We start from the raw sequence: 113,186 nt of genomic DNA, 5'->3' as shown, positions 1-113,186 counted from the left end.
GCGATGAATGCCGACGTCTCGCAGAAGCTGAACGACGCGCTGCTGCCCTACCTGGCCCTCGTGGTCGGCCTCGCCTTCCTGCTGCTGATCGTGGTCTTCCGCTCGGTCCTGGTCCCGCTGAAGGCGGCCCTCGGCTTCCTGCTGAGCGTCACCGCGGCCCTCGGCGCGGTCGTCGCGGTCTTCCAGTGGGGCTGGCTGGCCGGCCTGATGGGGGTCGAGGAGACCGGCCCGGTGATGTCGATGATGCCGATCTTCATGGTCGGCGTGGTCTTCGGCCTCGCGATGGACTACGAGGTGTTCCTCGTGACGCGGATGCGGGAGGCGTACGTCCACGGCGAGCGGCCCAGCCAGGCCGTGGTGACGGGCTTCCGGCACGGCGCCCGGGTGGTCACGGCCGCCGCGGTGATCATGATGGCGGTCTTCTCGGGCTTCATCGGCTCCAGCGAGTCGATGGTGAAGATGATCGGCTTCGGCCTCGCGATCGCGGTCTTCTTCGACGCGTTCCTCGTGCGCATGGCGATCGTGCCGGCGGTACTCGTCCTGCTCGGCCGCAGGGCCTGGTGGCTGCCGAGGTGGCTGGACCGGGCACTGCCCAACGTCGACGTCGAGGGCGAGGGCCTGCGCACCCGGGCCGACGGCCGGGAGACGGACGCGGACGAGGACCCGGACGAGGACCGGGAACTGGTCAGGGCCTGATCCTTCGAGGGCAGGGGCGGACACCGGAAACCCGGTCGTCCGTCCCCGGTCGGCGGCGCTAGCGTGCCGTGCATGACGACCGCCGACACCACCGGTGACTCCGCCGCTCACCCCCGATTCGCCGAGGCCCTGCGCGCGCTGGGCCTCGACGACCTGCCTCCGCGCATCCGCCGCTTCCCCGACGCCACCCGCACCGCGGCCGAGGCCGCCGCCGCGATCGGCTGCGAGCTGAGCCAGATCTGCAAGTCGCTGGTCTTCGCGGCGGACGGCGAACCGGTGCTCGTCCTCATGGACGGCGCGTCGAGGGTCGACCTGGAGCGGGTCCGCGCGGAACTCGGCGCCACGAAGGTGACCCGGGCGAGCGCGGACGTCGTACGGGAGACCACCGGGTACGCCATCGGCGGCGTGCCGCCCTTCGGGCACCGCACCAGGACCCGGGTGCTCGCCGACCGCGCGCTGCTCGCCCACGACACGGTGTGGGCCGCCGCGGGAACCCCGCACACCGTCTTCCCGATGGCACCGCAGGCACTGATCGCCCAGGCCGGCGCCACACTGGCGGACGTGCGTGAGCGGTCTTCGTGAACCCGCTGGTCACCGCGGTCGGGTATGGCAAGGGCAGCAAGGAGAGCATGATCGTGTCCGGCTGGACCCGCAGGAGAACGAGCATCGCGTGCATTGCCGTGCTGCTCCTGTCAGTAGTTGCTGCCTGCTCATCGGACGGTGAGAGCGCCGAGCAGCCGAGACGCTCCGGGGCAGCCTCCTCCGAGGGTGGTCCCCACACGGCGACCGCGTCCCCGTCCCCGTCCCCGTCGCCCGGAGACTCCGAGCCTTCGGTCCGGACGCCCCCCGAGCTGGACGACGACGAGACGCTCGCCGGGCGCCGGAGGGCGACCACCGGAAACGCCGCCGTCGAGTTCCACGCGGGGAAGAAGGGCGACGCGCTGATCGTCGCGGTGCGCTGCCAGGGTGAGGGCACCATCCACGTCGTACTGCGTCCGGTGCACGTCTCCTTCCCGCTGGAGTGCCTCTCGGGCGAAGTCAGCACCGTTTACCACCAGGTGGCGGTGAGCGGGGTGGACCGCGGCGGAGTCGTCTCCGTCGAAGCGCCGTCGACCGTGCACTGGTCTCTGACCGTCGGCCGCGGCGCGCCGGCGCCGGGACAGGCCTGAATGCCTCCGGCGGTGCGCCGTGCGGGTGGCGGGTGCGTTCGGGGGTGGACAGGCGCACTCTAGGAGGAAGGAGTCCCGGAGGTGATCCTCATGATGCACGCCACAGTGGGATGGCACGTCGAGATGGAGTTCCAGGAGGACGAGCAGCACACGCGGGCGGTCGCGCTGCTGCGCCTGCCCGACGGGAGCGAGGTGCGGGCGCACGGCCACGCCAGCCGCCACCACACCGACTCCAATCAGCCGCGAGTCGGCGAGGAGATCGCCGGGGCGCGGGCGTTGAACGAACTCGCCATGGAACTGCTCACCAAGGCGCACGGCGAGATCGACTCCGCGTCAGGGCGGACGTCGCACCCGATCCACGTCTGAGCCCGTTTCCCGGCCGGCCCGGCAGGAGGCTTCCGCCGGCGCCGGCCCGCGGCGTGCGCTACGGCAGTAAAACGTACGACGTGACCTACGGCAGTACGACGTTCCGTACCGCGCGCAGCAGTGCCTGCGCTCGCGGGTCCGCCGTCACGCTCTTGCGGAAGCCGTTGGTCACGTAGCCGAAGGCGACGCCGGCGTCGGGGTCGGCGAAGCCGAGGGAGCCGCCGCGGCCCGGGTGGCCGAAGGACGCGGGTGACAGCAGCGGCGAGGTCGCCCCGTGCAGCATGTGGCCGAGGCCGAACCGGGTGTTCACCACGAGCACGCGGTCCGGTCCGGCGCTGCGCTCGGCGCGGGCCAGCTCCGCGGTCTCCGGGGTGAACAGCCGGGTGCCGCCGTCCACCTCGCCGATCAGCGACGCGTAGACGCGGGCCAGGCCGTCGGCGGTGGCGATGCCGTTGGAGGCGGGCAGCACGGCGGCCCGGTACGCCGGGTCGTTCTCGTCGGGCTGCGGGGTGATCACGGCGAAGGCGCGGCGGGTGAGGGAGGCCGGGTCGGCGTAGGCGTCGGAGACCGCGCGCTTGGGGCGGATCCTGAGCGCGGCCGCCGGGTCCGCCGGAGGATCGACCTGCGCCACCCGGCCCACCCGCGCCGTCTCGCCGGCCGGCAGCCCCAGCCACAGCTCGGCCCCGACCGGGCCCGCGATCTCGTCGGCGATCCAGTCGCCGATCTCCCGGCCGGTGACCCGTCGCACCAGCTCGGCGGTCAGCCAGCCGTACGTCTGCGCGTGGTAGCCGTGGTCCGTGCCCGGCTCCCAGACGGGTGCCTGCGCCGCGACCGCCTCGGCGGCCGTCGCCGGGTCCAGGGCCTGCGCGGGCGTCAGGGGCCGGTCCAGCACGGGCACGCCCGCGCGGTGCGCGAGCAGGTGCCACACCCGCGTCCGCTCCTTGCCGGCCGCCTTGTACTGCGGCCAGTACTCGCCCACCGGCGCGTCCAGGTCCAGCTCCCCGCGCTGGTGCAGCAGCAGGAGCGCGGCGGCGACGACACCCTTGGTCGCCGAGCGCACGATCTGGGCGGTGCCCCGCTGCCACGGCTCGGCGCCGTCGACGTCCTTGGTGCCGCCCCACAGGTCGACGACCTTGTGGCCGCCCCGGTACACGGCGACGGCCGCGCCCCTCTCGCCCAGCACCTCGAAGTTCCGCACGAACGCTTCCCTGACCGGCTCGAACCCCTCGGCCACCGTGCCGTTCACGTCCACGCCCGCACCCTCTTCCGGTTCACCTGCGACGGTGGGACCAACGTCCGCGCAGGGCCTGCGATTCCCCGGCCGCGCGCCGCGCGCCGCGCGCCGTCGTCCCTCGTCGTGCGCCGTCGTCACGGGCCGCGCGCCGTCGTACCGCGCCCGGCGTCACCGGCGGGCCCGTGTCACGGCCGGCCGGTGGTGACCGTCACGGAACGCGGGTCGAAGCCGAAGGGCAGCTCCAGCCGGTGGGCGCGCATCAGCTCCTCGTCCGACAGCAGCCCGGCCGTCTTCCCGTCCGCCGCGATCACGCCCTCGCTCAGGATCAGGGAACGCGGGCACAGCTCCAGCGCGTACGGCAGGTCGTGCGTGACCATCAGGACGGTCACGTCGAGCGAGCGCAGGATGTCGGCCAGCTCACGGCGGGAGGCGGGGTCGAGGTTGGAGGACGGCTCGTCCAGGACGAGGATCTCCGGCTCCATGGCCAGCACGGTCGCCACGGCCACCCGGCGCCGCTGCCCGAACGACAGATGGTGCGGGGGACGGTCCTTGAACTCCGCCATGCCCACCCGGGTGAGCGCCCGGTCCACGCGCTCCTCCAGCTCCGCGCCCTTCAGCCCGGCCGCCGCCGGCCCGAACGCCACGTCCTCGCGGACGGTCGGCATGAACAGCTGGTCGTCGGGGTCCTGGAAGACGATGCCGACCCGGCGCCGGATCTCGGCCATGTGCTCCTTGCCGACGGGCAGCCCGGCGACCTTCACCGTGCCCGCGCCGCCGGTCAGGATGCCGTTGAGGTGCAGGACGAGGGTGGTCTTGCCGGCGCCGTTCGGGCCGAGCAGGGCGACCCGCTCGCCGCGCGAGATGCGGAAGTCCACGCCGAACAGGGCCTGGTGGCCGTCCGGGTAGGCGAAGGCGAGGCCGGAGACCTCGAGAGAGTCGGTCACAGCATCCATCCCAGCAGGCAGACGACGAGGGCGGCGGAGGGGAGGGCGAGGGCGGACGACCACTGCGCCCGGGAGGCGGTCACCTCGTCGATCACCGGCATGGAACCGGCGTACCCGCGGCTGACCATGGCCAGGTGCACGCGCTCACCGCGCTCGTAGGAGCGGATGAACAGGGCGCCCGCGGACTTGGCGAGCACACCCCAGTGGCGCACCCCGCGCGCCTCGAAGCCCCGCGACTCCCGCGCGATGCGCATGCGCCGCATCTCGTCGGTGACGACGTCGCCGTAGCGGATCATGAAGGACGCGATCTGCACCAGCAGCGGCGGGAGCTTCAGCCGCTGCAGACCGAGCAGCAGCTCGCGCAGTTCGGTGGTGGCGGCCAGCAGTACGGACGCGGCGACGCCCAGGGTGCCCTTGGCGAGCACGTTCCACGCGCCCCACAGGCCGTTCACGCTCAGCGACAGGCCCAGGACGTCCACCCGGTCGCCCTCCGCCACGAACGGCATCAGCACGGCGAACGCCACGAACGGCACCTCGATCAGCAGCCGTTTGAGCAGGAAGGCGGCGGGCACGCGCGCGTGGCGCGCGACGGCCGCGAGCAGCAGGGCGTACAGCCCGAACGCCCACATCGCCTCCCGCGGGGTCGACACCACGACCACGACGAACGCGAACGCGGCGGCGAGCTTGGTGTGCGGCGGCAGGGCGTGCACGGGCGAGTGCCCGTGCCGGTAGAGCCTGTGCGCGTGACCGGCGCCCACGTCAGACCCCCGTGCTCAGGGGGGAGACGTCGTCGCTGCGACGCCGGCGCACCACCCAGAACACCGTGCTGCCCGCGACGACGGTGGCGCCCACGCCGATCACGCCCGCGAGGCCGCCGGACAGCCGGGCGTCCGCGATGTCCTTCACGCCGTACCCGGCGAGCGGGGAGTCCTCCGTGGCGTGCCGCCCGGTCTTCTGGTCGATGCCCTTGTCGTGGGCGACCTTCTCCAGGCCGTCGGGGCTGGAGGAGGCGTAGAAGCTGACGAACCCGGCGAGGACCAGCGAGGTGGTGAGGCCGGTGATCCACAGCGCGCGGCGGGACGTGCGCGCCGCCACGGGCGCCGTGCGCGCCCCGCCGGGCGCCGGTGCGTCGACCAGCACGCCGTTGACGCGCAGCTTCAGGCGCTGCTGCAGGCCGCGCGCGCCGTACACGAGGTCCGGCCGTACGGCGATCACGGCGCCCACCGTCAGCGCGGTGATCGCCGCCTCACCGATCCCGATCAGCACGTGCACGCCGACCATCGCGGTGGCGACCTTGCCGATCGAGACGTCGGTGGTACCGCCGACGGCGTAGATGAAGGTGAAGGCGACGGCGGCGGCCGGGACCGAGACGAGCGCGGCGACGAAGGAGGCGACGGTGACCGAGCGCCCGCGCCGCGGCAGCACCTTCACCAGGAACCGGAAGAGGGCGTACGCGACGACCGTGGTGACGATGGCCATGTCGGTGATGTTCACGCCGAGCGCGGTCAGGCCGCCGTCCGCGAAGAGGATGCCCTGCATGAGCAGGACCACGGACACGCACAGCACCCCGGTGAAGGGACCGACGAGGATCGCCGCCAGCGCACCGCCCAGCAGATGGCCGCTGGTGCCCGCCGCGACGGGGAAGTTCAGCATCTGCACGGCGAAGATGAACGCCGCGACCAGACCGGCCAGCGGCGCCGTCCGCTCGTCGAGCTCACGCCGCGCGCCGCGCAGGCTCACCGCGACGGCGGTCGCGGCGACCGCCCCGGCGGCGACGGACGTGGGGGCGTCTATGAATCCGTCAGGTACGTGCACCGTTCGATGATAGTGGCTTGTTGCGAACGCTTTGCAAGAGCGGAGAGAGGGGAACAGGAACGCTTCCTGTACCAAGGGCGCCGCGGGGCAAGGGGCTTCCCGCTGCCCGCGGAGCGTTGTCCGGAAAATGTGCGACATTGGAGAGGGGTGGACGCACAGCTTCCGCATAGGTCACGCTGCGTGAGAGGGTCGACCGATGCCCGTAGTCGAGCAGTACGCACGAGCCCACATCGTCACCGGCGCGGACGCCCCCGAAGAGGAACGCGACGCCGTACCGGTGCGTCTGCGCTACGACCCCGAGGCCGACCCGCGCGCGGTCCGGGTCGGACTGCCCGGGACCCACGAATGGACCTTCTCGCGCTCCCTGCTCGAGCAGGGCCTGCGCGCCCCCGCCGGCACCGGGGACGTCCGCGTCTGGCCGTGCGGCCGGGTGCAGGCCGTGGTGGAACTCCACTCCGAGCAGGGCGTCTCGGTGGTGCAGTTCGACACGAAGGCCCTGCTGCGGTTCCTGCGCCGCACATACCTGGCGGCCGCACCGGTCAGAGGCTGACCCGCGCCCACCCGGGCGGCCCGCCTGCTGCCGTCAGCCGGCAACCGTCCGCCGCCGTCAGCCGACGTCCGTCAGCCGCCTGCCCTCAGCAGCGCCGCCACGATCGGTCCCGCCGTGTCGCCGCCGTGCCCACCCGCCTGTACCACGCCCGCCGCCGCGAGGTCGCCGCGGTACGCCGTGAACCAGCCGTTCGGCTTCTTCTGCCCGTCGACCTCCGCCGAGCCGGTCTTGGCGCCGTAGTCGGGACCGAGCCCGGCCATGGCCTCGGCGGCCGTGCCGTACGCGGCCGTGTACTGCATCAGCTCGCGCAGCTGCGAGAGCGTGGACGCCGCCATGGTGCGCGAGGCGGTCGCCGTCTTACGGTGGTCCACCGTCGGTGAGACCAGGTAGGGCTGGTGGAACGTGCCCGACTTCACCGTCGCGGCCACCGACGCCATGTTCAGCGGGTTCATGCGCACCCCGCCCTGCCCGATCAGCGACGCCGCCATCGGCGCCGCCGACTGCACCGGCACCGAGCCGTCGAAGGTCGGCACGCCGATCGCCCAGTTGTTCATCGACAGGCCGAATACCTGCTGGGCCTGCTTGGTCAGGTCGTCGTTCCGGAGTTTCTTGGCCTGGCTGATGAAGGCCGTGTTGCAGGAGCGGGCGAAGCTCGCCTTGAACGTGCCGCCCTTGATCGAGAAGTCGTCGTCGTTGTGGAACTTCCAGCCGCCGTACTTCACCGTCTTCGGGCAGGGATGCACCTTGTCCGCCGACGCCAGGCCCTTCTCGATCAGCAGCGACGACGTGATGATCTTCATGGTGGAGCCGGGGGCCAGCGAGCCCTGGAAGGCCGCGTTGAAGCCGTGCGAGGAGTTCGCCACGGCGAGGACCTCACCCGTCGACGGACGCAGCACCACGACCGACGCACGCGCGCGTGCCGCCACCTTCTGCTCGGCCACGGCCTGCAGTGCCGGGCTCAGCGTCGTCTTCACCGAACCGGGCGTGCCCTTGCTCAGCGCCAGCAGCGTCTTGTCGGACAGCTTCGCCTTCTGCGACGCCTTGCCGCGCACCACGCGCAGCTCCACGCCCGCACGGCCGCCGGCGGTCTTGCCGTACTTCTCGCGCAGCCCGTCCAGGACCGGGCCGAGGGACGGGTACTTCGCGGTGGTCAGCTCGCCGCCGTCCCGGTCGTAGGCCTTGACCGGGGGCGTGCCGGCGGCCCCGGTGACCAGTCTGTCGCCGTCCTTCAGGTCGGGGTGGACGACGGACGGCTGCCAGTCGACGACCGGCTTGCCGTCGGAGGCGCGCCGCACCACCGTCAGCGAGCTGTCGTAGGCCAGCGGCTTTCGGGTGTTCTTGTACGACACCGTGCCCTTGACGGAGAAGGGGACCTCGGCGCCGGTGCGGGCGCCCGCGGTGAGCGTGACGTCCTTGATGCGGGCGTCCTTGGTGTAGCCGGCCAGCAGGGCGGTCGCCGCCGCCGAGTCGTGCGTGTCGGCCGCGTCCGTGGCGGCCGCCGCGGCGGTGGCCCTGCCCTGCTGCCAGGCGGTGAGGAACCGGTCGGCGGCGGTGGTGACCTCGGCGGCGGACAGCGGGCCGGTCTTCTTCGCGTGCCCGGCGGTGGCGGACGTCGTGGCCGTCCGGTCGTCGGCCGCGGCACCGCCGCCGTACAGCGCGTACACGCCGAAGCCGGCGCCGCCGACGACCACGGCGATCATCCCGCCGACCACGGCGGGCCCCGTCTTCCGTCGCTCGGCGACGCGCCTTCTCTTGCCCACAGCCTGCGTTCCTCCGCGTCTTCCCCAGGGTCCCCGTTGCCCTCGTCAGTCCCAACGACGGCACCACCCTAAAGTCCCGCCCGCGCGAAGTGACGTCAGCCTCCGGTCCGTAGCACAGCTGCGACAATCGGACCGGCCGCGTCGATGCCGTGACCGCCGTCCTGGGTCATGGCCGCCGCGGCGACGTCGTCGCGGTAGCCGGTGAACCAGCTGTCGGACTTCGCCTGCCCGTCGACCTCGGCGGAGCCGGTCTTGGCGCCGATGCTGCCGCTCAGGCCCGCCATCACGTCGGCCGCGGTGCCGCTGGTCGCGGTGCGGTTCATCATGGCGCGCAGCTGCCGCACGGTACTCGCCGGCAGTCCTCGCGCGGTGGCCAGTTCCCGGTCGTCGAGGCTACGGGGGACGATCACGGGCTGCCGGAAGACGCCCGTCGCCGCGGTCGCCGTCACCGACGCCATGTTCAGCGGGCTCATCTGCACCTGGCCCTGGCCGATCAGGTTCGCGGCGGTGTCCGGGCCGCCGGAGGCCGGGACGGAGCCGTCGAAGGAGGGGATGCCGGTCTTCCAGTTGTCCCGGCCGAGTCCGAACCGGTTCTGGGCCTCCTCGGTGAGGGAGTCCACCTTCACCTCGTCCGCGTACTTCACGAAGGCCGTGTTGCAGGAGCGGGCGAAGCTGTCGGCGAGGGTGGCGTGCTCGTCGGGGGCCAGACCCTTGAGGTTGTGGAACGTCTGGCTCTGCCACACCGCCTCGTCGGGGCAGGGGGCAGGGCCGTTCATGCTGGTGACACCGTTGTCGATGAGGGTGGCGGCGCTGATGATCTTCATGGTGGAGCCGGGCGCCAGCTTGCCGAGGAACGCCGCGTCGAAGCCGTCGTCGCGGTGGTTGGCGACCGCCAGCACCTCGCCGGTGCTGGGCTTGACGGCCACCACGGACGACTCGGCGTACTTCTTCACCGCGCTCTCGGCGGCGGCCTGCGCGTTCGCGCTGAGCGTGGTCCGCAGCTTCCCGGGCCTGCCCTTGACCAGGGTCAGCAGCGAGGTGTCGGCGGCGTCCTGCGTCTCGTGCCGGATCGCCAGTTCGACGCCGGGGGTGCCGCCCGCCCGGTCGCCGTACTTGGCGCGCAGTTCGTCCAGGATCGGCCCGAGGGAGGGGTACTGCTCCTTCGTCAGGACGCTCCCGTCGCGGTCGACGGCCTCGATCGGCGGGTCCGCCGCCGCACCGGTGACCAGCGTGTCGCCGCGCCGCAGCCGCGGGTGGACGACGGACGGCTGCCAGTCGACCAGCGCCCGCCCGGTGGTCCGTCCGCGCACCACGGTCAGCTCGCTCCGGTAGTCGAGGGACTTGGACGTGCCCTCGTACGACACCGTCGCCCGCACCCGGAACGGGACGGTCGCCCCGCTCGCCCGGCCCGGCGTGATCCGCACGCGGCCGATGTGCGCGTCGTCGGCGTAGGCCGTCAGCAGCGGTTCGGCCGACGCCGCGTCGTTCGTGTACGTGGCAGCCTCGGCCGCTCGGCCCTTCTGCCAGGCCGCGAAGAACTTCCCGGTCGCCTCGTCGACCTCGTCGGCGCTTGGCGGCCCCGTCTTCTCGCCCGCCGCCGCGCCCGCCGTCGTGCTCCCGTCGCCGTTCAGCGCGGACACCAGGTTGTAGCCCGCGTACCCCGCCCCTCCCACCATCACGGCGAGCACACCGCCTATGACGGCGGCTCTGACGCCCTTGCCCATGGTCCCTCCCCGTTTCCCCGTCGCGATGCCCGCAGGGTAAGCAGCGTGTGAGGCGGCTGTGAGGGGAGTTTCCCTTGTTGTCCGAATGCAGCCGGGCCGGACCCGCTAGACCCAGGTATCCAGCCACATCCGTGAACGCCAGTCGTCGATCGGGATGGCGGTGCCGGTGTAGATGGGCCAGAAGTAGATGAAGTTCCAGGCGATCAGCAGCACCAGCACGCCCGCGCCCGTGGCCCCGGCCACCCGGCGGGTGTCGCTCGAGCCGGGCGGTCCGACGATCGCGCCGAGCAGCATCGCCACCGCCAGGCACAGGAACGGCACGAAGACGACGGCGTAGAAGAAGAAGATCGTCCGCTCCTGGTACAGGAACCAGGGGAGGTAGCCGGCCGCGATGCCGCAGGCGATGGCGCCGGCCCGCCAGTCGCGGCGCAGCAGCCAGCGCCACAGGACGTAGACGACGGCGAAGGCCGCCGCCCACCACAGCAGCGGCGTGCCGAGCGCCAGCACCTCGCGCGCGCACTTCCCGCCCGCGTCGACGGGGCAGCCGTCCGCGCCGGGCGAGGGCGACTCGTAGAAGTACGACACCGGGCGGCCGTCGACGATCCAGCTCCACGGGTTGGACTGATAGGTGTGCGGCGAGGACAGGCCGACGTGGAACTTGTAGACCTCGTGCTCGTAGTGCCACAGGCTGCGCCACCAGTCCGGGAACAGCCACGTCCAGTTGCCGCCCTTGCCGTCGGTCGCGGCCCAGTTGCGGAAGTAGCCGCCGGAGCCGTCCGTCGGGGACAGGATCCAGCCGGTCCACGAGACCAGGTACGTCACCAGCGCGACCGGCACCGTGGCCAGGAAGGCCAGGCCCACGTCGTGCTTGAGCACCGCCGTGCGCGGGTGGCGGGCGCCGGCGACCCTGCGGGAGCCGACGTCCCACAGCACGCTCATCACGCAGAACGCCACCATGATGTACAGGCCGTTCCATTTGGTGCCGATGGCCAGGCCCAGCATCAGGCCGGCCAGCCAGCGCCACGGCCGCCACAGCATGCTCAGGTTTCCCGCCACGTCCGGGTCCGGGCGGACCCGGCCGTCGGGGCCCGCCGGGAGCGCGGCGGCGAGTTTCGCGCGCGCCTTGTCGCGGTCGATCAGCAGGCAGCCGAACGCGGCCAGCACGAAGAACATCAGCACCCCGTCGAGCAGCGCGGTGCGGCTCATCACGAAGTGCAGCCCGTCCACGGCCATCAGCGCGCCCGCGAGGCAGCCCAGGAAGGTGGAGCGGAACAGCCGGCGCCCGATCCGGCACAGCATCAGCACCGACAGCGTGCCCAGCAGCGCGGTCATGAACCGCCAGCCGAACGGGTCGAACCCGAAGATCAGCTCGCCCAGCCCGATGACGTACTTGCCGACCGGCGGATGCACCACGTACGCCGCGTCCAGCGGGATCTTGACGTGCCCCTTCTCCGAAATGACCAGGTCGTTGGCGTTCTTGCCCAGCTTGTCCCAGTTGACCTCGAAGCCGCGGTGGACGAGCGCCCAGGCGTCCTTGGCGTAGTACGTCTCGTCGAATATCACCGCCTTCGGGCTGCCCAGGCGCCAGAAGCGCATCAGGCCCGCGAACAGCGTGACCAGCAGCGGGCCGCCCCAGCCCGACCAGCGCGTGAACCGGTCGGCGAGCGTCGGGGGCACGCCGAGGACCTGCCACAGGCGCGGGGCGGGCTCGGCGTACGGGGGAACCAGGCGCTCGCGCACGTCGCTGTCTCCGGGCCCCGCCGGGTAGCCGAAGCGGCGCAGCCGCTGCTGCCACGACGGCCGCTGGTCGTGCGGGGAATGGCCTTGCCGGGTGTCCGTGGAGGACGCGGTACTGGTCACCGCGCCATCGTAGGGAACCGCGCTGTGTGAGTCCCGTGCATGGCCGTTACCGGTCCGGATGCGTCCCGTTCCGTGGGGCCCTGGGAGGATGGGGGCGTGACTGGAACCCTTGTCTTGGCCGGTACCCCCATCGGCGACGTCGCGGACGCGCCGCCCCGGCTCGCGCAGGAACTCGCGGCGGCCGACGTCGTCGCCGCCGAGGACACCCGGCGGCTGCGACGGCTGACGCAGGCGCTGGGCGTCACGCCCCGGGGGCGGGTGGTGTCGTACTTCGAGGGCAACGAATCCGCCCGCACCCCCGAGCTGGTCGAGGAACTGGTGAACGGCGCGCGCGTGCTGCTGGTGACCGACGCCGGGATGCCATCGGTGTCCGACCCCGGCTACCGGCTGGTCGCGGCGGCCGTCGAGAAGGACGTCCGGGTCACCGCCGTGCCCGGCCCGTCCGCCGTGCTCACCGCGCTCGCCCTGTCCGGGCTGCCCGTCGACCGGTTCTGCTTCGAGGGGTTCCTGCCGCGCAAGGCCGGCGAGCGGCTCACCCGGCTGCGCGAGGTGGCCGGGGAGCGGCGCACGCTCGTCTACTTCGAGGCCCCGCACCGGCTCGACGACACCCTCGCCGCCATGGCGGAGGTCTTCGGCGCCGAGCGCCGGGCCGCCGTCTGCCGGGAGCTGACCAAGACGTACGAGGAGGTCAGGCGGGGCGGTCTGGGCGAGCTCGCCGCCTGGGCGGCCGAGGGCGTGCGCGGGGAGATCACCGTCGTCGTCGAGGGCGCTCCGGAGCCGGGGCCCGGGGAGCTCGACGCCGCGGAGCTGGTGCGCCGGGTGCGGGTGCGCGAGGAGGCGGGGGAGCGGCGCAAGGAGGCCATCGCGGCGGTGGCGGCGGAGGCCGGGCTGCCCAAGCGGGAGGTCTTCGACGCCGTTGTGGCGGCGAAGAACGCGGCTTCCCCGAGTGCCCCCTGAGACCGTCCGTACCCCCTCTGAGCAGGGCGCATCTCGCCTGAGCGGGCGCCCCACGGGCTGGCAAAAGGGCTATCGTGGAGGGAAAGCCAGACCGGGCGAGCGGGACCTTTTCGGCAAGCGGAGTCCAAATCGGATCCAACACTCGGCAGGCCTGATGCATTCGCGCCGGTAGAAGCGTCCACTGGTGGCAGGGACGCACCCGTCCCTGTGTCCAGCGGACCAGAGGAGCTGGCATGAGCGAGATCACCGGGCAGACCGGTCTCCGCCGCGCGGCGACCACCGTCGTGCACGAGTCCTATTCCTTCGCCTGCATGCGCTGCGGGCAGGGCTGGGAGCAGTCGTACGAGATCGAGCACCACACCGACGCCGACGGCCAGGAATTCGTCATGTACGTGGCCGACGGCGAGGTCGTGCCGTCGCCGCTGAGCAGGCCGACCTGCTTCAACTGCGACAGCCACGTCGTCCGGATCATGCGGGCGGGCCAGGTCTCCTCGGTGCGCGACGCGGTGCACCGGCACCGTACGGTGCCGCAGGCCGGGCCGGTGGAGGCGCCGCGGGTGCCGGCCGCGGAGGCCGCCGAGGCAGCGCAGTCCGCGCAGGCCGCGCGGGCGTCCATGGAGGCGGCGAGGGCCGCCGGGGCCGCGGGCGCCGGGGAGCGCCGTCACTGGCAGCTGTCCGATCTCCTGCACCCCTTCCACCGCAGGGCGAGCTGATCACCCGCTGAGGCGGCATGCCCCTTCCGTAGGATCGGGGCATGCCTTCGAACGCCTCCGGGTCCCGCGACAAGCACGCGGCGCCACCGCTCCCGGAACCCCTCCGGGTACCGGTCGCCGACTCCCACACCCACCTCGACATGCAGTCCGGCACGGTCGAGGACGCTCTCGCGAAGGCCGCCTCGGTGGGCGTCACGACGGTCGTCCAGGTGGGGTGCGACGTGCGCGGCTCGCGGTGGGCCGCCGAGACGGCCGCCGCGTACGACGCCGTCCACGCGGCCGTCGCCCTGCACCCCAACGAGGCCCCGCGCATCGTGCACGGCGACCCCGACGGCTGGTCCAGGCAGGGAGCGCGGGAGCCGGGCGGGCACGCCGGCCTCGACGAGGCCCTCGCCGAGATCGACCGGCTCGCCGCGCTGCCGCACGTCAAGGGCGTCGGTGAGACCGGGCTCGACTACTTCCGCACCGGACCCGAGGGCAAGGAGGCGCAGGAGCGCTCCTTCCGCGCCCACATCGAGATCGCCAAGCGGCACGGCAAGGCCCTCGTCATCCACGACCGCGACGCCCACGCCGACGTCCTGCGCGTGCTGAAGGAGGAGGGCGCGCCGGAGCGGACGGTGTTCCACTGCTACTCGGGGGACGCCGAGATGGCCGAGGTGTGCGCCGCCGCCGGGTACTTCATGTCCTTCGCCGGCAACGTCACCTTCAAGAACGCCCAGAACCTGCGGGACGCCGTGGCGGTGGCCCCGCTCGAACTGCTGCTGGTGGAGACCGACGCGCCCTTCCTGACGCCGGCGCCCTACCGCGGCCGGCCCAACGCCCCGTATCTCGTGCCGGTCACCGTGCGCGCCATGGCCGCCGTGCGCGGCATCGACGAGGACGCGCTGGCCACGGCGCTCGGGGCGAACACCGCGCGGGCGTTCGGGTACGCGCCGACGGGATACGACCCCGCGTAGTCGGGTCGTCCACGCCCCGGACCCTGGGCTGCACCGTGGGGTGCGGGCGCGGGCGCGCGCACGGGTGAGCGGGGCCGCTCCGGCGCCCCGTACCCTTGTCGCCGTGAGCAGCCCCACCCCCGACGCCCTCCTGGGCCCCGCCGACGTCCGTGAACTGGCGGCCGCCCTCGGAGTGCGCCCCACCAAGCAGCGCGGCCAGAACTTCGTGATCGACGCGAACACGGTCCGCCGTATCGTCCGCACCGCCGAGGTCCGCCCGGACGACGTGGTGGTGGAGGTCGGCCCGGGGCTCGGCTCCCTCACCCTCGGGCTGCTGGAAGCCGCCGACCGCGTCACCGCCGTCGAGATCGACGACGTGCTGGCCGCGGCGCTGCCCGCCACCGTCGCGGCCCGCATGCCGCAGCGCGCCGACCGCTTCACGCTGGTCCACTCCGACGCGATGCGGGTGACCGAACTGCCGGGACCGCCGCCGACCGCGCTGGTCGCGAACCTCCCGTACAACGTCGCCGTGCCCGTCCTGCTGCACATGCTCGCCACCTTCCCGAGCATCGAGCGCACCCTCGTCATGGTCCAGGCGGAGGTCGCCGACCGCCTGGCCGCCGCCCCCGGCTCCAGGGTCTACGGAGTCCCGTCCGTGAAGGCCAACTGGTACGCCGACGTCAAGCGGGCCGGCGCCATCGGCCGCAACGTCTTCTGGCCCGCCCCGAACGTCGACAGCGGGCTGGTCTCGCTCGTACGCCGCACCGAGCCGGTCAAGACCACCGCCTCGAAGGCCGAGGTGTTCGCCGTCGTCGACGCCGCGTTCGCGCAGCGGCGCAAGACGCTGCGGGCCGCGCTCGCCGGGTGGGCCGGATCGGCCGCCGCCGCCGAGGCGGCCCTGGTCGCCGCCGGGGTGTCACCGCAGGCGCGCGGAGAGGCCCTGGGCGTCGAGGAGTTCGCGCGCATCGCCGAGCACCGCCGGCCCGCATGACCCGCGGGCCGGCCCGCCGGGTCCGCCCGGCTCGGATCGCCGGGTCCGCTGGGCCTGCCCGGTTCGGTCCGCCGAGTCCGCCCAGTCCGCCGAGTTCGTCCAGCTCAGCCCGCCGAGAACAAGGAGCCCGGTCAGCAGTGAGCGTCACCGTACGCGTGCCCGCCAAGGTCAACGTCCAGCTCGCGGTGGGCGCCGCCCGCCCCGACGGGTACCACGACCTGGCCAACGTCTTCCTCGCGGTCGGCCTGTACGACGAGGTCACGGTCACCCCGGCCGAGGAGCTCCGCGTCACCTGCGAGGGCCCGGACGCCGACCAGGTCCCGCTCGACCGCACCAACCTGGCGGCGCGCGCGGCCGAGGCGCTCGCCGCGCGCTACGGGCTCCGTCCCGACGTGCACATCCACATCGCCAAGGACATCCCGGTGGCCGGCGGCATGGCGGGCGGCAGCGCGGACGGCGCGGGCGCGCTTGCGGCGTGCGACGCGCTCTGGGGCACCGGCGCCTCGCGCGAGGAACTCCTCGACATCTGCGCCGAACTGGGCAGCGACGTGCCGTTCAGCCTGGTCGGCGGGGCGGCGCTCGGCACCGGGCGGGGCGAGAAACTGGAGCTCCTCGAGGTCGGCGACACCTTCCACTGGGTGTTCGCGATGGCCGCGCGCGGGCTGTCGACGCCGGCCGTCTTCCGCGAGTTCGACCGGCTGGGCGAGGGCCTCGACATCCCAGGCCCGGTCGCCTCCCGGGAACTGCTCGACGCCCTCGCGGCGGGCGACCCCGACGCGCTCGCCGCCGCCGTCTCCAACGACCTGCAGCCCGCCGCCCTCTCGCTCTTCCCCGAACTCGCCGCCACCCTCGCCGCCGGCCGCGCCGCGGGCGCGCTGGCCGCGCTGGTCTCGGGTTCGGGTCCGACCACGGCGTTCCTCGCCCGCGACCCGGGGTCGGCGGCCGCGGTGGCGCAGGCACTGCACGCCTCGGGCACGTGCCGAACGGTGCGCACCGCGTCGGGGCCGGCGCCCGGCGCGACGGTGCTCGGCGCGGCGCGCGACGAGAGCGTGCACGCCGGCGCGTGACGAACGCCGTCCCGCCCGGCGCGGGGGTGAAGGCACACACCTCGGGTGCGAAGTGAAGGAGTGCACGCCCGGCGCGAGACGAAGCGGTGCACGACTGGCGTGAGGCGAAGTGGCACGCGCCGGGCGTGAGGCGAAGTGGCGCGCGCCAGGCGTGAGGCGAAGTGGCGCGCGCCAGGCGTGAAGCGGAGCAGTGCGTGCCCGGCGTGACGCGGAGTCGTGGGCGCCGGGTGTGAGATCAAGTCGTGCGCCGCACGGTGATCAGGGCAGTGCAGCGACCGCCCACCGGCCGACGCACATTAGGCTGGGAGGCTGACCGATCCCCCCGGGCAGGAGAAAAATGGCCGTCAACCTGGTCAATGTCGAGAACGTCAGCAAGGTGTACGGCACCCGTGCCCTGCTCGACGGCGTCTCCCTCGGCGTCTCCGAAGGGGACCGCATCGGCGTCGTCGGCCGCAACGGCGACGGCAAGACCACCCTGATCCGGATGCTGGCCAAGCTGGAGGAGACCGACACCGGAAGGGTCACGCACTCCGGCGGGCTCCGGCTCGGCGTGCTGACCCAGCACGACTCCCTCGACCCGGCCGCCACCGTCCGCCACGAGGTCATCCGGGACCTGGCCGACCACGAGTGGGCCGGGAACGCGAAGATCAGGGACGTGCTGACGGGCCTGTTCGGCGGCCTCGACCTGCCGGGGTTCCCGCAGGGGCTGGACACCGTGATCGGCCCGCTCTCCGGCGGCGAGCGGCGCCGTATCGCGCTCGCCAAGCTGCTCATCGACGAGCAGGACCTGATCGTCCTGGACGAGCCGACGAACCACCTCGACGTCGAGGGCATCGCGTGGCTGGCGCGTCACCTGCGCGAGCGGCGTTCCGCCCTCGTGTGCGTCACCCACGACCGCTGGTTCCTCGACCAGGTCTGCACGCGCATGTGGGACGTGCAGCGCGGCACCGTGTACGAGTACGAGGGCGGCTACTCGGACTACGTCTTCGCGCGCGCCGAGCGCGAGCGCATCGCCGCCACCGAGGAGGTCAAGCGGCAGAACCTGGTCCGCAAGGAGCTGGCCTGGCTGCGGCGCGGCGCGCCCGCCCGCACCTCCAAGCCCCGCTTCCGGGTCGAGGCGGCCAACGAGCTCATCAAGGACGTACCGCCGCCGCGCGACAGCAGCGAGCTGATGAAGTTCGCCTCCTCGCGGCTCGGCAAGACGGTCTTCGACCTCGAGGACGTCACCGTGCAGGCGGGCCCGAAGGTGCTGCTCAAGCACGTCACCTGGCAGCTCGGACCCGGCGACCGCATCGGCCTGGTCGGCGTCAACGGCGCCGGGAAGACCTCCCTGCTGCGGGCGATGGCCGACGCGGCGCGGACGGAGGGCGAGGCCCAGCCCGCGGGCGGCCGGATCGCCGTCGGCAGGACCGTCAAGCTCGCCTACCTCTCGCAGGAGGTGGGCGAACTCGACCCGAACCTGCGCGTGCTGGAGGCCGTGCAGCGGGTGCGCGAGCGCGTCGACCTCGGCAAGGGGCGGGAGATGACGGCCGGGCAGCTGTGCGAGACGTTCGGCTTCAACAAGGAGAAGCAGTGGACGCCCGTCGGTGACCTGTCCGGCGGTGAGCGCCGCCGGCTGCAGCTGCTGCGCCTGCTCATGGACGAGCCCAATGTCCTCTTCCTCGACGAGCCCACCAACGACCTCGACATCGAGACGCTCAACCAGCTGGAGGACGTCCTCGACGGCTGGCCCGGCTCGATGATCGTCATCTCGCACGACCGGTTCTTCATCGAGCGCACCACGGACCGGGTGTTCGCGCTGCTCGGCGACGCGACGCTGCGGATGCTGCCGCGCGGCATCGACGAGTACCTGGAGCGCCGCCAACGCATGGAGGAGGCGGCGGCCGCCTCGGCGCCGGTCGCCGAGAAGCCCGCCGACGACGCCGGCGCCCCCCAGCGGAGCGCCGCCGACCAGCGGGTGGCGAAGAAGGAACTGCAGAAGATCGAGAGGCAGTTGGACAAGGTCTCCGAGCGCGAGAGCAAGCTGCACGCCCAGATCGCCGAGCACGCCACCGACTTCGGGAAGGTCGCCGAACTCGACGCCGAACTCCGGGACCTGGCCGGCCAGCGCGAGGAGCTGGAACTGCGCTGGCTGGAACTGGCGGAAGACGCCTAGAGATCCGCGCCGCATCCGGCTCACGCGAACGCGCCGCGCGCGCGGGGTGAAGGGGCCGTGAAGGCGCGTAACGAGGGCATCACGGGCCGGTCCTCCCTTGGGAACAGGGGAGGACACGGCCCCCTTCGCTGTCGGTGCCGGGTGATACAAAGGGCCGTCTGAGAACTGTCTGAGTACGACTCTGGGTCCGTCATCTGCCTCAGGGCCTGGCTAAAAATCAGTGAACGAGGGGGAGAGGCGCTGATGACTCAGCCGCCCAACCAGCCGCCGCAGCAAGGTGGTTTCGGAGCGCCGCAGGACCAGCCGCCGCAGCAGCCGCAGGGCGGCTTCGGGCCGCCGCAGACCCCGCCGCCCCCGCAGACCCCGCCGTCCGGCCCGCCCCAGCCCGGCTACGGCTACCCCCAGGCACCCCAAACCCCCCAACCCCCGCAGCAGCCCGGCTCGTACGGCCAGCAGCCCGCCGCCCCCTACGGCCAGCCGCAGCAGCAGCCCGGCCCGTACACGCAGGGCCCGTACGGTCAGCCCGGCCCCTACGGCCAGTCCGGCCCGTACGGTCAGCCCCAGCAGCCGGGCCCGTACGGCCAGCAGCCCGGGTACGGCTACCCGCAGCCGCAGTACCCCGGCGCGCCCGGCACCCCGCCGCCCGGCTCAGGCTCCGGCAACCCCTTCAAGGGCAGGCCCGCCCTCGTCGTCGCCGCGGCGGTGGCCGCGCTGGCCGTGATCGGCGGCACCGTCTTCGCCCTCACCGGCGGGGGCGACGACGGCGAGGACAAGCCGGTCGCCCGGCAGAGCGACGACCCCAAGGCGTCCGCGTCCGCCTCCGCCCCGGTCAACCCCGGTGACGGCACGGGCGACGGCGGCGCCGACCCGGAGAACTTCAACGCCGGCCGCCAGGCCGGTGAGGCGAAGGTGCTCTGGTACAAGGAGGCCCCGGACGCGCCCGGTTCCGGCGCCGACGCCCCCGGCATGTGGATCACCGACAAGACGGCGGTGAAGGCGGCGTACAAGCAGGTCGTCGCGTACAACGTCGGCGACGGCAACCCCACCTGGGACCCGATCACCCTCCCGCAGAAGGTCTGCGCGGTCACCCCGCAGAAGTCGGCCGACGACAAGGTCGTGGTGGCGTACGAGAGCGGCACCAGCGACCGCGCCAAGTGCAACCAGCTCCAGCAAATCGATCTGAACACCGGCGAGAAGGGCTGGAGCACCAAGATCGGCGACGGCGCGCTGTTCGACAGCGCGATCACCATCAGCATGTCCATCACCGGGAACACGCTGATGGTGGGCCGCTCGCAGTCCGGGGTGGCCTACGACCTCGCGACCGGCAAGAAGCTGTACGAGAAGACGAAGTACGGCGAGTCGTGCTTCCCGACCGCCTTCGCCGGCGGCAGCAAGCTGATCTCCGTCGCGTCCTGCGACGCCACCGGGTCGAACGAGCACGACGAGATCCAGGAGCTCGACCCGGCGACGGGCAAGGCGAAGTGGACGCAGAAGTTCGACAAGGGCTGGACGATCGCGCGCACGTACTCCCTCGACCCGCTGGTCGTCTACAGCACCAACAAGGACAAGAAGGCGTGGAACATCTCCGCCTTCACCTCCGGCGGCAAGTTCCGCTCGCAGGTGGGCTTCGACGAGGACTTCGCCCCCGAGTGCGGCTGGGCCATCCTCCAGCGTGACCTGCAGGGCTGCCAGGGCGTGGCGGTCGACGCCGACACCCTCTACCTGCCCACGGAGGCGACCACCGGGGCGAACGAGGTCGTGGCGATAAACCTCGCGAACGGCAAGGAGAAGTGGCGCGTCAAGTCCCCGGCGGACGAGTCGATGCTGCCGATGAAGGTCGAGGGCGGCAAGCTCATCGCCTACGTGGAGCCGTCCTACGACGCGGGCGGCCAGGTCGTGTCCATCGCGACGGGCGGCTCCGGCCACAAGCCCGTCAAGCTGCTGCAGAACCCGCAGAGCACCGCCCGGATCGAGAACGGCTTCTACTCCAAGGCCTTCGACTGGGCGGACGGGCGCTTCTACCTCTCCTCGACCCGGCTGACCGGCAATGACGATGCGAAGGAGAAGTTGATGCTCGCCTTCGGCAAGTGACCCTTCTCCCGCACCTGCGCCCGCCGTCCGCCACCCCCGTTCCCGAGGTACCCGCGTCATGACCCAGCCGCCGACTCCGCCACCCAACCAGCCCCCGCAGCAGGGCGGCTTCGGCCCGCCCCAGGACCAGCCGCAGCCCCCGCAGCCTCCGCAGCCCCAGCCGGGCTACGGCTACCCGCAGCAGCCCCAGACCCCTCAGACCCCTCAGACCCCTCAGAGTCCCCAGCCCCACCCCGCGCAGCCCCCGCAGCCGCAGCCTCCGCAGGCACCCGCCACCCCGCCTCCGGGCTACGGCTACCCGGCCGGTCAGCCGAACCCGTACGGCCAGCAGCCCAACCCCACTCCCATACCCACCCCCGCCCCCAACCCCTACGCCGCCCAGCAGCCGAATCCCTACGGCCAGCAGACGAACCCGTACGGCCAGCAGCCCGGGTACGGCTATCCGCAGGCGACCGTGCCCATGCACCCGCAGATCGGAGGGCCGGCCGGCGGGCGGAAGCCCAACGCGCAGGTGGTGATCATCGTCGCGGCCGTCGTGGCGATGGCGCTGATCATCGGCGGCGGCATCTGGTACTCGTCCGGCAAGAACGACGGCGAGAAGGACGACACCGCCAGCTCCACGGGCGGCACCGGCGGCAAGGACGGCGACGACAAGGGCAGCACCGGGGGCACCACCTCCGGCGGCAAGGAGAAGGTGCCGTCCGACCCGAACTCCCGGGTCCTCTTCCAGATCCCGGCGCCCCAGGTCAAGGGCGACAGCAGCATCGTGGTCTCCGGTTCGTGGCTCACCGGCAAGGCGTACGTCAAGAGCGGCGTCGCCGAGATCGACGGCTACGACCCGGCCAAGGGCACCAAGCTGTGGACGATCAAGCTGCCCGGCCCGGTGTGCCAGGCCAGCCCCCACACCACCGACGACGGCCTGACGGCGATCGTCTACGAGCCCGCCATGCCGACCAAGGCGGAGCCGTCGCACGGCTGCAGCCAGGTCGCGGCGATCGACCTGAACGCGGGCAAGAAGCTGTGGACGAAGACGGTCAAGGCCGGTGACCGCCTGGTCAGCCTGGACAACGTCACGGTCAGCGCGGAGACGGTCGCGGTGGGCAGCACCAGCGGCGGCGCCGCGTTCGGCATCTCCGACGGCAGGCAGCTGTGGGCCCCGAAGGCGACCGACAGCTGCTACGACGCCGGGTACGGCGGCGGGCCCAAGCTGGTCGCGGTGCGCAAGTGCGGCTCGTACGACCAGCGGCAGCTGCACATCCAGACCATCGACCCGAAGTCCGGGAAGGTGATCTCGGAGTACAAGATGACCGACGGCATCGAGTACGCCGCCGTCGTGTCGACCGAACCCCTGGTCGTGGCCGCCGACGTCGGCGACAGCGCGGGCGACGGCAGCGGCATCTCGGACTTCTTCTCCATCGACAACAAGACCGGCGAGCTGCGCGCCCGGATCTCGGCGCCGGGCGACCGGTACGCGGCCCGCTGCGACGGCATCACGAAGATCGAGTACTGCACCGGACTCGCGGTCGGCGCCGACCGGCTCTACGTGCCGACCGAGGAGGACGACAGCTCCGGCAAGTACGGCGAGGCCAACGAGATCGTCGCCTTCGACCTGGCCACCGGCAAGATGACCGGCGGGCGGGCCGACTCCGGCGACGGCTACACCATCACCCCGCTGCGCATGGACGGCAGCAACCTGATCGCGTACAAGCGGCCGCCGTACGACAAGGGCGGCCAGATCGTCAGCATCGACGGGGACTCCCTCAAGGAGACCAAGCTGCTGGAGAACCCGGCGGCGGAGTCGGTGCGGGACGCGGAGACCAGCATGTCCCCGGACTACTCCGAGATGATCTACTCGCAGGGGCGCCTGTACATGTCCGCGGTCTACGCGGAGAAGGCGACCAGCGCGGGGGACAAGGAATACCTGGCGCTCGCCTTCGGCGCCGGCGGCTGACCCGTCGGCCCGGCCCGTCGCCCGCGCCGACGGCCCCGCCCCCGTTCAGGGAATCCCTGTTCGAGGTGCGGGGCCGTCGTGCTTGCCGCCCGTCACCGGCGGAAGCGCGGAGAGCAAGAATTTCCGTCGATCCGGGGCACTTCTCACCGGTAGGGGAGCGCAATGTCGAACAAGCGTGTAGCTTCCGGGGGCATGAGAAGCGGGGGAGCCGGGAGGGGGCTTCTGCCCGTGCGGACCAGTGGGCATCCATAGTGGGGCGTCGGTGGGAACCACTGGGGGACTGGGGGGTTGCTCGATGGGTGTGCGGCTGATGGTGGTCGACGACCACCGACTGCTCGCCGAGGCGCTGGCCTCGGCGCTGAAGCTGCGGGGACACCGGGTGCTCGCCGCGGCGGCGCCCGCCGCGGGCGCGGCGGAACTGGTGATCAGCCGCGCGCCGGAGGTGTGCCTGCTGGGCACGGCGACTCCTGCCGAACCGGGCGCTTTCGACCCGGTGGTGAAGATCAAGCGAGAGCGGCCGCAGATCGCCGTCCTGGTGCTGGGCCCGGTGCCCAGCCCGCGCGGCATCGCGGCCGCCTTCGCCGCGGGCGCCTCCGGCTACGTACGGCACGACGAGCGCATCGAGGGCGTCGAGCGGGCGATCATGAAGGCCAGGGCGGGTGAGGCGGCGGTGGCGCCACAGTTGCTCCAGGGCGCCTTCAGCGAGCTGCTGAACCCCGCGGCCCAGCCCGACGACGAGGGCCAGCGCCTGCTGCAGCTGCTCACCCCGAGGGAGGTCGAGGTCCTGGTCCGGGTCGCCGACGGGGAGGACACCCGGCTGATCGCGGCCGGTATGGGCATCGCCCCGTCCACCGCCCGCACCCACGTCCAGCGCGTCCTGATGAAACTGGGCGTCGGCTCCCGCCTGGAGGCGGCAGCCCTGGCGGCCCGGACCGGACTGCTGGACAGGGCGGGCCCGCTACTCCCGCACGAACCACGCCCGTCGGATTCCTGACGCGAGGGGGCGCCCCGCGGCCCACCCTGCCCCACCCGGCGTCGACCCCACCCGGCACAGACCCCGTTCTGGGCCGGCCCCGCTCCGCCGGCGTCACCGTGCCGGTGTCTCCGGCCCCTCCTGCGGCCCCGGCATCGCGTCGGTCTGCGGGGTCGGCGGGGGCGTCGGGCGCAGTTTCAGCCAGGTCAGGAAGAAGATGCCCAGCAGCAGCATCCCCAGCCCGGTCCACAGGTTGATGTTGACGCCCTGCGCCTTGTGGATCTCGGCTGCGGAGTCCGTCAGGCCGGTGATCGTGACGATGACGCCGTAGAGCACGAAGAGGCCGCCGATGATGCGCCGCAGGTCGAAGATGCGGGCCGCCGTGGCGGACTTGCCCTGCAGGTCGGAGACCTCCCGCAGGACGTCCTTCTCGGAGTAACCGGAGTAACCGGAGTGACCCGATTCATCGGAGTGGCCGGAAGGATCCGAATGTCCGGACTGCTCGTTCATGGTCTAAAACTCCCTTGTCGGCAGGGTACGTCAGAACGAGAACGGGATGTAGCAGACGGCGGCGAGGATCACGGCGCCCCAGCCGAGCAGGGCCGGCCTGCGGTACCAGGCGTCGTCGCCAGCGGCGGGCGGCTCGGCCATGCCCGGCGACCGGGTGCCGTAGACCAGGCCCTGCAGCTCCTCCTGCGGCTTCGGCGCGGTGAACAGCGACACCGCGACCATCACCACCGCGCCGGCGACGAAGCCGGCGATCGCCGAGACGAAGTTGGCGCCCTGGTCGGAGGGGATGCCGATGACGCCCTGCTTGTACAGGACGAAGTAGTTGACCATCGCGGCCGTCGTGCCGGCCAGCAGGCCCCAGAAGCCGGACTTCACGGACGCGCGCTTCCAGAACATGCCGACGACGAACACCACGAACATCGGCACGTTGAAGAAGGAGAACAGCGTCTGCAGGTAGCTCATGATGTTCGAGAACGACGACGCCAGGAACGCCGTCCCGATCGAGGCCAGCACGCCGATCGCGGTGATGAGCCGGCCGAACCTCACGTAGTAGCCGTCCTCGCGGCCCTTGATCACGTACCGGCCCCAGATGTCGTTGGTGAACACCGTGTTGAAGGACGACACGTTGGCCGCCATGCCCGCCATGAAGGCGGCGACGAGGCCGGTCACCGCGATGCCGAGGACACCGTTGGGCAGCAGTTCCTTCATCAGGTACGGGATCGCGTGGTTGTACTGGTAGTCCGAGCCGGGGGTGCCGATGTCGGGTACCAGCACGGCGGCGACCAGGCCCGGGATCATGACCAGGAACACGATGAAGACCTTGGGGTACGCGGCGATCAGCGGGGTGCGCTGGGCCGCGGAGAGGTTCCTCGCGGACAGGGCGCGCTGCACCTCGGCGAAGTTGGTCGTCCAGTAGCCGAAGGAGAGCACGAAGCCGAGGCCGAGCACGATGGTCAGCCAGTTGGCGCCCAGCGGGTTGGAACTGCCGATGCCGGTGCCGCCCCAGGCGGTGACGAAGTCATGGCCGTGGCTCGCGGTGAGCTTGTCGGTCAGTCCGCCCCAGCCGCCGACCTTCCGCAGGCCCAGCACGACGACCGGGATCAGCGCGGCGAGGATGACGAAGAACTGCAGCACCTCGTTGTAGATCGCGGACGACAGGCCGCCGAGGGTGATGTACGCCAGCACGAAGAACCCGGCGACCACGATCGCCACCCACTGCGGCCAGCCGAGCAGGGCCTCCACGATGATCGCCAGTGAGTACAGGTTCACGCCGGCGATCAGCACGGCGGCGAACGCGAACAGGGCCGAACTGAACAGGTGCGCCCACCTGTCGAAGCGCAGCAGCAGGAACTCGGGGACCGAGCGCACCTTGGAGCCGTAGTAGAACGGCATCATCACCAGGCCGAGGAAGACCATCGCCGGGATGGCGCCGATCCAGTACCAGTGCACCGTGTAGGCGCCGTACTGCGCGCTGTTGGCGGCCATGCCGAGGATCTCGGTGGCGCCGAGGTTGGCGGAGATGAAGGCGAGACCGGTGATCCAGGCCGGCAGCGAGCGGCCGGAGAGGAAGAAGTCGAGGCTCGTCCTCACCGACCGGCGTGCGGCGAAGCCGATGCCCAGGACGACGGCGAAGTAGATGCCGAGGATCGTGTAGTCGAGTGCGTTCGTCGGGAGTCGTAGCGCCGCGGCCAGGTCGATGGCCGCGTATGTGGGGGTTTGCATAAGAACTCGCTTCGTTGCGCGAACTGATCCGGTGCGGAACCTACGCCTCTGCGTTCACTCTCTGAACATATTCGTCGGTGCGTTTTGTTGGATTGCGACGTTGACGCCGCTGGTGCATTGTGTTTCGATGTGTTTGGTTCTGTTTGAAGATTGAGTGGAGTCGCAGTGAAGAAGACCTCGACCCGGCTGGCGGACGGTCGGGAGCTCGTCTACTACGACCTGCGCGACGACACCGTGCGGGACGCGGCCGACCGGCGCCCGCTGGAGCGGACCGTCACGACCTCCGAGATCCGCCGCGACCCGCTGCTCGGCGACTCGGTCGCCGTCGCCTCCCACCGCCAGGGCCGCACCTACCACCCGCCCGCCGACGAGTGCCCGCTGTGCCCGTCGCAGGGCGAGCGCCTCAGCGAGATCCCGGACTCGTCGTACGACGTCGTGGTCTTCGAGAACCGCTTCCCGTCGCTGGCCGGCGACTCCGGCCGCTGCGAGGTCGTCTGCTTCACCTCCGACCACGACGCGTCCTTCGCCGACCTGACGGAAGAGCAGGCGGCGCTGGTCCTCGACGCCTGGACCGACCGGACGTCGGAGCTGTCCCATCTGCCCTCCGTCCGACAGGTCTTCTGCTTCGAGAACCGGGGTGCCGAGATCGGCGTGACGCTGGGTCACCCGCACGGGCAGATCTACGCCTACCCGTTCGTCACCCCGCGCACCTCGCTGATGCTGGGCCAGGTGGCCGCGCACAAGGAGGCGACCGTCGGCGAGAACCTGTTCGACGCCATCCTGGAGGGTGAACTCGCCGGTGAGCGGGTCGTCCTCGAGAGTGAACACTGGGTCGCCTTCGTGCCCTACGCGGCGCACTGGCCGTACGAGGTCCACCTCTACCCGCGGCGCCGGGTGCCCGACCTGCTCGCCCTCGACGAGGCGGCGCGCACAGAGTTTCCCCAGGTCTATCTGGAACTCTTGAGGCGCTTCGACCGGATCTTCGGCGAGGGTGAGCCTCCGACGCCGTACATCGCCGCCTGGCACCAGGCGCCGTTCGGCGCGCTGGACGAGTTCGACGGTGTGAGCAGGGACGACTTCGCGCTGCACCTCGAGCTTTTCACCATCCGCCGTACGTCCGGCAAGCTGAAGTTCCTCGCGGGTTCCGAGTCCGGCATGAGCGTGTTCATCAACGACGTGCCGCCGGAGCGCGCGGCCGAGCGACTGCGGGAGGTAGCGAGTTCATGAGCGGCAAGTACCTGGTCACGGGCGGTGCGGGGTACGTGGGCAGCGTGGTCGCCCAGCATCTGCTGGAGGCGGGCCACGAGGTCGTCGTCCTCGACAACCTCTCGACCGGCTTCCGCGAGGGCGTGCCGTCCGGCGCCGCCTTCGTCGAGGGCGACATCCGCGACGCCGCCAAGTGGCTGGACGCCTCCTTCGACGCGGTGCTGCACTTCGCCGCCTTCTCCCAGGTCGGCGAGTCGGTGGCGAAGCCCGAGAAGTACTGGGACAACAACGTCGGCGGCACCATGGCGCTGCTGGCCGCCATGCGCGAGGCGGGCGTACGCACGCTCGTCTTCTCCTCCACGGCCGCCACCTACGGCGAGCCGGCGGAGGTCCCGATCGTCGAGTCGGCGCCCACCTCGCCGACCAACCCCTACGGCGCCTCGAAGCTCGCCGTCGACCACATGATCACCGGCGAGGCGGCGGCCCACGGCCTGGGCGCGGTGTCCCTGCGCTACTTCAACGTCGCGGGCGCGTACGGGCAGTACGGCGAGCGGCACGACCCCGAGTCGCACCTCATCCCGCTGGTGCTGCAGGTCGCGCAGGGCAGGCGCGAGGCGATCTCCGTCTTCGGCGACGACTACCCCACCCCGGACGGCACCTGCGTCCGCGACTACATCCACGTCGCCGACCTGGCGGACGCCCACCTGCTGGCGCTGAAGGCCGCCACCCCCGGCGAGCACCTCATCTGCAACCTCGGCAACGGCGAGGGCTTCTCCGTCCGCGAGGTCGTCGAGGCCGTCCGCCAGGTCACCGGCCACCCCATCCCCGAGGTCGTGGCCCCGCGCCGCGGCGGCGACCCGGCGGTCCTGGTGGCCTCGGCGCGGACCGCCCGCGAGAAACTGGGCTGGAACCCGTCCCGCGCGGACCTCGCGGGGATCATCGCGGACGCGTGGGAGTTCGCGCAGCACATCGCAAGGGAGCAGTAGTGGGGGCACAGCAGCAGGCCGGCGACGCGTTCGCGGCGCTGTACGGGACGGCGCCGGAGGGCATCTGGTCGGCGCCGGGCCGGGTCAACCTGATCGGTGAGCACACCGACTACAACGACGGCTTCGTGATGCCCTTCGCGTTGCCGCACACCGCCGTCGCGGCGGCCTCCCGCCGCACCGACGGCATCCTGCGCCTGCACTCGGCGGACGTCGAGGGCGGCGTCACCGAACTGCGGCCGGACGACCTGGCGCCGGGCGCCGACCGCGCCTGGACGGCGTACCCGGCGGGCGTCGTCTGGGCCCTGCGGGAGGCCGGCCACCCGGTCACCGGCGCCGACATCCACCTCGCCTCGACCGTCCCGGTCGGCGCGGGCCTGTCGTCGTCGGCGGCCCTGGAGGTCGTCGTCGCGCTCGCCCTGAACGACCTGTACGAACTCGGGCTGCAGCGCTGGCAGCTGGCCCGCCTGTGCCAGCGCGCCGAGAACGTCTACGTCGGCGCCCCCACCGGGATCATGGACCAGACGGCGTCGGCGTGCTGCGAGGAGGGCCACGCGCTGTTCCTCGACACCCGCGACCTCTCCCAGCGGCAGATCCCCTTCGACCTGGCGGCCGAGGGGATGCGCCTGCTGGTGGTCGACACCCGGGTCAAGCACTCCCACAGCGAGGGCGAGTACGGCAAGCGCCGCGCGGGCTGCGAGCAGGGCGCCGCGCTGCTCGGCGTCGACGCCCTGCGCGACGTGCCGTACGACGGGCTGGACGCGGCGCTGGCCCGCATCGACGACGAGGAGGTCCGCCGCCTGGTCCGCCACGTCGTCACCGAGGACGAACGCGTCGAGCGGGTGGTGTCGCTGCTGAAGTCCGGCGACACCCGCGCGATCGGCCCGGTGCTCGTCGAGGGCCACGCCTCGCTGCGCGACGACTTCCGCATCTCCTGCCCGGAACTGGACCTCGCCGTGGACTCCGCCCTGGCCGCCGGCGCGCTGGGCGCCCGGATGACCGGCGGCGGCTTCGGCGGCTCGGCGATCGTGCTGGCGGAGGCCGCCGACGTGGAGACGATCACCAAGGCGGTCGAGGAGGCCTTCGCCGCCGCGTCCTTCACCGCGCCCCGGGTGTTCGAGGCGGTCCCCTCGGCCGGAGCGCGCCGGCTCGGCTGAGCCGGCCGGGCCGCACGGGCTCGGCCGAACCCGGCCGGGGCGCCCCGGCTCAGCCGAGCCGCTTGGTCAGGGTGTACTCGGTGATCCCCGGCGGATAGCCGGGGATCACGCACACCACCTCGTAGCCCTGCTTGCGGTAGAAGCCGGGCGCCTGGAAGTCCCAGGTCTCCACGCGCGCGGACCGGCATCCGCGCTCCCGTGAGGCGACGCGCTCCGCCTCGGCCAGCAGCCGCCCGCCGAGCCCGGCGCCCCGGTGCCGTTCGTCCACCCACAGGTACGTCACGTGCAGCCAGGTCGCCCAGGTGTGCCCCACCAGCCCCCCGGCCATGCCCCCCGCCTCGTCCGACGCCCACACGTGCAGCGGGCGTTCACGCTCGTCCGGGGTTCCGCGCAGGGCGCGCAGCACCGGCGAGGCCGCGGTGTTGGTGTCCCGCAACCGCACCCGCAGAAGATCGCGCCGGGCCTTGTCGACTTCTGTCTCGAGACGGAGCATGCGGCTCACCATAAACGCGCCGGACGGCCAGTTCTGCAAATAACCTTCCGCTCCCGGCCCCCGTCCGTACCCTGATGAACAGCGCCGGTGGGGGCCGGCGCCGTTCAGGGGGGCGAGAAAGCCGGGTACGACACCCGAAGTGGGGGTAGCAGTTCTCGCATGGCGGCGGCCGTGCGGAGCCATCGCGCTTCGGGCGGCGTACCCGTGCCCGCGCCGCCTCCCGACAATGGGGTATCCCCTGCTCCTCAGGAGCCTGGGGAAGGGGGTTACGTGGTTCGCATCCGAGTCCTGGTCGTCGACGACCACCGCATCTTCGCCGAGTCGCTCGCCGCCGCACTGGCCGCCGAGCCCGACGTCGACGTCTCCGCCGCCGGCAGCGGCCCCGCCGCGCTGCGCAGCCTGGAGCGGGCGGCCGCCGAGGGCCGCCGCTTCGACGTGCTGCTCGTCGACGCCGACCTGGGCAGCGGCGTGCCGGGCGTCCGGCCCGCCGTGCCCGTGCAGGAGACGGGCGAGGACACAGACGTCGACGGGCTCTCGCTGGTCGCGGGGGTGCGCACCGCGCAGCCGGGCATGCGGATCGTCGTCCTCGCCGAGAAGGACGATCCCCGGCGGGCCGCCCTCGCCCTGCAGGCCGGCGCCTCCGGCTGGGTGGCCAAGGACTGCTCCCTGTCCCGGCTGCTGACCGTCATCCGGGGCGTGCTGCGCGACGAGACCCACCTGCCGCCCGCCCTGCTCACCGGCGTCCTGCGGGAGCTGACGGCCGCGCGCAAGCACCGCACCGAGAGCGAACGGCTGGTGGAGTCCCTCACCCCGCGGGAGCGGGAGGTGCTGCGCTGCATGGTCGCGGGGCTCGGCCGCAAGGCCGTAGCCGAACGGCTGTTCCTCTCCCCGCACACGGTGCGCACCCACATGCAGAACGTCCTCGGCAAGCTGGGCGTCCACTCCACCCTCGCCGCGGTCGCGCTCGCCCGCCGCGCCGGCGTCGGCCCGGCCGACCCGGTGCAGGCCCTAACCCGGGATGTTGTCGAACGGGGCGGTCAACTGGCGTAGCAGGGCCGCCAGTTCACTGCGCTGGGCGCGGGAGAGCTCGGCGAGGATGGAACGCTCCTGCGCCAGCAGGCCCGCCAGCGCCTGGTCCGCGCGGTCCTGCCCCTCGGCGGTCAGCCGGACCAGCACCCCCCGGCGGTCGCTCGGGTCGGGCAGGCGCTCCACCAGGCCCTTCTTGGTCAGCCGGTCGATGCGGTTGGTCATCGTGCCGGAGGTGACCAGGGTCTGCGTCAGCAACTGGCCGGGGGAGAGCTGGTAGGGCGCCCCCGCGCGTCTGAGCGCCGTGAGCACGTCGAACTCCCAGGGCTCCAGACTGTGCTCGGCGAACGCCAGCCGGCGCGCCCGGTCCAGGTGCCGGGCCAGCCTGCTCACCCGGCTGAGCACCTCGAGCGGTTCCACGTCGAGGTCCGGGCGCTCCCGGCGCCATGCTGCGACCAGCCGATCGACCTCGTCCTCCATGACGATCAGTGTAGTGGTTGTGTCGACGTGAAGTCTCTTGATGTCGAGTGTCTTGACATCGAGATAATGTTGGGGTGAGTCTGGAAGTCGTCCAGCACGCCGAAGGAGGCCCGACCATGCCCGCCGCCCCCGTCTGGGACCCCGACCGCTACCTGCGCCACGCCGGCCACCGCGCCCGCCCCTTCGCCGACCTCCTCCACCGGGTCCCCGACCTGCCCGCGCAAGCGTCCGCCGGGCCGCCGCCCCGCATCGCCGACCTCGGCTGCGGTCCCGGCAACGTCACCGCCCTGCTCGCCGCACGCTGGCCCGCCGCCCGCATCACCGGCTACGACAACTCACCCGAGATGCTCGACCGGGCCCGCGCCGAGCACGCCGGCCCCACCGCGGGCGGCGGCCGCCTCGACTTCGTCCACGCCGACGTGGCGACCTGGACACCGGCCGAGCCGCACGACCTGATCATCAGCAACGCCACCCTGCAATGGGTGCCGGGCCACGCCGGGCGGTTCGCGGAGTGGATCTCCGGGCTGCGGCCCGGCGGCACCCTCGCCTTCCAGGTCCCCGGCAACTTCGACGCCCCCAGCCACCGCCTGATGCGCGACATCGCCCGCTCACCCCGCTTCGCCGACCGCCTCGCCGGCACCCTGCGCCACGCCGACGCCGTCCTCGAACCCTGGGCCTACCTGGAACTCCTGACCGGCCTCGGCTGCACGGCGGACGTGTGGGAGACGACGTACCTCCACCTGCTCACCGGCGACGACCCGGTGCTGGACTGGGTGAAGGGGACAGGCCTGCGCCCGGTCCTGACCGCGCTCGCCGACGACCCGCCGGCCCGGGAGGCGTTCCTCGACGAGTACCGGGCCGCCCTGCGCGCCGCCTACCCGGCCACCGCGCACGGCACCCCCTTCCCCTTCCGCCGCGTCTTCGCCGTCGCCCACCAGGAGGCCTGATGCTCACCGCCCTCGACCACGTCCAGCTCGCCGCCCCGCCCGGCTCTGAGGACCGGCTGCGCGCGTACTACACCGGAGTCCTCGGCATGACGGAAGTCCCCAAGCCGCCCGTCCTGGCGGCCCGCGGAGGCTGCTGGTTCCAGGCGGGGCAGGTACGGCTCCATATCGGCGTCGAGGAGGACTTCCGCCCCGCGAGGAAGGCGCACCCGGGCCTGCGCGTGACGGGCATCGAGAGCTACGCCGCCCGGCTGCGGGCCGGGGGAGCCCCGGTGGACTGGGACGAGGACCTGCCCGGACACCGGCGCTTCTACTCCGAGGACCCCGTCGGCAACCGGCTGGAGTTCCTGGAGCCGGAGCGCTGACCCGGGTTTGCCCGCGACCGCCCCGGTTACCCGCCGTGGTGACAGCACTGTCGGATGCGACGGGGAGTGATGCAACGTGGCCAAGGAACAGAAGGCGAAGGCCAAGGCCGAGCAGGCCAAGGGCAAGGTCAAGGAAGCCGTGGGCCGTGCCACGGACGACAAGGGCCTCACCGCCGAAGGCAAGGGCGGTCAGTCCAAGGGCGACGCCCGCCAGGCCAAGGAGAAGACGAAAGACGTCTTCAAGCACTGAGCGGCACACCCGCACGGAACACGGAACGCGTGACTCACGCGACTGAACCCACGGACCGAGCGCACGCACCGAGCGGATCCCGCAGTGCGTGCGCGCCCGTGTTCCCCGGCGCGCGCAGGCACCGGCACGCGCACGCGTGCCGGGAATGATGCCTGGATCAGCTCTTGCGGTGACCGATCAGCCGCGGCCTCTGCTCCAGCCCGTCCAGCCCGTGCCAGGCCAGATTCACCAGATGCGCGGCGACCTCCGCCTTCTTCGGACGGCGCACGTCCAGCCACCACTGGCCGGTCAGCGCGACCATGCCCACCAGCGCCTGCGCGTACAGCGGGGCCAGCTTGGGGTCGAAGCCGCGGTTCTTGAACTCGCGGCCCAGGATGTCCTCCACCTGGGTGGCGATGTCGGAGATCAGCGACGCGAACGACCCCGTCGACTGCGGGATCGGCGAGTCCCGCACCAGGATGCGGAAACCGTCCGTGTACTCCTCGATGTAGTCCAGCAGCGCGAACGCCGCCTGCTCGCACAGCTCACGGGGATGGCCGGCGGTCAGCGAACTGGTCACCATGTCCAGCAGCCGCCGCATCTCGCGGTCCACCACCACCGCGTACAGTCCCTCCTTGCCGCCGAAGTGCTCGTACACCACCGGCTTGGACACCCCGGCCTTCGCCGCGATCTCCTCCACCGAGGTGCCCTCGAAGCCCTTCGCCGCGAAGAGGGTGCGACCGATCTCCAGCAGCTGCTGGCGGCGCTCCGCACCGGTCATGCGGGTGCGGCGCGTTCGGCGCTGCTTGTCCTGGCTCGGGGTACTGCTGGAGTCGGTCGCCACGGCGTCAATCATGCCGCCTCGGCGGCTTCCTCCCGGTGCCGGGAGCCGCCTTCACCGCCGTTACGGCGGGAATCGATACGCGAGCGTGACGGCCAGCGCACGTCGTAGGCCCAGCCGAGCGCCTCGAAGATGCGGATGAAACGCGCCGACGAGTCCACCTGGCCGCGCATCACCCCGTGGCGCGCCGACGTCGGGTCGGCGTGGTGCAGGTTGTGCCACGACTCGCCGCACGACAGCACCGCCAGCCACCACACGTTGCCCGAACGGTCACGTGACTTGAACGGCCGCTTGCCCACCGCGTGGCAGATCGAGTTGATGGACCAGGTCACGTGGTGCAGCAGAGCCACCCGGACGAGTGACCCCCAGAAGAACGCCGTGAACGCGCCCCACCAGGACATCGTCACCAGACCGCCGATCAGCGGCGGCAGCAGCAGCGACACGGCCGTCCACAGCACGAACTGACGGGAGATCGCCCGGATCGTTCCGTCCTTGATCAGATCGGGCGCGTACTTGTCCTGCGGCGTCTGCTCCTCGTCGAACATCCATCCGATGTGGGCCCACCACAGGCCCTTGAGCAGCGCCGGGATCGTCTCCCCGAAACGCCACGGAGAGTGCGGATCGCCCTCGGCGTCCGAGAACCGGTGGTGTCTGCGGTGGTCGGCCACCCAGCGCACCAGCGGCCCCTCGACGGCCAGCGATCCCATGATCGCCAGCGCGATCCGCAGCGGCCGTCTGGCCTTGAAGGAACCGTGCGTGAAGTAGCGGTGGAACCCGATCGTGATGCCGTGGCAGCCCAGGAAGTAGAAGAAGACCAGCAGGCCGAGGTCCAGCCAGCTCACCCCCCAGCCCCAGGCCAGCGGCACCGCGGCCACCAGCGCGAGGAACGGGACGGTGATGAAGAGCAGCAGCGTGATCTGCTCGATCGAACGCTTCTGCTCGCCACCCAGGGTGCCGAGGTTGGCGGACGACGGTGGAGCGGTACCGGTCGCCTTCTGCGAGTCTTCGATCACGTCGGAGCTTGAGGTCATGCGCGTCCCCTGTGGGGTCTTGGAGTAAGCCATGCCGGATCACGGCAACCGCGCCGTGCTTCCTACGGTTCCGTAACCTACGGCAACGTAAGTATGGCAGTGGCTCGCCGGGCGGCAAGAGCCCGACAGTCTGCACGGCCGCGCGGACACCTATCCTTGGAGTCGGTCGGACAGCGCGGTCCGCTCTGTTTTCTTCCCCGATGACCGGGCCGTAAGCGGCGGGCGCCGCGTCGGCCCGACGTCCGGGTTCCCCTCCAGACGAGCTTCAACACTGCAAGGAGCCGCACCTGTGAGCAGTGCCGACGACCAGACCCCGACGACCAGCAGCGAGCTGCGCGCCGACATCCGGCGGCTCGGCGACCTCCTCGGCGAGACCCTCGTGAGGCAGGAGGGCCCCGAACTGCTGGAACTCGTCGAGAACGTCCGCCGCCTCACCCGTGAGGACGGCGAGGCCGCCGCCGAACTGCTGCGAGGCATCGAACTGGAGACCGCGGCCAAGCTGGTCCGCGCCTTCTCCACCTACTTCCACCTCGCCAACGTCACCGAACAGGTCCACCGAGGCCGCGAACTGCGCGCCAGGCGCGCCGCCGAGGGCGGGCTGCTCGCCCGCACCGCCGACCGCCTCAAGGACGCCGACCCCGAACACCTGCGCCAGACGGTCAGACACCTCAACGTCCGCCCGGTGTTCACCGCCCACCCCACCGAAGCCGCCCGCCGGTCGGTCCTGAACAAGCTCCGGCGCATCGCCGCGCTCCTGGAGACCCCCGTCATCGAGGCCGACCGCCGCCGCCACGACACCCGGCTGGCCGAGAACATCGACCTCGTCTGGCAGACCGACGAACTGCGCGTGGTACGCCCCGAACCCGCCGACGAGGCCCGCAACGCCATCTACTACCTCGACGAACTGCACGCCGGCGCCGTCGGCGACGTCCTCGAGGACCTGACCGCCGAACTGGAACGCGTCGGCGTCAAGCTCCCCGACGACACCCGCCCCCTCACCTTCGGCACCTGGATCGGCGGCGACCGCGACGGCAACCCCAACGTCACCCCCCAGGTCACCTGGGACGTCCTCATCCTCCAGCACGAACACGGCATCAACGACGCGCTGGACATGATCGACGAACTGCGCAGCTTCCTGTCCAACTCCATCCGCTACACCGGCGCCACCGACGAACTGCTCTCCTCCCTCCAGGCCGACCTCGACCTGCTGCCCGAGATCAGCCCCCGCTACAAGCGCCTCAACGCCGAGGAGCCCTACCGGCTGAAGGCCACCTGCATCCGGCAGAAGCTGGAGAACACCAAGCAGCGCCTGGCCAAGGGCACCCCGCACGAACCGGGCCGCGACTACCTCGGCACCGGCGAACTGCTGCAGGACCTCACCGTCGTGCAGAACTCCCTGCGCGCCCACCGCGGCGACCTCTTCGCCGCCGGCCGCCTCAACCGCACCATCCGCACCCTCGCCGCCTTCGGCCTGCAACTCGCCACCATGGACGTCCGCGAGCACGCCGACGCCCACCACCACGCCCTCGGCCAGCTCTTCGACCGGCTCGGCGAGGAGTCCTGGCGCTACGCCGACATGCCCCGCGAGTACCGGGCCAAGCTCCTCGCCAAGGAACTGCGCTCCCGCCGCCCCCTCGCCCCCACCCCGGCACCCGTCGACGCGGCCGGCGAGAAGACCCTTGGCGTCTTCCAGACCGTCAAGCGGGCCCTGGAGGTCTTCGGACCCGAGGTCATCGAGTCGTACATCATCTCCATGTGCCAGGGCGCCGACGACGTCTTCGCGGCCGCCGTACTGGCCCGCGAGGCCGGCCTGATCGACCTGCACGCCGGCTGGGCCAAGATCGGCATCGTGCCGCTGCTGGAGACCACCGACGAACTGAAGGCCGCCGACACCATCCTGGAGGACATGCTCTCCGACCCCTCCTACCGGCGCCTCGTCGCGCTGCGCGGGGACGTCCAGGAGGTCATGCTCGGCTACTCCGACTCCTCCAAGTTCGGCGGCATCACCACCAGCCAGTGGGAGATCCACCGCGCCCAGCGCCGGCTCCGCGACGTCGCCCACCGCTACGGCGTCCGCCTGCGCCTCTTCCACGGCCGCGGCGGCACCGTCGGCCGCGGCGGCGGCCCCTCCCACGACGCCATCCTCGCCCAGCCCTGGGGCACCCTCGAGGGCGAGATCAAGGTGACCGAGCAGGGCGAGGTCATCTCCGACAAGTACCTCATCCCGTCCCTGGCCCGGGAGAACCTCGAACTCACCGTGGCCGCCACCCTCCAGGCGTCCGCCCTGCACACCGCCCCCCGCCAGTCCGACGAGGCCCTCGCCCGCTGGGACGCCGCCATGGACGTCGTCTCCGACGCCGCCCACGCCGCCTACCGGCGCCTGGTCGAGGACCCGGACCTGCCGACGTACTTCCTCGCGTCGACGCCGGTGGACCAGCTCGCCGACCTGCACCTGGGCTCCCGGCCCTCCCGCCGCCCCGGCTCGGGTGTCTCGCTCGACGGCCTGCGCGCCATCCCGTGGGTCTTCGGCTGGACCCAGTCCCGGCAGATCGTCCCCGGCTGGTTCGGCGTCGGCTCCGGCCTGAAGGCGCTGCGCGAGGCCGGCCTGGACACCGTCCTCGACGAGATGCACGAACGCTGGCACTTCTTCCGCAACTTCATCTCCAACGTCGAGATGACCCTCGCCAAGACCGACCTGCGCATCGCCGCGCACTACGTCGAGACCCTCGTCCCCGAGGAACTCAGGCACGTCTTCGACACCATCCGCGCCGAGCACGAACTGACCGTCGCCGAGGTGCTGAAGGTGACCGGCGAGCAGGAACTGCTGGACGCCACCCCGGTCCTCAAGCAGACCTTCGCCATCCGCGACGCCTACCTGGACCCCATCTCCTACCTCCAGGTGACCCTGCTCAAGCGCCAGCGCGACGCCGCGGCCGCGGGCGAACAGCCCGACCCGCTGCTGTCCCGCGCGCTGCTGCTCACCGTCAACGGCGTCGCCGCGGGCCTGCGCAACACCGGCTGACCCCCGCCCGCACACAAGGGTGCCCCCGTGCTCGTACGGAGCACGGGGGCACCCTCGCGTACGGCGGACGCGTACTCAGACCCGGCGCCGACGCACCACCAGGCAACCGCCCGCGACCAGCAGCGCGGCCGCCAGTCCGGCCATCAGACCGACCGGGGCGCCGTTGCCGGTCTCGGCGAGATCACCGGAACCGCCCCCGGCCGCCGACGGCGACGACGAGGCGGACGGGCCCGCCGACTCACCCGCGGAGGCCGACGAGCCCGGAGACGCGGACGCCCCGGCCGACTCCGACGCCGAAGCGGACGCGGACGGAGAAGCCGACGTGGACTCCGAAGCGGAAGCCGACGCGGACACGGACGCGGAAGCCGACGGGGTCGAGCCGCCGCCCTGCGAGTCCTCGCAGTCCGCCCAGAACACCTTCTGCTTCGCCGCGCCCTTCTCCCCCTCGAAGTTCCAGAACAGCTTGTAGTGCCCGTCCGGCAGCGACATGTCGTCCGTACGGCCATGACCCTCGCCGTCCAGCGTGATCGCGCCCGACTTCACCGTGTCGCCCTTGGCACCGGCCGACGGCGCCCAGACGTCGATGTGCCAGTCGACCTCCTGGACGCCGTCGAAACCGAAGGCGTCCAGGTAGAAGGAGCAGACGTGCGGTTCGTCGCGGGGAAGTTCCTCGCCGGTCTTCGCATCGTGGATCTTCACGGTTCCGTTGTCGCCCGGAACGGCGGCGTGAGCGGCGACCGGCGAGCACAGCAGCGCGGCCGCGGCGACGGCGGACAGGGCGCCGGCGCGGGAAAGGGTACGCATGAGGCGGTCCATCTTCGAGTGACTGAGCGGGAAGATGTGGAGGGGGCGGCTCAGCATCCGGCCGCGACCGCCACCGGGTCAATCACGAACCGGCAACACTCCCGGCGCCCCCGCCGACCTCCGCGGAACCCGCGACCCGTACGGCGCCCCGGAGCTCACATCGTCACGAACGCCGCCGTCAGCAGCGCCAGCCCCGACCCCGCCAGCACCCACGCGAGCCGCGTCCGGCGCAGCCCCCCGGCCACCACCACCGACGCCAGCAACAGCGCCCCGGCGAACGGCACCCAGGCGTACAGCACCCCCGCCGCCCCGGACCGCACGACCTCGTCCCCGCCGGGCTTCACCACCACCGCGTACCGCCCGCCCTTGCGCACGGCCACCGTCCGGTCGATGACCACCCGGCCGCGTGCCTGCGACCCCGCGGACAGCGGCGTGTACGGCCCCGTGCACGTGTCGGCCCCGCACCCCGTCACCGAGACCGTCCCGCTCTCCCGCCCCTTGGTGAGCATCACGTACTGGGCGCTCCCCCACGACGCCCACACGCCCGCGACCAGGATCAGCAGGGCGATCGACCCCATGACCGCGAACCGCCCGAACCGGACGATGGCGAAAGAGGCCTGACGAGAGGTGGTGGCTGTGGCCGGCATGGCCGGGATCATTGGCCATACCCCTACGCCCGGTCAACTCGGGCCTCGGCGCGAAAGAGACAGAAGCCGACACCTCAGGAGTTGTAGGTGCTCTGCGCCCGCTCCAGACCGTCGATCACCAGACACTCCACCGCGTCCGCCGCCCGGTCCACGAAATAGTCCAGCTCCTTGCGCTCCGCCGACGAGAAGTCCTTCAGCACGAAGTCCGCGACCTGCATCCGCCCCGGCGGCCGGCCGATCCCGAACCGCACCCGGTGATAGTCCGAACCCATCGCCTTCGTCATCGACTTCAGCCCGTTGTGCCCGTTGTCGCCGCCGCCCAGCTTCAGACGGAGCGTGCCGTAATCGATGTCCAGCTCGTCATGGACCGCCACGATGTTGCCGACCGGCACCTTGTAGAAGTCCCGCAGCGCGTTCACCGGACCACCCGACAGGTTCATGAACGACATCGGCTTCGCCAGAATCACCCGCCGCCCGGCCGGCCCCGGCGGCCCGATCCGCCCCTCCACCACCTGCGCCTGCGCCTTGCCGGCCCGCTTGAACTTCCCCCCGATCCGCTCGGCCAGCAGATCGGCCACCATGAACCCGACATTGTGCCGGTTCATCGCGTACTCCGGTCCCGGATTGCCCAGCCCCACGACGAGCCAGGGGGCGTTGGCGGGGGTGCTCACGTCCATGTCTCCTTGGATACGCGCCAGCCGCTGCCCCCGACGGGAACAGCGGCTGACAAAACGATGAGGGGCGACGATCAGGCCTCGGCGGAAGCCTCTGCGCCGCCCTCCCCGCCCTCGCCGGCCTCCTCGGCCTGCGCGGCCAGCACCTGGAGGACGACAGTGTCCTCCTCCACCGCCAGCTTCGTGCCGGACGGCAGCGGGATGTCCTTGGCCAGGACGGAGGCACCGGCCGCCAGACCCTCCACCGACACCGTGACGGACTCGGGGATGTGGGTGGCCTCGGCCTCGACCGGCAGCGCGTTCAGCACGTGCTCCAGCAGGTTGCCGCCGGGGGCCAGCTCGCCCTCGGTGTGCACCGGGATCTCGACCGTCACGGTCTCGCCACGCTGCACCAGCTGCAGGTCGACGTGCTCCAGGAAGCCCTTCAGCGGGTCACGCTGCACCGACTTCGGGATCGCCAGCTCGGTCGACTTGCCGTCGATGTCGAGGGAGATCAGGACGTTCGGCGTACGCAGCGCCAGCAGCAGGTCGTGACCCGGAAGCGTCAGGTGCACCGGGTCCGAACCGTGCCCGTACAGCACACCCGGAACCTTGTTGTCACGGCGGATACGGCGCGCGGCACCCTTGCCGAACTCGGTGCGCGTCTCGACGGCGAGCTTCACCTCGGACATGTCATCACTCCTCGTAGAAATCGGAACGGACGTGGTCACCCGGCCACGAACGGCCTGCTACGAAGAGCGCGTCGATAACGGACCACCGCACCCAAAGAGTGCGGCCTCCCTCGCCGAGCAACTGCAGCAGTCTACTCGGCCGGGAGGCCGCCGAAAAATCGATCATGCAGGCGCTACGGCAACACTCGCCGCCCGCTCACCACACGCTCGAACGCGCGCTCAACCCGCGCTCACTGCTCGTCGAACAGGCTCGTCACCGAACCGTCCTCGAACACCTCACGCACCGCCGACGCGATCGTCGGCGCGATCGACAGCACCGTGATCTTGTCCAGCTCCCGGTTCAGCTCACCCGGCGTCGGCAGCGTGTTCGTGAACACGAACTCGCTCACCCGCGAGTTCTTCAGCCGGTCCGCGGCCGGACCCGACAGCACACCATGCGTAGCCGTCACGATCACGTCCTCCGCACCATGCGCGAACAACGCGTCCGCCGCCGCACAGATCGTGCCACCCGTGTCGATCATGTCATCGACCAGCACACAGACCCGGCCCTTGACCTCACCCACGACCTCGTGGACGGTCACCTGGTTCGCCACGTCCTTGTCACGCCGCTTGTGCACGATCGCCAGCGGCGCACCCAGCCGGTCGCACCACCGGTCCGCCACCCGCACCCGGCCGGCGTCCGGCGACACCACCGTCAGCTTGTTCTTGTCGACCTTCGCCCCCACATAGTCCGCCAGCAGCGGAAGAGCGAAAAGGTGATCCACCGGACCGTCGAAGAACCCCTGGATCTGATCCGTGTGCAGATCCACCGTCAGGATGCGGTCCGCACCCGCCGTCTTCATCAGATCCGCGATCAGCCGCGCCGAGATCGGCTCACGGCCCCGGTGCTTCTTGTCCTGCCGCGCATAACCGTAGAACGGCACGATCACCGTGATGGAACGAGCCGACGCGCGCTTCAGCGCATCGATCATGATCAACTGCTCCATGATCCACTTGTTGATCGGAGCCGTGTGGCTCTGGATCAGGAAGCAGTCCGCACCACGCGCCGACTCCTGGTAACGGACATAGATCTCGCCATTGGCGAAGTCGAAGGCCTTCGTCGGGACGACCCCGACACCCAACTGCTGGGCGACCTCCTCGGCAAGCTCGGGGTGGGCGCGGCCGGAGAAGAACATCAACTTCTTCTCGCCGGTCGTCTTGATCCCGGTCACAGCACTGTCTCCTCAGAGGTGTCAGCCGGCCGACGACGCCGCGCCGCTGGGCACGACGGGCCGTCTCAGCTGGTGGGGGTGCGGGTGTGCACTTATCACGGTACGCCGTGTTTCACGCACCTGTTTCCGGTCAGTCCTCGTCGCCACGGGCCCGCGAAGCCGCCTCGGCCGCCTTCGCCGCCGCGCTCCCCGGACGCTTACGAGCCACCCAACCCTCGATATTCCTTTGCTGGCCCCGGGCTACGGCCAGCGAACCGGGCGGCACATCCTTCGTGATCACCGACCCCGCCGCGGTGTACGCGCCGTCCCCGACCGTGACAGGAGCCACAAACATGTTGTCCGAACCCGTACGGCAATGCGACCCCACGGTCGTGTGGTGTTTGTCCTGTCCGTCATAGTTCACGAACACGCTGGCCGCCCCGATGTTCGTGAACTCACCGATCGTCGCGTCACCGACATAGGACAGATGGGGAATCTTCGTACCCTCCCCGATGGAGGCGTTCTTCGTCTCCACGTACGTGCCGATCTTCCCCTTGGCACCCAGCCGCGTACCCGGCCGCAGATACGCGTACGGCCCCACGCTCGCCCCCGGGCCGACCTCCGCACCGTTCGCCACCGTGTTGTCCACCCGGGCGCCGGCACCCACCAGCGTGTCCTTCAGCCGGCTGTTCGGCCCCACCTCGGCACCCTCCCCCAGGTGCGTCGAGCCCTGCAGCTGCGTGCCCGGATGAACGACCGCGTCCTGCTCGAACGTCACCGTCACGTCCACCCACGTCGTCGCCGGATCGATCACACTCACACCGGCCAGCATCGCCTCCGTCAGCAGCCGGTCGTTCATGATCCGCCGGGCCTGCGCCAGCTGCACCCTGTTGTTGATCCCGGCGATCTCCCGGTGGTCACCGGCGACCGAGGCACCCACGCGGTGACCGGCCTCCCGCAGGATCCCCAGCACGTCCGTCAGGTACTCCTCGCCCTGACTGTTGTCCGTACGCAGCTTCTTCAGCGCGTCCGCCAGCAACTGCCCGTCGAACGCGAACACACCGGAATTGATCTCCCGGATCTCCCGCTGCGTCTCCGACGCGTCCTTGTGCTCGACGATCTCGGTGACGGCGCCGGCGTCGTCCCGCACGATCCGGCCGTAACCGGTGGCGTCGGGGACCTCCGCGGTCAGCACGGTGACCGCGTTGCCGTCGGCCGAGTGCGTCGCCGCCAGCCGCCCCAGCGTCCCACCGGTCAGCAACGGGGTGTCGCCGCAGACCACCACGACCGTCCCGTCGACCGACCCGCCGAGCTCCTCCAGCGCGATGCGCACGGCGTGCCCGGTGCCGTTCTGCTCCGCCTGCACGGCCGTCCGCACGCCCGGGTCGACCTCGGCGAGGTGTGCGGTGACCTGCTCCCGCGCGTGCCCGACCACGACGACCAGGTTCTCGGGCTCCAACTCCCGCGCGGCGGCGAGCACATGGCCCACCAGGGAACGGCCGCAGATCTCGTGCAGGACTTTCGGTGTGGCCGATTTCATACGGGTGCCCTCACCCGCTGCGAGAACGACGACGGCTGCCGGGCGGATGGCGCTCACGGAGTTGCCCTTCGGCTGTGGACGGGTGGGGACATCCGCAGGATACCGGGGCGTTTCACGGAGGACATGAGAGTGGGCCCTGACGGTGCTGTCTGGCAGCGGTCAGGGCCCGAATCAAGGGCTGGTATGCGGTGGGCTCCCGGAGAAGGACTCGAACCCTCATTCAACGGACCAAAACCGTTTGTCCTACCTTTAGACGATCCGGGATGGTTTGCCCTCTATGCCCGATTTTGCTGATCGGCTTTGAGTGCGGACTCCACTATGCCGTACCAGGAGCCCTCGATGCGACGGTACAGATCGGCGCCTTGCAGGACTTTGATGGTCAGGCAGCCGCGATAGCCGTCCCCGATGTTCTTGCGGACCGTCTTGGGGTTGTGCTTCTTGAGCGTCGTCTTGTTGAACGTGGAGCGATCGGTGCCGACGAGGTCTGCCCAGTAGCGCTCGGCGCCGGTCACGTCGGCGTTCTCGTGGATCATCACGCTGAATCGCAGGCGCTCCCGGGGGATGCCGAGCAGGTCGAGCCAGGCGAGATAGAGCCGGATCATGTCCGGGTCGCTGTTGACGAAGACGACGCTCTCCCGGCGCTCGTAGGGCTTGTCCTTGGTGCCCTCGGCCCAGTAGAGGCCGACTCCCACCAGGAACAACTCGCGCTCCGAGATGCCGCCGACCGCCTGCTTGGCGGCCTCCTTGGTACGCCGACGCTCCTCGTCGCGGAGGCGCAGCTTGGCCTCCCAGCCCCGCCGGGCGATCACCGCCGCTTCCTCGCGGCTGCGCTTGCGTTCCGGCTTCGGCAGATCCCGCACCCACAGGGAGACCGAACTCTTCGAGCAGCCCAGCTCCACCTCGATCTGGTCGTACGTCCAGCCCTGGAGTCGCAGCTCGCGCGCCCTGGCCCGCAGGTCGTCCTTCGCGCGCGGTCGTTTCGTCCACTCCGGTGGCGGTTCTCCCTTCACGAGCTGGTTGAGGATGTCGTTGTTGTAGACCTTCAGCTCGTCGCGGATCTGGCGGAGGCTGCAGCCCTGGCGCCGCAGCGCCACTGCCTGCTCGCGCAGGTTCTCGAAATCCGCGTACTTGCTCTGTGGGGGTGCCATGGACATACGGTCCGGGCGGAACGGGACATTCCGTGGTCGAACGGTGTGCGGTTCAGCAGTTCGAGCGATATCGGGTGGTTTCGCGCCCGTTGGGTTACACGATGTGGTGTAGGCCAGTCGTGGAAACTGGACGGAAAACCCCACCCGGGCGCATCTAGGCTGGAGCCATGACCACGACGGGGGAAGACCACGCGACGGCCGCGGGAGGGCCGTGGTGGTGGGCCAGGTGGCGCAGCGCGGCGCTGGACGCCGGCCTGGCGGCGGTGTCCGCGTTGGAGTGCGCGGCCGAGGGGATCGAGTTCGCGCGGGACGCGGGGATCGCGGTGGCGGCCGGTGTCGTTTTCGGGGTGCTGGCGGGCTCGGCGCTGCTGGTGCGCCGTAAGTGGCCGATCGCCGTGGTGCTGGTGTCGATCGCTATCACTCCGGCTCAGATGGGCTACCTGATGGGCATCGTCGGCCTGTACACGCTCGCCGCTTCGGAGCTGCCGCGGCGGATCATCGGGTCGCTGGCCGGTATGTCGCTGGTCGGGATGCTGATCGTGATGTTCGTGCGGGTGCGGCAGGACATGGCGCACGGTGATCTGGACCTGGGTGACTGGTTCGTGCCGTTCGCCTCGATCACCACGGCCGTGGGGATGACCGCGCCGCCGCTTCTTCTGGGGCTGTATGTGGGGGCCCGGCGGCGGTTGATGGAGAGTTTGCGGGAGCGGGCCGACAGCCTGGAGCGGGAGCTGCAGTTGCTGGCGGAGCGGGCGGAGGAGCGGGCCGAGTGGGCGCGGAACGAGGAGCGGACCCGGATCGCGCGTGAGATGCACGACGTGGTGGCGCATCGGGTGAGTCTGATGGTGGTGCACGCGGCGGCGTTGCAGGCGGTGGCCCGTAAGGATCCGGAGAAGGCGGTCCGGAATGCGGTGCTGGTGGGGGACATGGGGCGGCAGGCGTTGACCGAGTTGCGGGAGATGCTCGGTGTGCTCCGCAGTGGTGACGGGGTGCGGGGGCGTGAGCGGCCGGTGCCGTTGGCGGCGGTGGGGGCGGTGTCCGGGCCGGTCGCCGCGGCGGCTGCGGCGGAGGCGGAGGAGGGGGAGGGTCCGTGTCTGTCGGAGTTGGACGAGTTGTTGGGGCAGTCGGCGGCGGCGGGGATGGTCGTGGACCTGTCGGTGGAGGGGGAGAAGCGGTCGTACGCGGCTGAGATCGAGCAGACGGCGTACCGGGTGGTGCAGGAGGCGTTGACGAACGTCCACAAGCATGCGGCGGGGGCGAAGACGCATGTGCGGCTGGCGCACCGGGCGGCGGAGATCGCGATGCAGGTGGAGAACGAGCCGCCGCCGGAGCCGGCGTCGGCGTCGTCGGCGCGGTTGCCGTCCGGGGGCAATGGGCTGGTGGGGATGAAGGAGCGGGTCGTGGCGTTGGGCGGGGTGTTCGTGTCGGGGCCGACGGATGCCGGGGGGTTCCGGGTGTCGGCGGTGATTCCGGCGTCGTAGTGCTGTCGTGGTGCTGGCGTAGCGCTGTCGTGGTGCTGGGGTGTCGGTGGTGTCGGGCGGGGGTCAGCCGGCGGTGAGGCGTACCGGTTCTGTTCCTGCGACGAGGCCGGTGAGGGCGTGGTCGATGTCGGGGCCGAGGTACCAGTCGCCGGTGTGGTCGAGGGCGTAGACGCGGCCGGCGGCGTCGATGGCGAGGACGGTGGTGGTGTCGGTCTCGGCGCCGAGGGGGCTGACGTCCATGCCGAGGGCGCGGCCGAGGTCGCCGAGGGTGCGGGCCATGTGGAGGCCGTGCAGGGGGTCGATGTGGACGGTGGCGGGGGCCAGTTGGCGGCCGGGGCCGGTGGGGGTGAGGTGCAGGCCGCCGAATTCGGCCCATGCCTCGACCGCGGCGGGGAAGACCGCGTGGCGGTGTCCCGCGGGTGAGGTGTGGTCGCGCAGGGTGTCGGCCCAGATCTCGGCCTGCTTTATGTCCCAGCGTCCGGGCTGCCAGCCTGCGGCGCGCAGCGCGGCGTCGACGGGTACGGGGAAGCGCGGTGGGTTTCCCCCCGGTCGGGCGTGGCCGAGGTGGGGGGAGGAGGTGCGGTCGGGGTGCATCTGCCCTTCGTTCGTCGAGGTCAGGGACCGGCCGGGGGCCGTCTTGCCGAGTGCTGGGTGGGGGCGGGTGGCGCGGGGTGGGTGTGGGATCAGCCGCCTGTCGTCGTGGGGTCGACGACGCGGACGCCGAAGTGGGCGCTGAGGGCGGTGCAGGCGCGGCAGGGTGTGGCGAAGCTGCCGTGCAGGGGGTCGCCGTCCTCGCGGATGCGGCGGGTGGTGAGTTTGGCCTGTTTGAGGGCTTTGCGGGCTTCGCCGTTGGTCATGGGTTTGCGTGCGGCGCGTTTGGTGCGGGCGGCGTCGGCGGCGGTGATGTGGCGGGAGATGAGGATGGTCTCGGCGCAGCGGCCGGTGAAGCGGTCGCGTTGGGCGCTGGTGAGGGTGTCGAGGAAGTCCTGCACGAGGGGGTGCAGGGGCGGCGGCTGGTCGCCGCGGGCGGCGGTGCCGGTGAGGGTGGCGCCGCGGACGGAGAGGGCGGCGGCGACGGTGGGCAGTATGCCGTCGCGGCGGTGGCGGAGGACGGGGACGTGGGGGGCTTCGGCGGCGCTCCAGCCGATGCGGGGGTCGCCGGACGAGGTGCCCGTGCGCGGTGCCGAGTGAGGTCCCGTCTGTGTGGCGTTCATGATCGTCATTTCCCTCCCGAGCGTCCCCCCGGACGACACAGAGTGCCAAATCGCGTGGCGGGTGCGGAAGCTGAGGCGGTGCGACACGCCAGGTTTGGGCGGGCTGTCACGGCGCTGTGACGGCTGGTCACGGAAGCGGAGGGTGACCGGCCGGTGCCCGGTGACCGGTGCGGGCGTACCGCATAGGCTGTCGGCACCGCTCTCCACGCGGTCGACGGACAGTGACATGCGTGGTGGGAGTCGCGACGGAAGTCGGGACGGACGAGACAGTCGATACGGGGCGTAGTGGGCCGAGGCCGGTCACTACGGGTCGTACAGAGTGCCGCAGGGGGCAACCGCGATGACGACAGGTCGGCTCGGGCTGGGGGCACCTCCCGGCCGCCAGGCCGGGGGAGAAGCCGCGCCGCCGAACGCGGCCTATGCCGGGCAGGTCGTGCACTTCCCGGATCCGGTCCGGGCGGCCCGTCATCCGAGAGGGGTGCGGGTGGACGAGCGGGGTTATCCCGACTTCTCGCCCTACGCGCGGGCGGCGGCGGAGATCGCCGAGCCTCCGGAGGGTTTCGGTGTCGACGAGTTGCGGCTGACGGACTACGTGTCGGCGAACGCCGCGTTGGCGGCGTCGGGGCACGATCTGTGGGACACGGTGCCGTCGGTGGCGACGCCGCACGGCTGGACGTGGCATCACGTGGTGGGTGGCCGGCGGCTGGAGCTGGTGCCGGTCGAGGTGAAGGCGCTGCTGCGGCATCACGGCGGGATCGCGACGTCGAACGTCGACCAGGGCAAGCGGGGTACGCGGCCGCTGCAGGAGACCCGTCCGGCGCACTTCGGGCTGCCGAAGTCGGGTGTGGCGGTGACGGAGTCGCAGGTGCAGGGGGTCGAGGAGGACCTCGGTTACCGGTTGCCGGGCGCGTACCGGTCGTTCCTGAAGGCGGCGGGCGGGTGCGCGCCGGTCGGTACGGCGCTGGACGCGGAGTTGGGGCTGCTGATCGACCAGCCGTTCTTCACGGTGCGGGACGAGGCCGCGGTGAACGATCTGGTGTACGTCAACAAGTGCCTGCGTGATCATCTGACGAAGGACTATCTGAGCGTCGGTTTCGTGCAGGGTGGTCTGCTCGCGGTGAAGGTGAAGGGCGAGCGGGTGGGTTCGGTGTGGTTCTGCGCGTACGACGACGTGCGGGACGTGGATCCGTCGTGGTCGCCCGCGGAGCGGGTGGAGCGGCTGCTGCTGCCGTGCGGTGACGACTTCGACGTGTTCCTGTCGCGGCTGGCGGGTTCTCCGCCGGAGTTGGAGACCGTGGCGAACCTGATGGTGGACGGCGGCTTCGCGCGTGCGGTGCCGGTGTCGTCGGTGGGGGAGTGAGGTTCGGGCCATGGTGACGTTCGCGCAGGCGCAGGAGCGCGCCGAGGAGTGGATCAACGGCGACGTGCCGTCGTACCAGCATCGTGAGGTGCGGGTTCGGGAGTTCGAGCTCGGGTTCGTGGTGTGGGGTGAGGACCGTGTGGACGGGCCGCGTTCGGACGGGGGCGGGCAGCGGCTGGTCATCGCGCGGGACAGCGGTGAGGCGACGCTGTGGCCGGCGCTGCCGGTGGGTGAGGTGATCCGCCGGTACGAGGAGGAGTACGGCCGTCCCGACGCCGCCGACGCGCCGGTGCCGGCCGCTCCGGCGCGGGTGGATCTGAACCAGACGTCGTTCCTGCTGAGTCCGCCGGAGTGGTTGCAGGAGGCGGCGGACAAGCTGGGGATTCCGGATCGGCGGGCCGGTGAGGGCGCCGGGGCCGGCGCGGGTGCCGATACGGGTGCCGGTGCTGGTGGCGGCGTGCCTGCCGGGGCGGGTGCGGCGGGCGCGGGTGCGGCCGTCGGCGGTGCTTCGGGGGGTGCGGGGCTTGCTCGGACGCAGGCCGGGATTCCGGGCGGGGGGCGTACGGAGTGGCCGGAGGCCGGAGCGAGCGCTGACGGCGCGGCACCGGGCGGCGCCGGTCCTCGCGCGGGGGCGCACGGGGTTTCCGGCGCGCCGGGGGTGCCCGAGGGGGCGACTCCCTGGGCCGGGACCGACACCAACGCCGATGCGGGCGAGGACCGTTCGGTGCCGTTGCCGGCGACGGTGTTCGCGCCGCAGTTGAGCGAGGGGTCCGACGGCATGCCGTCGGATGGCCAGACGGCGCTGATGTCGGGCGGCAGTGGGCTTCCGCCGACGGCGGTGTCGCCGGCGCTCGGTGATCCGAACGCGTCGGCAGGGCACGGCGTGCCGGGTGCGCGTGGCCCGCAGGGTGGTGCGCCGGGGACGCCCGCGTTTCCGCCCGCGCCGGGCAGCACGCCGCCGCCCCCGCCGGTGCCGGGTACGCCCCCTCCGGGTGCCGCAGCGCTGGGCGCGACACCGCCGCCCGCGCCGACGTACGGCTACCCGCAGGCGCCGCCCGCGGCTCCGGGTACTCCGCCTCCTCCGCCTCCGCCGGGCGGTCCGCAGGGGACGCCGCCCGGCGGTGTCCCGGGTGCGCCGCAGCCGCCGGCCGGGCCGCCGCGGCCGCTCGCTTCGAACGCCGGGGACATCGCCGAGGCCGCCACGAGCAAGGCGGCCCCGCCGCCGCGCCGTGCGCGCGGGGGCGCGAACCCGCCGCCCCCGCCGGGCGTGCCCGGCGCGCCCGGCACGCCGGGCGCGCGGCCGGGCGGCACGCCCGCGCCGCCGCAGGCGCCCGGTACGCCGGGTGGTCCCGCGGGCGGTTACGTGCCGACGCAGCTGGTGTCGGCGCTCGGCCCCGAGGGGCTCGAAGGCCCCGGCGCGCCGCAGCCGCCGGGCGCCCCCCGCCCGCCCGGTGCGCCCAATCCGCCCGGTGCGCCGAATCCGCCCGGTGCGCCGAACGCGCCCGGCGGTACGCCTCCGGCCGGGGTGCACCACGCCGCGACGATGCTCGCCGACCCGAGTCAGCTCGGCGCCCCGGGCGCGCCGCAGCCGCCGGGCGCCCCGGGTGTGCCCGGTGCCCCTGGCGCGCACTCCGCTCCTCGCGCCCCGGGCATGCAGAACCCGCCCGGCGCACCGGGTGCCCCGAGCGCCCCCGGTATGCCCGGTGCCCCGGGCGCGCCGCAGCCCCCGGGCGCCCCTGCGGGCGCTCCGGGCGCCGTTCACCAGGCGCAGACCATGTTCGCCGCGCCCCCGGTGGGCGGACCCGGCGCGCCCCCGCCGCCGAGCGCCCTCGGCGCACCCGGTGTTCCGGGTGCTCCGGGCGTGCCCGGCATGGCGCCGGGCGCTCCGCAGCAGCCCGTGTCGCAGCCGGGGCAGCAGCCGCCGGTGCCGCAGCCCGGGCAGCAGCCGCCCGCGTACGGCTATCCGCAGCAGCAGGCTCAGCCGACGGTCGGTCCCGGTTATCAGGCCGTGCTGCGCTACCGCGCGCAGGACGGTTCCGAGCAGCAGCTGATCAGGCGGTCGGCGCCGGGGACGCCGCACCCGGAGTGGCAGATCTTCCATGAGCTGCGGGCCATGAACGTGCCGCCGGACCAGGTGCTGGAGCTGCACACGGAGCTGGAGTCGTGCGAGCTGCCGGGCGCCTACTGCGCGCGGATGATCCGGGAGCAGTGGCCGCAGGCGCGGATCACGAGCATCGCGCCGTACGGGACGGACCACGCGAGCCGGCAGCAGGGCATGCAGCAGTTGCTGGCGCACCAGGGCGAGCTGCACCAGGTGGCGGACGGGCCGGCGCGACCGGGGCCGGTGCGTGCGCCGTTGCCGCCGGTGCAGGCGATGCCGCCGATTCCGCCGGAGGGCATCGCCCAGGAGCTCGCCGGGGCCTTCGGACCGGGGATCTTCCGGTTCGAGCAGGCGGCCGTGTCCCGGCAGGGGGTGCCGCCGATCGTGGCGCACTCGCTGGTGGTGGCGGGGCTGCCGATGGACATGGGTCCGTTCTTCTGGGCGCAGGCCCAGCCGGGACGGCCGGTGCCCACGCTGGCCGAGCTGGCGCAGGAGCGCGGCGTGCAGCCGGCCGCGGACGCGGGCTCGTACCTGGTGATGGGCAGTGACTTCGGCAAGGCGATCTGCGTGCAGTACGGGACGGCGAACATCGTGGCCGTGCCGGTGGAGGCGGGGCCCGGCGGGGCGCCGGTGCCGCCGCAGTTCGTGAACACGGGGCTGCCCGAGTTCCAGCGGTGCCTGGCGCTGCTCGGACGGATGTGGCGGCTGCGGTTCGGGCTGAACCAGGAGCAGGCGGGCCGGTGGACCGTCGACTTCCAGGCCCAGCTGGCCGCCCTCGACCCGGCGGCGCTCGGGTCGCCGGAGAGCTGGTGGTCGGTGCTGCTGGAGCAGATGTGGGACGGCCTGCTGTGACGCGCTGAACCTTCGCCTGCCTGTGGGGCCGGGCCCGGTCGTGGAGACCGGGCCCGGCCCTTTCGCATGCGCCCGCACCGACCCGCCTCGCCCGGCGGGACCGCGGTGTCCGCGCCCCGCGCGCCCGCCTGTGACTGACGGTTCCGGTCGGGTGCCCGCCGGTGCACGCGTGTGCCGATGCCTCACCCGCGGAGCCCGTGCCCGCGGAGCCCGTGCCCGCGGAGCCCGTGCCCGCGGAGCCCGTGCCCGCGGAGCCCGTGTCCGTGCCGCTCGTGTCCGTGCCGCTCGTGTCCGTGCCGTGCCCGTGCTCGCGTGGGTGCCCGTGTCCCGTACGTGCGAGCGGCCCGCAGCCCGGGCGCGTGACCGGGGCCTGCGCGCGGAGTGTCGCGTTATGAGCCCTTACACCCGGTACATCAAGATGTGCGCGAATCATCATGCCGCATCCGTTCGGCGGAGAGGGGTTGCAGGATGAGCAGCGCACCGGTCTCGTTCCACGGGTTCGTGGCCGTACGGGGGCGCGGCTACCGTCCCGACCAGGTCGACGAGTACGCCGCCACGCTTTCCCGCGACCGGGACGACGCCTGGGAGCGGGCCGCCCGTCTCACCGTGCTCGCCAAGGAGATGGAGGCGGAGGCGGCGCGGCTGAGGGAGACGGTGGCGCAGCTCGCGCCGCAGACCTACGAGGCGCTCGGGGAGCGTGCGCGGCGCCTGTTCGAGCTCGGGCAGGAGGAGGCCGACGCCGTGCGGGAGGACGCGCGACGGGATGCGCAGCGTCTCGTGGAGGAGGCGCAGGCATGCGCGGACGGCGTACGGGACGCCGCGCAGGCGCACGCCGACGCCGTGCGCGCCGACGCCGAGGAACGCGCCCGGCAGTGCCTCCAGGCGGCGCGCGCCGAGGCCGACGAGATCCGGGTCGCGGCCCGGCGCGAGGTGAAGGAGAGCCGCGCCGAGGCGCTGGCCGCGCTGCGTGAGATGGGCCGGCGCGGCTCCGCGATGCTCGCCGAGCAGGCCGAGGAGAACGCCGAACGCCTGGCCCGCGCCGAGCGGGAGGAGGCCGGCCGGGTGGCCGCCCTGGAGGCGCGGGAGGCCGAGCGGGTGGCGGCGGCGGAGGAGGCGCTGTCCGAGGCGGAGCAGGCGTTCGTGGACGCGGAGGAGGCCGCCGGCCGCTGCCAGGAGGAGGCACACGCGCGTGCCGCCGCGATCGTCGCCGAGGCGCGTGTGCGGGAGGAGCGGATCGCCCGGGAGACGGAGCGGGTGCTGCGCGAGCACGGGGAGCGGTGGGACGACGTGCGGGCGCAGATGGACCACGTGCGGGCCAGTCTCACGGCGCTCACCGGGTCGGCGCCGGGGGAGTGACCCGTGGACGCGGGGAGGCGTGAGAACCCCGCACCCACCGGAACCGTGCGCTCCAAACCCCCCGTGTCAGTCCTTCAGGACCGGGAAGCGGCGTGGGGCCAGGAGGAGCAGGACCAGGAAGGCAACGGCGGCGGCGCAGGACGCGCCGAGGTAGACCGCGTGCACCGCGTCGGCGACGGCCCGGCGCGTGGCCTCCGGGACGGCCCCGGTGCGGAAGCCCCGCGTCACCGTGTCCAGGTCGCCCGCGCCGCCCAGGCGGGAGGCCAGCACCCCGTTGGCCACCGCGCCGAAGACGGACGCGCCGACGGTCTGGCCGGTCTGGCGGCAGAACAGCACCGAAGCCGTCGTGGTGCCGCGTTCCGACCAGCCCACCGTCGACTGCACGCCCACCAGCAACGGGAGCTGGAACAGGCCCAGCGCGGCGCCGAGCAGCAGCATCAGCAGCGTCGGCTGCCAGGCCGCGCCCGGATAGGGCAGGAACCGGAACGCGAACAGGATCGCGGTCGCCGCCCCGATGCCGAGCACGGCGGTGTCGCGGAATCCGATGCGCCGGTACACGTGCTGGCTCAGGGCCGCCGACACCGGCCAGCTCAGCGTCCACACCGACAGCACGAAACCGGCGGTCACCGGGGCGAGCCCCAGGACCGCCTGGGCGTACGTCGGCAGGAACACCGTCGGGGCCACCATCAGCAGCCCCAGCGCGCCCAGCGCGAGGTTGACCGCGGCGATCGTGCGGCGGCGCCACACCCAGCCGGGGATGATCGGCTCGGCCGCCCGGCGTTCCACCCACACCACGAGCCCGGCCAGCGCGAGCCCGGCGGCGAACAGGGTGTAGGAGGGGCCCGACAGCCACGGCCAGGCCACCCCGCCCTGCACCAGCGCGGTCAGCAGCACGCCCCCGCACGCGAACACCGCCAGCGCGCCCGCCCAGTCGACGCGGGGGCGCGCGGCGGCCGGCTCCCGTTCCGGTTCGTGCAGGTGGCGGGCGATCAGCCACAGCGCGACCGCGCCGATCGGGAGGTTGACGAGGAAGATCCAGCGCCAGTCCGCGTAGGCGGCGAGCACACCGCCCAGGGCGGGGCCCGCGACCGCGGACACGGCCCAGACCGTGGAGAGCCTGGCCTGGATCTTGGGGCGTTCCTCGAGCGGGTAGAGGTCGGCGGCGAGTGTCTGCACCGTGCCCTGCAGGGCGCCGCCGCCCAGCCCCTGGACGATCCGGAAGGCGATCAGCGTGCCCATGTTCCAGGCCGCGGCGCACAACAGCGAACCCAGCAGGAACACCACCGCGCCCGCGACCAGCACCGGTTTGCGGCCGAAGGTGTCGGACAGCTTGCCGTACACCGGCAGGGTCACCGTGACGGCCAGCAGGTAGCCCGAGAACAGCCAGGAGAAGACGGCGAAGCCGCCGAGGTCGCCGACGATCTGCGGGACAGCCGTCGAGACGATGGTGGAGTCCAGCGCCGGCAGCGCCATCGCGAGCATCAGGGCGGCCACGACGGCTCCGCGCCGGTCGGTCGTGGTGCGCCGCGTCGCCGCACGTGCCGCCGGTCTCGTGTCGCCCACGCCGGTTCCCTCCCCTGCGTCCGTTGGTGCCCCGGACACTTTCCCACTTGATCCTCACGTCGCGGCAGGGTGCACCCTGAGCGGGCCGGAAGGCGACAGGGCCCCCGAGGGGTTCTCCGCCTCCACCGCCACGGGCCGCCGCCCCCCCACCCGACGGGTCTCGTCCCCGAGCCCGACGGGCGTCCGCCCTGGGGAGGGCGACCCCTAGGGGGAGTTCCGTACTACGGCTCGGGGAGTGGTGGTACCCCCGGAGGACGAGACGGGGCCGGGTGCGTCCTTAGCCTGGCTTTACGCCGCCGAGGGGTGGCCGGGAGGCCGTCGGGGGGCGGCTGGCCTGACCGGTGGGGTGGGGTTTTCCCCCCGCGCAAGACGGTGCCGGGCACCAGCGCGCGGGACCCCCTCGACGGACCAGACTCATCGGCGTACCGAGTTCGTGCGGTTCACCGATCCACCCACAAGGAGACTCATCATGACTTCGGCCGTGACCATTCCCAGGCACGGGGGCACTGGAGGGCGTACGGCCGTTGCCGCGCGGGCTCGACAGGTCGTCAAGGCGTACGGGGCCGGGGAGACCCGCGTCGTCGCCCTCGACCACGTCGACGTGGACATCGCCCGCGGCCGGTTCACCGCGATCATGGGCCCCTCGGGGTCCGGCAAGTCCACGCTGATGCACTGCCTCGCCGGCCTGGACACGGTGACGAGCGGTCAGATCTACCTGGACGAGACCGAGATCACCGGTCTGAAGGACAAGAAGCTCACGCAGTTGCGCCGGGACCGGATCGGGTTCATCTTCCAGGCGTTCAACCTGCTGCCGACGCTGAACGCGCTGGAGAACATCACCCTGCCCATGGACATCGCCGGGCGGAAGCCGGACAAGCAGTGGCTGGCGCGGGTCGTGGACACCGTGGGACTGTCCGACCGGCTCAAGCACCGGCCCACCCAGCTCTCCGGCGGGCAGCAGCAGCGCGTCGCGGTGGCCCGCGCCCTGGCCGCGCGGCCCGAGATCATCTTCGGTGACGAGCCGACCGGCAACCTCGACTCGCGTGCCGGTGCGGAGGTGCTCGGCTTCCTGCGGCGCTCGGTGGACGAGCTGGGCCAGACCATCGTCATGGTCACCCACGATCCGGTGGCCGCCAGCTACGCGGACCGCGTGCTCTACCTCGCCGACGGCCGGATCGTCGACGAGATGCAGCGCCCGACCGCCGAGGCCGTGCTGGACCGCATGAAGGACTTCGACGCCCGGGGGCGCACGTCATGACCGTCCTGAGAACCTCGATGCGCAACTTCTTCGCGCACAAGGGGCGGATGGCCCTGTCGGCCGTCGCGGTCCTGCTGTCGGTGGCGTTCGTGTGCGGCACGCTCGTGTTCACCGACACGATGAACACGACGTTCGACAAGCTGTTCGCGGCGACCTCCTCCGATGTGACGGTCAGCGCCAAGGGCGCCTCCGACACCGGCCAGACGACCTCCGACACCGGCAGGCCGCCGGTCCTGCCGGCGTCCGTGGTGGGCAAGGTGCGTCAGGCTGAGGGCGTGAAGTCGGCGGAGGGGACCGTCTTCTCCACCTCCGTGACCGTCGTGGACGCCGACAAGGACAGCCTGTCGCCGAAGAACGGCGGGCCGACCATCGTCGGCAGCTGGAACGGCAACGACGCCCGCACCATGAAGATCACCTCGGGTGCCGCGCCCAAGGAACCCGACCAGGTCATGGTCGACGCCGACACCGCCGACAAGCACCATCTGAAGCTCGGCGACGAACTCGGCGTGATCAGCGCGGTCGGCACGCACACCGCGAAGATCTCCGGCATCGCGACCTTCCAGGTCACCAACCCGGGCGCGGCGATCTTCTACCTCGACACGCGTACCGCGCAGCGGACCCTGGTCGGCGAGCCGGACGTCTACACGAACGTCAACGTCACGGCCGCCGCCGGCGTCAGCGACGCCCAGCTGAAGAAGAACGTCGTCGCCGCGCTCGGCGCCGGCTACCAGGTGCAGACCGCCAAGGAGACCGCCGACGCCAACCAGAAGAGCGTCGAGGGCTTCATGAACGTCATGAAGTACGCGATGCTCGGCTTCGCCGGGATCGCCTTCGTCGTCGGCATCTTCCTGATCATCAACACCTTCTCGATGCTGGTTGCCCAGCGGACCAGGGAGATCGGCCTGATGCGGGCCATCGGCTCCTCCCGCAGGCAGGTCAACCGGTCGGTGCTGGCCGAGGCGCTGCTGCTCGGCGTCTTCGGTTCCGTCCTCGGCGTCGGCGCGGGCATCGGCATCGCGGTCGGGCTGATGAAGCTGATGGGCCAGATGGGCATGCACCTGTCCACGGACGACCTCACCATCGCCTGGACGACCCCGGTGGCCGGCGTGGTGCTGGGCGTCGTCGTCACGATCCTGGCCGCCTACCTGCCCGCCCGCCGCGCCGGGAAGATCTCGCCGATGGCCGCGCTGCGCGACGTCGGCGCTCCCGCGGACGCTCGCGCCGGCCGCGTCCGGGCCGTGACCGGCACGGTGCTCACCGGCGCCGGCGGCTGCGCCCTGTACCTCGCGGCGGCCGCCGACAAGGCCAAGGGCGGCTCGCTCTGGCTCGGCCTGGGCGTGCTGCTGTCGCTGACCGGCTTCGTGGTCATCGGTCCGCTGCTGGCCGGCGGCCTGGTGCGGGTGCTGGGCGCGGTCGTCCTCAGGGTCTTCGGTCCCATCGGCCGGATGGCCGAGCGCAACGCCCTGCGCAACCCGCGCCGCACCGGCGCGACCGGCGCGGCGCTGATGATCGGCCTGGCGCTGGTGGCCTGTCTGTCGGTGGTCGGCTCGTCCATGGTGGCGTCGGCGACGGACCAGCTCGACAAGACCGTCGGCACGGACTTCATCTTGCAGTCCGACAGCGGGCAGCTGATCACCCCCGAGGCGGTGAAGGCGGTCAAGTCGGTGCCGGGCCTGGAGCGGGTCACCGAGTACAAGATCACCGAGGCGGACTACACCACGCCCGACGGCAAGACGCTCAAGGACACCGACATCACGGCGGCCGACCCGTCGTACGCGACCGACCTGCGCACCAAGACCGTCGCCGGGAACCTGAAGGACGCCTACCTGCCGGACTCGATGTCCGTGCACGAGAAGTTCGCCGAGGCGCACGGCATCCACCTCGGTTCGAAGATCGGCGTGAAGTTCAAGGACGGCGCCACCGCGCACCTGACGGTCCGCGCGATCACCAGCAGCGACGTCGTCATCGACGCCGGGGCCAAGTACATCTCCACCGCCACGCTCGCCAAGTACGTGCCGGCCGACAGGATGCCGCTCGACCTGATGATCTTCGCCACGGCGAAGGACGGGCAGCAGGACGCCGCGTACAAGTCGCTGAAGACGGCGCTGCACGACTACCCGCAGTACACCGTGCGCGATCAGACCGACTTCAAGCAGGACCTGAAGGACCAGATCGGCCAGCTGCTGAACATGATCTACGGCCTGCTGGCGCTGGCGATCATCGTCGCGGTGCTCGGTGTGGTGAACACCCTGGCGCTGTCGGTGGTCGAGCGGACGCGGGAGATCGGCCTGATGCGGGCGATCGGCCTGTCGCGGCGGCAGCTGCGCCGGATGATCCGCATGGAGTCGGTGGTGATCGCCCTGTTCGGCGCCCTGCTGGGGCTGGGCCTGGGGATGGGCTGGGGCGCGACCGCGCAGAAGCTGCTCGCCCTGGAGGGCCTGAAGGTGCTGGACATCCCCTGGCCGACGATCATCGCGGTCTTCGTCGGCTCGGCCTTCGTGGGCCTGTTCGCGGCGCTGGTCCCGGCGTTCCGGGCGGGACGCATGAACGTCCTGAACGCGATCGCGACGGAGTAGTCACCGCGTCCGGGCAGCACCCGGGGGTCGCGGGGATCACCTAGATCACTGAGATCCCCGAGATCACCTGATCACGGGGGGACCGGCCCGGCGCCGAGAAGTCACGGGGGACTTCTCGGCGCCGGGCCGCTTCCGTGTCGCCGTCCGAGCTCCGCCCGCCCGGGGTGTCGGCGTCGTCTGTGGCGCGGCCGCGAGCCCGGCTTCTCAGCGGCCGGGCGCCGGCCGCGAGCCGGACTGTCCACGGCCGGGCGCGGGCCACGGGCCCGACGGTCCCCGGGCCGGGCGCCGGCCACGACCGGCTACGACACGACCGGCTACGACCGGCGGCCACACCGGCTACGACCGGCGGCCACACCGGCTACGACCGGCGGCCACTCCGGCCGCGAGCCGGTTTTCCACAGGCGCTGCCCGCCCGGGAGCCGGGGTTTTCCACAGGCCACGGCACCGGCGAGCGCACCGTCGTAGGCTGGAGACCCCCGGCCGGTCTCCGTGTCGGGCCCTTCGCGTTGCCCACCCCCCGACGAAAGCCGCCTCCGAATGAGCCTGCACGGTCTGCTCGACGCCGTCGTCAAGGACACCGCCCTCGCGGAAGCGATTCAGGCGGCCCGCGACGGCAACCGCATGCACGTCGACCTGGTCGGCCCCCCGGCGGCCCGCCCCTTCTCGGTGGCCGCGCTGGCCCGGGAGTCGGGCCGGACCGTCCTGGCGGTGACGGCGACCGGGCGCGAGGCCGAGGACCTGGCCGCGGCCCTGCGCTCCCTGCTGCCGCCGGACGGCGTCGTGGAGTACCCCTCCTGGGAGACGCTGCCGCACGAGCGCCTCAGCCCCCGCAGCGACACCGTCGGCCGCCGCCTCGCCGTGCTGCGCCGGCTGGTCCACCCCCGCGCCGACGACCCCGAGACCGGGCCCGTCTCGGTCGTCGTCGCACCCGTCCGGTCCGTGCTCCAGCCGCAGGTCAAGGGACTGGGGGACCTGGAGCCGGTGGCCCTGCGCACCGGGCAGACCGCCGACCTGAACGAGGTCGTGGAAGCCCTCGCCGCCGCCGCGTACGCGCGCGTGGAGCTGGTCGAGAAGCGCGGCGAGTTCGCCGTCCGCGGCGGCATCCTCGACGTGTTCCCACCCACCGAGGAACACCCCCTGCGGGTCGAGTTCTGGGGCGACGACGTCGAGGAGATCCGCTACTTCAAGGTCGCCGACCAGCGCTCCCTGGAGGTCGCCGAGCACGGCCTGTGGGCGCCGCCGTGCCGGGAGCTGCTGCTGACGGACGACGTACGCGCGCGGGCCCGCGCCCTCGCCGAGGCCCACCCCGAACTCGGCGAACTGCTCGGCAAGATCGCCGAGGGGATCGCCGTGGAGGGCATGGAGTCCCTGGCGCCGGTCCTGGTCGACGACATGGAGCTGCTGATCGACGTGCTGCCCGAGGGCGCCATGGCCGTCGTGTGCGACCCGGAGCGGGTACGCACGCGTGCCGCCGACCTCGTCGCGACCAGCCAGGAGTTCCTGCAGGCGTCCTGGGCCGCCACCGCGGGTGGTGGCGAGGCGCCCATCGACGTCGGCGCGGCCTCCCTGTGGTCCATCGCCGACGTGCGGGACCGGGCGCGCGAGCTGGAGATGATGTGGTGGTCGGTGTCGCCGTTCGCCGCGGACGACGCGCTGGAGGAGGCCGACACCCTCAAGCTCGGCATGCACGCCCCGGAGACGTACCGCGGCGACACCGCGAAGGCGCTCGCCGACACCAAGGGCTGGCTCGCCGACGGCTGGCGCACGGTGTACGTCACCGAGGGCCACGGCCCGGCGTCCCGCACGGTCGAGGTGCTGGGCGGCGAGGGCATCGCGGCCCGGCTCGACACCGACCTGGGGAAGCTGTCCCCGTCGGTGGTGCACGTGGCGTGCGGCTCCATCGAGCACGGCTTCGTGGACCCGGCGCTGAGACTGGCCGTGCTCACCGAGACCGACCTGTCCGGCCAGAAGGCGTCCAGCCGCGACGGCACCCGCATGCCGGCCCGCCGCCGCAAGACGATCGACCCGCTCACCCTGGAGGCGGGCGACTACATCGTCCACGAGCAGCACGGCGTGGGCCGCTACATCGAGATGGTGCAGCGCACCGTCCAGGGCGCGACCCGCGAGTACCTGGTCGTCGAGTACGCCCCCGCCAAGCGCGGCCAGCCCGGCGACCGGCTCTACATCCCGACCGACCAGCTGGAGCAGATCACCAAGTACGTCGGCGGCGAGGCCCCCACCCTGCACCGGCTGGGCGGCGCCGACTGGACGAAGACGAAGGCGCGCGCGAAGAAGGCCGTCAAGGAGATCGCCGCCGACCTGATCAAGCTGTACAGCGCGCGGATGGCGGCACCCGGGCACACCTTCGGCCCGGACACGCCCTGGCAGCGCGAGCTGGAGGACGCCTTCCCCTACGCGGAGACGCCCGACCAGCTCACCACGATCGCCGAGGTCAAGGAGGACATGGAGAAGTCGGTCCCGATGGACCGTCTGATCTGCGGCGACGTCGGCTACGGCAAGACCGAGATCGCGGTGCGGGCCGCCTTCAAGGCGGTCCAGGACGGCAAGCAGGTCGCCGTCCTCGTCCCGACGACACTGCTGGTGCAGCAGCACTTCGGCACGTTCAGCGAGCGCTACGCCCAGTTCCCGGTGAACGTCAGGGCGCTGTCCCGGTTCCAGACCGACTCCGAGGCCAAGGCGGTCCTGGAGGGCCTGCGCGAAGGCTCGGTGGACGTCGTCATCGGCACCCACCGCCTGTTCTCCTCCGAGACGAAGTTCAAGGACCTCGGCCTGGTCATCGTCGACGAGGAGCAGCGCTTCGGCGTCGAGCACAAGGAGCAGCTGAAGAAGCTCCGCGCCAACGTCGACGTACTGACCATGTCCGCCACGCCCATTCCGCGCACCCTGGAGATGGCGGTGACCGGCATCCGCGAGATGTCGACGATCACCACGCCGCCGGAGGAGCGCCACCCGGTGCTCACCTTCGTCGGCCCCTACGAGGAGAAGCAGATCGGCGCGGCGATCCGCCGCGAGCTGCTGCGCGAGGGCCAGGTCTTCTACATCCACAACCGGGTCGAGTCCATCGACCGGGCCGCTGCCCGGCTGCGCGACATCGTGCCCGAGGCGCGCATCGCCACGGCGCACGGCCAGATGTCGGAGCAGACGCTGGAGCAGGTGGTGGTCGACTTCTGGGAGAAGAAGTACGACGTGCTGGTCTCCACGACGATCGTCGAGTCCGGCATCGACATCTCCAACGCCAACACCCTCATCGTCGAGCGCGGCGACAACTTCGGCCTCTCCCAGCTGCACCAGCTGCGCGGCCGGGTCGGCCGCGGCCGGGAACGCGGCTACGCCTACTTCCTGTACCCGCCGGAGAAGCCGCTGACGGAGACCGCCCACGAGCGGCTGGCGACCATCGCCCAGCACACCGAGATGGGCGCGGGCATGTACGTGGCGATGAAGGACCTGGAGATCCGCGGCGCCGGAAACCTGCTCGGCGGCGAGCAGTCCGGCCACATCGCGGGCGTCGGCTTCGACCTGTACGTGCGGATGGTCGGCGAGGCGGTCGCGGACTACCGGGCCTCCCTGGAGGGCGGCGTGGAGGAGGAGCCGCCGCTGGAGGTCAAGATCGAGCTGCCGGTCGACGCGCACGTCCCGCACGACTACGCCCCCGGCGAGCGGCTGCGCCTGCAGGCCTACCGCGCCATCGCCTCCGCCAACACGGAGGAGGACATCAAGTCCGTCCGCGAGGAGCTCGTCGACCGTTACGGCAAGTTGCCGGAACCGGTGGAGAACCTGCTGCTGGTGGCGGGCCTGCGCATGCTCGCCCGCGCCTGCGGCGTCGGCGAGGTGGTCCTGCAGGGCAACAACATCCGCTTCGCGCCGGTGGAGTTGCGGGAGTCGCAGGAGCTGCGGCTCAAGCGCCTCTACCCCGGCACGGTCATCAAGCCGGCCGTGCACCAGGTCCTGGTGCCGCGCCCGAAGACCGCGAAGGTGGGCGGCAAGCCGCTGGTCGGCCGCGATCTGCTGGGCTGGGTGGGAGAGTTCCTTACCTCGATCCTGGGGTCGTAGCGCTTCGCGTTACGGTGTGCGCACGGCCGTCCCCGGGAAGACGGCACCTGCGGGGGCGGATCGTGTCGGCAAGGGGAGGACGCGCCGTGAGGCGTATGTGGGGCGGGAGCGCGGCCGCCGTCGCGCTGGTGTTCGCGGTGGCCGGATGCACGGAGCAGACGACGGGGTCCGCCGGCCCCCAGGAGACCGGCGGGCAGTCGGGCGCGGCCCTGACCGCCGCCGGGTCGCTGACGGTGAAGGGCCGGGCACCGAAGACCGGTTACGACCGGGACCGCTTCGGCACCGCCTGGGCGGACACCGACTCCAACGACTGCGACACCCGCGACGACATCCTCAAGCGGGACCTGGAGGACGTGCGGTTCACCGACGGCGACTGCAAGGTGTCCTACGGCGTCCTCGACTCGGACCCCTACTCCGGCAAGCACGTCGTCTACCGGCGCGGCCGCAGCCAGGTCGACATCGACCACGTCGTCGCGCTCTCCGACGCCTGGCAGAAGGGCGCCAAGTACTGGAGCGCCAGTAAGCGCATAGCCCTCGCCAACGACCCCCTCAACCTCATAGCCGTCGACGCGAGCACCAACCGCTCCAAGGGCGACGGCGACACCGCGACCTGGCTGCCGCCCAACAAGGGCTACCGCTGCACGTACGTCGCCGCGCAGGTCGCCGTGAAGAAGAAGTACGAGCTGTGGGTCACCGCGGCCGAGAAGGCGGCGATGGAGAAGGTCCTCAGGACCTGCCCCGGCCAGAAGCTCCCCTCCGGCGGCAACCCGACCGAGGCCCCGGCCCGCTTCCACGCGAACTGACACCCGCGCCGTAAGAGGACGTTGGTCAGACCTGTTCGAAGTGGAACGCCTTGATGAAGCAGTCGCGGGGCTGGGCGACGGCGAACAGGATGCACTCCACGAGTGACTGCGCGGTGAGGGCGTCCTCGGCTCCGCGCGGTGCGGTCTCCCATTCCTCGGAGAGCGGGTCGGGGTTGCCGAAGTCGGGCGGGTAGAGGGAGATCACCCGGACTCCCCGGGGCCGCAGGCGCTTGGAGAGGATCTCTGCGAACCCTGCCTGGGCGCTCTTGGCCGCGTAGAAGGCGTCGTGCGCGTCCGAGCGGTGATGACCGGCCGTTCCGCAGGCGGAGACCATGTTCACCACGTCCGGCTTGTCCGAGTCGAGCAGGAGAGGAAGGAAGTTCTTCACGGTCAGGACGGTGCCGGTGGCGCCGGATGCGACGGTGTCGACGACGTCGGCGTCGGATGCGGACAGCAGGTCCGGTCCTTCGAGCCAGCGGGAACCGTTGTTGACGAGCACGTCGACGTGGTCGGTGTGACGGGCGACGCCGGCGGCGAAGTCGCGGATCGATGCCGGGTCGGTCAGGTCGCAGGCGAAGGCGTGGACCCGCTGGTGCCCCCGGCCGCGGATCTCCTCGCGGACACGTTCAGCGGCGGCGAGAGTGCGCGAGGAGAGGAAGACCTCGGCGCCGAGATCCGCGAGACGGATGGCCAACGTGCGTCCGAAATCGCGGCCGGCGGCGGTGATGACCACGCGGTGACCGTCGAATCTCATGGCGGTGCTCCTGACTCGGGGATCGAAGGCACCTGGCGGTGCGGGCGAGCGATGCCGGCTCCGCCTACCGGTGCGCGGGCGGTGCCGTCGTGCCGTCCGACTTCAGGGCGGCGAGGAAGGCGGTGAAGGCCGCGGCGGGGAAGGTGAGGGTGCGGTCGGCGGGGGACTTGGAGTCGCGTATCGCCACGTGGGTGGGGGAGTCGGCTATCTCGACGCAGTTGTTGCCGTCGTCGGGGCCCGAGTAGGACGACTTCCGCCAGTTGTCGGGGGCGGTCACGGTGGCTTCACAGCTCCTTGGCCAGTCTGTGGATGAAGTCACGCGATCGAGCGATACGTGCTCACCGGTTCCGCGCCTACCGGTATGCGGGCGGTGTCGTTGTGCCGTCCGATTTCAGGGCGGCGAGGAAGGTGGTGAAGGCCGTGGCCGGGAAGGTGAGGGTGCGGTCGGCGGGGGACTTGGAGTCGCGTATCGCCACGTGGGTGGGGGAGTCGGCTATCTCGACGCAGTCGTTGCCGTCGCCCTCGCCTGAGTAGGACGACTTGCGCCAGTTGTCGGGGGTGGTCATGAGGTGTCTCACAGCTCCTTCGCCAGCTCGTGAATGAAGTCACGCGATCGGTCCGGCTCAAGTGATACAGCCTCTACCTTACGGAAGCGTGTTCTATAGGCGCCGAGTTGAGCTTCGGAGTCGATGAAGACCGAGCCGTGGGGTGCGTCGCGCACGACTGTGTCGAGCTTGGGCAGGGGTCCGCCGACGTAGGTCATGGAGCTTGAAGCTCTGGCGAACCCGTCGAGGTCGAAGGGGATGACGCGCAGGGTGATGTGGTCTGCTTCGGAAACCTGCAACAGGTGGGCCAGCTGAGCTTTCGATGCGGCGCGGTCGCTGACTCGGATCCGTAGTGCCGCCTCGTGGATCACTGCCTCGTACGGGATGGGCGTCGGCCCCTCGATGGTCACGCGACGCGCGAGCCGGTGACGGACGCGCAGGTCAAGCTCCTCCGGGGTGAGTTCTGGGACTCTGTTCGAGAAGACGGCCCGGGCGTACACCTCCGTCTGAAGCAGCCCTGGAACGAACAGGACTGCCACGTCGCGGCGGAACGTGGCGTGGTGATCCAATTCGGATAGATCCAGGAACGGCGTGGGCAGCAGGCCCCGGTATTCCTCCCACCACCCACGTGTGCGATCGGCGGCCATGGCTACCAGGGCGTCGATGAACTGCTCGTCTGTGCAGGCGTAGTGGGACGCGAGGCGGCGCAGTCGTTTCTCACTCACGCCCGCGAGGCCCGACTCGATGTGGGTGATCTGGGCCGGACTCACTCCGAGCAGCGATGCCGCCTGGCGGGCGCTGAGGCCGGCCGCTTCCCGCAGTCTGCGCAGTTCTCTCGCCAGGCGCAGCTGACGCGCCGTTGGTTCGGGCCTCACAGCTTTCGACCGCTCCTTGGGGCAACGCGCGCGCCGGCGCGACTCGTTGGGCGTCAGTTTACGCGACCGACTTGCTGCATCTCTACATTTAGATTTACCGTCAGTGACGCGTCACGCACGCTGCGAAATCGCCGGGTGCCGGAAGCGCACCGCTCCGTGCTGCCGTGACGGACGCGGCAATGACACCGCCCCCGAATCACGAACCCCCTTCCTCCGACAGGAGTCACACATGGCCGAAACCGAGCCGTGGGAGTACACGCTGTACATCCCGAACGACGTCCGCGCGGTCACCGTGAGCCGCCGCACCCTCCGGCTGATCCTGACCGTGCACGGTCTGATCCGGCTGGTGGACACCGCCGAGCTGCTCGCGACGGAGTTGGTCTCCAACGCCGTACGGCACACAAAAGGGCCCGCCGCCCTGCGGGTGCGATGGGCGGCGGGCGTGCTGCGGATCGGGGCCTGGGACGCCGATCCCGAGCCGCCGGAGCCCCCTGGGGCGTCGCGGGACGCGGACCGGCTCGCCGAGGAAGGGCGTGGGCTGGCGCTGGTGCGGGCCTGCGCCGACCTGTGAGGCTGGCAGCCGCTGTCCAGGCAGGGCAACCGCGGCAAGTACGTGTGGTGCGAACTGGCGGCCGTCTAGGGCCGGCCAGGGCTGCCCCAGGGCTGTCTACCGCGCGTACGGGTATCCCTGGCCGTACGGCTGCCCCGGCTGCGGGCCCTGCATCGGCATCGCGCCGTACGGCTGCTGACGCGGCAGCGGGCTGTCGAACTCGGCGAACAGCAGCATGAGCGTCCCGATGAGCAGCGTAAGGATGATGACGACGCCCAGGTACGCGTCGCCGTCGTCGTTGGAGAGGCTGAGCCAGGGGATGGTGATCAGCTCGTAGAGGACGAACGAGCAGAAGGCGCCCCAGTCCGACCCGCGGCCGCGGCGGATCGCCACGTACAGGAACGGCACCCAGGCCAGCAGGCCCAACGACCCCCACACCAACACCGACCAGGCGATCCGCTGCAGCCAGCCGGCTTCCAGACGCTTGACCGTCACCATGGTGACTCCCATCCCCCGAAGCGATCGCGCCGCGGTACGCGGAAGCGGCGCAAGCAGCAAGGGTAGGGCACAGGGGGTCAGAACGCGCCATGGGCTGCCTTTGCCTCGGCATGAGGGACTCTTGTGGCTGCCGATAGGCTGCGTTTCCCGTTCGGAGAGGCGCCGTCGGTTACGGTGCGATCCGCATCGGGCGCCGCGTGACAGGGCCGCGACAGGTCAGTGTCGTACGCCGCGCCGTCTCGGGGCGGGGGCTCGAGAGAACTCGAACTGGTTCCGGCGGACGTACGCCGTCGCCGTCGTCGACGCGACGCCGTACGCCGCTCAGGCGCGTACGCACGCTGGCGTACGCATGAAGGGGTGGGGATGGCCGAGCACCGGCAGTCCAGGAAGCGCAGGTACGTGACGTGGGCGGTGGCCGGCGCGGCCGTCGTCGCGGGGGCCGGGATCGCGGCGCAGACCTCGATGGCGGCCACCACCTGGCCCGCCCAGAAGACGTACACCGGTCGTGCCTTCGACACCTGCGCCGCGCCCTCGCTGAGCGCGATGAAGGCATGGCACACCGGCTTCTACGGCGCCGCCGCCGTCTACATCGGCGGCAAGAACCGGGGCTGCAGCCAGCCCAACCTCACCGCGTCCTGGGTGAAGTCGGTCAACTCCGTCGGCTGGAAACTGATCCCCCTCTACGTCGGCGCCCAGCCGCCCTGCCAGAGCGGCTCCAACCCGGAGAAGCTCACCGCCTCCACCGCCGCCTCCCTCGGCGCGACGGACGCCGCCGACGCGGTGGCCAAGGCGTCGGCGCTCGGCATGAAGGCCGGCAGCCCGATCTACCTCGACATGGAGCCGTACGACGTGACGAACACGTCGTGCAACGACGCGGTGCTGACGTACGTCCGCTCCTTCGACAAGACGCTGCGCGCCAAGACGTACCGCGCCGGTTACTACGGCTTCACCAGCTCCAGCGCCAAGGCCATCGCCACGGCGAAGGACAAGACGGACCTGCCGGGCAACCTCTGGTACGCGCTGTGGGACAAGCAGAACACCACCACCGCCGACTGGCCGTGGGGGTCCACGCAGTACACCGGCCACAGCCGCGGCCACCAGTACATGGTGAACAGCAAGGAGACGCGGGGCGGGTACACGATCACCGTCGACCGCGACGCGTGGGACGCGCCCGTCGCCATCGTCGGCTGAGCCACCCCGCCGTGCGGCGGTGCGCGACGGTGCCCGAAGTCCTGGTGAATCGTTGGTCGAATGGGTTGGCCACAGCCGACCCACTGCCTACCATCGATCATCGCAAGACTTTGTGCACCGTCGCACAATCTCCTCGGGAGGCTTCCTTGCACCGCCGCCGTCGCACCGCGCTCCTCCTCTCCGCCGCGATCGTCGCCGCGGCCCCCGTCCTGACCGCCTGCGGAAGCGACGCGCATCCGGGCGCGGCGGCCGTGGTCGGCGGTCAGCGGATCACCGTCTCCCAGCTGCAGAGCCGCGTGAACGAGGTACGCGCGGCGCAGCGGGCGGCGGTGCGCGGCGACGCGCAGTACCAGCAGGTCCTCGCGCAGACCGGCAGCCTCACCCGCGACACCCTGCACAGCATGGTCCTCGACCGGGTGCTGCACCGCGCCGCCGAGGACGCGGGCGTGACCGTGACCCGCAAGGAGATCCAGCAGATGCGCACCGGCCTGGAGCAGCAGGTCGGCGGGGAGAAGGCGCTGCAGACGGCCTGGCTGCAGCAGTACGGCGTCGCCCCCGAGCGCCTCGACGACAACCTCCGCCTGCAGCTGGAGGCCCAGAAGCTCGCCCGGTCGCTCGGCACGAACACCAGCCAGCCCGCGTTCTGGAAGGCCCTCTCGCAGGCGTCCAAGGAACTCCACGTCGACCTCAACCCGCGCTACGGCAGCTGGGACGTGCAGAAGAGCAGCCGCGTCGACGCCAAGACGCCGTGGCTGCGCGAGGTCAGCGCCTCGACGGCGTGACCGCGACGCGGGGCAGCCGCCCGCCCTGTGGATGACTTCCGGGGGTGTCGGTGGCGTGGGTTACGTTCGGAGGGTGAACGCAACCAGCTCCGACGCCGCGCCCGGCCGCATCGTCCTGCTCACCACCAGCCACCGCGTCGCGCCCGGCCTGCTGTCCTGGCCCGCCTGGCAGGCCCTGCACGCCGCCGACCGGGTGCTGTGCGCCGACGGCGCGCACCCGCAGCTGCCGTACCTGCGGGAGGCCGGGATACGGGTGGACGAGGCGTCCCCGACCGCCGAGGAACTGGTCGGCGCCTGCGCGGGCGGGCGGACGGTCGTCGTGGTCGCCACCGGCGAGGGCGAACCCGCCCTGACCGACGGCCTCGCGCGCCTGGCCGGCTCCGGGCGCGTCGCCATGCCCGAGCTGGAGCTGCTGCCCGCCTCCTACGACCTGCCGGGCGCCCGCCTCCTCGACCTGGTCCAGGTCATGGACCGGATCCGCGCCGAGTGCCCGTGGTCGTCCCGGCAGACGCACAAGGGCCTGGCGAAGTACGGCATCGAGGAGGCGTACGAACTCGTCGAGGCGATCGAGGACGGCGACCGGGACGAACTCCGTGAGGAGCTGGGCGACGTGCTCCTCCAGGTCGTCTTCCACGCCCGTATAGCGGAGGAGGACCCGGACGCGCCCTTCTCGATCGACGACGTGGCCGCCGGGATCGTCACCAAGCTGATCCACCGCCACCCCCATGTCTTCGGGGACGAGACGGCCACCACCCCGGAGGAGGTCAAGGAGCACTGGCTGCGCACCAAGGCGATCGAGAAGCGGCGCACCTCCCTCACCGACGGCATCCCCCTCGGCCAGCCGGGCCTCGCCCTCGCGTCGAAACTGGCCTCCCGGGTGCGCACGGCGGGACTACGGGCGGAGCTGCCGGCCGGCGAGGGCATCGGCTACGACCTCCTGGCGATGGCGGTGCGCGCGGAGGCGGAGGGCGTCGACCCCGAGGCGGCCCTCAGAGCGGCGGCCCGCGCCTACCGGGACGCGATCCGCGAGGCCGAGGGCACGTCGGCGGAAGGCTGACGGATACCGTCGAGGAGTGACCGACCAGCCCACCGCCGACTCCGCCGCCCCCGAACTCTTCAGCTGGGAGTTCGCCACCGACCCCTACCCGGCCTACGCCTGGCTGCGCGAGCACGCGCCGGTGCGCCGCACGCGGCTGCCCAGTGGGGTGGAGGCATGGCTGGTCACCCGGTACGAGGACGCCCGGCAGGCCCTCGCCGACCAGCGGCTGAGCAAGAACCCGGCGCACCACGACGAGCCCGCGCACGCCCGGGGCAAGACCGGCATCCCCGGAGAGCGCAAGGCCGAGCTGATGACGCACCTGCTCAACATCGACCCGCCGGACCACACCCGGCTGCGCCGGCTGGTCAGCAAGGCCTTCACCCCGCGCCGCGTGGCCGAGTTCGCCCCCCGCGTGCAGGAGCTCACCGACACCCTCATCGGGCGGTTCGCCGGCCGCGGCCACGCCGACCTCATCCACGAGTTCGCCTTCCCGCTCCCCATCTACGCGATCTGCGACCTGCTCGGCGTCCCCCGCGAGGACCAGGACGACTTCCGGGACTGGGCGGGGATGATGATCCGCCACGGGGGAGGCCCGCGCGGCGGGGTCGCCCGGTCGGTGAAGAAGATGCGCGGCTACCTCGCCGACCTGATCCACCGCAAGCGGGCGGCGCTGCCCGCCGAACCCGCCCCCGGCGAGGACCTCATCTCCGCCCTGATCCGCGCCTCCGACCACGGCGAGCACCTGACCGAGAACGAGGCCGCCGCCATGGCCTTCATCCTGCTGTTCGCCGGCTTCGAGACGACCGTCAACCTCATCGGCAACGGGACCTACGCGCTGCTGACCCACCCCGCCCAGCGATCCCGCCTCCAGCACTCCCTGGCCGCCGGCGAGCGCGGCCTGCTGGAGACCGGCGTCGAGGAACTCCTGCGCTACGACGGCCCGGTGGAGATCGCCACCTGGCGGTTCGCGACCCGGCCGCTGAGCCTCGGCGGGCAGGACATCGCCGCCGGCGACCCCGTGCTGGTCGTGCTCGCCGCGGCGGACCGGGACCCGGAGCGGTTCGCCGAGCCGGACACTCTCGACCTCTCCCGCCGCGACAACCAGCACCTGGGGTACGGCCACGGCATCCACTACTGCCTCGGCGCCCCGCTCGCCCGCCTGGAGGGCCAGACCGCGCTCTCCACGCTGCTGACCCGGCTGCCGGACCTCCGACTCGCGGTGGAACCGGCCGAGTTGAGGTGGCGCGGCGGCCTCATCATGCGCGGACTGCGCACCCTGCCGGTCGAGTTCACCCCACTTGGGTGAGCGTGTCCGGCGTCCTGGGCGAGTGAGTCCGCGGCCTGGGCCGGAGTATCCGCGTCCTGGGCGGGTGTCCCCCGTGCCCGAAAACATGACACGCGCTCAAGTCTGTGATCTTCACGTGATCTGTGCGGCATTAACTTGTGACAAGTGATCGTCTGCCTATACCTTCACCCATCAACGCGGCTGCTTCGAACACCGTTTGCCGCGTGGGTCACCGCTGTCTCGCGAAAGGTCTCCGCATGCTCTCCGGGAACGGTCGTCACCGTCGCCCCCGCCAGGCTCCGGCTCTCCTCGTCGCGGCCGGAGTGACCGGCTCCGCCATCGCCATCCCGCTCCTGGGCGCCTCCGCCGCGAACGCCGCCGACGGTTCGACGTGGGACAAGGTGGCGGAGTGCGAGACCGGCGGCTCCTGGAGCGAGAACAGCGGCAACGGCTTCTCCGGCGGTCTGCGGCTGTCCCAGGAGGACTGGGAGAAGTACGGCGGCCTCGACTACGCGCCGAGCGCCGACCTGGCCAGCCGCAACCAGCAGATAGCCGTCGCCGAGAAGATACTCGCCGACCAGGGCGTCGGCGCCTTCGCCACCTGCGGGCTGACCTCCGGGCTCGACAAGGACAAGGGCGCGGCCGACATCGACACCGGGATCGGTGACGACTCGTCCGACTCCACCGGCGCCACCGACTCCACCGGCCTGTCCAACGGCTCGTCCGGCAGGTCGGGCGGCTCGTCCGGCGGCACGTCCGGCCCGTCCGGCACGTCCTCGCCGTCCGACGCCCCGTCCGACGCGTCCGCGTCCCCCGGCGCGTCGAAGGGCTCCGCCAAGACAACGGACAAGCCTGCCAAGTCCGACAAGTCGGCTTCGCCGTCCGCCTCCCCGTCCGTGTCGCGGACGTCCGACGGTTCACCCGACGAAACGGCTGAAAGCGACGACACGGACAACTTGGAGCAGGCCGTGGGCTCCTGGAGCCTCGTCGACACCGGCTCCCTCGGCACCGGCAGCGGCGCCGGCGGAGACTCCGGCACCGGCCGCCACCGCGGCGGCAGCGCCGACGAGGCGGCCAACAACCGCTCCACGGAGGCATCCTCGGGCCGCCATGCCGCGCGCACGGACGCCGACGACGCCGACGAGACCGACGCCTACACGGTCCGCGCCGGCGACACCCTCGCCTCCGTCGCGGACGCGCTCGACGTCGACGGCGGGTGGCGCGAGCTCTACTCCCTGAACGAGAAGGCGATCGGCGCCGACCCGAGCCACATCGTCCCCGGTCAGACCCTGCGAGTCGGGGCGGAAACGGGCGAAAACTAGCGGGAGTTGACGTCCGCTTTCGCCATGGAATGTCTGGTTTGGTGAAAGTGTGGGATGAGTCTCAGAGGCCCTGATCGTCTTTGAAATCCGGTGGATTCCGTGTCTACGGTCATGACCGCTCGCCAACGCGGGCCCCGGCTGCCGCAACGCCGAATCCTGCCAGCGGCCGTCCGGGAACAGTCGTCGCGTCAAGCGCCGTAGGCAGGAGCGGGGGACCCAAGGTAAGTGCCGGGCCCGGCCCTTGAGGGGCGGGAACGGCTAGGGGTGGAGCCGCGCACCGGGAGGTGGGCGGCCGGGCAACTCAACCGGCCCGAACCCGACAGCTCACCTCGCAGGCGTCGGTGAGGGGATCAACCATGCTGTTTTCCGGCAAGGGCAAGCACCGTCGTCCGACTGTTCTCCAGCGCTCCACCCGCGCCGTCGCCGTCGCCGGTGTCACCGGCGCCGCCGTCGCCGCCCCGCTGCTGGCGGCCGGCAACGCCTCCGCCGCCACCGCCTCCGAGTGGGACGCCGTCGCCCAGTGCGAGTCCGGCGGCAACTGGTCCATCAACACCGGCAACGGCTACTACGGCGGCCTGCAGTTCTCCGCCTCCACCTGGGCCGCGTACGGCGGCACGCAGTACGCCTCCACCGCCGACCAGGCAAGCAAGGCGCAGCAGATCGCCGTCGCCGAGAAGGTCCTCGCCGCCCAGGGCAAGGGCGCCTGGCCGGTCTGCGGCACGGGCCTGTCCGGCGCCTCCTACGACGGCTCCGCCGGGGCGCCGTCGTCCTCCGGCTCCTCCGGCTCCTCTTCCTCCTCGTCGGGCGACTCCTCCTCGTCGGGCGACTCCTCCTCGTCGGGCGACTCCTCTTCGTCGGGCGACTCCTCTTCGTCGGGCGACACCGCCACCCGCTCCACCGAGCAGCAGAGCGCCACCCGCTCCACCGAGCGCCCGGCCGTGACGTCGCAGAAGACCGTCACCACCCCGACCGGCAAGAAGGTCAAGAAGGGCGACGGCGAGTACAAGGTCGTCAAGGGCGACACGCTCTCCGCGATCGCCGCCGAGCACGACGTCAAGGGCGGCTGGAAGAAGGTGTTCCGGCTGAACAAGGACATCGTCGAGCACGCCGACCTCATCTACCCGGGCCAGCAGCTGCACCTGAAGTGACAGCCGTCCGGTAGCCGGATCACAGGCCGCTCACAGCCGCGCCCCCCACGGTGGGGGACGTCGGGACCGCCCCCGGCCCCGCAGACTCCCCGCCCCGGTGCGTGTTCCCCCGTACGCACCGGGGCGGGGTTTTTCTCTGCCCCCGATGCCCGCTGTGCACGCGTTGTTCACCTCGCTTTGTTCCGGGGGTGAACAATAGGTACCGTCTGACCTTGTCCACGGGACGGTCGGTCGGCTGCCGACGGCCCCGGGACGGTTAGGCTCTAGTCGCAAGGCTGCAAGACGGGCCGTCAGGCCCAAGTGCCCCGCACTACCAGCGTCACATCCACGAAGGAGATGCTCGTGCCGTCCATCGACGTCGTCGTAGCCCGGGAAATCCTGGACTCCCGAGGCAATCCCACGGTCGAGGTCGAGGTCGGCCTCGACGACGGCAGCACGGGTCGTGCCGCCGTCCCCTCCGGCGCCTCCACCGGCGCCTTCGAGGCCATCGAGCTCCGTGACGGCGACCCGAACCGTTACCAGGGCAAGGGTGTCGAGAAGGCCGTCCTCGCCGTCATCGAGCAGATCGGCCCGGAGCTGGTCGGCTACGACGCCACCGAGCAGCGCCTGATCGACCAGGCGATGTTCGACCTGGACGCCACCGACAACAAGGGCTCGCTCGGCGCCAACGCCATCCTCGGCGTCTCGCTTGCCGTCGCCCACGCCGCCTCCGAGGCCAGCGACCTCCCCCTGTTCCGCTACCTGGGCGGCCCCAACGCGCACCTGCTGCCGGTGCCGATGATGAACATCCTGAACGGCGGCTCGCACGCCGACTCCAACGTGGACATCCAGGAGTTCATGATCGCCCCGATCGGCGCGGAGTCCTTCTCCGAGGCGCTGCGCTGGGGTGCCGAGGTGTACCACACCCTGAAGAAGGTCCTGAAGTCCAAGGGCCTGGCCACCGGCCTGGGCGACGAGGGCGGCTTCGCCCCGAACCTCGGCTCCAACCGTGAGGCCCTCGACCTCATTCTGGAGGCGATCAAGGAGGCCGGCTACACCCCCGGCGAGCAGATCGCCCTCGCGCTCGACGTCGCCGCCTCCGAGTTCTACAAGGACGGCAAGTACCTCTTCGAGGGCAAGGAGCGCTCCGCCGCCGAGATGACGGAGTACTACGAGGAGCTCGTCGCGGCCTACCCGCTCGTCTCCATCGAGGACCCGCTGTTCGAGGACGACTGGGCCGGCTGGAAGGTTCTCACCGACCGTCTCGGCGACAAGGTCCAGATCGTCGGCGACGACCTGTTCGTCACCAACCCCGAGCGCCTGGCCCGCGGCATCGAGGAGGGCACCGCCAACGCCCTGCTGGTCAAGGTCAACCAGATCGGCTCGCTGACCGAGACCCTGGACGCCGTCGAGCTCGCCCAGCGCAACGGCTTCAAGTGCATGATGTCCCACCGCTCCGGCGAGACCGAGGACGTCACCATCGCCGACCTGGCCGTCGCCACGAACTGCGGCCAGATCAAGACCGGCGCCCCGGCCCGCTCCGAGCGCGTCGCCAAGTACAACCAGCTGCTGCGCATCGAGGAGATCCTCGACGACGCCGCGGTCTACGCCGGCCGCAGCGCCTTCCCGCGCTTCAAGGGCACCCAGATCTCCAAGGGCTGACCCCGGCACGGCCGCCGCTCAGCCGGTCGTACGTACGTCCCCGTACGCGGTCCCGTACCGTGTGCGGGGACGTACGCGCGTGTGAAGGGGAGGCGGGGACATGGCCGGCAGGGACCGCGACCGGTTCTCCACCACGACCAGGATCAAGCTGCTCGGCGAGCAGACGGCGGCCCGGGTCTACCGCTCGCAGACCAGACGCCAGGCCCGCCGCTCCCGGCTGACCAGCCGGGCGGCGCTGCTCGCCCTCGTCGTATGCACCCTGGTCGTCGCGCTCGCCTACCCGATAAGGCAGTACGTCTCCCAGCGCGCCGAGATCGCCGACCTGGAGCGGCAGAAGCAGCAGGCCCGGGAACGGGTCGGGCAACTGCGCGACCTCAAGGCACGCTGGCAGGACGACGCGTACGCCGAGCAGCAGATCCGGCAGCGGCTGCACTACGTGATGCCGGGCGAGACGGGCTACGTCGTGATCGACCCGGGCGCGGCCCGGCAGTCCCGCGTCGGCCGGACGACGGCCGGCCGCTCCTGGTACTCCAACGTCTGGTACGGCGTCGACAGGTCCGACGCCGCCGGCCAGTGAACCGACCGACACTCGAGAGAGACTTTCGCACAGGCATGGAAACGCCCCCGCCGACCACCCCGCGCACCGAGCCCACCGACGCGGACGTCGAGGCCTTCAAGCAGCAGCTCGGGCGGCCGCCGCGCGGACTGCGCGCGATCGCGCACCGGTGCCCGTGCGGGCAGCCGGACGTCGTGGAGACCGCGCCGCGGCTGCCCGACGGCACCCCCTTCCCGACGCTGTACTACCTGACGTGCCCCAAGGCGAACTCCGCCATCGGCACGCTGGAGGCCGAGGGCGTGATGAAGGAGATGACCGAGCGGCTGCGCACCGACCCGGAGCTGGCCGCCGCCTACCGCGCCGCGCACGAGGACTACATCCGGCGCCGCGACGAGATCGAGGAGCTGACCGGCTTCCCGAGCGCGGGCGGCATGCCGGACCGGGTGAAGTGCCTGCACGTCCTGGTCGCCCACTCGCTGGCCGCCGGTCCCGGGGTCAACCCGCTCGGCGACGAGGCCCTGGCGATGCTGCCGGAGTGGTGGCGCAAGGGGGCGTGCGTGACGTTCGCGGAGGGGGAGCAGCGATGACCCGGGTCGCCGCCGTCGACTGCGGTACGAACTCCATCCGGCTCCTGGTCGCCGACGCCGACCCGGAGACCGGCGAACTGGCCGAACTGGACCGGCGCATGACGATCGTGCGGCTCGGGCAGGGCGTCGACCGCACCGGCCGGCTCGCCCCGGAGGCGCTGGAGCGGACCTTCGCCGCGTGCCGCGAGTACGCGGAGATCGTCAAGGAGCACGGCGCCGAACGCCTGCGCTTCGTGGCCACCTCCGCCTCCCGGGACGCCGAGAACCGCGACGAGTTCGTGCGCGGGGTGCTGGACATCCTGGGCGTCGAGCCGGAGGTCATCACCGGGGACCAGGAGGCCGAGTTCTCCTTCACCGGGGCCACCAAGGAGCTGGCGGGCAGCGACCGCCTGGACCGGCCCTACCTGGTCGTGGACATCGGCGGCGGCTCGACCGAGTTCGTCGTCGGCGACGACCACGTGCGGGCGGCCCGGTCGGTCGACGTGGGCTGCGTGCGGATGACCGAGCGGCACCTGGTGCGCGACGGGGCCGTGACCGACCCGCCCTCCGCGGAGCAGATCGCGGCGATGCGGGCCGACATCGAGCGGGCCCTGGACCTCGCCGAGGAGACGGTGCCGCTGCGCGAGGCGCGCACCCTGGTCGGCCTCGCCGGCTCGGTGACCAGCGTGTCGGCGATCGCGCAGGACCTGCCCGAGTACGACTCCACGCGCATCCACCACTCCCGGGTCTCGCTCGACCGGGTCCGCGAGATCACCGACCGGCTGCTGCGCTCGACCCACGCGGAACGCGCGGCCATCCCCTCCCTGCACCCCGGGCGCGTGGACGTCATCGCCGCGGGCGCCCTCGTACTGCTGTCGATCATGGAGCGGACCGGTGCGGAGGAGGTCGTCGTGAGCGAGCACGACATCCTCGACGGCATCGCCTGGTCGGTCGCCTAGGGCGCCCGGGCCGTGGCCTGGGTCTCTTTCCTACTGATCAGTAGCTCTCGGCTGAGCAGGTCGGATAGCGTATGAGCGGGTCCCGGAGGGCCCTGACGGGCCCCTCGGAGGCGGGTCGCCGGGAAAGTTCGTGAAGTTCTTCACAAGGAATTCGGCTCCGCCGGTGCGGGAAAAGACCCTCGGGGGCCCTCCAGAGGGGTCGAAAGGCCCTTGAACGTGTTCAGATGGGTGGTGTAAGGGAGTGGTGAGCGCCGGATCCGCGAGGGTTTTCCGGGGGTCTCACGGAGCCCCTTCCGGGCCGGAGAAGCAGCTCACGCGGCATTGACAACGCTCCGGCCGACGTGAGGGTTCCCCCGCTCGGCGACGGCGTGCGCCAAGTGGGCGGGGGAGGATAACACAGCCCCTGCCGAAGCTTGTGAAGGGGCGCACGAGCTACCCCCCTGGGGCGGGTGGATACTCGATGCCATGAGCACCACGGAGCGTCCCAGGATCCTCGTAGTAGGCGGTGGGTACGTAGGCCTGTACGCAGCTCGGCGCATTCTGAAGAAGATGCGCTACGGCGAGGCGACCGTCACGGTCGTCGACCCCCGGTCGTACATGACCTACCAGCCCTTCCTCCCCGAAACCGCCGCCGGCAACATCTCCCCGCGCCACGTCGTCGTCCCGTTGCGGCGCGTGCTGCCGAAGGCGGAGGTGCTCACCGGCCGGGTCACCACCATCGACCAGGAGCGCAAGGTCGCCACGATCTCCCCGCTGGTCGGGGAGTCGTACGAGCTGCCCTTCGACTACCTGGTGATCGCCCTCGGCGCGGTCTCCCGCACCTTCCCGATCCCCGGCCTCGCCGAGCAGGGCATCGGCATGAAGGGCATCGAGGAGGCCATCGGCCTGCGCAACCACGTGCTGGAGCAGCTGGACAAGGCCGACTCCACCACCGACGAGGAGATCCGCCGCAAGGCGCTCACCTTCGTCTTCATCGGCGGCGGCTTCGCCGGCGCGGAGACCATCGGTGAGGTGGAGGACCTGGCCCGCGACGCGGCCAAGTACTACAAGAACGTCTCCCGCGAGGACATGCGGTTCGTCCTCGTCGACGCCGCCGACAAGATCCTCCCCGAGGTCGGCCCGAAGCTCGGCCAGTACGGCAAGGAGCACCTGGAGAGCCGGGGCGTGGAGATCTACCTCTCCACCTCCATGGACTCCTGCGTCGACGGTCACGTGGTGCTGAAGAACGGCCTCGAGGTCGACTCCGACACGATCGTGTGGACGGCGGGCGTCAAGCCCAACCCGGCGCTGTCCCGCTTCGGTCTGCCGCTCGGCCCCCGCGGCCACGTCGACTGCGAGCCCACGCTCCAGGTCAAGGGCACCGACTACATCTGGGCCGCCGGCGACAACGCCCAGGTACCCGACCTCGTCGGCCGCAAGGCGGGCAACGAGAACGCCTGGTGCCCGCCGAACGCCCAGCACGCCCTGCGCCAGGCCCGTGCCCTCGGCGACAACGTGATCTCCGGCATGCGGGGCTTCCCGCAGAAGGACTACAGCCACGCCAACAAGGGCGCGGTGGCCGGTCTCGGCCTCCACAAGGGCGTCGCCATGATCGTCATGGGCAAGATGAAGATCAAGCTCAAGGGACGCCTGGCCTGGTACATGCACCGCGGATACCACGGCCTGGCCATGCCGACCTGGAACCGCAAGATCCGCGTCTTCGCGGACTGGACGCTCGGCATGTTCCTCAAGCGCGAGGTCGTCGCCCTCGGCGCGCTGGAGTCCCCGCGCGAGGAGTTCTACGAGGCCGCCAAGCCGGCGCCGGTCGCCGCCGCGCCGAAGACGGAGAAGACCGCGGAGAAGGCCAAGGCCTCCTGACCTTCGCCCGCTCGGCCTGACGCCGGAGGACCTCCCGCCATCCGTGGTGCGGGAGGTCCTCCGGCGTTTCCGCCGTCGGCCCCCGCCGCGGGACACGTGCCGGCCACCGGCGTTTTGCCCAGCCGTAACGCCAACGGGGGACTGTGCGGCCGCGCCGTCGGTGTTTACGTGGTGCTGGACATTCCGGGATCGCCCGTCACGGAGGTGTGTGCCATGGCCGACGCCGCGCCGCGGTTGAGGAGCTTCGTCGAACAGTTGCTGGGAGTGCCGTTCCCGTTGCGCGTCCGCGCCTGGGACGGTTCACAGGCGGGGCCGCCGGAGGCGCCCGCCCTGGTCGTGCGCAACCGCCGGGCCGTGCGCCGCCTGCTGTGGAAGCCGGGCGAGCTGGGGCTCGCCCGCGCCTGGGTCGCCGGCGACCTGGACGTCGAGGGGGACCTGTACGTCGCGCTCGACGCCATCTCCGGACTGGTGTGGGACCGAGGGGAGGACGCCCGGGGCCTCGCCGAGACGCTGCGCGACCCGCAGGCACGGGCCGCCGCCCGCGGACTCGTCCGGCTCGCCGGGCTCCCGCTGCCGCCCGCCCCGCCTCCCGAGGAGATCCGCAGGCCGCGCCACCTGCACACCAGGCACAGCGACCGGCGCGCCGTCAGCCACCACTACGACGTCGGCAACGACTTCTACGAACTCGTCCTCGGCCCGTCCATGGTCTACTCGTGCGCCTACTGGGAGGACGGCGGCACCCTCGAGGACGCGCAGCGCGACAAGCTCGAACTGGTCTGCCGCAAGCTCGCCCTGAGGCCCGGTCAGCGCCTTCTCGACGTCGGCTGCGGCTGGGGCTCCATGGCGCTGCACGCCGCCCGCGAGCACGGCGTGAGCGTCGTCGGCATCACGCTCTCGCAGGAGCAGGCCGCCTACGCCCGCAAGCGCGTCGCCGACGCGGGGCTGACCGACCGGGTCGAGATCCGCGTGCAGGACTACCGCGACGTCGCCGACGGCCCGTTCGACGCCGTCTCCTCCATCGGCATGGCCGAACACGTCGGCGCCGAGCGGTACCTGGAGTACGCCGAGACGCTGCACCGCCTCCTCAAGCCCGGCGGACGGCTGCTCAACCACCAGATCGGCCGGCCCCCGCGAAGCGACGAAACCGACTACGCCGTCGACGAGTTCATCGACGCCTACGTCTTCCCCGACGGCGAGCTGGCCCCCGTCGGCAGCACCGTCACGCAGTTGGAGCGGGCCGGGTTCGAGGTGCGGGACGTCGAGTCGCTCCGCGAGCACTACGCCCTCACCCTGCGCCGCTGGGTGGCCAACCTGGAGGACGGCTGGGAGCGGGCGGCCGCCCTCGCCGGGCCGGGGCGCGCCCGCGTGTGGCGGCTGTACATGGCCGCCTCCGCCGTCGCGTTCGAGCGTCACGGCATCGGCGTCAACCAGGTGCTGGCCGTGAAGACCCCCGACTCCGGCGCCTCCGGGATGCCGCTGCGCTCCCGCACCTGGAACTGAGCACGGCAGGAGGGGCCCCGCGTCCCGGCGGGGCCCCTCCTGCCGCAGCACTGTCCGGCTGCTTGGTTGCTTGGCCGCTTGGCTGTGCGGCTGTCTCGGCTATTCGGCCTTGATGGCCGCCAGTGTGTTCAGCCGGGCCGCGCGCCGGGCCGGCCACAGCGCCGCCAGCACGCCGACCGCCGCGGCCATCAGCAGGAAGACGCCCATCCTCGCCCAGGGCAGGACCAGTTCGTACGTCGGCATCTTCGTGCCCAGCAGCTCACCGGCCGCCCAGCCGAAGAACACCCCGAGCCCGATGCCGAGCACCCCGCCGAACAGGGAGATCACCAGGGACTCCAGACGGACCATCCGCTTGACGCCCCGGCGGTCCAGGCCGATCGCGCGCAGCATCCCGATCTCCTGCGAGCGCTCGAAGACCGACATGGCGAGGGTGTTGACCACCCCGAGCACGGCCACGATCACCGCCATCGCCAGCAGCCCGTAGAGCATGTTCAGCATCAGCGTGAACATCTGCGCGACGCTGTCGGAGAGGTCCTTCTTGTCCTGGACCCTGATGGCCGGGTTGGTGCCGAGGGCCTTCTCCAGCCGGTCCTTGGCCGCGTCGGACGCGCCGCCCGCGGTCTTCACCAGGACCTGCATGTCCGCCGGGTCGCTCAGGTGCGGGGAGAGCAGGGAGTCGTCCAGCATGATGCCCCGCATCAGCTCGTTGCCCTCGTAGACACCGGCGACCGTCAGCCGCTCGCCCTTGCCGTCCTCGAAGTGCGCGGTGAAGGACGAACCCGCCTTCCAGCCGTGCGACTCGGCGGTGTCCGCGTCGACGACGACCCGCGCGCCGTCCACCGTGAAGGAGCCGTCGTCGACCTTCAGGTCGGTCAGCCCGCCGATCGCCTTCCCGTTCACGCCGGTCAGGTACTCGGTCCGGCCGTCGATGCGGGAGGGGGCGTTGCGCAGCGGGCTGGTGGCGGTGACGCCGTCGGTGGCGGCCAGCTTCCGGGCGACGTCCGGCGACAGCTCGTTGCGGTTGGCCATGGAGACCACGTAGTCGGCCTCGACGGCGGACGCGGCCATCCTGTCGATCGACCGCTGCAGGCTGCCCGCCATCACCGTCATGCCGGTGATCAGGGTCAGTCCGATCATCAGCGCGGAGGCGGTGGCCGCCGTACGGCGCGGGTTGCGCACCGAGTTCTGGCGGGCCAGCTTTCCGGAGACGCCGAACAGCCGCAGCACCGGCGCCGCCGCCGCGATCAGCGGGCGGGACAGCAGCGGGGTCAGCACGAACACGCCGATGATCAGCAGCACCGCGCCTAGGCCCATGGGGGCCTGCCCGTCCGTGCCGTCCATCGTCGTGGCCGCCAGCACCACGGCGACGCCCGCCGCGGCGAACAGCGCGCCCAGCGTGTTGCGCAGCACCAGCGACTTGGCCGTCGCCTTCGCGTGCACGCTGCTCATCGCGGCGACCGGCGGGATCTTCGCGGCCCGGCGGCCGGGCAGCCAGGCCGCCAGCACGGTGACGACGACGCCGACCGTGAGGGCGGCGGCCACCGTGGTGGGGGAGATCACCAGGGGCCCGTCGGGGACGGTGGCGCCCAGCGTGCCCATCAGGGAGCGCAGCCCGGCCCCGATGCCGACACCGGCGGCCAGACCGGTCACCCCGGCGACCGCGCCGACCACGAACGCCTCGACGAGCACCGACCGGGTGACCTGCCGGCGCGAGGCGCCGACCGCGCGCAGCAGCGCCAGCTCCTTGGTGCGCTGGGCGACCAGCATGGTGAAGGTGTTGGCGATGATGAACGTGCCGACGAACAGCGCGATGCCCGCGAAGACCAGCAGGCCCTGCTTCAGCCCGCTCATCGAGGAGGCGATCATCTCGGCCTGTTCGTCGGCCAGTTGCCGGCCGGTGGTGGTCTCGGTGAGGCCCGCGGGCAGGGCCTTGTCGAGCGCGGCCTTCAGCGCGGTCTGGGAGGTGCCGGACGCGGCCGTCACGTCGATCTCGTCGTACGTGCCCGGCTTGCCGAACAGCTTCTGGGCGGTGGCCGTGTCGAACAGGGCCAGGCTGCCGCCGGCCGCGACATTGCCGTCGTCGGTGGTGAAGATGCCGCTGATCACCGGCTTCAGCACCGGTCCGTCGACCGAGATCCGCACGGTGTCGCCGACCCGGTAGCCGGCCCGCCGCGCGGTCTCGGCGTCGATGGCGATCCGGTTCTCGCCGTGCGGGGCGGAGCCGGACGTCAGCGGGTAGCGCGGGTCCTTGTCGCCCCAGTAGTTGCCGCCCTCGGAGCGGAAGCCGCCGCCGATGAGCTTGCCGTCCTTGTCGGCGATGGCGGTGAAGCCGTTCACGACGCCGATCGCGTCCGCGGCCCCCGGCACCCGGGCGGCGGTGTCGACCATGGCCCGGGTCAGTTCGGGCGCCTTGCCGATCCGGTCGCCCCGGTCCTCGGGCGACCTGGGCTGCACGGCCACGTCGACCCGGTCGAAGCCCTTGGCCGAACTCTTCTGGTAGGCGTCGGAGATGGTGTCGGTGAAGACCAGGGTCCCGGAAACGAACGCCACGCCGAGCATCACGGCGAGTACGGTCATCAGCAGCCGGGCCTTGTGCGCGAGCACGTTGCGCAGGGCGGTGCGGAACATCAGCTGGTGCGGCCCTTCGCGTCGAAGCGCTTCATGAAGTCCAGGACGGCGTCCGCCGTCGGCCGGTGCATCTCGTCGACGATCCGGCCGTCGGCGAGGAACACCACCCGGTCCGCGTACGACGCGGCCACCGGGTCGTGGGTCACCATCACGACCGTCTGCCCCAGCTCCCGGACGGAGTTGCGCAGGAAGCCCAGCACCTCGGCGCCGGCGCGCGAGTCGAGGTTGCCGGTCGGCTCGTCGCCGAAGATGATCTCGGGCCGCGCGGCCAGGGCGCGGGCCACGGCGACGCGCTGCTGCTGGCCGCCGGACAGCTGTGCGGGTCGGTGGCCGAGCCGGTCGCGCAGACCGACCATGTCGATCACCCGATCGAGCCACTGCCGGTCCGGCTTACGGCCCGCGATGTCCATCGGGAGGGTGATGTTCTCCAGCGCCGTCAGGGTCGGCAGCAGGTTGAACGCCTGGAAGATGAAGCCGATCTTGTCCCTGCGCAGTCTGGTGAGCTGCTTGTCCTTCAGCGAGCCCAGCTCGGTGTCGCCGATGCGCACGGAGCCCGAGGAGAAGGTGTCCAGCCCGGCCACGCAGTGCATGAGCGTGGACTTCCCGGATCCGGAGGGTCCCATGATCGCGGTGAACTCGGCCTGCCGGAAATCGACCGAGACCCGGTCGAGGGCGACCACCTGGGTCTCGCCCTGTCCGTAGGTCTTCGACAGGTCCGTGGCGCGTGCGGCCACGGCGGCGGCGGTACGGCCGGCGACGGGTGTGGTGGTCACGGGGCGGCGCTCCTCCTGGGACGGCGGATGAAGGGGGTGAAACTCCATCGTCCTCGCCGGACACGGCCGTGGAGTCAGCCGCTGTTCCGGTTGTCGGGGCAGACTCCGGTCGGACCCTGCGACGCCGTGTCATACCTGGGGATGACGGCGCCGTGACGAGCGCACTCGTCGAGAACAGGTGGAGCACCCTCGTTCGGGCGGTGAAATTCCGTCATTCCGCATGTGTCGGCGACCGTCGCCCGCAAGGCCATTGGCAAGTGCGGATGGCGTGTACCCGGGTCTGATGCACCCTCAGACGCCAATAAAATAAGACAACATCGGTCTGCCCGACCGATGTTCGAGCGGTGCGTCCCGATAGGGTCGGAAGCTCGACGCGGAGCCCATGGCCTGCCCGGATGGTGGAATGCAGACACGGCGAGCTTAAACCTCGCTGCCCCTTCGCGGGCGTGCCGGTTCGAGTCCGGCTCCGGGCACTCACCGTTACAGCGACCGACCAGCGCATGCGGCCGGCGGGCGCCGTACCTCGTTCGTGGAGCCCCGGCCGGCAACTCTCTCAATTGCTCTGTGCGGGGCCGCTCGTGGTCGCCGGCGCCGGATCGCACGACGGCGAGGAGGCGGTCGGAAGACCGCCTCCTCGCCGGCTGGTCGACAAGGCCGTTGCCCGGGCCTGTCAGCTGCAGTGGTCGTTGTAGTTGACGCGGGTGTAGTTGGACGCCGCGGCGCCGCCCCAGTCGATGCACGAGTTCGGGGCGTATACGTAGATGGGGCCCGCGTAGTACTTGTAGCTCCCGTAATCCACGGTGCCGGCCGGCCATGAGGTGGACGTGCTGTGGAGTCGCAGGCGGGCGTCCAGGTACGCGGCGGTCCCCGGGGTGTCGCTGACGGTCACGACGCAGTTGTAGCCGGTGGAGCTGTTGTAGGTCAGGAAGGTGTTGCCCTCGCCGACATCCATCGAGTCGATCACGCTGTAGCCGGATCCGCAGGCGCTGTTGTAGGAAGCCGCCTCGGCGGTGCCGACCGTGAGGGCCATGCCGGCGGTGGTGAGGCCGAGGACCATTGCTACGGACGCGAGTCGTCTGGGCATGCGCACGGGTGAACTCCTGTCGGGCTTGTTGCGACGTCGAAGGCGACGGGCTCGTGGCGCGGGCCGTCGCCCGAAAGCGTGGCCGAGGGGGGATGCTGCGGTTCCCGGCCGTTTCGGCTTCGGGCCCGGCCGCGGCTGCCCTTGTGGGGCACTGCCGGTGACGGGCGTCGGTTCGAAGCCGTTCAAGATCGTGACATGACTCGATCAACTACGCAGGTCAGACGCACGACGATGGCTGAATAGGCAGGGGTGGTGGCCGATACGGGTACGACCGTCGCCGATGCGTCGGCCCCTGGATCCGTGTAGTATTGATCTTGAGCTGGTCGCCGCAACAGTGGTGATGCGGTTCTGCGTTGGTGGTCCAAGGAAAGACGCCCCACTTCCTGTGGGGAGATGCAGGTGCAAGGCCTGCCCGGCGCTCCGGCGAACGAGTCCCATCCCGTGCCGAACGGGGTGGGACTCGTTCTGTTTCACCACTTCCTTGCCGAACTGGCCGCCGCCGTGCCCTTGCCGGGGTGCGCGGTGGTGACGGCGAGGGGGCCGCGGAGGCGTCGCGGCACCGCGCGACCGTTGACACCCGCTGGGCATGGGCGCAGACTCACGTTCCGAAGATGTGAAGGAAATTTCACCACGCGAACAAGTCCTCGAAGGGAACGCCCGATGCGCACCACCGTCGGCATCATCGGCGCCGGTCCGGCCGGCCTCCTCCTCGCCCGGCTGCTGCACGGCGCCGGCATCGACGCGGTCGTCCTGGAGAGCCGCGACCGCGCCTACGTCGAGCAGCGCCAGCGCGCCGGGATCCTGGAGCAGGGCACGGTGGACGTGCTGCGCGCGGCGGGCGCCGGGGAGCGCATGGACCGGGAGGGGCTGCGGCACGACGGCATCGAGCTGCGGTACGCGCGCCGGCGCCACCGCGTCGACTTCCCCGCCCTCACCGGCGGGAAGTCCGTGATGGTCTACGCGCAGACCGAGGTGTGCAAGGACCTCATCGCGCTGCAGCTCGCGGAGGGCGGCCCGCTGCTGTTCGAGGCCGAGGCCCTCGCCGTGGAGGGCGCGGAGAGCGACCGCCCCCGCGTCCGGTTCCGGCACGAGGGGCGCGAGGACGTCCTGGAGTGCGACTACGTCGTCGGCTGCGACGGCTTCTGGGGCGTGGCGCGGAAGGCGTTCCCGGCCGGGCTGGGCCGGGTCTTCGAGCGGACGTACCCCTTCGGCTGGCTCGGCATCCTGGCCGACGTGCCGCCCTCCCACGACGAGCTCGTCTACGCCCGCCACGACCGCGGCTTCGCCCTGCTGTCCATGCGCTCCCCGTCCGTCTCCCGCCTCTACCTCCAGGTGCCCGAGGGCACGGACGCCGAGGCGTGGAGCGACGAGGAGATCTGGGACGAACTCGAGCGGCGCTTCGAGACGGACGACGACTGGACCCTCCGGCGCGGCCCCATCACCCAGAAGTCGGTGACCCCCATGCGCTCCTTCGTGCACGAGCCCATGCGCCACGGCCGCCTCTTCCTGGCCGGCGACGCCGCGCACATCGTCCCGCCCACCGGCGCCAAGGGGCTCAATCTGGCCGTCGGCGACGTGGTCACCTTCGCGCGGGCGCTGACGCACCAGCGCGGGACGGGGTCCGCGGACCTCCTCGACGCGTACTCCGAGACCTGCCTGCGCCGCGTCTGGCAGGCCGAGCGATTCTCCTACGACATGACCGTCCTGCTGCACCGCGCGCCCGACGCCACCCCCTTCGAGGACCGGCTCCAGCTCGCCCGCCTGGAGCGGCTCGCCTCCTCCCGCGCGGCCGAGACCGATCTGGCGGAGGCGTACACCGGGTTCGCGTTCGGGTGACGTGAGGCCCGGATCTCCGCGCGGTTCCGGCCGTGTCGCAGGTTGGTCATGAATGACACCCTCCGGTCGTGGGAATCAGGGACCCGCGTAGCGTGTTGCGCAGCACGACGAGGGAAAGATCCTTCCCAAGCACTAGGGTCAATCCTTTGCCTACCTATTACTCTTGAGCCAAGGCGCACGCACCGTGGCCATGGAGGAGTGAAATGAGGAGCAGAAACCCGGTCTTCTCGCGACGGGGGTTCAGCCGCGACAACGGCTACGCGGGATTCAACGCGGCGCCGCAGGCCGGGGGACCCGCTGTCGGCACGCAGGGCAACCCGTACGCTCAGCCGTCCGGCAACCCCTACGCGCAGAACCCGTACGCGCAGAACCCCTACGCCCAGCAGGACCTGCAGTACGGCGCCCCGCCGCAGGCCCCGGCCACCACCGCGGGCCGGATGACGATGGACGACGTCGTCATGCGCACGGCGTCCACGCTCGGTGTCCTGATCCTGACGGCCGCGCTGTCCTGGGCGCTGCTGCCGGTGGACGACGCCAACATCTCCCGTTCCTACGGGCTCGGGATCGGCGCCGCGCTCATCGGCATGGTTCTGGCGTTCGTGCAGTCCTTCAAGCGCACGGCCTCGCCCGCGCTGATCCTGTCGTACGCCGCGTTCGAGGGTGTGTTCCTCGGCGTCGTGTCCAACATCGTCGACAACCGCATCGCGAGCGGTGCGGCCATGCAGGCGGTGATCGGCACGATGGCGGTGTTCGCCGCCGTACTGGTCGCCTACAAGGCGGGCTGGATCCGCGTCAACCGCCGCTTCTACGGCTTCGTGATGGCGGCCGCGCTCGGCTTCGTGCTGCTGATGACGGTGAACCTGCTGTTCGCGGTCTTCGGCGGCGGTGACGGCCTCGGCTTCCGCAGCGGCGCGCTCGGCGTGGTCTTCGGCATCATCGGCGTCATCCTCGGCGCCTGCTTCCTCGCCCTGGACTTCAAGCAGGTCGAGGACGGCATCGCCTACGGCGCCCCGCGCCAGGAGGCGTGGCTCGCGGCGTTCGGCCTGACGCTGACGCTGGTGTGGATCTACATGGAGTTCCTGCGCCTGATCGCGATCCTCAACAGCAACGACTAGCGGTGACGGCCGGCCGGCGACGACCGGCCGGGCACCATGACGAAGGGCCCCGGCACATCGCCGGGGCCCTTCGTCATGGTGCATGCTGTGCCGTGCGGACAGCGTCGCGCGGACGGTGTCGTGCGGACAGTGCGCGCCTAGAGGAATTTGCGCGCGGCCCTCCTCAGGTCGTACTCGTGGACGATCGCCTTGGCGTGGCCGTACGCGAGATTGTGCTCGTGGCGGAGCCAGCTCACCTTCTCCTCGAAGCGGAAGAGAGCGGGACCTTCTTCGACGGTGCGCAGCCAGTCGGAGATGGCACGACCGGTGCAGTGCGGGATGCGGGCGAGCAGATTGCGATGGGTCTCCTCGGAGAAGACTTGGGACATCGGCGCCTCCGGACGCAAAAGGGATGTAAGCCGGTCCTTCAGGTCACCGTGCCTGAGCGTCGGCCCGTTGGCAACACTCGTGCGGGTCCGCGTACGCTCGGCCCGTGGTTGATACGACGCCCTTGACCCGAGCCGTTGATCACTTCGCCGACCGGTTGAGGGCCGCGCCGCAGAGCCGGCTCCAGCGGGGCGCCGCCGCCGAGGCCCTGCGGCTGGCCAGAGAACTGGCCCGGCGAGCGCAGCTGCTGGAGACCCCGGGGGAGGAGCCGCGCGAGATGCCGGACGCCGGGATGTTCGCCGCCGCCGACCAGATCACCGTCGCCGGACACGACCTGGCCCTCGTGCTCACGGACGAGGACCAGGTGGCGGAAGCGGTGCGGTGGGTGGCGCGGGCGCAGGAGCGGGCGGGGGTCTGACGCGGCCCGGCGAAAGCTTCGCGGGGCGTCCCGGCAGGCGCTCTAGAGGGACGCGATGACCCGGTCGGCCAGGATGTAGACGTTCTCCTCGCCGCAGGCGAACGTCAGCGTGTAGGCGCCGGAGACGCCGGAACCGCCCAGCAGCACCGGCGTCTGGCCGGAGCGCAGGGCCGCGGCCAGGCGCTCCGCCGTCTCGCGGTGGCCCGGGGTCATGCACAGGGTCGTGCCGTCGGCGAAGACGTACACGTCGAGGGTGCCGAGCGGGCCCGGGCGGACGTCGGCGAGTTCGACGCGGGAGGCGGCCAGTTCCTCGAGGGTGGCCACGGTGCGCTCATGGTCGTTCGCGACCGGTGACTGGACCGGGACGAAGTCGGGGTGGGAGGGGTGCCGGCGGCGGGCCGCGGCCAGTTCGGGCGACTCGTCGGTGTCGGCGGCCTGCTCGCTCACCGACTCCAGGCCCACGAAATCGGCCTGGCGGGGCAGGAACAGCTCGCTGTCGGGGAGGCCCAGCAGCGAGGGGGCCTCGGAGGCGTCCCGGGCCTCCTGGGCGGCCCAGAAGGCGCGCGCCTCGGCCAGCTCCCGCTCGCGTTCCTCGGCGAGCGCCTCGGCCACGGCGGCACGTATCTCGTCGGCCTCGGAGGACGGGCGCGCGGCCGGCACCAGACCGCGCGCGGCGCGGTGCTCCACGAGGTCGGTGTGCAGGGCCGCGACCTCACGGCGCAGCACCACGAGGGTGCGCAGGACGGCGACGCCCACGGCGCCTGTGGCGGCCGTGGTGAGCAGCAAGGCGATCGGCATGGCGCTCACTGACGTACTCCCGGTTCAAAGTCGACCCCCGACTTCCTACAACAGCTTGAAGGGCGGACTGACCGCCTGTCAGTGCGTAACGTCACGAAACGGGCGGGGAAGTGGGTCTGGGGTTCGCTGGTGCGATGGCGCTGACCTGGGTTCTTGTCTTCCTGAGGGAGATAGGTCACATCCTGGGGGAGATTGGATCACAAAACGGCCCGGAGTTCAGGTGCTTCCCGAACTCCGGGCCGGAAGCTCACGGTGGGTCCCGCGGCGGTCACGCAGCGGGACTCGCCGGGGACCTGCCTGGTGCTCACCGAGGGCTCACCGAGGGCTCACCGAGGGCTCAGCTGAGGCGCTCGATGACCATCGCCATGCCCTGGCCGCCGCCGACGCACATCGTCTCCAGGCCGAACTGCTTGTCGTGGAACTGGAGGGAGTTGATGAGGGTGCCGGTGATGCGGGCGCCGGTCATGCCGAAGGGGTGGCCGACGGCGATGGCGCCACCGTTGACGTTCAGCTTCTCCAGCGGGATGCCCAGGTCACGGTAGGAGGGGATCACCTGGGCGGCGAACGCCTCGTTGATCTCGACCAGGTCGATGTCGTCGATGGTCAGGCCGGCCCGCCGCAGCGCCTGCTGCGAGGCCTCCACCGGGCCGAGGCCCATGATCTCCGGGGAGAGGCCGGAGACGCCGGTCGAGACGATGCGTGCGAGCGGGGTCAGGCCGAGCTCGCGCGCCTTGGTGTCGCTCATCACGATCACCGCGGCGGCGCCGTCGTTCAGCGGGCAGCAGTTGGCGGCGGTGACCATGCCGTCGGGGCGGAAGACCGGCTTCAGCCCGGCGACGCCTTCCATGGTGACGCCGGCGCGGGGGCCGTCGTCCTTGGAGACGACCGTGCCGTCGGGGAGGGTCACCGGGGTGATCTCGCGCTCCCAGAAGCCGTTCTTGATGGCTTCCTCGGCGAGGTTCTGCGAGCGGACGCCGAACTCGTCCATCTCCTGGCGGGTGACGCCCTTGAGGCGGGCGAGGTTCTCCGCCGTCTGCCCCATCGCGATGTAGGCGTCCGGGACCAGGCCGTCCTCGCGCGGGTCGTGCCAGGTGGTGCCCTCCTGCTCGGCCACGGCGGCGGTGCGGGCCTCGGCCTCGGCGAAGAACGGGTTGTGGGTGTCCGGGAGGCTGTCGGAGTTGCCCTTGGCGAAACGGGAGACCGTCTCGACGCCGGCCGAGATGAAGACGTCGCCCTCGCCGGCCTTGATGGCGTGCAGGGCCATGCGGCTGGTCTGCAGCGAGGAGGAACAGTAACGGGTGATCGTGCAGCCCGGCAGGTGATCCATGCCCATCTGCACGGCGACGATCCGGCCGAGGTTGTTGCCCTGCTCGCCGCCGGGCAGGCCGCAGCCGAGCATCAGGTCGTCGATGTCCCTGGGGTCCAGCTCGGGGACCTTGGCGAGGGCGGCCTGGATGATGGTGGCGGTCAGGTCGTCGGGGCGCAGGTCCTTGAGGGAGCCCTTGAAGGCGCGGCCGATGGGGGAGCGGGCGGTCGAGACGATCACGGCTTCGGGCATCACGGCTCCAGAAGAAGGTGCGGCAGGGCTGTCTGGGAAGTTACCCGTACGTATGGTCCCGGTCACGCAGTCGGCGGTGTGACCCTGGCCGCAATTTTCTAAGCGCTTGCTTTGTATCCACCCGCTCACACCCGGACCCACGAGCCCCGAGTACCCCGCGCCCGCGCCCCGGACCACGTCGGCTCGCGGGTGCCCGCGCGGTATGTGCGTGCTGCCCGCGCACGGCCTCGGGTGGGCCGGCGCACGTCCTCGCATGCCGGGCGGGCCGGTGGCCGCTCGGGGTGCCGGTGCTTGTGGCGATCGGCGGCCGCGCGGCGGCAGCGCGAGTGCTGCCGCCGACGCCGCTGGGGTCAGACTCCGGTCGGGGTGGTGGGGGAGGGGGTGGGTTCCGGTTCGGGCAGGCGGCGGCGCTTGCGGCGCTTGAGGAGTGCCCAGGGACGGCCGCGGGGGCCGGCCGGGAGGGCCGCCGTGACCTCCGTACCGGCGTCCGAGGCGGCTTCCGCGGCGGCCCGCGCCACCGGCAGGAAGCCCTCGCGGCGGAAGGCGTCCGGGCGTTCCTCCTCGGCCGGCCACAGGCCGAGCGTCGCGCACACCGTCGGCAGGACGGCCATCGCGGCGGTCGCGTAGCCCTCCGCCGAGGGGTGGTAGTTGTCGGGGCCGAACAGCTCGCGCGGGTTGGCCTCGAACTCGGGGCCCAGCAGGTCGCCCAGCGACACCGTGCGGCCGCCCTGTTCGACGACCCCGATCGTCTGGGCGGCGGCCAGCTGGCGGGAGGTCCGGCGGGCCAGCCAGCGCAGCGGCTGCTGCACCGGCTCGATCGTGCCCAGGTCGGGACAGGTGCCGACCACCACCTCGGCGCCCGCCGTGCGCAGCCGCCGTACCGCACAGGCGAGGTGGCGGACCGAGCGGGTCGGCGGCATGCGGTGGGTCACGTCGTTCGCGCCGATCATGATCACGCAGACGTCCGGCACCCGGGCGGGGTCGGTCAGCACCAGCGACACCTGACGGTCGAGGTCGTCGGAGCAGGCGCCGGGCAGCGCCACGTTGTGCAGCCGCACCGGGCGTTCCGCCACCGCCGACAGGCCCGACGCCAGCAGGGCGCCCGGGGTCTGCCCGGCGCGGTGGACGCCCTGCCCCGCGGCCGTGGAGTCGCCGAGCATGGTCAGCCGCAGGGGAGGTTCGTCGGGGACGGTGTACGCGGTGCCGTACAGGCCGTCCGCCACCGGGACGCGGCCGCTCGTACCGTTGCCCACGTGCCGCCGGGCCAACTGCATCTCGGCCAGCAGCAGCCCGACGGCCGCCGCGCCGGCCAGTCCGATCCCACCACCGCCGTACGCGGCGCCGGCCGCGATCCGCCGGGCCACCCTCGCCCTCGACATGCTCGTCATGCCTTGCCGCCACCTCCTCGAGAAGCCGTACACCCACTCCTTGCCCCGTACGGGCCGTGGGCCAATCCCCACCGGGAGTGAACGACCGCCGTGGTCCACTGCCAGGCCATAGGCTGGCGGAACCATCACGACCACATCTTTTGCAGCATCCGGAGACAACGGTGCAATTCCACGACTCGATGATCAGCCTCGTCGGCAACACCCCGCTGCTGAGGCTCAACAGCGTGACCAAGGGCATCAAGGCGACCGTCCTGGCCAAGGTCGAGTACTTCAACCCGGGCGGATCCGTGAAGGACCGCATCGCCCTGCGCATGATCGAGGCGGCCGAGCAGAGCGGCGAGCTCAAGCCGGGCGGCACGATCGTCGAGCCGACCAGCGGGAACACCGGTGTCGGGCTGGCGATCGTGGCGCAGCAGAAGGGCTACAAGTGCATCTTCGTGTGCCCCGACAAGGTGAGCACCGACAAGATCAACGTCCTGCGGGCCTACGGCGCCGAGGTCGTCGTGTGCCCCACCGCCGTGGCTCCCGAGCACCCTGACTCCTACTACAACGTCTCCGACCGGCTGGTGCGGGAGACGCCCGGGGCCTGGAAGCCCGACCAGTACTCCAACCCCAACAACGCCCTCTCCCACTACCACTCCACCGGCCCCGAGCTGTGGGAGCAGACGGAGGGGAAGATCACCCACTTCGTGGCGGGCGTCGGCACCGGCGGCACCATCTCCGGCACCGGGCGCTACCTCAAGGACGTCAGCGACGGCCGGGTCGAGGTCATCGGCGCCGACCCCGAGGGCTCGGTGTACTCCGGCGGCTCGGGACGGCCGTACCTCGTCGAGGGCGTCGGTGAGGACTTCTGGCCGAGCGCCTACGACCGGACCGTCGCCGACGAGATCGTCGCCGTGTCGGACAAGGACTCCTTCCAGATGACCCGGCGCCTGGCCAGGGAGGAGGGCCTGCTCGTCGGCGGCTCCTGCGGCATGGCGGTGGTGGCGGCGCTGCGGGTCGCCGAGCGGCTCGGACCGGACGACGTCGTCGTGGTGCTGCTGCCGGACAGCGGCCGCGGCTACCTCAGCAAGATCTTCAACGACGAGTGGATGGCCGACTACGGCTTCCTGGAGGACGAGGGCCCGAGCGCCCGCGTCGGCGACGTGCTCAGCGACAAGGAGCACGGGGCCATCCCGTCCCTCGTGCACATGCACCCGGACGAGACCGTCGGCCAGGCCATCGAGGTCCTGCGCGAGTACGGCGTCTCGCAGATGCCGATCGTGAAGCCCGGCGCCGGCCACCCGGACGTCATGGCCGCCGAGGTCGTCGGCTCCGTCGTCGAACGGGAACTGCTCGACGCCCTGTTCACCAAGCGGGCCTCCCTCGACGACCCGCTGGAGAAGCACATGTCCGCGCCGCTGCCGCAGGTCGGCTCCGGCGAGCCGGTCGCCGACCTGATGGCCGTGCTCGGCGAGGCGGACGCGGCGATCGTTCTCGTCGAGGGCAAGCCGACCGGTGTGGTCAGCCGGCAGGACCTGCTGGCCTTCCTCGCGAAGAACGAGAAGTAGAAGAACGGGAAGCAGCGGCGAACGTCCGGTGAACGGCGGGTGCGGGCGCCGAACTTGCGGTGATCAACCACCTTCGTGGACTTCGTGAAAGTGGTACGAGCGTGTCACGTCCGCGCAGCACCCGCTTAACACGGGTCCGGCATATTCAGAGGTGTCGGCAGGGCGGGAGCGGCTCCCCGCCTCAGCCGGCGCCGAACGTCCAAGGACCTCCGGAGCGGCTCCCGGACCTCCATGGACGCCACGGACGCGCAGCCCGGCCTGACCCGGCCCGCGTCCCTCGCGGGGACCGCCGTCGTCCCGCCCCCCGGCAACGGGGGTGCGGCGGTCCCCGCGCACCACTCTTCTACGCGCGTCCCGCCCCGCGTTCCTGCCTGGCGGGCGCGGGCGCTCACTCCTCCCAGCCGCCGCCGTCCTCGGCGCCCTTGCGGCGGCGGCCGAAGAGGTGCGGGTTGGCGCGCGCCGCCTGGAAGGCGTTGACGCCGACGATGCCGGCCCAGGCGACGAGCAGGCCGGGCAGACGGGCGACGCCCCCGCCGATGGCGGACAGCGGGATCGCCAGCACCAGCGTCACGATGCCGAAGCCGAACCGCTCCCCCCAGGAGTCGGTGGGCCTCGGCGTCCGGGCGCCCCGTGCCACCACCATCTGCTGCTCGGCCAGCTGCCGGCGCACCCGGCGCTCGACGGCGCCGTCGATCCGCTGGTCGACCTTCTCCAGGAACGAGTCGACCAGCGCGGACTCGTACTCCTCGCCCAGTTCCCCGCGGGCCCGCAGGGTGGCGTTGAGTTCCTTCTTGAGTTCGGTGTCGCGCGCGTCCATCCCCGTCTCCTCTTCCCGCCGACTTTCCCGTCGACGGGTCCACGGTAGGCAGGCGGCACGCCCGCCGCACTGGGGTTAGCCCCCCTGTCGGGGGTCGGGTCCACCGGTCGCCCTGCATAGGGTCATGCAGGGTTCTTACTATCTGAATAGGGTGGGCCGGTCGATCTCTGGAGGGAGCGGGGCATGAGCGCACGGACCACAGGGGTGGCCGACAGCCAGGCCGCACCGGCCGGACCGGCCGCCGGGGTGGCCGACAGCCCGGCCGCACGGCTGCAGGCGCTGTTCGAGGGGCACCGGCTGACGCCGACGCAGCGGCGCATCGCGCACAGCATGGTCCGGCGGGCCGCCGACGTCCCCTTCCTGTCCAGCGTGGAGCTGGCCGAGCTGGCCGGGGTCAGCCAGCCGTCCGTGACCCGTTTCGCCGTCGCCCTCGGCTTCGACGGCTACCCGGCGCTGCGCCGGCACCTGCGCGAGGTCGCGCCCGCCGAGCCGGCCGCCGACGCGGGACCGTACAACGCCTACCAGCAGGCGGTGGAGGCCGAGATCGAGAACCTGCGGCACCTCGCCGAGGTGCTGGCCGACCCGCGTCCCGTGCAGCGGGCCGGGCGGATCCTCGCCGCCTCGCGGCCGCTGCCCGTCCTCGGCCTGCGGGCCGCCGCCTCCCAGGCCCACGGCTTCGCCTACTTCGCCGCCAAGGTCCATCCGGACGTCCGGCTGCTCAACGAGGGCGGCACGATGATCCAGGACCGCATCGAGGCGGCCGTCCGGGCCGGGGCCCGTGCGCTGCTGTGCTTCGCCCTGCCCCGGCATCCGCGCGAGGTGGTGGACACGCTGGCGTTCGCCAGGGAGGCCGGGCTGACCGTCGTCACCGTCGCCGACTCGGCGTTCGCGCCGGTCGCCAAGGTGTCCGACCTGCTGCTGCCGGCCCCCGTCGGCACCGGCCTGGCCTTCGACACCGCCTGCGCGCCGATGCTGCTGGGCCGGGTCCTGCTGGAGGCGATGTGCGACGACCTGCCCGAGGCGCAGGCCCGCCTGGAGGAGTTCGACGCGCGCGCCGCGACCCGGGGTCTGTTCGTGGAGTAGGCGGGCGCGGCCGGATGCGGCGCTTCCTCAGACTCGTCTCACCTTCGCTCGCTAATCTGCCCGCCGGACAAGCACTGTGCCTGGACGACGAGGAGGGTGAACGTGGCACGCGGAGATCGTCGGGCGTACGGCCTGGCTCGGGTGGCCGTCGTCGTACGCGCGGGGGCGGCGCCCCTGTGGTGGCTCGGAGTTTTCTCGGCGGGCGTCGGGCTGCTGGTGCCGGGGCTGACCGGGCGCCGGATCGGCGTGATGGCCGGGGCGGCGCTGTTCATCGTCGCGGCGGCCGTGGTGGTGTGCGCGCGGCGCAGGCGATACGCCGGGCTCGCCCGCTCCGCCGTCCGCGCCGGCAAGCACGATGTGTTGCAGGACCGTGCGGTGAGCGTGCGCAACTGGCGCCGCGGGCACCGCTGGTGGCTGCTGCTGGGCTTCGCCGTCGCGCTCGGCGGTTCGTTCGCCGTGCCCGCCGCGGGCGGCATGCTGCTCGCCGGGTGCGGCGCCGGACTGCGGCTGAAGGCGGCCTGGCTCGGGCGGCTGGAGAGGACCGGGGACGCCCTGCTGTGGGTGCGGGTCGACTGGCTCGCCGCGAACGGCGGGCGCCCGGCCGGCAAGGCGGTCAAGGGGTACCGCAGCACGGGCATCGCGGCGGGCGACGCGGCCCCGGGCGGGGCGCGGCGCCGCACCGCGGCGCTCGTCTGAGGGGAGGGAGGTCAGACCTCCAGCTCCTCCTCGATCCTCTTCAGCTGGTGGCGGGCCATCGCCAGGTTGGCCCGCTTGCCGTCGAGCACCAGGTAGAGGAAGAGGCCGTTGCCGCCGCGGCCGCTGAGCAGGCGGATCAGGTGGTACTGGTCGGACAGCGTGATCAGGATGTCCTCGATCTGGCCCTTGAGCCCCAGGTGCTCCATCGTGCGCATCTTGGCGCGGACGACGTCGGTGTTGCCGGCGGCGGCGACGTTGAGGTCGAAGCTCTTGCCGCCGCCCATCGTGCCGAGCGCCATGCCGCTGGTGTAGTCGACGAGCGCGACGCCGGTCGCGCCCTCGATGGAGGCGAGCGCTTCCTTCAGTGCGGTCTCGGTGTTGGCCATGACGGTGGTTCCTCTCGGTTCGACTGTGCGTGTCAACTGTGCGTGTCGGTAACGGGATCGGTGGTCGCCGGACGCGGGGCGCGCGCGGTGCCGGTGCCGGTGCGGGCGCCGGCGGCCTTGGCGGCGGGTTTCGCGGACCTGGCCTGCCGCGCGGACGCCGTGCCCGCCCGGCGCTCGTCGAGGAGTTCGCCGATGCGGGCGCCGGCGCGGCGGCCCTCCAGCAGGAGACGGCCGACGTTGACCCGGTCCTGGGCGAGCAGGGTCAGCACGGCGGTGGGGCCGGCCGCGTACGCGGCGACGTAGCCGTAGCCGCCGCGCACCAGCAGTTCGCGGAAGTCGCCCTGCCCTGTCGCGTCCGTCAGCTTCACGGCGAGGCCGTGCGCGCTCGTGATCAGCACGGCCACGCCCTCCGGTGCGACGCCCGGGGTGTCCTGGGCGAGGACGGCGCCGTCGACGCCGGTCGCGAGGGCGCCGGTGAGCTGGGGCACGCGGGCCCGCAGGCGGCGCAACTCGTCGAGGATGTCTGGGTCGGCAGCCATCCGGGGTCTCCTCTCAAAGGGCCTCCAGCGCATCCCTGAGCCTCTTCAGCAAGGTGATATGGGGGTCGGTCGACAGGTGCGCCGGCAGCGGGCCGGCGAGGTCGGGGGGCGGGTCGCCGCCGGGGGCCGGACCGCGGCCGGGTGCGGGAGTGGGCGGGGGCGCCGAAGCGGGTGCGGGGCCGGGGGCGGGTGCGGGACTCCGGCCGGGGGCGGGGCCGCGCAGGACTCCGGCCGCGGTCAGCCGCCGTACGTCCACCAGGGTGTGGAAGGCCGGCCGGCCGAGTTCCCGGGCGATGTCCGTGGCGGTGCGGACGCCGTTCACCCGGTCCAGGACCGCCCGCTGGCGGCGGGTCATGGCGGGGGCCGCGGCGAGGCCGGTGCGCAGCAGCGGGGCGTCGTCCGTGTGCGGGTCCGGCCAGATGCGGTGCAGCAGGTCCCGGCGGCGCAGCGTCTCACGCTGCACGGCCTCCACGGAGACCGGGCGCACGGCAGGCCGGCCGGCGTCGCCGTAGCGGAACCGGCCGGGGGTGCTGCTGGGTGCCAGGGCGAAGAACGCCGCGTCGTACAGGGCGGCCAGGTGGCACAGCTCCAGCGTGCCGAAGGGGAGCCGGCCGCTGTCGGCCAGGGCGCGGGCGGTGTGCAGGCGGTCGCCGTCGGCCGCGGCGAGCGCCTGCCGCCAGGTGCCCGCGGCGAGCGTGCCGTGCGCGGTGAGCAGGACGTCCAGTCCGGGCGCCGCCGGGCTCTCGGCGTTCACCACCCGGCCCTCGGCGAGGTGGAGCGTGCCGCGCTCGCGCACCAGGACGCCGGTGGCCCGCTCGTCGGCGAGCCGGGACAGCATGGGGGAGACCCCGGACCGGCCGCGCCCGCGTGGCTCCGCCCTGTCCCGCACGGGCAGTCTCGCGGGCTCGGTCGTCCCGGCGACGGTCATGCCAGCACCAGCCGTTCCGCCATCTCGCCCAGGCGGATGCGGGCCAGCGCCAGGTTGCCCTCCGCGCGGGTGAGCCACAGGTGCAGCACCACGCTGCCGTCGAAGGACGTCCCCACGAACCGCAGCACGTGGTAGCTGTCCCGGTTGCTGAGGATCAGGTCCTCGACCGGCGGATCGACGTCCGCGCCCGGGTCGCCGCCGGGATCGTCGGCCGGCGCGAAGACGTGCTGCTCCGCGGCGAGCCGGGCGATCTCGGCGGCCTCGGCGGCAGCCGTCTCGTGATCGCCCCCCGGTGATTCGCCCACGGCGCCCAGGGCAAGCCCGCTGATCCAGTCGACCAGTGCGGCGCCCCGGGCACCGGGCAGTCGCATGGCTTCCAGCAGGCACTCGTCGATTCCGGGCACCGTGGTTCCCCTCCCGCCTGGGGTTCGGCTGAGTGACGCCGAAACTACGCAACGTGTGCGCGACGGGTGAGGCTTCCGGCATTTTCCGGCGGAACATGCTCCGGGCCACTAGGGTGGGTCGATTTTCCAGGTCGCGAAAACAGCGGAAAACCGGGGAACTGCAGAGCTTCGAACGTGTGTCAACGGCGGCTGGGAGCGCCCAGGGTGGTGAGCGAACCGGCGTGCGCCCCTCCCGACTCGGCGACCACCTCGGCCAGGCTCTGCTCCTCGCGCACGGTCGCGAAGGCGACGCCGCCGCGGCCGTCCGGCGCGAAGCCATGGATCGCGGGCCGGACCAGGGAGTTGTAGGCGTAGTGGTGCGCGAAGTAGTACGCGCCGGTGTCCAGCGCCGCCACATGGTCGCCCTGTTCGAGCAGCGGGAGGGGGCGGGCCTCGGCGAGCAGGTCGCCCGCGAAGCACGCCGGGCCGGCCACGTCCTGCACGACCGGCGGCCCCTGCTTCGGCCGCCCCCTGGTGTCGTACGCGGCGACGCGCAGCGGCCACGCCCCCGGCACGTACACCGTCCGCGTCGCCACCTGCACGCCCGCGTGCGTCACCGCGACCGGCCGCCCGCCGGCGCTCTTGGCGTACTCCACCCGGGCCACCACCGTGCCGTGCTTGGCCAGCAGCGACCGCCCGAACTCGGTGACCAGCCCGTACCGCCCGTCGAACAGCCCCGGCACCGTCTCCCGCAGCAGCCGCGCGTACCGCGCGTACGTCGGTGTCGTCGCGTCCGAGGAGAAGTTCACCGGCAGCCCGCCGCCGATGTCGATCGTGTCGACCTGCCGCCGCCCGACGCGCCGGTTGATCTCCTCGGCGAGCGCGTACGTCTCGGCCACGCCCTGCGCCATCAGCGGCAGCGGGACGCCCTGCGAACCGGTGTGCGCGTGCAGCCGGGTCAGCCACGGCCGCTCGGCGTACGCCCGCACCACCCAGGCGCGCGCCCCCTCGTCGCGCAGCGCCACCCCGAACTTCGAGGTCGTGGTGGCCGTCGACAGCGCTTCGATGGCGCCCCCGCCGACCTGCGGGTTCACCCGGAGCCCGAGCGGGGAGCGACTGGCGGTGGTCCGCATCAGGCCGTCGATGCGCGCCAGCTCCTGCGGATTGTCGGCGTTGACGGCGATCCCCCGTTCCAGTGCCTCGCGCAGCTCGGCCGGCGTCTTGGCGGGCGAGTCGAGGACCGTCCGCGCGGGCGGCACTCCGGCCGCCCGCGCGAGTGCCAGCTCGCCCGGGCTCGCCACCTCCGCCCCGATGCCCTCCTCGTGCAGCAGCCGCAGCACCGGCACCAGCGGGGTCGCCTTCACGGCGAAGGCGTGCAGCACCGGCGTGCCGGGGGCGACGACCGCCTCGAACGCGGCCCGCAGCCGCGCCGCCGACTCCCGGATGCCCGTGACGTCCAGGAGGCCGACGATGGGGGTGGCGGGCCCCAGCAGCCCCTGCTCCACGGCGGCCCGCACGGCCGCGTCCCGCCGCGCGGCCCGGTCCTCGTCGCGGTCCGCGTCCCGCCGCGCGGCCCGGTCGTCGTCATGGCCCTGGGCAGGCCGGCCGACCCGGTCGTCCTGGGCGGCGTCGTCGCGCCGGGTGGCCCGGTCCTCGTCGCGGTCGCTGTCCCTGTCCACCGCATCCCCGTCCTGTCGTCGCCGCAGCCGCCCGCGGCCGTCTCTCCAGCCAAACATCCGCGACGCGCCGGTGCGGACGCAAGAACGTGTTGACTAGTTCTATTCAGAAAGTCAGGATGTGAATAACTGCAGCAAGAATCCGGTCGTGATCCGCCAGGAGGCAGCCCCATGTCAGGACCCCGCCCCGTACGATCCCCCCGCGGTACGGAACTCAGTGCCCTGGGCTGGCAGCAGGAAGCCGCCCTGCGGATGCTGCAGAACAACCTCGACCCCGAGGTCGCCGAGCACCCCGACAAGCTCGTCGTCTACGGCGGCACCGGCAAGGCGGCCCGCGACTGGCGCTCCTTCGACGCGATGGTCCGCACCCTGAGGACCCTCAAGCAGGACGAGACCATGCTGGTCCAGTCCGGCCGCCCGGTCGGCGTCATGCAGACCCACGAGTGGGCCCCGCGTGTCCTCATCGCCAACTCCAACCTGGTCGGCGACTGGGCCACCTGGGAGGAGTTCCGCCGCCTGGAGGCCCTCGGCCTGACCATGTACGGCCAGATGACCGCCGGCTCCTGGATCTACATCGGCACCCAGGGCATCCTCCAGGGCACCTACGAGACCTTCGCCGCCGTCGCCGCGAAGAAGTTCGGCGGCACCCTCGCCGGGACGATCACCCTCACCGCCGGGCTCGGCGGCATGGGCGGCGCGCAGCCGCTCGCGGTCACCATGAACGACGGCGTGGCGATCTGCATCGACTGCGACCCGCGCGCCATCGAGCGCCGCATCGAGCACCGCTACCTCGACGTACGGGCCGACTCCCTCGACCACGCCCTCCAGCTGGCCGTCGAGGCCCGTGACGCCCGCCGCCCGCTGTCCATCGGCGTCCTGGGCAACGCCGCCGAGCTCGTCCCGCAGCTCCTCGCCATGGGCGCCCCCGTCGACATCGTCACCGACCAGACCTCGGCCCACGACCCGCTGGCCTACCTGCCGCTCGGCGTCGCCTTCGAGGACATGGCCGAGGCCGCCGCCAAGGACCCGGCCGGGTTCACCACCCGCGCCCGCGAGTCGATGGCCCGGCACGTGGAGGCCATGGTCGGCTTCATGGACGCCGGCGCCGAGGTCTTCGACTACGGCAACTCCATCCGCGGCGAGGCCAAACTCGCCGGGTACGACCGGGCGTTCGCCTTCCCCGGCTTCGTCCCCGCCTACATCCGCCCGTTGTTCTGCGAGGGCAAGGGCCCCTTCCGCTGGGCCGCGCTGTCGGGCGACCCGGCCGACATCGCCAGGACCGACAAGGCGATCCTGGAGCTGTTCCCGGAGAACGAGTCCCTGGCCCGCTGGATCAGGATGGCCGGCGAGCGGGTCCACTTCCAGGGCCTGCCCGCCCGTATCTGCTGGCTCGGCTACGGCGAGCGGGACAAGGCCGGCGAGCGCTTCAACGACATGGTGGCGAGCGGGGAACTGGCCGCACCGGTCGTCATCGGGCGCGACCACCTCGACTGCGGCTCGGTGGCCTCCCCCTACCGGGAGACCGAGGCGATGCTCGACGGGTCCGACGCGATCGCCGACTGGCCGCTGCTCAACGCCATGGTCAACGTGGCCTCGGGCGCCTCCTGGGTCTCCATCCACCACGGCGGCGGCGTCGGCATGGGCCGGTCGATCCACGCCGGGCAGGTGACGGTGGCCGACGGCACGCCGCTGGCCGGGGAGAAGATCCGCCGCGTGCTCACCAACGACCCCGGCATGGGCGTCATCCGGCACGTGGACGCGGGCTACGACATCGCGGAGTCGGTCGCCCACGAGCGCGGCGTGCGCATCCCGATGCGTGAGGGTGACGAGGCGTGAACCGGTACGAAGGCGTGGACCGGTACGCGAACGGGACCGGCGCTCCCTCCGCGGGCGCCGGGGTCCCTTCGCCGCCCGCCCCGGCCGGCGCCCCGGCCGGCACCCCGGTCGACGCCCCGGCCGGTGTGCCACGGGCCGTCGCGCCGCCCGTCGCGGCCGGTGACTCCTTCCACGAGATGTGGGACCGGTTGCGCCCCGTCGGCCGGCACCCCGAGTCCGGCGGCTACCGCCGGTTCGCCTGGACCGGCGCCGACGCCGAGTGCCGGGCCTGGTTCCGGGAGCAGGCGGAGGCGCGCGGACTCGCCCTCGAGGTCGACCGCAACGGCAACCAGTGGGCCTGGCTGGGCGATCCGGCGCAGGGGGACGCCGTCGTCACCGGGTCGCATCTAGACTCCGTGCCCGACGGGGGCGCCTTCGACGGCCCCCTGGGCGTCGTGTCGGCCTTCGCCGCCCTGGACGAACTGCGCGGCAGGGGAGCGCGGTTCGCGAGGCCCCTGGCCGTCGTCAACTTCGGCGACGAGGAGGGCGCCCGGTTCGGGCTCGCCTGCGTCGGCTCACGGCTGACCGCCGGGAAGCTCACCGCCCGGCAGGCGCACCTGCTGACCGACGCCGACGGAGTCACCCTCCCCCGGGCCATGGAGGCCGCCGGATACGACCCCGAGGCCATCGGACCGGACCCGGAACGGCTCGCCCGCATCGGCGCGTTCGTCGAACTGCACGTCGAGCAGGGCCGGGCCCTCGACCTGTCCGGCGACCCGGTCGGCATCGCGAGTTCCATCTGGCCGCACGGACGCTGGCGGTTCGACTTCCGCGGCGAGGCCAACCACGCGGGCACCACCCGGCTGGCGGACCGCCGCGACCCCATGCTGCCGTACGCCGAGGCCGTGCTCGCCGCCCGTCGTGAGGCCCGGCTGGCCGGCGCCGTCGCCACCTTCGGCAAGGTCGCGGTCGAGCCGAACGGCGTCAACGCCGTCCCGTCCCTGGTGCGCGGCTGGCTCGACTCCCGCGCCGCCGACCAGGAGAGCCTGGACACCGTGGTCGCGGCGGTGGAGGCCGCGGCCCGCGACCACGCCCGGGAACACGGCGTCGACCTGGACGTCGTCCGCGAGTCCTTCACGCCGGTCGTCGAGTTCGACCACGCCCTGCGCGACGAGATCGCCCGCATTTTGGGAACCGGGAACCGGGAGAGCGATCGGCTGAATGTGCCCGTGCTGGGTACCGGAGCAGGACACGACGCCGGGATCCTCGCCGGGAGCATTCCGACCGCCATGCTGTTCGTGCGCAACCCCACCGGCGTCTCGCACTCCCCGGCCGAGTCCGCGGCCGAGGACGACTGCGCCGCCGGGGTGCTCGCGCTCGCCGACGTACTGGAAGGACTGGCCTGCAGGTGACGGCGACCCACACGTACTGGCTGGAGCACGCCTGGCTCGGCACCCACGTCGAGCCGGGGGTCGCCGTCGAGGTCGCGGACGGCCGCGTCACCGCCGTCCGCGGGGACACGCCCGCCCCGCCGCCCGGCGCCGCGATCCTGCGCGGCCTGACCCTCCCCGGCCTCGCCAACGCGCACAGCCACGCCTTCCACCGTGCCCTGCGCTCCACCGTCCAGGTCGGCTCCGGCACCTTCTGGACCTGGCGCGAGATCATGTACGCGACCGCCGACCGGCTGACCCCGGACACCTACCACGCCCTCGCCCGCGCCGTGTACGCCGAGATGGCGCTGGCCGGGATCACGGCTGTCGGCGAGTTCCACTACGTGCATCACGCCCCCGGCGGCACGCCCTACGCCGACCCCAACGCGATGGGCGAGGCGCTGATCGCGGCCGCCGCCGAGGCCGGCATCCGCATCACCCTCCTCGACACCGCCTACTTCTCCTCCGGCTTCGGCGAGCCGCCAGGCGCCCACCAGCTCCGCTTCTCCGACGGACACGCCGACGCCTGGGCCGAACGCTGTTCAGTTCTCAAGGAACGGGATCACGCGCGGATCGGAGCGGCGATCCACTCCGTGCGGGCCGTGCCGGCGGCCCAGCTTGCGACCGTGGCGCGGTGGGCCGAGCAGCGGCGCGCCCCGCTGCACGTGCACCTGTCCGAGCAGACCGCCGAGAACGACGCCTGCCTGGCCGCCCACGGCTGCACGCCCACCCGGCTGCTCGCCGACCACGGCGTCCTCGGCCGGCGCACCACCGGCGTCCACAACACGCACCTCACCGACGAGGACATCGCCCTGATCGGCGGCAGCGGTACCGGCACCTGCATGTGCCCGACCACCGAGCGGGACCTCGCGGACGGCATCGGACCCGCCGCCGCGCTGCAGGCCGCGGGCTCCCCGCTCAGCCTCGGCTCCGACAGCCACGCCGTCGTCGACCTGCTGGAAGAGGCGCGCGCCATGGAACTGGACGAACGGCTGCGCACTCGCACCCGCGGCCACTGGACGGCCGCCGCCCTGCTGCGCGCCGCCTCCGCCGACGGTCACGCCGCGCTCGGCTGGGACGGGGCGGGCCGGATCGGACCGGGCGCGCTCGCCGACTTCACGACGATCGCGCTGGACTCGGTCAGGACGGCCGGCGCACTGCCCCGGCTCGGCGCCGAGACCGCCGTATTCGCCGCGACGGCGGCCGACGTGCGGCACACGGTCGTCGCGGGCCGGCACATCGTGCGCGACGGGGCGCACACCCTCGTGCCGGACGTGCCGCAGGCCCTCGCGCGGGCCGTCGCGGCTCTGCGCGACGGAAACCCACCATCACCGAGGACGCCATGAGCAGCAGCACAGCCATCGTCAACATCGCCACGCTGATCACCAACGACCCCTCCCTCGGTGACGGATCTCCCCTCGGAGCGATCCAGGACGCGGCGCTCGTCATCGACGGCGAACGGGTCGTGTGGACCGGTGAGTCAAGCAAAGCACCCGCCACTGACAACCGGGTCGACGCCGAGGGCCGGGCGGTCCTGCCCGGCTTCGTCGACTCGCACTCCCACCTGGTCTTCGCGGGGGACCGGACCCGGGAGTTCAACGCCCGCATGTCCGGCCGGGCCTACCGCGCGGGCGGCATCCGCACCACCGTCGCCGCCACCCGCGCCGCGGGCGACGAGGAACTGGAGGCCAACCTCACCCGCTACCTCGCCGAGGCCCTGCGCCAGGGCACGACCACCATGGAGACCAAGTCCGGCTACGGCCTGACCGTCGCCGACGAGGCCCGCGCCCTGCGCATCGCCGCCCGCCACACCGATGAGGTCACCTACCTCGGCGCCCACGTCGTCCCCGAGGAGCACGCCGACGACCCGGCCGGCTACGTCGACCTGGTCACCGGCGAGATGCTCGACGCCTGCGCGCCGCACGCCCGCTGGATCGACGTCTTCTGCGAGAAGGGCGCCTTCGACGGCGACCAGGCCCGCGCGATCCTCACCGCCGGCCGGGCCAGGGGCCTGCGCCCGCGCGTCCACGCCAACCAGCTGTCGCACGGCCCCGGCGTCCAGCTCGCGGTCGAGCTGGGCGCGGCCAGCGCCGACCACTGCACCCACCTCACCGACGCCGACGTCGACGCCCTCGCGCACGGCGACACGGTGGCGACCCTGCTGCCCGGCGCGGAGTTCTCCACCCGCGCCGAGTGGCCGGACGCCCGGAGCCTGCTGGACGCCGGGGCCACCGTCGCGCTGTCCACGGACTGCAACCCGGGCTCGTCGTTCACCTCGTCCATGCCGTTCTGCGTCGCGCTCGCCGTGCGGGACATGCGGATGACGCCGGACGAGGCGGTGTGGTCGGCGACGGCGGGCGGGGCGGCGGCCCTGCGCCGGGACGACATCGGCCGCCTCCGGCCCGGCATGTACGCGGACCTGATCGTCCTCGACGCGCCGAGCCACGTCCACCTGGCCTACCGCCCGGGCGTCCCGCTGGTCACCGGCGTCTGGCGGCGGGGCAGGCGCCTTCACTGACCGGGCGGCGACCGGTCGGCCGCATCCGGGCGGCCCACCCGCGAGTGGCCCGAGTGGCCGCCTGCGAGCGGCCGCCCGGGAGCGGAAGCGGCCGCCCGGGAACGGGCGGCCATGAGCGGTGCGTGGGCGGGTGTCCGGGAGCAGGCGTCACTCCTCGACGGTCAGCCCCTCGCGCAGCCGCACCAGCGTCCGCGACAGCAGCCTGGAGACGTGCATCTGCGAGATGCCCAGCTCCTCGCCGATCTCCGACTGGGTCATGCCCGCCACGAATCGCAGGGAGAGGATCTTCCGGTCGCGCGGCGGCAGCCCGGCGATCAGCGGCTTCAGCGACTCGACGTACTCGATGCCCTCGATGCCGTGGTCCTCGTAGCCGATGCGGTCCGCGAGCGCGCCCTCCGCGTCGTCCTCCTCCGGCTGGGCGTCCAGCGAGGAGGCGGTGTACGCGTTCGACGCCGCCATGCCCTCGACGACCTCGTCGTTGGAGATGCCGAGACGTTCGGCCAGCTCCGCCACCGTCGGCGCGCGGTCCAGCTGCTGGGCCAGCTCGTCACCGGCCTTGGCCAGGTCGAGCCGCAGCTCCTGGAGCCGGCGCGGGACGCGCACGGACCACGAGGTGTCGCGGAAGAATCGTTTGATCTCGCCGACGATGGTCGGCATCGCGAACGTGGGGAACTCCACCCCGCGCGAGACCTCGAAGCGGTCGATCGCCTTGATCAGGCCGATGGTGCCGACCTGGACGATGTCCTCCATCGGCTCGCTGCGGGAGCGGAACCGGGACGCGGCGAACTTGACCAGGGCGAGATTCAGCTCCACGAGCGTGTTGCGGACGTAGGCGTACTCGTGGGTGCCTTCTTCGAGGGATTCCAGCCGCTCGAAGAGGGTCTTGGAAAGGGCGCGGGCGTCGACCGGTCCCACCTCGTCGTACGGGGGGATCTCCGGGAGCCCGGCAAGCCCGGCGGCAGCGTCCGCGTCATCGTCCTCTGCGGTGTCCAGAGGTTCCGGAAGGGGTGCCGGCGTCTCCTGACGGGAACGCGATGCGTCGAGCCGGGGTGACATGGGGTCCTCCATCGTTCTCGGCATATGGCTGCCGAAGCCAGTACCTGCACTGCGGTGTGCGGCGCCTCCAAAGCCGGCCGTGTCGGTTGCGTGTTTATCTAGCCCTACCCGCTTCCCCGAGCCCCTCGCAAGTGCGCTACGTGGGGAAATGTCAGTTTGCTTGGGGTTGTTCGGGTGTCGGAGAGTGTGGAGAAGGCGTAGTGTTCGAGGGCGTCAGTCAGCAGCCTCGACGTCGGGAGAGAGAGACGGCATGGACCGCGGGACGGTCGGCAGCGCACAGTCTGGCCGGCTAATGGTGGAGGTTCGGGAAGAGGGCTCCAGTGCCGTCGTGACCCCGGCGGGCGAGTTGGACCACCACACGGCCGATCTGTTGCGTGAGCCCCTCGAGGACTGCCTCGACAAGGGACACAAGCGGTTGGTCGTGGACTGCTCACGGCTGGAGTTCTGCGACTCCACCGGGCTGAACGTGCTGCTCGGCGCGCGGCTGAAGGCCGAGGCGGCGGGCGGCGGGGTGCACCTCGCGGGGATGCTGCCCGTGGTGGCACGGGTCTTCGAGATCACGGGGGCGGACGCGGTGTTCGCCATCCATGACACGCTGGAGGCGGCCCTCGCCGACGAGGCCGACGAGGCGGGCTGACCCGGTGGGCGGTCCGGTGCCGTGTCCCGGCCGCCCCGCGCGACCGGCACTTTCCGGGCGTCACGCCTTCCGCGCCGAAACGAGGGGTGTTCCGCCGGTCCGGTCGGGCAGGAGACATCCTGAAACGTTGTCGGCAGGCAGAGCGGCGCATCCGCCGCCCGGCCACGTACTGACTCTTGAATGATGAACTGGTGAATCGGTGAGGTGAAGCGCTGATGAGCACCACCCGGCCTTGCTCGCCGGGCGACCGCGGCCCGGAGCCCAGCGGCGCTTCCGGGGCGTCCGAGGGGGGCGCGCCCGTGACCGGGGCGTCCGGCGGGGACGCGACCGCGTCGTCAGCGGCATCATCCGCATCGTCCGGGGGGCGCCAGGTCCGCAGACTGAGCTTCGACGGTGAGAGCGGGGTCGTGCCGCTCGCCCGCGACTTCACCCGTCAGGCGCTGTACGCGTGGGGATGGCTGCCCGCCGCCACCGCCGACCGGCGGGCCGCCGCCGAGGACGTCCTGCTCGTCGTCTCCGAACTGGTCACCAACGCCTGCCTGCACGCCGAGGGGCCGGACGAGCTGGGGATCACCTGCGACAACAAGGTGATCCGGGTGGAGGTCTCCGACCGCGGCGGTGGCCAGCCGGCGCCGCGCAACCCGCACCGCGCGGGCCGCCCCGGCGGTCACGGCATGTTCATCGTGCAGCGGCTGTGCCTGGACTGGGGGGTCGTACGCACGCCCGGAGCGGCGGGCAAGACCGTCTGGGCGGAGCTCGGCGCACCGGCCTGAGCCGACCCCCGACCGCGGGTTCCCGGACCGACCGCCGCGGCACCGTGCCGGGCCCTGCCGAGACGTACGACGCGGGGGCGCCGGCCGCCCCTGCCCCGGCGTGCAGGCCGAGTCCGGCACCGGTCGGACGCTCGCGCCCGTCGGTCCGGGGCCCGACTGTCACCGAGGTCGGCCCGCGGGGCGGGGCGCCGCCCGAACGTCAACTTCCCCGTATGCGTGCCGGATCCGCACAACTCCGGCCCGTACCGTGTCTTCCCCTCTTCCGGCCCCGGGCGTACCTTGACGGCCCTATCTGATGTGCCGTCAGGAAGCGTCAGGAGACAGGTAAGGGAGCGGAACCGTGTCGTACCGGAAACGAACCGCCGCGCTCGCGTCCGCCGCGGCCCTGGCCGGCTCGGCGGTGCTGATGACCGCCCCCGCAGCCCACGCCGAGGTCGTCGACGTCGACTACCGGTGCAAGACGCCGATCGGCGACAAGAGCGCCGTCTCGCCCATCGACATCAAGGGCGTCAAGAGCGGCAACGGATACCGGATCACCATGTCGTGGCAGAAGGGCGTCTCCTCCAGCCCGGTCGAACTGGGCAAGGGCGCGATGAACCCGAGCGCGACCATCGAGCTGGGCGGCGCCGACAGCGGCACGCTGTCCGTCAGCGGGCCAGCCAACCAGGCCGCCATCCCCGCCGACACGCCCATCAAGATCAGCGACCTGTCGGGCACGTACACCCCGAAGAAGACCGGCAAGGTCACCTTCACCGCGGGCGTGCTGACCATCAAGGCGCTCGGCACCACCACCACCTGCACGCCGTCGAAGGACCCGGGACCGTCGCTCACCCTCGACGTGACGGCAGCGGGCGGCGGCTCCTCCGGCGGTTCCTCGGGCAGCTCCTCGAGCGGCGCCGGCACCGGCGACAGCCTCCCGCAGACCGGGCCCGAGGACTCGGCGATCGCCCTCGGCACCCTCGGCGGCACCGTGCTGCTCACGGGCGCGGCGGGCGTGCTCTGGCTGACGCGGCGCCACCAGCCGGCCCGCCGCTGACCCCCGGCCGTACGAACGAAGCCGTACGAACGAAGCGCTCGTACGCAGCCGTACGAACGAGGCCGTACGAACGTGGCCGCCGCGCCTTCCCGCTGGAGCCGCCGATGCCGTCCGCCGCACGTGTCGCCCTCTGCCTGCCCGCCCTGCTCCTGCTGACCGCCGCCCCGGCGGCCTCCGCGGCCGACGGCTGGTCCCTCGCGCCCGTCGGCGGTTCCCGCCCCGCCTTCTACGCCGAGGGCGCCGCGGGCACGGTCCTGCGGGACACGGTGTCCGTGACGAACCGCGGCGGGCGGGCGGTCACCGTGCGGCTTTACGGCAGCGGCGTCCACGTGGTCTTCGCCGCCGCCAGGGTCCGGGTCCCGGCCCGCACCCGTGCCGACGTGCCCTTCACCGTGACCGCCTCCGGCGACCGGGCCGGCGAGATCGTCGCCCGTGACGCCGACGGCCGTTCCCGGTCGGTGCCGCTGCGGCTGAGGGCCGGCGGGCCCGCCCTGTCCGCGCTGACCGTCGAGCACGTGACCGTGCGCGGCGACGGCATCGCCTACGAGCTCGTCAACCGCGGCACGACCGTCCTGGCGCCCCGGCTCGCCGTGCACGCCGACGGCCTGTTCGGCGCGGTCCTCGACCGGCCCCCGCGCAGCCTGCCGGTCCGGCTGCCGCCCGGCCGCCGCCTGCGGCTCACCGAGCCCTGGTCCGGCCGCCCGGCGCTGGACGCGGTCGACGTGCGGCTGACGGTGACCGCGGCGGGCGGGGCGCGCGACAGCGCGACGACGCGGACGCGCTTCGTGCCCCGGGGCGCGGTGCCGGGGGCCGCCGGGGCGGTGGCGGCCGCGGGCGCCCTGTTCGCCGTACGGCGTCGCGCGCGCCGTACGGATGGCGCAGCACCCGCGTCCCCGTCCACGGAGGCCGAGCCGACGGGAGCGGGGACGTGAGGGGCACGGTGCGGATCGCGGCGCCGGCGGCGGTGCTCGCCTTGCTGTTGTTGCTGCTGCCGTCGTCGGCGGGCACCGCGATGGCCGACGGCCGGCCGGCCGTCGAGCTGTCGACGTCCCAGGCGGGCACCGGCGGCTCGGTCACCGTCCGGGGCAGCGACTGGCGGGCGCACGCGCTGCTGATGATCCTGATCTGCGGACAGGCGGTGCCGTCGCGCGGCGTGCCCGGCGGCACCAACTCCTGCGCCAACGCCGACGGCCGGGCCGTCACCACCGACGCCCACGGCTCCTTCCGCCGGAAGCTGCCGGTCGCCGAGCCGCCGGTGCCGTGCCCGTGCGTGGTGCACGTGGCCACCGTGACCGGCGCGCGGGCCGAGGCCGACGCGATATTCCAGGTGGCCGGGCACGCCGTCGAACCGCTGCCCGCCCAGCCGGCCGGCGGACGCCTGTCGGTCCTCACCGACACCCGGCTCGACGGTTCGAGAGGGCTGCTCACCTGGTTCGGCGCCCCGCCCGCGGGCACGCTGGTCCTCACCGTCGGCAACGTCGGCACGTCCGCCGTGAAGGACCCGGTCTTCCAGGTCGGCACCTCCCACGGGGTGTTCGCCCCGCAGTGGGAGGACCAGCGGTGGCACGGCACGATCCGGCCCGGGAAGCGGGCGCGGATCGAACTGCCCGTCGAGCTCACGGGGGGCGCGCACGGCGACTACACCGTCTCCCTCAAGTACGGCGGAAAGGTCCTCGTCGAACAGCCCTGGGGTGTGGGGCGCCCCTGGGGCGTCACCCTGTTCTGGGCGTTGGCGTTCCTGGTCGTGCCGGCCGCGGTGTTCCGGGCCGGCATGGCCGTGGTGGACCGGGTCCGGCCGCGGCGCGCCGGCGGCGTCCGGCGCCGCGGCCCGCGCCCGCCGCGGGCCGCTCCGGGCCCGCCGGGGTCCGCTCCGCGCCAGCCGGGGTCCGCCCGGCGTCTGCCGGGGTTCGCCCAGCGTCTGCCCGGGCTCGCCCAGCGCCTGCCGCGGTTCGCCGCGCGGGCGGAACAGACACCACCCCACGCTTCGACCCTGCCGTGGTTCACCCCGGACTCCGACCCGGGGGCGGCCGGTCGGCTCTCCGCACCGCACGACGACAGCCCGACGAGTCACACGACTCCCACCAGGAGGAAGGGACCCCCGTGAGCGAGCGAAGGAGAGTCACGCCGGCCGGCCGGCTGAGAGCGGGCGCCGTGGGCGCCGCGACGGTGCTCTGCGGCGCGGGCGCGCTGCTCGGCCTGACGGCCGGTTCCGCGCAGGCCGCGGAGGTGTCGTACGCGACGCACTGCGTGCCGCCCGCCGGCATCGACCCGGTCGACGGCACCACGAAGGTCGACATCACCGCGCCCGCCACGGCGAAGGTCGGTGACACGGTGGACATCGTGTGGAAGTTCGTGCAGGCCGCGTCGAAGAACCCGGACATCATCGACCTGCCCGCGAACTCCGTCCAGCCGTCCGGCACCCTCAAGGCAGCCGGCGCGCAGACCGCCGACATCGACATGCAGGGGCCGCGGGAGAACCCGGCGATCCCCAAGGGCGGCGCCATGACGCTGTCCGACATGAAGGGCACCCTGAAGCTCACCGCGCCCGGCCAGGTGACGCTGACGCCGGACGCGTACACCGTCAACGCGATGTCGACGAACACCGTGTGCTCACCGACCGGGACGGTGCCGAAGGCGGCGACCATCGAGGTGACGGCGGGCGACGGGGGCACCTCCAGCGCCTCGCCCACCGGATCGCCCACCGGATCGGCCACCGCGTCGCCCACCGGGACGCCGTCCGCGACGGGCACGCCGAGCGCCTCCCCGTCGGGCGGGGACAGCGGAGGCACGGACACCGGCGGCTCGGGATCGGGCGGGCAGACCGACTTCACCGGCAAGCAGGTCGACATCCCGTACACCTGCCAGTCGCCCATCGGGGAGAAGAAGGCGACCTCGCCGATCCGGATCGACGCCAAGAAGGACGGTGGCGGTTTCGGCCTCACCGTGCGGTTCGGGAAGTCCGTGATGGACAGCCCGGCCGACATCCCCAAGGGCTCGGTCAAGCCGTCGATGGAGGTGGTCCTGGGCGGCGCGGACAAGGGCTCCGTGCACGTCGAGGGCCCGGTGAACGCAGAGGCCATCAAGTCGGGCGACCCGATCACGATCCCCGACCTGACCGGCACCTACAAGCCGGGCGCGACCGGAAAGTCGACGCTCTCGCCGGGCGTGCTGACCATCGAGGCCCTCGGCACCACCACGACGTGCACCCCCGACAGGACGGCGGTCTCCCTGACCCTGGACACCACCCAGCAGGCCAACGGCGCCTCGGGCGGCTCCTCGTCCTCCGGCGGCTCGGCGTCGTCGGCGTCGTCGGCGTCGTCGGACGGCGGACTGGCGGCGACCGGCGCGGACGACCACGGCGCCCTGAAGGCCCTGGGCCTGGTCGCCGGCACCGCGATCCTCCTGGGCGGCGCGGTCTTCACCTTCATGCCGGGCCGCCGGACCCGCTGACGGCGGAGGGGGGGGGGGGGGGGGGGGGGGGGGGGGGGGGGGGGGGGTGGGTGGGGGGGGGGGGGGGGGGGGGGGGGGGGGGGGGGGCGGTGGGGGGGGGGGGGGCGGCGCG

At 72.1% G+C, this 113,186-nt stretch carries 100 protein-coding genes, 2 tRNA genes, 1 pseudogene and 1 riboswitch (1 of these 104 running past the window's edge); of the genes and pseudogenes, 60 read left to right on the top strand and 43 right to left on the bottom strand.

The genetic code is table 11. The features are described from left to right. The 4 genes from ACZ5GT_RS09055 to ACZ5GT_RS09040 form a co-directional block, all read left to right on the top strand. Positions 1-696, top strand: partial view of an MMPL family transporter gene (locus tag ACZ5GT_RS09055; RefSeq protein WP_469017450.1) — the 3' end only. The gene continues 1,533 nt to the left of window position 1, outside the view; 696 of the gene's 2,229 nt are visible here — the last part of the coding sequence; the start codon falls outside the window, past its left edge; its stop codon occupies positions 694-696. A 72-nt stretch (positions 697-768) separates the two neighbouring features. Further along, positions 769-1,278 carry a YbaK/EbsC family protein gene (locus ACZ5GT_RS09050; RefSeq protein ID WP_469017445.1) on the top strand — a complete coding sequence of 170 codons (510 nt, stop codon included), beginning with the start codon at positions 769-771 and terminating at the stop codon, positions 1,276-1,278. Beyond that, a complete protein-coding gene (locus tag ACZ5GT_RS09045) occupies positions 1,275-1,865 on the top strand; it encodes a hypothetical protein (protein WP_469017441.1) in 591 nt (196 codons plus the stop codon). The genes ACZ5GT_RS09050 and ACZ5GT_RS09045 overlap by 4 nt, the downstream gene beginning before the upstream one ends. A 90-nt stretch (positions 1,866-1,955) precedes the next feature. Then, positions 1,956-2,231, top strand: coding sequence for a DUF1876 domain-containing protein (locus ACZ5GT_RS09040; protein WP_469017435.1), 276 nt, complete (start codon positions 1,956-1,958; stop codon positions 2,229-2,231). 85 nt (positions 2,232-2,316) lie between these two features. Here ACZ5GT_RS09040 and ACZ5GT_RS09035 read toward each other — a convergent pair whose 3' ends face one another. The 4 genes from ACZ5GT_RS09035 to ACZ5GT_RS09020 all read right to left on the bottom strand — a co-directional run bounded on the left by ACZ5GT_RS09035 (position 2,317) and on the right by ACZ5GT_RS09020 (position 6,224). Next, a complete protein-coding gene (locus ACZ5GT_RS09035; protein ID WP_469017432.1) occupies positions 2,317-3,483 on the bottom strand; it encodes a serine hydrolase domain-containing protein in 1,167 nt (388 codons plus the stop codon). A gap of 167 nt (positions 3,484-3,650) precedes the next feature. Beyond that, positions 3,651-4,418 (bottom strand): energy-coupling factor ABC transporter ATP-binding protein, encoded by a 768-nt coding sequence (locus ACZ5GT_RS09030; protein ID WP_469017423.1) that lies wholly within the window; start codon positions 4,416-4,418, stop codon positions 3,651-3,653. Continuing rightward, complete coding sequence (gene cbiQ, locus ACZ5GT_RS09025; RefSeq protein WP_469017415.1) at positions 4,406-5,167, bottom strand: cobalt ECF transporter T component CbiQ; 762 nt, start codon at positions 5,165-5,167, stop codon at positions 4,406-4,408. The genes ACZ5GT_RS09030 and cbiQ overlap by 13 nt, the downstream gene beginning before the upstream one ends. 1 nt (position 5,168) lies before the next feature. After that, entirely contained in the window at positions 5,169-6,224 is a 1,056-nt protein-coding gene (locus tag ACZ5GT_RS09020) for an energy-coupling factor ABC transporter permease (RefSeq protein ID WP_469017408.1), read from the bottom strand. A gap of 196 nt (positions 6,225-6,420) precedes the next feature. Between ACZ5GT_RS09020 and ACZ5GT_RS09015 the strand changes: the two genes are divergently transcribed. After that, complete coding sequence (locus ACZ5GT_RS09015; protein WP_469017405.1) at positions 6,421-6,774, top strand: SsgA family sporulation/cell division regulator; 354 nt, start codon at positions 6,421-6,423, stop codon at positions 6,772-6,774. Positions 6,775-6,845: 71 nt separating this feature from the next. On the opposite strand, the gene ACZ5GT_RS09010 is transcribed toward ACZ5GT_RS09015, so the two are convergent. From ACZ5GT_RS09010 to ACZ5GT_RS09000, 3 genes are all read right to left on the bottom strand, one after another. Continuing rightward, positions 6,846-8,534: a penicillin-binding transpeptidase domain-containing protein gene (locus ACZ5GT_RS09010; protein ID WP_469017402.1), complete on the bottom strand. Its 1,689-nt coding sequence runs from the start codon at positions 8,532-8,534 to the stop codon at positions 6,846-6,848. Positions 8,535-8,629: 95 nt separating this feature from the next. Beyond that, on the bottom strand, positions 8,630-10,258 hold the full coding sequence (locus ACZ5GT_RS09005) for a penicillin-binding transpeptidase domain-containing protein (RefSeq protein ID WP_469017400.1): 1,629 nt from the start codon (positions 10,256-10,258) through the stop codon (positions 8,630-8,632). Between the two features lie 105 nt (positions 10,259-10,363). Next, on the bottom strand, positions 10,364-12,118 hold the full coding sequence (locus ACZ5GT_RS09000) for a dolichyl-phosphate-mannose--protein mannosyltransferase (protein ID WP_469017396.1): 1,755 nt from the start codon (positions 12,116-12,118) through the stop codon (positions 10,364-10,366). 96 nt (positions 12,119-12,214) lie between these two features. On the opposite strand from ACZ5GT_RS09000, the gene rsmI reads away from it, so the two are divergent. The 9 genes from rsmI (at position 12,215) to ACZ5GT_RS08955 (ending at position 23,972) form a co-directional block, all read left to right on the top strand. Beyond that, the gene (rsmI, locus tag ACZ5GT_RS08995) at positions 12,215-13,075 is read left to right on the top strand and encodes a 16S rRNA (cytidine(1402)-2'-O)-methyltransferase (protein ID WP_469017392.1); all 861 of its coding nucleotides are present in this window, start codon (positions 12,215-12,217) and stop codon (positions 13,073-13,075) included. Between the two features lie 233 nt (positions 13,076-13,308). Further along, entirely contained in the window at positions 13,309-13,788 is a 480-nt protein-coding gene (locus ACZ5GT_RS08990) for a hypothetical protein (protein ID WP_469017389.1), read from the top strand. A gap of 41 nt (positions 13,789-13,829) precedes the next feature. Next, the gene (locus tag ACZ5GT_RS08985; RefSeq protein WP_469017386.1) at positions 13,830-14,744 is read left to right on the top strand and encodes a TatD family hydrolase; all 915 of its coding nucleotides are present in this window, start codon (positions 13,830-13,832) and stop codon (positions 14,742-14,744) included. Positions 14,745-14,847: 103 nt separating this feature from the next. Further along, positions 14,848-15,714: a 16S rRNA (adenine(1518)-N(6)/adenine(1519)-N(6))-dimethyltransferase RsmA gene (gene rsmA / locus ACZ5GT_RS08980; RefSeq protein ID WP_469017383.1), complete on the top strand. Its 867-nt coding sequence runs from the start codon at positions 14,848-14,850 to the stop codon at positions 15,712-15,714. A 137-nt stretch (positions 15,715-15,851) separates the two neighbouring features. Then, positions 15,852-16,781 carry a 4-(cytidine 5'-diphospho)-2-C-methyl-D-erythritol kinase gene (locus ACZ5GT_RS08975; protein ID WP_469017375.1) on the top strand — a complete coding sequence of 310 codons (930 nt, stop codon included), beginning with the start codon at positions 15,852-15,854 and terminating at the stop codon, positions 16,779-16,781. Between the two features lie 337 nt (positions 16,782-17,118). Beyond that, a complete protein-coding gene (locus ACZ5GT_RS08970) occupies positions 17,119-18,936 on the top strand; it encodes an ABC-F family ATP-binding cassette domain-containing protein (protein ID WP_469017367.1) in 1,818 nt (605 codons plus the stop codon). Positions 18,937-19,179: 243 nt separating this feature from the next. Beyond that, positions 19,180-21,027: an outer membrane protein assembly factor BamB family protein gene (locus tag ACZ5GT_RS08965; RefSeq protein ID WP_469017361.1), complete on the top strand. Its 1,848-nt coding sequence runs from the start codon at positions 19,180-19,182 to the stop codon at positions 21,025-21,027. 58 nt (positions 21,028-21,085) lie between these two features. After that, entirely contained in the window at positions 21,086-22,978 is a 1,893-nt protein-coding gene (locus ACZ5GT_RS08960) for an outer membrane protein assembly factor BamB family protein (RefSeq protein WP_469017358.1), read from the top strand. A gap of 295 nt (positions 22,979-23,273) precedes the next feature. Continuing rightward, entirely contained in the window at positions 23,274-23,972 is a 699-nt protein-coding gene (locus tag ACZ5GT_RS08955) for a helix-turn-helix transcriptional regulator (protein ID WP_469017355.1), read from the top strand. 93 nt (positions 23,973-24,065) lie between these two features. On the opposite strand, the gene ACZ5GT_RS08950 is transcribed toward ACZ5GT_RS08955, so the two are convergent. Together ACZ5GT_RS08950 and ACZ5GT_RS08945 are read right to left on the bottom strand one after the other, a co-directional pair. Further along, a complete protein-coding gene (locus tag ACZ5GT_RS08950; RefSeq protein WP_469017351.1) occupies positions 24,066-24,461 on the bottom strand; it encodes a hypothetical protein in 396 nt (131 codons plus the stop codon). A gap of 30 nt (positions 24,462-24,491) precedes the next feature. Continuing rightward, on the bottom strand, positions 24,492-26,183 hold the full coding sequence (locus ACZ5GT_RS08945) for a sodium:solute symporter family protein (protein WP_469017344.1): 1,692 nt from the start codon (positions 26,181-26,183) through the stop codon (positions 24,492-24,494). Between the two features lie 165 nt (positions 26,184-26,348). Here ACZ5GT_RS08945 and galT point away from each other — a divergent pair, with 165 nt between their 5' ends. From galT to galK, 3 genes are read left to right on the top strand one after another with little or no spacing between them, the layout of a single operon-like run. Next, entirely contained in the window at positions 26,349-27,410 is a 1,062-nt protein-coding gene (galT, locus tag ACZ5GT_RS08940; RefSeq protein WP_469017337.1) for a galactose-1-phosphate uridylyltransferase, read from the top strand. Next, positions 27,407-28,375, top strand: a complete 969-nt coding sequence (gene galE, locus ACZ5GT_RS08935) for a UDP-glucose 4-epimerase GalE (protein WP_469017334.1) — start codon at positions 27,407-27,409, stop codon at positions 28,373-28,375. Before galT ends, galE begins: the two co-directional genes overlap by 4 nt. Further along, positions 28,375-29,529 carry a galactokinase gene (gene galK, locus ACZ5GT_RS08930; RefSeq protein WP_469017330.1) on the top strand — a complete coding sequence of 385 codons (1,155 nt, stop codon included), beginning with the start codon at positions 28,375-28,377 and terminating at the stop codon, positions 29,527-29,529. The genes galE and galK overlap by 1 nt, the downstream gene beginning before the upstream one ends. A 49-nt stretch (positions 29,530-29,578) precedes the next feature. Here the strand turns inward: galK and ACZ5GT_RS08925 are convergent, their stop codons facing one another. Then, on the bottom strand, positions 29,579-30,034 hold the full coding sequence (locus ACZ5GT_RS08925) for a GNAT family N-acetyltransferase (RefSeq protein WP_469017328.1): 456 nt from the start codon (positions 30,032-30,034) through the stop codon (positions 29,579-29,581). A 258-nt stretch (positions 30,035-30,292) separates the two neighbouring features. Here ACZ5GT_RS08925 and ACZ5GT_RS08920 point away from each other — a divergent pair, with 258 nt between their 5' ends. Then, on the top strand, positions 30,293-31,072 hold the full coding sequence (locus ACZ5GT_RS08920) for a LuxR C-terminal-related transcriptional regulator (protein ID WP_469017324.1): 780 nt from the start codon (positions 30,293-30,295) through the stop codon (positions 31,070-31,072). Here ACZ5GT_RS08920 and ACZ5GT_RS08915 read toward each other — a convergent pair. Next, positions 31,031-31,528, bottom strand: coding sequence for a MarR family winged helix-turn-helix transcriptional regulator (locus tag ACZ5GT_RS08915; RefSeq protein ID WP_469017317.1), 498 nt, complete (start codon positions 31,526-31,528; stop codon positions 31,031-31,033). The genes ACZ5GT_RS08920 and ACZ5GT_RS08915 overlap by 42 nt on opposite strands. A 116-nt stretch (positions 31,529-31,644) precedes the next feature. Between ACZ5GT_RS08915 and ACZ5GT_RS08910 the strand changes: the two genes are divergently transcribed. The 3 genes from ACZ5GT_RS08910 to ACZ5GT_RS08900 all read left to right on the top strand — a co-directional run bounded on the left by ACZ5GT_RS08910 (position 31,645) and on the right by ACZ5GT_RS08900 (position 33,087). Then, positions 31,645-32,475, top strand: a complete 831-nt coding sequence (locus ACZ5GT_RS08910; RefSeq protein WP_469017770.1) for a trans-aconitate 2-methyltransferase — start codon at positions 31,645-31,647, stop codon at positions 32,473-32,475. After that, positions 32,475-32,837, top strand: coding sequence for a VOC family protein (locus ACZ5GT_RS08905; RefSeq protein WP_469017310.1), 363 nt, complete (start codon positions 32,475-32,477; stop codon positions 32,835-32,837). The genes ACZ5GT_RS08910 and ACZ5GT_RS08905 overlap by 1 nt, the downstream gene beginning before the upstream one ends. A gap of 76 nt (positions 32,838-32,913) precedes the next feature. Continuing rightward, the gene (locus tag ACZ5GT_RS08900; protein WP_469017306.1) at positions 32,914-33,087 is read left to right on the top strand and encodes a CsbD family protein; all 174 of its coding nucleotides are present in this window, start codon (positions 32,914-32,916) and stop codon (positions 33,085-33,087) included. 157 nt (positions 33,088-33,244) lie between these two features. Here the strand turns inward: ACZ5GT_RS08900 and ACZ5GT_RS08895 are convergent, their stop codons facing one another. Both ACZ5GT_RS08895 and ACZ5GT_RS08890 read right to left on the bottom strand, forming a co-directional pair. Then, positions 33,245-33,922, bottom strand: coding sequence for a TetR family transcriptional regulator (locus ACZ5GT_RS08895; RefSeq protein WP_469017303.1), 678 nt, complete (start codon positions 33,920-33,922; stop codon positions 33,245-33,247). Continuing rightward, positions 33,919-34,938, bottom strand: a complete 1,020-nt coding sequence (locus tag ACZ5GT_RS08890; RefSeq protein ID WP_469017300.1) for an acyl-CoA desaturase — start codon at positions 34,936-34,938, stop codon at positions 33,919-33,921. Before ACZ5GT_RS08890 ends, ACZ5GT_RS08895 begins: the two co-directional genes overlap by 4 nt. Before the next feature lie 289 nt (positions 34,939-35,227). Between ACZ5GT_RS08890 and ppc the strand changes: the two genes are divergently transcribed. Then, positions 35,228-37,960: a phosphoenolpyruvate carboxylase gene (gene ppc / locus ACZ5GT_RS08885; protein WP_469017297.1), complete on the top strand. Its 2,733-nt coding sequence runs from the start codon at positions 35,228-35,230 to the stop codon at positions 37,958-37,960. Positions 37,961-38,035: 75 nt separating this feature from the next. Here the strand turns inward: ppc and ACZ5GT_RS08880 are convergent, their stop codons facing one another. From ACZ5GT_RS08880 to ACZ5GT_RS08845, 8 genes are all read right to left on the bottom strand, one after another. Next, on the bottom strand, positions 38,036-38,764 hold the full coding sequence (locus ACZ5GT_RS08880) for an LPXTG cell wall anchor domain-containing protein (RefSeq protein ID WP_469017295.1): 729 nt from the start codon (positions 38,762-38,764) through the stop codon (positions 38,036-38,038). Positions 38,765-38,919: 155 nt separating this feature from the next. Further along, the gene (locus tag ACZ5GT_RS08875) at positions 38,920-39,423 is read right to left on the bottom strand and encodes a hypothetical protein (protein ID WP_469017291.1); all 504 of its coding nucleotides are present in this window, start codon (positions 39,421-39,423) and stop codon (positions 38,920-38,922) included. Between the two features lie 62 nt (positions 39,424-39,485). Then, positions 39,486-40,088 carry an aminoacyl-tRNA hydrolase gene (gene pth / locus ACZ5GT_RS08870; protein ID WP_469017288.1) on the bottom strand — a complete coding sequence of 201 codons (603 nt, stop codon included), beginning with the start codon at positions 40,086-40,088 and terminating at the stop codon, positions 39,486-39,488. A 71-nt stretch (positions 40,089-40,159) separates the two neighbouring features. Further along, positions 40,160-40,756 carry a 50S ribosomal protein L25/general stress protein Ctc gene (locus tag ACZ5GT_RS08865; RefSeq protein WP_469017286.1) on the bottom strand — a complete coding sequence of 199 codons (597 nt, stop codon included), beginning with the start codon at positions 40,754-40,756 and terminating at the stop codon, positions 40,160-40,162. Positions 40,757-40,986: 230 nt separating this feature from the next. After that, positions 40,987-41,967: a ribose-phosphate diphosphokinase gene (locus ACZ5GT_RS08860; RefSeq protein ID WP_469017282.1), complete on the bottom strand. Its 981-nt coding sequence runs from the start codon at positions 41,965-41,967 to the stop codon at positions 40,987-40,989. Between the two features lie 130 nt (positions 41,968-42,097). Then, a complete protein-coding gene (gene glmU / locus ACZ5GT_RS08855) occupies positions 42,098-43,543 on the bottom strand; it encodes a bifunctional UDP-N-acetylglucosamine diphosphorylase/glucosamine-1-phosphate N-acetyltransferase GlmU (RefSeq protein ID WP_469017276.1) in 1,446 nt (481 codons plus the stop codon). Positions 43,544-43,679: 136 nt separating this feature from the next. Next, a tRNA-Gln gene (locus ACZ5GT_RS08850) sits at positions 43,680-43,750 on the bottom strand. An 11-nt stretch (positions 43,751-43,761) separates the two neighbouring features. After that, positions 43,762-44,634 carry a hypothetical protein gene (locus ACZ5GT_RS08845; RefSeq protein WP_469017273.1) on the bottom strand — a complete coding sequence of 291 codons (873 nt, stop codon included), beginning with the start codon at positions 44,632-44,634 and terminating at the stop codon, positions 43,762-43,764. 167 nt (positions 44,635-44,801) lie between these two features. On the opposite strand from ACZ5GT_RS08845, the gene ACZ5GT_RS08840 reads away from it, so the two are divergent. Continuing rightward, positions 44,802-46,115, top strand: a complete 1,314-nt coding sequence (locus ACZ5GT_RS08840) for a sensor histidine kinase (protein ID WP_469017270.1) — start codon at positions 44,802-44,804, stop codon at positions 46,113-46,115. Positions 46,116-46,178: 63 nt separating this feature from the next. On the opposite strand, the gene ACZ5GT_RS08835 is transcribed toward ACZ5GT_RS08840, so the two are convergent. Together ACZ5GT_RS08835 and ACZ5GT_RS08830 are read right to left on the bottom strand one after the other, a co-directional pair. Further along, complete coding sequence (locus tag ACZ5GT_RS08835; protein ID WP_469017266.1) at positions 46,179-46,709, bottom strand: SUKH-3 domain-containing protein; 531 nt, start codon at positions 46,707-46,709, stop codon at positions 46,179-46,181. 89 nt (positions 46,710-46,798) lie between these two features. Continuing rightward, entirely contained in the window at positions 46,799-47,338 is a 540-nt protein-coding gene (locus tag ACZ5GT_RS08830; protein WP_469017261.1) for a YwqJ-related putative deaminase, read from the bottom strand. A 331-nt stretch (positions 47,339-47,669) separates the two neighbouring features. On the opposite strand from ACZ5GT_RS08830, the gene ACZ5GT_RS08825 reads away from it, so the two are divergent. The 3 genes from ACZ5GT_RS08825 (at position 47,670) to ACZ5GT_RS08815 (ending at position 52,998) form a co-directional block, all read left to right on the top strand. Beyond that, positions 47,670-48,689 (top strand): SMI1/KNR4 family protein, encoded by a 1,020-nt coding sequence (locus tag ACZ5GT_RS08825; RefSeq protein ID WP_469017258.1) that lies wholly within the window; start codon positions 47,670-47,672, stop codon positions 48,687-48,689. A 10-nt stretch (positions 48,690-48,699) separates the two neighbouring features. Further along, positions 48,700-51,642, top strand: a complete 2,943-nt coding sequence (locus tag ACZ5GT_RS08820) for an SUKH-4 family immunity protein (RefSeq protein WP_469017256.1) — start codon at positions 48,700-48,702, stop codon at positions 51,640-51,642. Between the two features lie 468 nt (positions 51,643-52,110). Continuing rightward, positions 52,111-52,998, top strand: a complete 888-nt coding sequence (locus ACZ5GT_RS08815) for a DivIVA domain-containing protein (RefSeq protein ID WP_469017253.1) — start codon at positions 52,111-52,113, stop codon at positions 52,996-52,998. Between the two features lie 66 nt (positions 52,999-53,064). Here the strand turns inward: ACZ5GT_RS08815 and ACZ5GT_RS08810 are convergent, their stop codons facing one another. Beyond that, positions 53,065-54,561, bottom strand: coding sequence for an MFS transporter (locus ACZ5GT_RS08810; RefSeq protein WP_469017244.1), 1,497 nt, complete (start codon positions 54,559-54,561; stop codon positions 53,065-53,067). Between the two features lie 469 nt (positions 54,562-55,030). Between ACZ5GT_RS08810 and ACZ5GT_RS08805 the strand changes: the two genes are divergently transcribed. The 4 genes from ACZ5GT_RS08805 (at position 55,031) to ACZ5GT_RS08790 (ending at position 63,269) form a co-directional block, all read left to right on the top strand. After that, positions 55,031-55,819 (top strand): ABC transporter ATP-binding protein, encoded by a 789-nt coding sequence (locus tag ACZ5GT_RS08805; protein WP_360743726.1) that lies wholly within the window; start codon positions 55,031-55,033, stop codon positions 55,817-55,819. Next, positions 55,816-58,395, top strand: coding sequence for an ABC transporter permease (locus tag ACZ5GT_RS08800; RefSeq protein WP_469017233.1), 2,580 nt, complete (start codon positions 55,816-55,818; stop codon positions 58,393-58,395). Before ACZ5GT_RS08805 ends, ACZ5GT_RS08800 begins: the two co-directional genes overlap by 4 nt. Positions 58,396-58,932: 537 nt before the next feature. Then, positions 58,933-62,466: a transcription-repair coupling factor gene (gene mfd, locus ACZ5GT_RS08795; protein ID WP_469017228.1), complete on the top strand. Its 3,534-nt coding sequence runs from the start codon at positions 58,933-58,935 to the stop codon at positions 62,464-62,466. Between the two features lie 95 nt (positions 62,467-62,561). Further along, a complete protein-coding gene (locus ACZ5GT_RS08790; protein ID WP_469017768.1) occupies positions 62,562-63,269 on the top strand; it encodes an HNH endonuclease family protein in 708 nt (235 codons plus the stop codon). 25 nt (positions 63,270-63,294) lie between these two features. Here ACZ5GT_RS08790 and ACZ5GT_RS08785 read toward each other — a convergent pair whose 3' ends face one another. From ACZ5GT_RS08785 to ACZ5GT_RS08770, 4 genes are all read right to left on the bottom strand, one after another. Continuing rightward, positions 63,295-64,023 carry an SDR family oxidoreductase gene (locus ACZ5GT_RS08785; protein WP_469017221.1) on the bottom strand — a complete coding sequence of 243 codons (729 nt, stop codon included), beginning with the start codon at positions 64,021-64,023 and terminating at the stop codon, positions 63,295-63,297. Positions 64,024-64,087: 64 nt separating this feature from the next. Next, a complete protein-coding gene (locus ACZ5GT_RS08780) occupies positions 64,088-64,300 on the bottom strand; it encodes a DUF397 domain-containing protein (protein WP_469017216.1) in 213 nt (70 codons plus the stop codon). A gap of 76 nt (positions 64,301-64,376) precedes the next feature. Continuing rightward, complete coding sequence (locus ACZ5GT_RS08775) at positions 64,377-64,589, bottom strand: DUF397 domain-containing protein (protein ID WP_469017212.1); 213 nt, start codon at positions 64,587-64,589, stop codon at positions 64,377-64,379. Between the two features lie 8 nt (positions 64,590-64,597). Continuing rightward, a complete protein-coding gene (locus ACZ5GT_RS08770) occupies positions 64,598-65,443 on the bottom strand; it encodes a helix-turn-helix domain-containing protein (RefSeq protein WP_469017209.1) in 846 nt (281 codons plus the stop codon). A gap of 229 nt (positions 65,444-65,672) precedes the next feature. Between ACZ5GT_RS08770 and ACZ5GT_RS08765 the strand changes: the two are divergent. Next, positions 65,673-66,083: pseudogene (locus ACZ5GT_RS08765) on the top strand (ATP-binding protein). A gap of 27 nt (positions 66,084-66,110) precedes the next feature. On the opposite strand, the gene ACZ5GT_RS08760 reads toward ACZ5GT_RS08765, so the two are convergent. Further along, on the bottom strand, positions 66,111-66,491 hold the full coding sequence (locus ACZ5GT_RS08760) for a hypothetical protein (protein WP_469017206.1): 381 nt from the start codon (positions 66,489-66,491) through the stop codon (positions 66,111-66,113). A gap of 363 nt (positions 66,492-66,854) precedes the next feature. Here ACZ5GT_RS08760 and ACZ5GT_RS08755 point away from each other — a divergent pair, with 363 nt between their 5' ends. From ACZ5GT_RS08755 to ACZ5GT_RS08700, 12 genes are all read left to right on the top strand, one after another. Next, positions 66,855-67,682 (top strand): glycoside hydrolase domain-containing protein, encoded by an 828-nt coding sequence (locus tag ACZ5GT_RS08755; protein ID WP_469017203.1) that lies wholly within the window; start codon positions 66,855-66,857, stop codon positions 67,680-67,682. Positions 67,683-67,828: 146 nt separating this feature from the next. After that, positions 67,829-68,464 carry a SurA N-terminal domain-containing protein gene (locus ACZ5GT_RS08750; protein WP_469017198.1) on the top strand — a complete coding sequence of 212 codons (636 nt, stop codon included), beginning with the start codon at positions 67,829-67,831 and terminating at the stop codon, positions 68,462-68,464. Between the two features lie 73 nt (positions 68,465-68,537). Beyond that, positions 68,538-69,521 (top strand): nucleoside triphosphate pyrophosphohydrolase, encoded by a 984-nt coding sequence (locus ACZ5GT_RS08745; RefSeq protein ID WP_469017193.1) that lies wholly within the window; start codon positions 68,538-68,540, stop codon positions 69,519-69,521. 16 nt (positions 69,522-69,537) lie between these two features. Next, complete coding sequence (locus tag ACZ5GT_RS08740; RefSeq protein WP_469017187.1) at positions 69,538-70,809, top strand: cytochrome P450 family protein; 1,272 nt, start codon at positions 69,538-69,540, stop codon at positions 70,807-70,809. 236 nt (positions 70,810-71,045) lie between these two features. Next, on the top strand, positions 71,046-72,110 hold the full coding sequence (locus ACZ5GT_RS08735; RefSeq protein WP_469017184.1) for a transglycosylase family protein: 1,065 nt from the start codon (positions 71,046-71,048) through the stop codon (positions 72,108-72,110). A 183-nt stretch (positions 72,111-72,293) separates the two neighbouring features. Beyond that, positions 72,294-72,463: riboswitch (cyclic di-AMP (ydaO/yuaA leader) on the top strand. Between the two features lie 3 nt (positions 72,464-72,466). Next, on the top strand, positions 72,467-73,258 hold the full coding sequence (locus ACZ5GT_RS08730) for a transglycosylase family protein (protein WP_469017180.1): 792 nt from the start codon (positions 72,467-72,469) through the stop codon (positions 73,256-73,258). Positions 73,259-73,594: 336 nt separating this feature from the next. Further along, positions 73,595-74,899, top strand: coding sequence for a phosphopyruvate hydratase (eno, locus tag ACZ5GT_RS08725; RefSeq protein ID WP_469017177.1), 1,305 nt, complete (start codon positions 73,595-73,597; stop codon positions 74,897-74,899). 100 nt (positions 74,900-74,999) lie between these two features. After that, a complete protein-coding gene (locus ACZ5GT_RS08720; RefSeq protein WP_469017174.1) occupies positions 75,000-75,476 on the top strand; it encodes an FtsB family cell division protein in 477 nt (158 codons plus the stop codon). 35 nt (positions 75,477-75,511) lie between these two features. Then, positions 75,512-76,042 carry a DUF501 domain-containing protein gene (locus ACZ5GT_RS08715; RefSeq protein WP_469017171.1) on the top strand — a complete coding sequence of 177 codons (531 nt, stop codon included), beginning with the start codon at positions 75,512-75,514 and terminating at the stop codon, positions 76,040-76,042. Continuing rightward, entirely contained in the window at positions 76,039-76,980 is a 942-nt protein-coding gene (locus ACZ5GT_RS08710; RefSeq protein WP_469017168.1) for a Ppx/GppA phosphatase family protein, read from the top strand. The genes ACZ5GT_RS08715 and ACZ5GT_RS08710 overlap by 4 nt, the downstream gene beginning before the upstream one ends. Before the next feature lie 465 nt (positions 76,981-77,445). Further along, positions 77,446-78,837: an NAD(P)/FAD-dependent oxidoreductase gene (locus ACZ5GT_RS08705; protein ID WP_469017165.1), complete on the top strand. Its 1,392-nt coding sequence runs from the start codon at positions 77,446-77,448 to the stop codon at positions 78,835-78,837. Positions 78,838-79,050: 213 nt separating this feature from the next. Beyond that, the gene (locus ACZ5GT_RS08700; RefSeq protein ID WP_469017161.1) at positions 79,051-80,337 is read left to right on the top strand and encodes a class I SAM-dependent methyltransferase; all 1,287 of its coding nucleotides are present in this window, start codon (positions 79,051-79,053) and stop codon (positions 80,335-80,337) included. Between the two features lie 99 nt (positions 80,338-80,436). Here the strand turns inward: ACZ5GT_RS08700 and ACZ5GT_RS08695 are convergent, their stop codons facing one another. After that, positions 80,437-82,965, bottom strand: coding sequence for an ABC transporter permease (locus tag ACZ5GT_RS08695; RefSeq protein WP_469017155.1), 2,529 nt, complete (start codon positions 82,963-82,965; stop codon positions 80,437-80,439). Continuing rightward, positions 82,965-83,738, bottom strand: coding sequence for an ABC transporter ATP-binding protein (locus tag ACZ5GT_RS08690; RefSeq protein WP_469017149.1), 774 nt, complete (start codon positions 83,736-83,738; stop codon positions 82,965-82,967). The genes ACZ5GT_RS08695 and ACZ5GT_RS08690 overlap by 1 nt, the downstream gene beginning before the upstream one ends. Before the next feature lie 389 nt (positions 83,739-84,127). Between ACZ5GT_RS08690 and ACZ5GT_RS08685 the strand changes: the two genes are divergently transcribed. After that, positions 84,128-84,211, top strand: a tRNA-Leu gene (locus ACZ5GT_RS08685). Between the two features lie 197 nt (positions 84,212-84,408). On the opposite strand, the gene ACZ5GT_RS08680 is transcribed toward ACZ5GT_RS08685, so the two are convergent. Continuing rightward, entirely contained in the window at positions 84,409-84,822 is a 414-nt protein-coding gene (locus ACZ5GT_RS08680; RefSeq protein WP_469017144.1) for a spore-associated protein A, read from the bottom strand. A gap of 660 nt (positions 84,823-85,482) precedes the next feature. Between ACZ5GT_RS08680 and ACZ5GT_RS08675 the strand changes: the two genes are divergently transcribed. Further along, positions 85,483-86,658, top strand: a complete 1,176-nt coding sequence (locus ACZ5GT_RS08675; RefSeq protein WP_469017139.1) for a 4-hydroxybenzoate 3-monooxygenase — start codon at positions 85,483-85,485, stop codon at positions 86,656-86,658. Between the two features lie 203 nt (positions 86,659-86,861). Next, complete coding sequence (locus tag ACZ5GT_RS08670) at positions 86,862-87,773, top strand: Bax inhibitor-1/YccA family protein (protein WP_469017135.1); 912 nt, start codon at positions 86,862-86,864, stop codon at positions 87,771-87,773. Between the two features lie 137 nt (positions 87,774-87,910). Here the strand turns inward: ACZ5GT_RS08670 and ACZ5GT_RS08665 are convergent, their stop codons facing one another. Further along, positions 87,911-88,141 (bottom strand): DUF4287 domain-containing protein, encoded by a 231-nt coding sequence (locus tag ACZ5GT_RS08665; protein WP_351891514.1) that lies wholly within the window; start codon positions 88,139-88,141, stop codon positions 87,911-87,913. A gap of 104 nt (positions 88,142-88,245) precedes the next feature. Here ACZ5GT_RS08665 and ACZ5GT_RS08660 point away from each other — a divergent pair, with 104 nt between their 5' ends. Continuing rightward, positions 88,246-88,557 (top strand): hypothetical protein, encoded by a 312-nt coding sequence (locus tag ACZ5GT_RS08660; RefSeq protein ID WP_469017127.1) that lies wholly within the window; start codon positions 88,246-88,248, stop codon positions 88,555-88,557. Positions 88,558-88,599: 42 nt separating this feature from the next. Here the strand turns inward: ACZ5GT_RS08660 and ACZ5GT_RS08655 are convergent, their stop codons facing one another. From ACZ5GT_RS08655 to ACZ5GT_RS08645, 3 genes are all read right to left on the bottom strand, one after another. After that, on the bottom strand, positions 88,600-89,364 hold the full coding sequence (locus ACZ5GT_RS08655) for a hypothetical protein (protein WP_469017123.1): 765 nt from the start codon (positions 89,362-89,364) through the stop codon (positions 88,600-88,602). 328 nt (positions 89,365-89,692) lie between these two features. Continuing rightward, positions 89,693-90,913: an acetyl-CoA C-acetyltransferase gene (locus ACZ5GT_RS08650; RefSeq protein WP_469017119.1), complete on the bottom strand. Its 1,221-nt coding sequence runs from the start codon at positions 90,911-90,913 to the stop codon at positions 89,693-89,695. A gap of 350 nt (positions 90,914-91,263) precedes the next feature. Then, positions 91,264-92,301, bottom strand: a complete 1,038-nt coding sequence (locus ACZ5GT_RS08645; protein WP_469017115.1) for an SGNH/GDSL hydrolase family protein — start codon at positions 92,299-92,301, stop codon at positions 91,264-91,266. 161 nt (positions 92,302-92,462) lie between these two features. Here ACZ5GT_RS08645 and ACZ5GT_RS08640 point away from each other — a divergent pair, with 161 nt between their 5' ends. Further along, positions 92,463-93,851 (top strand): cystathionine beta-synthase, encoded by a 1,389-nt coding sequence (locus tag ACZ5GT_RS08640; protein ID WP_469017109.1) that lies wholly within the window; start codon positions 92,463-92,465, stop codon positions 93,849-93,851. Between the two features lie 388 nt (positions 93,852-94,239). Here ACZ5GT_RS08640 and ACZ5GT_RS08635 read toward each other — a convergent pair whose 3' ends face one another. After that, on the bottom strand, positions 94,240-94,668 hold the full coding sequence (locus ACZ5GT_RS08635; RefSeq protein WP_469017104.1) for a hypothetical protein: 429 nt from the start codon (positions 94,666-94,668) through the stop codon (positions 94,240-94,242). A gap of 183 nt (positions 94,669-94,851) precedes the next feature. On the opposite strand from ACZ5GT_RS08635, the gene ACZ5GT_RS08630 reads away from it, so the two are divergent. Both ACZ5GT_RS08630 and ACZ5GT_RS08625 read left to right on the top strand, forming a co-directional pair. Continuing rightward, a complete protein-coding gene (locus tag ACZ5GT_RS08630; protein ID WP_469017096.1) occupies positions 94,852-95,751 on the top strand; it encodes a MurR/RpiR family transcriptional regulator in 900 nt (299 codons plus the stop codon). 141 nt (positions 95,752-95,892) lie between these two features. Beyond that, a complete protein-coding gene (locus tag ACZ5GT_RS08625) occupies positions 95,893-96,447 on the top strand; it encodes a hypothetical protein (RefSeq protein ID WP_469017765.1) in 555 nt (184 codons plus the stop codon). Positions 96,448-96,458: 11 nt separating this feature from the next. Here ACZ5GT_RS08625 and ACZ5GT_RS08620 read toward each other — a convergent pair whose 3' ends face one another. The 5 genes from ACZ5GT_RS08620 to ACZ5GT_RS08600 form a co-directional block, all read right to left on the bottom strand. Next, entirely contained in the window at positions 96,459-96,833 is a 375-nt protein-coding gene (locus ACZ5GT_RS08620) for a roadblock/LC7 domain-containing protein (RefSeq protein ID WP_324783146.1), read from the bottom strand. Between the two features lie 32 nt (positions 96,834-96,865). Continuing rightward, entirely contained in the window at positions 96,866-97,372 is a 507-nt protein-coding gene (locus ACZ5GT_RS08615; protein WP_469017091.1) for a roadblock/LC7 domain-containing protein, read from the bottom strand. Positions 97,373-97,385: 13 nt separating this feature from the next. Further along, positions 97,386-98,300 (bottom strand): transcriptional regulator, encoded by a 915-nt coding sequence (locus ACZ5GT_RS08610; protein ID WP_469017088.1) that lies wholly within the window; start codon positions 98,298-98,300, stop codon positions 97,386-97,388. Then, positions 98,297-98,704, bottom strand: a complete 408-nt coding sequence (locus ACZ5GT_RS08605) for a hypothetical protein (RefSeq protein WP_469017083.1) — start codon at positions 98,702-98,704, stop codon at positions 98,297-98,299. Before ACZ5GT_RS08605 ends, ACZ5GT_RS08610 begins: the two co-directional genes overlap by 4 nt. Positions 98,705-98,883: 179 nt before the next feature. Continuing rightward, positions 98,884-100,200: a type III PLP-dependent enzyme domain-containing protein gene (locus ACZ5GT_RS08600; protein WP_469017762.1), complete on the bottom strand. Its 1,317-nt coding sequence runs from the start codon at positions 100,198-100,200 to the stop codon at positions 98,884-98,886. Positions 100,201-100,530: 330 nt separating this feature from the next. On the opposite strand from ACZ5GT_RS08600, the gene hutU reads away from it, so the two are divergent. From hutU to hutI, 4 genes are all read left to right on the top strand, one after another. Continuing rightward, positions 100,531-102,195 (top strand): urocanate hydratase, encoded by a 1,665-nt coding sequence (hutU, locus tag ACZ5GT_RS08595; protein ID WP_469017080.1) that lies wholly within the window; start codon positions 100,531-100,533, stop codon positions 102,193-102,195. Positions 102,196-102,371: 176 nt separating this feature from the next. Continuing rightward, a complete protein-coding gene (locus ACZ5GT_RS08590) occupies positions 102,372-103,586 on the top strand; it encodes an allantoate amidohydrolase (RefSeq protein ID WP_469017756.1) in 1,215 nt (404 codons plus the stop codon). Next, positions 103,583-104,950: a formimidoylglutamate deiminase gene (locus ACZ5GT_RS08585; RefSeq protein WP_469017077.1), complete on the top strand. Its 1,368-nt coding sequence runs from the start codon at positions 103,583-103,585 to the stop codon at positions 104,948-104,950. Before ACZ5GT_RS08590 ends, ACZ5GT_RS08585 begins: the two co-directional genes overlap by 4 nt. Continuing rightward, the gene (hutI, locus tag ACZ5GT_RS08580) at positions 104,947-106,122 is read left to right on the top strand and encodes an imidazolonepropionase (protein ID WP_469017072.1); all 1,176 of its coding nucleotides are present in this window, start codon (positions 104,947-104,949) and stop codon (positions 106,120-106,122) included. The genes ACZ5GT_RS08585 and hutI overlap by 4 nt, the downstream gene beginning before the upstream one ends. 147 nt (positions 106,123-106,269) lie before the next feature. Here the strand turns inward: hutI and ACZ5GT_RS08575 are convergent, their stop codons facing one another. Further along, complete coding sequence (locus ACZ5GT_RS08575; RefSeq protein ID WP_469017064.1) at positions 106,270-107,178, bottom strand: RNA polymerase sigma factor SigF; 909 nt, start codon at positions 107,176-107,178, stop codon at positions 106,270-106,272. A gap of 250 nt (positions 107,179-107,428) precedes the next feature. On the opposite strand from ACZ5GT_RS08575, the gene ACZ5GT_RS08570 reads away from it, so the two are divergent. The 6 genes from ACZ5GT_RS08570 to ACZ5GT_RS08545 all read left to right on the top strand — a co-directional run bounded on the left by ACZ5GT_RS08570 (position 107,429) and on the right by ACZ5GT_RS08545 (position 113,074). Continuing rightward, the gene (locus ACZ5GT_RS08570; RefSeq protein ID WP_469017058.1) at positions 107,429-107,815 is read left to right on the top strand and encodes an STAS domain-containing protein; all 387 of its coding nucleotides are present in this window, start codon (positions 107,429-107,431) and stop codon (positions 107,813-107,815) included. A 215-nt stretch (positions 107,816-108,030) separates the two neighbouring features. After that, a complete protein-coding gene (locus ACZ5GT_RS08565) occupies positions 108,031-108,588 on the top strand; it encodes an ATP-binding protein (protein WP_469017053.1) in 558 nt (185 codons plus the stop codon). 340 nt (positions 108,589-108,928) lie between these two features. Next, entirely contained in the window at positions 108,929-109,624 is a 696-nt protein-coding gene (locus ACZ5GT_RS08560) for an LPXTG cell wall anchor domain-containing protein (protein WP_469017050.1), read from the top strand. Positions 109,625-109,728: 104 nt separating this feature from the next. Then, complete coding sequence (locus ACZ5GT_RS08555) at positions 109,729-110,556, top strand: hypothetical protein (protein ID WP_469017046.1); 828 nt, start codon at positions 109,729-109,731, stop codon at positions 110,554-110,556. Then, entirely contained in the window at positions 110,553-111,728 is a 1,176-nt protein-coding gene (locus tag ACZ5GT_RS08550) for a hypothetical protein (protein ID WP_469017043.1), read from the top strand. The genes ACZ5GT_RS08555 and ACZ5GT_RS08550 overlap by 4 nt, the downstream gene beginning before the upstream one ends. Positions 111,729-111,790: 62 nt before the next feature. Then, on the top strand, positions 111,791-113,074 hold the full coding sequence (locus ACZ5GT_RS08545) for a hypothetical protein (RefSeq protein WP_469017750.1): 1,284 nt from the start codon (positions 111,791-111,793) through the stop codon (positions 113,072-113,074). Positions 113,075-113,186: the final 112 nt, after the last annotated feature.

The organism is Streptomyces sp. NPDC031340, from assembly GCF_055569945.1.
This window is presented reverse-complemented; position numbering and strand designations above follow the sequence as displayed.

What these genes read in the sequence shown, in the direction of transcription:
- ACZ5GT_RS08875 (WP_469017291.1), bottom strand. Translation starts at nt 39,423, where the DNA reads ATGATCCCGGCCATGCCGGCCACAGCCACCACCTCTCGTCAGGCCTCT.
- ACZ5GT_RS08965 (WP_469017361.1), top strand. Translation starts at nt 19,180, where the DNA reads ATGACTCAGCCGCCCAACCAGCCGCCGCAGCAAGGTGGTTTCGGAGCG.
- hutI (WP_469017072.1), top strand. Translation starts at nt 104,947, where the DNA reads ATGAGCAGCAGCACAGCCATCGTCAACATCGCCACGCTGATCACCAAC.
- ACZ5GT_RS08635 (WP_469017104.1), bottom strand. Translation starts at nt 94,668, where the DNA reads ATGGACGCGCGCGACACCGAACTCAAGAAGGAACTCAACGCCACCCTG.
- ACZ5GT_RS08790 (WP_469017768.1), top strand. Translation starts at nt 62,562, where the DNA reads ATGTGGGGCGGGAGCGCGGCCGCCGTCGCGCTGGTGTTCGCGGTGGCC.
- ACZ5GT_RS08650 (WP_469017119.1), bottom strand. Translation starts at nt 90,913, where the DNA reads ATGCCCGAAGCCGTGATCGTCTCGACCGCCCGCTCCCCCATCGGCCGC.
- mfd (WP_469017228.1), top strand. Translation starts at nt 58,933, where the DNA reads ATGAGCCTGCACGGTCTGCTCGACGCCGTCGTCAAGGACACCGCCCTC.
- ACZ5GT_RS08985 (WP_469017386.1), top strand. Translation starts at nt 13,830, where the DNA reads ATGCCTTCGAACGCCTCCGGGTCCCGCGACAAGCACGCGGCGCCACCG.
- ACZ5GT_RS09015 (WP_469017405.1), top strand. Translation starts at nt 6,421, where the DNA reads ATGCCCGTAGTCGAGCAGTACGCACGAGCCCACATCGTCACCGGCGCG.
- ACZ5GT_RS08905 (WP_469017310.1), top strand. Translation starts at nt 32,475, where the DNA reads ATGCTCACCGCCCTCGACCACGTCCAGCTCGCCGCCCCGCCCGGCTCT.
- ACZ5GT_RS08990 (WP_469017389.1), top strand. Translation starts at nt 13,309, where the DNA reads ATGAGCGAGATCACCGGGCAGACCGGTCTCCGCCGCGCGGCGACCACC.
- ACZ5GT_RS09050 (WP_469017445.1), top strand. Translation starts at nt 769, where the DNA reads ATGACGACCGCCGACACCACCGGTGACTCCGCCGCTCACCCCCGATTC.
- ACZ5GT_RS08950 (WP_469017351.1), bottom strand. Translation starts at nt 24,461, where the DNA reads ATGAACGAGCAGTCCGGACATTCGGATCCTTCCGGCCACTCCGATGAA.
- ACZ5GT_RS08665 (WP_351891514.1), bottom strand. Translation starts at nt 88,141, where the DNA reads ATGTCCCAAGTCTTCTCCGAGGAGACCCATCGCAATCTGCTCGCCCGC.
- ACZ5GT_RS08865 (WP_469017286.1), bottom strand. Translation starts at nt 40,756, where the DNA reads ATGTCCGAGGTGAAGCTCGCCGTCGAGACGCGCACCGAGTTCGGCAAG.
- ACZ5GT_RS08785 (WP_469017221.1), bottom strand. Translation starts at nt 64,023, where the DNA reads ATGAGATTCGACGGTCACCGCGTGGTCATCACCGCCGCCGGCCGCGAT.
- ACZ5GT_RS08775 (WP_469017212.1), bottom strand. Translation starts at nt 64,589, where the DNA reads ATGACCACCCCCGACAACTGGCGCAAGTCGTCCTACTCAGGCGAGGGC.
- ACZ5GT_RS08925 (WP_469017328.1), bottom strand. Translation starts at nt 30,034, where the DNA reads ATGGTGAGCCGCATGCTCCGTCTCGAGACAGAAGTCGACAAGGCCCGG.
- ACZ5GT_RS08945 (WP_469017344.1), bottom strand. Translation starts at nt 26,183, where the DNA reads ATGCAAACCCCCACATACGCGGCCATCGACCTGGCCGCGGCGCTACGA.
- hutU (WP_469017080.1), top strand. Translation starts at nt 100,531, where the DNA reads ATGTCAGGACCCCGCCCCGTACGATCCCCCCGCGGTACGGAACTCAGT.
- ACZ5GT_RS09030 (WP_469017423.1), bottom strand. Translation starts at nt 4,418, where the DNA reads ATGGATGCTGTGACCGACTCTCTCGAGGTCTCCGGCCTCGCCTTCGCC.
- ACZ5GT_RS08570 (WP_469017058.1), top strand. Translation starts at nt 107,429, where the DNA reads ATGGACCGCGGGACGGTCGGCAGCGCACAGTCTGGCCGGCTAATGGTG.
- ACZ5GT_RS08895 (WP_469017303.1), bottom strand. Translation starts at nt 33,922, where the DNA reads ATGATTGACGCCGTGGCGACCGACTCCAGCAGTACCCCGAGCCAGGAC.
- ACZ5GT_RS08835 (WP_469017266.1), bottom strand. Translation starts at nt 46,709, where the DNA reads ATGCACCCCGACCGCACCTCCTCCCCCCACCTCGGCCACGCCCGACCG.
- ACZ5GT_RS08705 (WP_469017165.1), top strand. Translation starts at nt 77,446, where the DNA reads ATGAGCACCACGGAGCGTCCCAGGATCCTCGTAGTAGGCGGTGGGTAC.
- ACZ5GT_RS08880 (WP_469017295.1), bottom strand. Translation starts at nt 38,764, where the DNA reads ATGCGTACCCTTTCCCGCGCCGGCGCCCTGTCCGCCGTCGCCGCGGCC.
- ACZ5GT_RS08720 (WP_469017174.1), top strand. Translation starts at nt 75,000, where the DNA reads ATGGCCGGCAGGGACCGCGACCGGTTCTCCACCACGACCAGGATCAAG.
- ACZ5GT_RS08615 (WP_469017091.1), bottom strand. Translation starts at nt 97,372, where the DNA reads ATGGCTGCCGACCCAGACATCCTCGACGAGTTGCGCCGCCTGCGGGCC.
- ACZ5GT_RS08755 (WP_469017203.1), top strand. Translation starts at nt 66,855, where the DNA reads ATGGCCGAGCACCGGCAGTCCAGGAAGCGCAGGTACGTGACGTGGGCG.
- pth (WP_469017288.1), bottom strand. Translation starts at nt 40,088, where the DNA reads ATGGACGTGAGCACCCCCGCCAACGCCCCCTGGCTCGTCGTGGGGCTG.
- ACZ5GT_RS08700 (WP_469017161.1), top strand. Translation starts at nt 79,051, where the DNA reads ATGGCCGACGCCGCGCCGCGGTTGAGGAGCTTCGTCGAACAGTTGCTG.
- ACZ5GT_RS08575 (WP_469017064.1), bottom strand. Translation starts at nt 107,178, where the DNA reads ATGTCACCCCGGCTCGACGCATCGCGTTCCCGTCAGGAGACGCCGGCA.
- ACZ5GT_RS08695 (WP_469017155.1), bottom strand. Translation starts at nt 82,965, where the DNA reads ATGTTCCGCACCGCCCTGCGCAACGTGCTCGCGCACAAGGCCCGGCTG.
- ACZ5GT_RS09005 (WP_469017400.1), bottom strand. Translation starts at nt 10,258, where the DNA reads ATGGGCAAGGGCGTCAGAGCCGCCGTCATAGGCGGTGTGCTCGCCGTG.
- ACZ5GT_RS09040 (WP_469017435.1), top strand. Translation starts at nt 1,956, where the DNA reads ATGATGCACGCCACAGTGGGATGGCACGTCGAGATGGAGTTCCAGGAG.
- ACZ5GT_RS08590 (WP_469017756.1), top strand. Translation starts at nt 102,372, where the DNA reads ATGTGGGACCGGTTGCGCCCCGTCGGCCGGCACCCCGAGTCCGGCGGC.
- ACZ5GT_RS08845 (WP_469017273.1), bottom strand. Translation starts at nt 44,634, where the DNA reads ATGGCACCCCCACAGAGCAAGTACGCGGATTTCGAGAACCTGCGCGAG.
- ACZ5GT_RS08710 (WP_469017168.1), top strand. Translation starts at nt 76,039, where the DNA reads ATGACCCGGGTCGCCGCCGTCGACTGCGGTACGAACTCCATCCGGCTC.
- ACZ5GT_RS08820 (WP_469017256.1), top strand. Translation starts at nt 48,700, where the DNA reads ATGGTGACGTTCGCGCAGGCGCAGGAGCGCGCCGAGGAGTGGATCAAC.
- ACZ5GT_RS08670 (WP_469017135.1), top strand. Translation starts at nt 86,862, where the DNA reads ATGAGGAGCAGAAACCCGGTCTTCTCGCGACGGGGGTTCAGCCGCGAC.
- ACZ5GT_RS08955 (WP_469017355.1), top strand. Translation starts at nt 23,274, where the DNA reads ATGGGTGTGCGGCTGATGGTGGTCGACGACCACCGACTGCTCGCCGAG.
- ACZ5GT_RS08910 (WP_469017770.1), top strand. Translation starts at nt 31,645, where the DNA reads ATGCCCGCCGCCCCCGTCTGGGACCCCGACCGCTACCTGCGCCACGCC.
- ACZ5GT_RS08555 (WP_469017046.1), top strand. Translation starts at nt 109,729, where the DNA reads ATGCCGTCCGCCGCACGTGTCGCCCTCTGCCTGCCCGCCCTGCTCCTG.
- ACZ5GT_RS08675 (WP_469017139.1), top strand. Translation starts at nt 85,483, where the DNA reads ATGCGCACCACCGTCGGCATCATCGGCGCCGGTCCGGCCGGCCTCCTC.
- ACZ5GT_RS08620 (WP_324783146.1), bottom strand. Translation starts at nt 96,833, where the DNA reads ATGGCCAACACCGAGACCGCACTGAAGGAAGCGCTCGCCTCCATCGAG.
- ACZ5GT_RS08830 (WP_469017261.1), bottom strand. Translation starts at nt 47,338, where the DNA reads ATGACGATCATGAACGCCACACAGACGGGACCTCACTCGGCACCGCGC.
- ACZ5GT_RS08565 (WP_469017053.1), top strand. Translation starts at nt 108,031, where the DNA reads ATGAGCACCACCCGGCCTTGCTCGCCGGGCGACCGCGGCCCGGAGCCC.
- ACZ5GT_RS08760 (WP_469017206.1), bottom strand. Translation starts at nt 66,491, where the DNA reads ATGGTGACGGTCAAGCGTCTGGAAGCCGGCTGGCTGCAGCGGATCGCC.
- ACZ5GT_RS08960 (WP_469017358.1), top strand. Translation starts at nt 21,086, where the DNA reads ATGACCCAGCCGCCGACTCCGCCACCCAACCAGCCCCCGCAGCAGGGC.
- ACZ5GT_RS08645 (WP_469017115.1), bottom strand. Translation starts at nt 92,301, where the DNA reads ATGACGAGCATGTCGAGGGCGAGGGTGGCCCGGCGGATCGCGGCCGGC.
- ACZ5GT_RS08825 (WP_469017258.1), top strand. Translation starts at nt 47,670, where the DNA reads ATGACGACAGGTCGGCTCGGGCTGGGGGCACCTCCCGGCCGCCAGGCC.
- ACZ5GT_RS08815 (WP_469017253.1), top strand. Translation starts at nt 52,111, where the DNA reads ATGAGCAGCGCACCGGTCTCGTTCCACGGGTTCGTGGCCGTACGGGGG.
- ACZ5GT_RS08890 (WP_469017300.1), bottom strand. Translation starts at nt 34,938, where the DNA reads ATGACCTCAAGCTCCGACGTGATCGAAGACTCGCAGAAGGCGACCGGT.
- ACZ5GT_RS08915 (WP_469017317.1), bottom strand. Translation starts at nt 31,528, where the DNA reads ATGGAGGACGAGGTCGATCGGCTGGTCGCAGCATGGCGCCGGGAGCGC.
- eno (WP_469017177.1), top strand. Translation starts at nt 73,595, where the DNA reads ATGCTCGTGCCGTCCATCGACGTCGTCGTAGCCCGGGAAATCCTGGAC.
- ACZ5GT_RS08630 (WP_469017096.1), top strand. Translation starts at nt 94,852, where the DNA reads ATGAGCGCACGGACCACAGGGGTGGCCGACAGCCAGGCCGCACCGGCC.
- ACZ5GT_RS08800 (WP_469017233.1), top strand. Translation starts at nt 55,816, where the DNA reads ATGACCGTCCTGAGAACCTCGATGCGCAACTTCTTCGCGCACAAGGGG.
- ACZ5GT_RS08680 (WP_469017144.1), bottom strand. Translation starts at nt 84,822, where the DNA reads ATGCCCAGACGACTCGCGTCCGTAGCAATGGTCCTCGGCCTCACCACC.
- ACZ5GT_RS08730 (WP_469017180.1), top strand. Translation starts at nt 72,467, where the DNA reads ATGCTGTTTTCCGGCAAGGGCAAGCACCGTCGTCCGACTGTTCTCCAG.
- ACZ5GT_RS08805 (WP_360743726.1), top strand. Translation starts at nt 55,031, where the DNA reads ATGACTTCGGCCGTGACCATTCCCAGGCACGGGGGCACTGGAGGGCGT.
- ACZ5GT_RS08610 (WP_469017088.1), bottom strand. Translation starts at nt 98,300, where the DNA reads ATGACCGTCGCCGGGACGACCGAGCCCGCGAGACTGCCCGTGCGGGAC.
- ACZ5GT_RS08715 (WP_469017171.1), top strand. Translation starts at nt 75,512, where the DNA reads ATGGAAACGCCCCCGCCGACCACCCCGCGCACCGAGCCCACCGACGCG.
- ACZ5GT_RS08840 (WP_469017270.1), top strand. Translation starts at nt 44,802, where the DNA reads ATGACCACGACGGGGGAAGACCACGCGACGGCCGCGGGAGGGCCGTGG.
- ACZ5GT_RS08970 (WP_469017367.1), top strand. Translation starts at nt 17,119, where the DNA reads ATGGCCGTCAACCTGGTCAATGTCGAGAACGTCAGCAAGGTGTACGGC.
- galE (WP_469017334.1), top strand. Translation starts at nt 27,407, where the DNA reads ATGAGCGGCAAGTACCTGGTCACGGGCGGTGCGGGGTACGTGGGCAGC.
- ACZ5GT_RS08735 (WP_469017184.1), top strand. Translation starts at nt 71,046, where the DNA reads ATGCTCTCCGGGAACGGTCGTCACCGTCGCCCCCGCCAGGCTCCGGCT.